Annotated in this window: 110 protein-coding genes and 1 tRNA gene (1 of these 111 only partly in view); 64 read left to right on the top strand and 47 right to left on the bottom strand. The window is 70.8% G+C overall.

The window, feature by feature from the left end:
• Positions 1-237: SLATT domain-containing protein (locus tag KUM49_RS13705; protein WP_217237068.1), on the bottom strand; the 237-nt coding region annotated here is incomplete at its 3' end.
• A gap of 244 nt (positions 238-481) precedes the next feature.
• Between KUM49_RS13705 and KUM49_RS13700 the strand changes: the two genes are divergently transcribed.
• The 6 genes from KUM49_RS13700 (at position 482) to KUM49_RS13675 (ending at position 3,909) form a co-directional block, all read left to right on the top strand.
• A complete protein-coding gene (locus tag KUM49_RS13700; protein WP_217237067.1) occupies positions 482-826 on the top strand; it encodes a YbaB/EbfC family nucleoid-associated protein in 345 nt (114 codons plus the stop codon).
• A 103-nt stretch (positions 827-929) separates the two neighbouring features.
• Positions 930-1,529 carry a recombination mediator RecR gene (recR, locus tag KUM49_RS13695; protein WP_007383602.1) on the top strand — a complete coding sequence of 200 codons (600 nt, stop codon included), beginning with the start codon at positions 930-932 and terminating at the stop codon, positions 1,527-1,529.
• Entirely contained in the window at positions 1,522-2,187 is a 666-nt protein-coding gene (locus KUM49_RS13690; RefSeq protein ID WP_217237066.1) for a DUF5063 domain-containing protein, read from the top strand. The genes recR and KUM49_RS13690 overlap by 8 nt, the downstream gene beginning before the upstream one ends.
• 96 nt (positions 2,188-2,283) lie before the next feature.
• A complete protein-coding gene (locus tag KUM49_RS48270; RefSeq protein ID WP_254401165.1) occupies positions 2,284-2,469 on the top strand; it encodes a hypothetical protein in 186 nt (61 codons plus the stop codon).
• Positions 2,470-3,062: 593 nt separating this feature from the next.
• Positions 3,063-3,248, top strand: a complete 186-nt coding sequence (locus tag KUM49_RS13680) for a hypothetical protein (RefSeq protein WP_217237065.1) — start codon at positions 3,063-3,065, stop codon at positions 3,246-3,248.
• Between the two features lie 160 nt (positions 3,249-3,408).
• The gene (locus tag KUM49_RS13675) at positions 3,409-3,909 is read left to right on the top strand and encodes an SgcJ/EcaC family oxidoreductase (RefSeq protein ID WP_217237064.1); all 501 of its coding nucleotides are present in this window, start codon (positions 3,409-3,411) and stop codon (positions 3,907-3,909) included.
• A gap of 60 nt (positions 3,910-3,969) precedes the next feature.
• Here KUM49_RS13675 and KUM49_RS13670 read toward each other — a convergent pair whose 3' ends face one another.
• Entirely contained in the window at positions 3,970-5,319 is a 1,350-nt protein-coding gene (locus KUM49_RS13670; protein WP_217237063.1) for a HAMP domain-containing sensor histidine kinase, read from the bottom strand.
• Positions 5,316-6,029 (bottom strand): response regulator transcription factor, encoded by a 714-nt coding sequence (locus KUM49_RS13665; protein ID WP_217237062.1) that lies wholly within the window; start codon positions 6,027-6,029, stop codon positions 5,316-5,318. The genes KUM49_RS13670 and KUM49_RS13665 overlap by 4 nt, the downstream gene beginning before the upstream one ends.
• 213 nt (positions 6,030-6,242) lie before the next feature.
• On the opposite strand from KUM49_RS13665, the gene KUM49_RS13660 reads away from it, so the two are divergent.
• The 4 genes from KUM49_RS13660 to KUM49_RS13645 all read left to right on the top strand — a co-directional run bounded on the left by KUM49_RS13660 (position 6,243) and on the right by KUM49_RS13645 (position 10,857).
• Positions 6,243-7,523 (top strand): aspartate kinase, encoded by a 1,281-nt coding sequence (locus KUM49_RS13660; RefSeq protein ID WP_217237061.1) that lies wholly within the window; start codon positions 6,243-6,245, stop codon positions 7,521-7,523.
• Entirely contained in the window at positions 7,523-8,593 is a 1,071-nt protein-coding gene (locus KUM49_RS13655) for an aspartate-semialdehyde dehydrogenase (protein WP_217237060.1), read from the top strand. The genes KUM49_RS13660 and KUM49_RS13655 overlap by 1 nt, the downstream gene beginning before the upstream one ends.
• Before the next feature lie 522 nt (positions 8,594-9,115).
• On the top strand, positions 9,116-9,691 hold the full coding sequence (locus KUM49_RS13650) for a SigE family RNA polymerase sigma factor (protein ID WP_217237059.1): 576 nt from the start codon (positions 9,116-9,118) through the stop codon (positions 9,689-9,691).
• Positions 9,692-9,810: 119 nt separating this feature from the next.
• Complete coding sequence (locus tag KUM49_RS13645; protein ID WP_217237085.1) at positions 9,811-10,857, top strand: hypothetical protein; 1,047 nt, start codon at positions 9,811-9,813, stop codon at positions 10,855-10,857.
• 24 nt (positions 10,858-10,881) lie between these two features.
• On the opposite strand, the gene KUM49_RS13640 is transcribed toward KUM49_RS13645, so the two are convergent.
• Positions 10,882-11,679 carry an SURF1 family protein gene (locus tag KUM49_RS13640; RefSeq protein WP_217237058.1) on the bottom strand — a complete coding sequence of 266 codons (798 nt, stop codon included), beginning with the start codon at positions 11,677-11,679 and terminating at the stop codon, positions 10,882-10,884.
• A 44-nt stretch (positions 11,680-11,723) separates the two neighbouring features.
• Positions 11,724-12,098, bottom strand: coding sequence for a nuclear transport factor 2 family protein (locus KUM49_RS13635; RefSeq protein ID WP_217237057.1), 375 nt, complete (start codon positions 12,096-12,098; stop codon positions 11,724-11,726).
• A gap of 166 nt (positions 12,099-12,264) precedes the next feature.
• On the opposite strand from KUM49_RS13635, the gene KUM49_RS13630 reads away from it, so the two are divergent.
• Positions 12,265-14,082, top strand: a complete 1,818-nt coding sequence (locus KUM49_RS13630) for a prolyl oligopeptidase family serine peptidase (protein WP_217237056.1) — start codon at positions 12,265-12,267, stop codon at positions 14,080-14,082.
• Positions 14,083-14,221: 139 nt separating this feature from the next.
• Here the strand turns inward: KUM49_RS13630 and KUM49_RS13625 are convergent, their stop codons facing one another.
• On the bottom strand, positions 14,222-16,159 hold the full coding sequence (locus KUM49_RS13625) for an NAD-binding protein (protein ID WP_217237084.1): 1,938 nt from the start codon (positions 16,157-16,159) through the stop codon (positions 14,222-14,224).
• A gap of 200 nt (positions 16,160-16,359) precedes the next feature.
• Here KUM49_RS13625 and KUM49_RS13620 point away from each other — a divergent pair, with 200 nt between their 5' ends.
• Positions 16,360-17,379: a permease gene (locus KUM49_RS13620; protein ID WP_308406621.1), complete on the top strand. Its 1,020-nt coding sequence runs from the start codon at positions 16,360-16,362 to the stop codon at positions 17,377-17,379.
• A complete protein-coding gene (locus KUM49_RS13615) occupies positions 17,376-18,146 on the top strand; it encodes a TIGR03943 family protein (RefSeq protein ID WP_217237054.1) in 771 nt (256 codons plus the stop codon). Before KUM49_RS13620 ends, KUM49_RS13615 begins: the two co-directional genes overlap by 4 nt.
• Positions 18,147-18,165: 19 nt before the next feature.
• Here the strand turns inward: KUM49_RS13615 and KUM49_RS13610 are convergent, their stop codons facing one another.
• Positions 18,166-19,563, bottom strand: coding sequence for a serine/threonine-protein kinase (locus tag KUM49_RS13610; RefSeq protein ID WP_217237053.1), 1,398 nt, complete (start codon positions 19,561-19,563; stop codon positions 18,166-18,168).
• A 330-nt stretch (positions 19,564-19,893) separates the two neighbouring features.
• On the opposite strand from KUM49_RS13610, the gene KUM49_RS13605 reads away from it, so the two are divergent.
• Positions 19,894-21,117: an amidohydrolase family protein gene (locus KUM49_RS13605; RefSeq protein ID WP_217237052.1), complete on the top strand. Its 1,224-nt coding sequence runs from the start codon at positions 19,894-19,896 to the stop codon at positions 21,115-21,117.
• Between the two features lie 170 nt (positions 21,118-21,287).
• Here the strand turns inward: KUM49_RS13605 and KUM49_RS13600 are convergent, their stop codons facing one another.
• Positions 21,288-25,250 carry a hypothetical protein gene (locus KUM49_RS13600; protein ID WP_217237051.1) on the bottom strand — a complete coding sequence of 1,321 codons (3,963 nt, stop codon included), beginning with the start codon at positions 25,248-25,250 and terminating at the stop codon, positions 21,288-21,290.
• Positions 25,251-25,998: 748 nt separating this feature from the next.
• Positions 25,999-26,793 (bottom strand): MBL fold metallo-hydrolase, encoded by a 795-nt coding sequence (locus KUM49_RS13595; protein ID WP_217237050.1) that lies wholly within the window; start codon positions 26,791-26,793, stop codon positions 25,999-26,001.
• 91 nt (positions 26,794-26,884) lie between these two features.
• On the opposite strand from KUM49_RS13595, the gene KUM49_RS13590 reads away from it, so the two are divergent.
• Positions 26,885-27,487: an ABATE domain-containing protein gene (locus KUM49_RS13590; RefSeq protein WP_217237049.1), complete on the top strand. Its 603-nt coding sequence runs from the start codon at positions 26,885-26,887 to the stop codon at positions 27,485-27,487.
• Between the two features lie 55 nt (positions 27,488-27,542).
• Here KUM49_RS13590 and KUM49_RS13585 read toward each other — a convergent pair whose 3' ends face one another.
• The 10 genes from KUM49_RS13585 to KUM49_RS13540 all read right to left on the bottom strand — a co-directional run bounded on the left by KUM49_RS13585 (position 27,543) and on the right by KUM49_RS13540 (position 38,404).
• Positions 27,543-27,890 carry a hypothetical protein gene (locus KUM49_RS13585; RefSeq protein ID WP_217237083.1) on the bottom strand — a complete coding sequence of 116 codons (348 nt, stop codon included), beginning with the start codon at positions 27,888-27,890 and terminating at the stop codon, positions 27,543-27,545.
• Positions 27,891-28,281: 391 nt separating this feature from the next.
• Positions 28,282-30,357, bottom strand: a complete 2,076-nt coding sequence (locus KUM49_RS13580) for a pectinesterase family protein (RefSeq protein ID WP_217237048.1) — start codon at positions 30,355-30,357, stop codon at positions 28,282-28,284.
• Positions 30,358-30,479: 122 nt separating this feature from the next.
• Entirely contained in the window at positions 30,480-31,343 is an 864-nt protein-coding gene (locus KUM49_RS13575; RefSeq protein WP_217237047.1) for a hypothetical protein, read from the bottom strand.
• Between the two features lie 365 nt (positions 31,344-31,708).
• A complete protein-coding gene (locus tag KUM49_RS13570; protein WP_217237046.1) occupies positions 31,709-32,644 on the bottom strand; it encodes an aminoglycoside phosphotransferase family protein in 936 nt (311 codons plus the stop codon).
• A gap of 9 nt (positions 32,645-32,653) precedes the next feature.
• The gene (locus tag KUM49_RS13565; RefSeq protein ID WP_217237045.1) at positions 32,654-34,117 is read right to left on the bottom strand and encodes a HAMP domain-containing sensor histidine kinase; all 1,464 of its coding nucleotides are present in this window, start codon (positions 34,115-34,117) and stop codon (positions 32,654-32,656) included.
• The gene (locus KUM49_RS13560) at positions 34,114-34,851 is read right to left on the bottom strand and encodes a response regulator transcription factor (protein ID WP_217237044.1); all 738 of its coding nucleotides are present in this window, start codon (positions 34,849-34,851) and stop codon (positions 34,114-34,116) included. The genes KUM49_RS13565 and KUM49_RS13560 overlap by 4 nt, the downstream gene beginning before the upstream one ends.
• A 110-nt stretch (positions 34,852-34,961) precedes the next feature.
• On the bottom strand, positions 34,962-35,144 hold the full coding sequence (locus KUM49_RS13555; RefSeq protein WP_217237043.1) for a hypothetical protein: 183 nt from the start codon (positions 35,142-35,144) through the stop codon (positions 34,962-34,964).
• A gap of 33 nt (positions 35,145-35,177) precedes the next feature.
• On the bottom strand, positions 35,178-36,365 hold the full coding sequence (locus tag KUM49_RS13550) for a S1C family serine protease (protein WP_217237042.1): 1,188 nt from the start codon (positions 36,363-36,365) through the stop codon (positions 35,178-35,180).
• 142 nt (positions 36,366-36,507) lie between these two features.
• Positions 36,508-37,530 carry a LacI family DNA-binding transcriptional regulator gene (locus tag KUM49_RS13545; RefSeq protein WP_217237041.1) on the bottom strand — a complete coding sequence of 341 codons (1,023 nt, stop codon included), beginning with the start codon at positions 37,528-37,530 and terminating at the stop codon, positions 36,508-36,510.
• Positions 37,531-37,624: 94 nt separating this feature from the next.
• Positions 37,625-38,404: a response regulator transcription factor gene (locus tag KUM49_RS13540; protein ID WP_217237040.1), complete on the bottom strand. Its 780-nt coding sequence runs from the start codon at positions 38,402-38,404 to the stop codon at positions 37,625-37,627.
• A 179-nt stretch (positions 38,405-38,583) separates the two neighbouring features.
• Here KUM49_RS13540 and KUM49_RS13535 point away from each other — a divergent pair, with 179 nt between their 5' ends.
• The 9 genes from KUM49_RS13535 to KUM49_RS13500 all read left to right on the top strand — a co-directional run bounded on the left by KUM49_RS13535 (position 38,584) and on the right by KUM49_RS13500 (position 44,133).
• Positions 38,584-39,456 (top strand): alpha/beta hydrolase, encoded by an 873-nt coding sequence (locus KUM49_RS13535; protein WP_217237039.1) that lies wholly within the window; start codon positions 38,584-38,586, stop codon positions 39,454-39,456.
• Positions 39,457-39,492: 36 nt separating this feature from the next.
• Positions 39,493-39,747: a MoaD/ThiS family protein gene (locus KUM49_RS13530; protein WP_217237038.1), complete on the top strand. Its 255-nt coding sequence runs from the start codon at positions 39,493-39,495 to the stop codon at positions 39,745-39,747.
• A gap of 2 nt (positions 39,748-39,749) precedes the next feature.
• Complete coding sequence (locus tag KUM49_RS13525; RefSeq protein WP_217237037.1) at positions 39,750-40,883, top strand: hypothetical protein; 1,134 nt, start codon at positions 39,750-39,752, stop codon at positions 40,881-40,883.
• A 189-nt stretch (positions 40,884-41,072) separates the two neighbouring features.
• Positions 41,073-41,810: a DUF2993 domain-containing protein gene (locus KUM49_RS13520; RefSeq protein WP_217237036.1), complete on the top strand. Its 738-nt coding sequence runs from the start codon at positions 41,073-41,075 to the stop codon at positions 41,808-41,810.
• Between the two features lie 201 nt (positions 41,811-42,011).
• Complete coding sequence (locus tag KUM49_RS50675) at positions 42,012-42,092, top strand: putative leader peptide (protein ID WP_373464534.1); 81 nt, start codon at positions 42,012-42,014, stop codon at positions 42,090-42,092.
• A gap of 128 nt (positions 42,093-42,220) precedes the next feature.
• Positions 42,221-43,060 carry a sulfurtransferase gene (locus KUM49_RS13515; RefSeq protein WP_217237035.1) on the top strand — a complete coding sequence of 280 codons (840 nt, stop codon included), beginning with the start codon at positions 42,221-42,223 and terminating at the stop codon, positions 43,058-43,060.
• A gap of 29 nt (positions 43,061-43,089) precedes the next feature.
• Positions 43,090-43,377 (top strand): DUF1416 domain-containing protein, encoded by a 288-nt coding sequence (locus KUM49_RS13510; protein WP_004986406.1) that lies wholly within the window; start codon positions 43,090-43,092, stop codon positions 43,375-43,377.
• A gap of 95 nt (positions 43,378-43,472) precedes the next feature.
• The gene (locus tag KUM49_RS13505; protein ID WP_217237034.1) at positions 43,473-43,733 is read left to right on the top strand and encodes a DUF3099 domain-containing protein; all 261 of its coding nucleotides are present in this window, start codon (positions 43,473-43,475) and stop codon (positions 43,731-43,733) included.
• Between the two features lie 10 nt (positions 43,734-43,743).
• Positions 43,744-44,133, top strand: coding sequence for a VOC family protein (locus tag KUM49_RS13500; RefSeq protein ID WP_217237033.1), 390 nt, complete (start codon positions 43,744-43,746; stop codon positions 44,131-44,133).
• On the opposite strand, the gene KUM49_RS13495 is transcribed toward KUM49_RS13500, so the two are convergent.
• Positions 44,127-44,489 (bottom strand): DsrE family protein, encoded by a 363-nt coding sequence (locus KUM49_RS13495; protein WP_217237032.1) that lies wholly within the window; start codon positions 44,487-44,489, stop codon positions 44,127-44,129. The genes KUM49_RS13500 and KUM49_RS13495 overlap by 7 nt on opposite strands.
• A gap of 102 nt (positions 44,490-44,591) precedes the next feature.
• Between KUM49_RS13495 and KUM49_RS13490 the strand changes: the two genes are divergently transcribed.
• The 6 genes from KUM49_RS13490 (at position 44,592) to KUM49_RS13465 (ending at position 49,530) form a co-directional block, all read left to right on the top strand.
• Complete coding sequence (locus KUM49_RS13490; RefSeq protein ID WP_254401161.1) at positions 44,592-45,371, top strand: hypothetical protein; 780 nt, start codon at positions 44,592-44,594, stop codon at positions 45,369-45,371.
• Positions 45,368-46,258 carry a hypothetical protein gene (locus KUM49_RS13485; protein ID WP_308406620.1) on the top strand — a complete coding sequence of 297 codons (891 nt, stop codon included), beginning with the start codon at positions 45,368-45,370 and terminating at the stop codon, positions 46,256-46,258. The genes KUM49_RS13490 and KUM49_RS13485 overlap by 4 nt, the downstream gene beginning before the upstream one ends.
• A complete protein-coding gene (locus KUM49_RS13480; RefSeq protein WP_254401160.1) occupies positions 46,255-47,256 on the top strand; it encodes a hypothetical protein in 1,002 nt (333 codons plus the stop codon). Before KUM49_RS13485 ends, KUM49_RS13480 begins: the two co-directional genes overlap by 4 nt.
• Positions 47,257-47,501: 245 nt before the next feature.
• Positions 47,502-48,077: an FABP family protein gene (locus KUM49_RS13475; RefSeq protein ID WP_217237030.1), complete on the top strand. Its 576-nt coding sequence runs from the start codon at positions 47,502-47,504 to the stop codon at positions 48,075-48,077.
• 16 nt (positions 48,078-48,093) lie between these two features.
• Positions 48,094-48,555, top strand: coding sequence for a Fur family transcriptional regulator (locus KUM49_RS13470; protein WP_217237029.1), 462 nt, complete (start codon positions 48,094-48,096; stop codon positions 48,553-48,555).
• Between the two features lie 9 nt (positions 48,556-48,564).
• Entirely contained in the window at positions 48,565-49,530 is a 966-nt protein-coding gene (locus KUM49_RS13465) for a folate-binding protein YgfZ (protein ID WP_217237028.1), read from the top strand.
• A gap of 212 nt (positions 49,531-49,742) precedes the next feature.
• On the opposite strand, the gene dtd is transcribed toward KUM49_RS13465, so the two are convergent.
• The gene (gene dtd / locus KUM49_RS13460) at positions 49,743-50,180 is read right to left on the bottom strand and encodes a D-aminoacyl-tRNA deacylase (RefSeq protein WP_217237027.1); all 438 of its coding nucleotides are present in this window, start codon (positions 50,178-50,180) and stop codon (positions 49,743-49,745) included.
• Positions 50,181-50,335: 155 nt separating this feature from the next.
• On the opposite strand from dtd, the gene KUM49_RS13455 reads away from it, so the two are divergent.
• The 3 genes from KUM49_RS13455 (at position 50,336) to KUM49_RS13445 (ending at position 53,927) form a co-directional block, all read left to right on the top strand.
• On the top strand, positions 50,336-50,902 hold the full coding sequence (locus KUM49_RS13455) for an aerial mycelium formation protein (protein ID WP_217237026.1): 567 nt from the start codon (positions 50,336-50,338) through the stop codon (positions 50,900-50,902).
• Between the two features lie 72 nt (positions 50,903-50,974).
• Positions 50,975-51,946, top strand: a complete 972-nt coding sequence (locus KUM49_RS13450) for an asparaginase (RefSeq protein WP_217237025.1) — start codon at positions 50,975-50,977, stop codon at positions 51,944-51,946.
• A gap of 715 nt (positions 51,947-52,661) precedes the next feature.
• The gene (locus KUM49_RS13445) at positions 52,662-53,927 is read left to right on the top strand and encodes a GNAT family N-acetyltransferase (RefSeq protein ID WP_217237024.1); all 1,266 of its coding nucleotides are present in this window, start codon (positions 52,662-52,664) and stop codon (positions 53,925-53,927) included.
• Between the two features lie 198 nt (positions 53,928-54,125).
• Here KUM49_RS13445 and KUM49_RS13440 read toward each other — a convergent pair whose 3' ends face one another.
• A complete protein-coding gene (locus KUM49_RS13440; RefSeq protein WP_217237023.1) occupies positions 54,126-54,311 on the bottom strand; it encodes a hypothetical protein in 186 nt (61 codons plus the stop codon).
• A 156-nt stretch (positions 54,312-54,467) separates the two neighbouring features.
• Between KUM49_RS13440 and KUM49_RS13435 the strand changes: the two genes are divergently transcribed.
• Positions 54,468-55,385 (top strand): GntR family transcriptional regulator, encoded by a 918-nt coding sequence (locus KUM49_RS13435; protein WP_217237022.1) that lies wholly within the window; start codon positions 54,468-54,470, stop codon positions 55,383-55,385.
• Positions 55,386-55,442: 57 nt separating this feature from the next.
• Here the strand turns inward: KUM49_RS13435 and KUM49_RS13430 are convergent, their stop codons facing one another.
• The gene (locus tag KUM49_RS13430; RefSeq protein ID WP_217237021.1) at positions 55,443-55,631 is read right to left on the bottom strand and encodes a hypothetical protein; all 189 of its coding nucleotides are present in this window, start codon (positions 55,629-55,631) and stop codon (positions 55,443-55,445) included.
• Positions 55,632-55,798: 167 nt separating this feature from the next.
• Here KUM49_RS13430 and KUM49_RS13425 point away from each other — a divergent pair, with 167 nt between their 5' ends.
• The gene (locus KUM49_RS13425; protein WP_217237020.1) at positions 55,799-56,686 is read left to right on the top strand and encodes a GntR family transcriptional regulator; all 888 of its coding nucleotides are present in this window, start codon (positions 55,799-55,801) and stop codon (positions 56,684-56,686) included.
• On the top strand, positions 56,686-57,435 hold the full coding sequence (locus tag KUM49_RS13420) for an HAD family hydrolase (protein WP_308406619.1): 750 nt from the start codon (positions 56,686-56,688) through the stop codon (positions 57,433-57,435). The genes KUM49_RS13425 and KUM49_RS13420 overlap by 1 nt, the downstream gene beginning before the upstream one ends.
• Here the strand turns inward: KUM49_RS13420 and KUM49_RS13415 are convergent.
• The gene (locus KUM49_RS13415; protein ID WP_308406618.1) at positions 57,426-57,614 is read right to left on the bottom strand and encodes a hypothetical protein; all 189 of its coding nucleotides are present in this window, start codon (positions 57,612-57,614) and stop codon (positions 57,426-57,428) included. The two genes, KUM49_RS13420 and KUM49_RS13415, sit on opposite strands and share 10 nt — an antisense overlap.
• Before the next feature lie 170 nt (positions 57,615-57,784).
• Here KUM49_RS13415 and KUM49_RS13410 point away from each other — a divergent pair, with 170 nt between their 5' ends.
• The 4 genes from KUM49_RS13410 to KUM49_RS13395 all read left to right on the top strand — a co-directional run bounded on the left by KUM49_RS13410 (position 57,785) and on the right by KUM49_RS13395 (position 63,869).
• A complete protein-coding gene (locus KUM49_RS13410; RefSeq protein WP_308406617.1) occupies positions 57,785-58,657 on the top strand; it encodes a winged helix-turn-helix domain-containing protein in 873 nt (290 codons plus the stop codon).
• Between the two features lie 250 nt (positions 58,658-58,907).
• Positions 58,908-61,094, top strand: coding sequence for an aminoglycoside phosphotransferase family protein (locus KUM49_RS13405; RefSeq protein ID WP_308406616.1), 2,187 nt, complete (start codon positions 58,908-58,910; stop codon positions 61,092-61,094).
• Between the two features lie 47 nt (positions 61,095-61,141).
• Positions 61,142-61,780, top strand: coding sequence for a TetR family transcriptional regulator (locus KUM49_RS49795; protein WP_217237016.1), 639 nt, complete (start codon positions 61,142-61,144; stop codon positions 61,778-61,780).
• Positions 61,781-61,835: 55 nt separating this feature from the next.
• Positions 61,836-63,869: an AAA family ATPase gene (locus KUM49_RS13395; protein ID WP_217237015.1), complete on the top strand. Its 2,034-nt coding sequence runs from the start codon at positions 61,836-61,838 to the stop codon at positions 63,867-63,869.
• 192 nt (positions 63,870-64,061) lie between these two features.
• Here the strand turns inward: KUM49_RS13395 and KUM49_RS13390 are convergent, their stop codons facing one another.
• Together KUM49_RS13390 and KUM49_RS13385 are read right to left on the bottom strand one after the other, a co-directional pair.
• Positions 64,062-64,907 carry a nitroreductase/quinone reductase family protein gene (locus tag KUM49_RS13390; protein ID WP_217237014.1) on the bottom strand — a complete coding sequence of 282 codons (846 nt, stop codon included), beginning with the start codon at positions 64,905-64,907 and terminating at the stop codon, positions 64,062-64,064.
• A gap of 204 nt (positions 64,908-65,111) precedes the next feature.
• Complete coding sequence (locus KUM49_RS13385; RefSeq protein WP_217237013.1) at positions 65,112-65,999, bottom strand: NAD(P)-dependent oxidoreductase; 888 nt, start codon at positions 65,997-65,999, stop codon at positions 65,112-65,114.
• Between the two features lie 59 nt (positions 66,000-66,058).
• Between KUM49_RS13385 and KUM49_RS13380 the strand changes: the two genes are divergently transcribed.
• Positions 66,059-66,412, top strand: coding sequence for a helix-turn-helix domain-containing protein (locus tag KUM49_RS13380; protein ID WP_217237012.1), 354 nt, complete (start codon positions 66,059-66,061; stop codon positions 66,410-66,412).
• Positions 66,413-66,571: 159 nt separating this feature from the next.
• Here KUM49_RS13380 and KUM49_RS13375 read toward each other — a convergent pair whose 3' ends face one another.
• From KUM49_RS13375 to KUM49_RS13365, 3 genes are all read right to left on the bottom strand, one after another.
• Positions 66,572-68,977 (bottom strand): excinuclease ABC subunit UvrA, encoded by a 2,406-nt coding sequence (locus KUM49_RS13375; RefSeq protein WP_217237011.1) that lies wholly within the window; start codon positions 68,975-68,977, stop codon positions 66,572-66,574.
• 82 nt (positions 68,978-69,059) lie between these two features.
• Complete coding sequence (locus KUM49_RS13370) at positions 69,060-69,476, bottom strand: VOC family protein (RefSeq protein WP_217237010.1); 417 nt, start codon at positions 69,474-69,476, stop codon at positions 69,060-69,062.
• A 9-nt stretch (positions 69,477-69,485) separates the two neighbouring features.
• Positions 69,486-69,950, bottom strand: coding sequence for a helix-turn-helix transcriptional regulator (locus KUM49_RS13365; protein WP_217237079.1), 465 nt, complete (start codon positions 69,948-69,950; stop codon positions 69,486-69,488).
• A 214-nt stretch (positions 69,951-70,164) separates the two neighbouring features.
• On the opposite strand from KUM49_RS13365, the gene rox reads away from it, so the two are divergent.
• The 4 genes from rox (at position 70,165) to KUM49_RS13345 (ending at position 73,428) form a co-directional block, all read left to right on the top strand.
• A complete protein-coding gene (gene rox / locus KUM49_RS13360; protein ID WP_217237009.1) occupies positions 70,165-71,592 on the top strand; it encodes a rifampin monooxygenase in 1,428 nt (475 codons plus the stop codon).
• Between the two features lie 92 nt (positions 71,593-71,684).
• Positions 71,685-72,239, top strand: a complete 555-nt coding sequence (locus KUM49_RS13355; protein ID WP_217237008.1) for a helix-turn-helix domain-containing protein — start codon at positions 71,685-71,687, stop codon at positions 72,237-72,239.
• A 77-nt stretch (positions 72,240-72,316) separates the two neighbouring features.
• Positions 72,317-72,964, top strand: coding sequence for a hypothetical protein (locus KUM49_RS13350; RefSeq protein WP_217237007.1), 648 nt, complete (start codon positions 72,317-72,319; stop codon positions 72,962-72,964).
• 128 nt (positions 72,965-73,092) lie between these two features.
• Positions 73,093-73,428 carry a DUF2516 family protein gene (locus KUM49_RS13345; RefSeq protein ID WP_217237078.1) on the top strand — a complete coding sequence of 112 codons (336 nt, stop codon included), beginning with the start codon at positions 73,093-73,095 and terminating at the stop codon, positions 73,426-73,428.
• A 45-nt stretch (positions 73,429-73,473) separates the two neighbouring features.
• Here the strand turns inward: KUM49_RS13345 and KUM49_RS13340 are convergent, their stop codons facing one another.
• From KUM49_RS13340 to KUM49_RS13330, 3 genes are all read right to left on the bottom strand, one after another.
• Positions 73,474-74,862, bottom strand: a complete 1,389-nt coding sequence (locus tag KUM49_RS13340) for a PP2C family protein-serine/threonine phosphatase (protein ID WP_217237006.1) — start codon at positions 74,860-74,862, stop codon at positions 73,474-73,476.
• Positions 74,863-75,200: 338 nt separating this feature from the next.
• Positions 75,201-76,274 (bottom strand): C40 family peptidase, encoded by a 1,074-nt coding sequence (locus tag KUM49_RS13335; protein WP_217237005.1) that lies wholly within the window; start codon positions 76,272-76,274, stop codon positions 75,201-75,203.
• 233 nt (positions 76,275-76,507) lie between these two features.
• A complete protein-coding gene (locus KUM49_RS13330) occupies positions 76,508-77,320 on the bottom strand; it encodes a class I SAM-dependent methyltransferase (RefSeq protein ID WP_217237004.1) in 813 nt (270 codons plus the stop codon).
• 213 nt (positions 77,321-77,533) lie between these two features.
• On the opposite strand from KUM49_RS13330, the gene mshA reads away from it, so the two are divergent.
• Both mshA and KUM49_RS13320 read left to right on the top strand, forming a co-directional pair.
• Complete coding sequence (gene mshA / locus KUM49_RS13325; protein WP_217237003.1) at positions 77,534-78,871, top strand: D-inositol-3-phosphate glycosyltransferase; 1,338 nt, start codon at positions 77,534-77,536, stop codon at positions 78,869-78,871.
• Positions 78,864-79,373, top strand: a complete 510-nt coding sequence (locus tag KUM49_RS13320; RefSeq protein WP_217237002.1) for a YbjN domain-containing protein — start codon at positions 78,864-78,866, stop codon at positions 79,371-79,373. Before mshA ends, KUM49_RS13320 begins: the two co-directional genes overlap by 8 nt.
• A gap of 15 nt (positions 79,374-79,388) precedes the next feature.
• On the opposite strand, the gene KUM49_RS13315 is transcribed toward KUM49_RS13320, so the two are convergent.
• Positions 79,389-79,916, bottom strand: a complete 528-nt coding sequence (locus KUM49_RS13315; protein ID WP_254401157.1) for a hypothetical protein — start codon at positions 79,914-79,916, stop codon at positions 79,389-79,391.
• Between the two features lie 147 nt (positions 79,917-80,063).
• On the opposite strand from KUM49_RS13315, the gene KUM49_RS13310 reads away from it, so the two are divergent.
• Positions 80,064-80,855: a hypothetical protein gene (locus KUM49_RS13310; protein ID WP_217237001.1), complete on the top strand. Its 792-nt coding sequence runs from the start codon at positions 80,064-80,066 to the stop codon at positions 80,853-80,855.
• On the opposite strand, the gene KUM49_RS13305 is transcribed toward KUM49_RS13310, so the two are convergent.
• On the bottom strand, positions 80,848-81,675 hold the full coding sequence (locus tag KUM49_RS13305) for an AraC family transcriptional regulator (protein WP_217237000.1): 828 nt from the start codon (positions 81,673-81,675) through the stop codon (positions 80,848-80,850). The two genes, KUM49_RS13310 and KUM49_RS13305, sit on opposite strands and share 8 nt — an antisense overlap.
• Before the next feature lie 49 nt (positions 81,676-81,724).
• Here KUM49_RS13305 and KUM49_RS13300 point away from each other — a divergent pair, with 49 nt between their 5' ends.
• The gene (locus KUM49_RS13300; RefSeq protein ID WP_217236999.1) at positions 81,725-82,150 is read left to right on the top strand and encodes a DUF2000 domain-containing protein; all 426 of its coding nucleotides are present in this window, start codon (positions 81,725-81,727) and stop codon (positions 82,148-82,150) included.
• A 63-nt stretch (positions 82,151-82,213) separates the two neighbouring features.
• Here KUM49_RS13300 and KUM49_RS13295 read toward each other — a convergent pair whose 3' ends face one another.
• Complete coding sequence (locus KUM49_RS13295) at positions 82,214-83,473, bottom strand: MFS transporter (protein WP_217236998.1); 1,260 nt, start codon at positions 83,471-83,473, stop codon at positions 82,214-82,216.
• Between the two features lie 172 nt (positions 83,474-83,645).
• Here KUM49_RS13295 and KUM49_RS13290 point away from each other — a divergent pair, with 172 nt between their 5' ends.
• The 4 genes from KUM49_RS13290 to KUM49_RS13275 all read left to right on the top strand — a co-directional run bounded on the left by KUM49_RS13290 (position 83,646) and on the right by KUM49_RS13275 (position 85,907).
• Positions 83,646-84,407, top strand: a complete 762-nt coding sequence (locus KUM49_RS13290) for a phosphoglyceromutase (protein ID WP_217236997.1) — start codon at positions 83,646-83,648, stop codon at positions 84,405-84,407.
• A gap of 99 nt (positions 84,408-84,506) precedes the next feature.
• Entirely contained in the window at positions 84,507-85,043 is a 537-nt protein-coding gene (locus KUM49_RS13285) for a hypothetical protein (protein WP_217236996.1), read from the top strand.
• 94 nt (positions 85,044-85,137) lie between these two features.
• On the top strand, positions 85,138-85,377 hold the full coding sequence (locus KUM49_RS13280) for a hypothetical protein (RefSeq protein ID WP_217236995.1): 240 nt from the start codon (positions 85,138-85,140) through the stop codon (positions 85,375-85,377).
• A gap of 122 nt (positions 85,378-85,499) precedes the next feature.
• Positions 85,500-85,907 (top strand): NUDIX domain-containing protein, encoded by a 408-nt coding sequence (locus KUM49_RS13275; protein ID WP_217236994.1) that lies wholly within the window; start codon positions 85,500-85,502, stop codon positions 85,905-85,907.
• A gap of 405 nt (positions 85,908-86,312) precedes the next feature.
• Here the strand turns inward: KUM49_RS13275 and KUM49_RS13270 are convergent, their stop codons facing one another.
• Both KUM49_RS13270 and phoU read right to left on the bottom strand, forming a co-directional pair.
• Positions 86,313-86,561 (bottom strand): SCO4226 family nickel-binding protein, encoded by a 249-nt coding sequence (locus KUM49_RS13270; protein WP_217236993.1) that lies wholly within the window; start codon positions 86,559-86,561, stop codon positions 86,313-86,315.
• 593 nt (positions 86,562-87,154) lie between these two features.
• Positions 87,155-87,844 carry a phosphate signaling complex protein PhoU gene (gene phoU, locus KUM49_RS13265; protein ID WP_217236992.1) on the bottom strand — a complete coding sequence of 230 codons (690 nt, stop codon included), beginning with the start codon at positions 87,842-87,844 and terminating at the stop codon, positions 87,155-87,157.
• A 237-nt stretch (positions 87,845-88,081) separates the two neighbouring features.
• Here phoU and KUM49_RS13260 point away from each other — a divergent pair, with 237 nt between their 5' ends.
• Both KUM49_RS13260 and KUM49_RS13255 read left to right on the top strand, forming a co-directional pair.
• Positions 88,082-89,356: a cell wall metabolism sensor histidine kinase WalK gene (locus KUM49_RS13260; RefSeq protein ID WP_217236991.1), complete on the top strand. Its 1,275-nt coding sequence runs from the start codon at positions 88,082-88,084 to the stop codon at positions 89,354-89,356.
• Positions 89,353-90,033 carry a response regulator transcription factor gene (locus KUM49_RS13255; protein WP_020140130.1) on the top strand — a complete coding sequence of 227 codons (681 nt, stop codon included), beginning with the start codon at positions 89,353-89,355 and terminating at the stop codon, positions 90,031-90,033. The genes KUM49_RS13260 and KUM49_RS13255 overlap by 4 nt, the downstream gene beginning before the upstream one ends.
• Before the next feature lie 119 nt (positions 90,034-90,152).
• On the opposite strand, the gene KUM49_RS13250 is transcribed toward KUM49_RS13255, so the two are convergent.
• Positions 90,153-90,827: a copper chaperone PCu(A)C gene (locus KUM49_RS13250; RefSeq protein WP_217236990.1), complete on the bottom strand. Its 675-nt coding sequence runs from the start codon at positions 90,825-90,827 to the stop codon at positions 90,153-90,155.
• A 680-nt stretch (positions 90,828-91,507) separates the two neighbouring features.
• Between KUM49_RS13250 and KUM49_RS13245 the strand changes: the two genes are divergently transcribed.
• From KUM49_RS13245 to KUM49_RS13220, 6 genes are all read left to right on the top strand, one after another.
• A complete protein-coding gene (locus tag KUM49_RS13245) occupies positions 91,508-91,990 on the top strand; it encodes a CarD family transcriptional regulator (RefSeq protein WP_003953493.1) in 483 nt (160 codons plus the stop codon).
• 260 nt (positions 91,991-92,250) lie between these two features.
• Positions 92,251-93,015 carry a 2-C-methyl-D-erythritol 4-phosphate cytidylyltransferase gene (gene ispD / locus KUM49_RS13240; RefSeq protein ID WP_217236989.1) on the top strand — a complete coding sequence of 255 codons (765 nt, stop codon included), beginning with the start codon at positions 92,251-92,253 and terminating at the stop codon, positions 93,013-93,015.
• Complete coding sequence (gene ispF, locus KUM49_RS13235; RefSeq protein ID WP_217236988.1) at positions 93,005-93,499, top strand: 2-C-methyl-D-erythritol 2,4-cyclodiphosphate synthase; 495 nt, start codon at positions 93,005-93,007, stop codon at positions 93,497-93,499. Before ispD ends, ispF begins: the two co-directional genes overlap by 11 nt.
• A gap of 82 nt (positions 93,500-93,581) precedes the next feature.
• Entirely contained in the window at positions 93,582-94,982 is a 1,401-nt protein-coding gene (gene cysS, locus KUM49_RS13230; protein ID WP_217236987.1) for a cysteine--tRNA ligase, read from the top strand.
• A gap of 112 nt (positions 94,983-95,094) precedes the next feature.
• A complete protein-coding gene (gene rlmB, locus KUM49_RS13225) occupies positions 95,095-96,036 on the top strand; it encodes a 23S rRNA (guanosine(2251)-2'-O)-methyltransferase RlmB (RefSeq protein ID WP_217236986.1) in 942 nt (313 codons plus the stop codon).
• 117 nt (positions 96,037-96,153) lie between these two features.
• Complete coding sequence (locus KUM49_RS13220; protein WP_217236985.1) at positions 96,154-97,821, top strand: DoxX family membrane protein; 1,668 nt, start codon at positions 96,154-96,156, stop codon at positions 97,819-97,821.
• Between the two features lie 119 nt (positions 97,822-97,940).
• Here the strand turns inward: KUM49_RS13220 and KUM49_RS13215 are convergent, their stop codons facing one another.
• From KUM49_RS13215 to KUM49_RS13205, 3 genes are all read right to left on the bottom strand, one after another.
• The gene (locus KUM49_RS13215; RefSeq protein ID WP_217236984.1) at positions 97,941-98,672 is read right to left on the bottom strand and encodes a nucleotidyltransferase family protein; all 732 of its coding nucleotides are present in this window, start codon (positions 98,670-98,672) and stop codon (positions 97,941-97,943) included.
• Between the two features lie 91 nt (positions 98,673-98,763).
• On the bottom strand, positions 98,764-99,216 hold the full coding sequence (locus tag KUM49_RS13210; RefSeq protein ID WP_217236983.1) for a hypothetical protein: 453 nt from the start codon (positions 99,214-99,216) through the stop codon (positions 98,764-98,766).
• Positions 99,217-99,433: 217 nt separating this feature from the next.
• The gene (locus tag KUM49_RS13205; protein ID WP_217236982.1) at positions 99,434-100,570 is read right to left on the bottom strand and encodes an ABC transporter ATP-binding protein; all 1,137 of its coding nucleotides are present in this window, start codon (positions 100,568-100,570) and stop codon (positions 99,434-99,436) included.
• A gap of 244 nt (positions 100,571-100,814) precedes the next feature.
• Here KUM49_RS13205 and KUM49_RS13200 point away from each other — a divergent pair.
• Positions 100,815-100,888, top strand: a tRNA-Thr gene (locus KUM49_RS13200).
• Positions 100,889-100,935: 47 nt separating this feature from the next.
• Here KUM49_RS13200 and KUM49_RS13195 read toward each other — a convergent pair.
• The 5 genes from KUM49_RS13195 to KUM49_RS13175 form a co-directional block, all read right to left on the bottom strand.
• Positions 100,936-101,415: a GNAT family N-acetyltransferase gene (locus KUM49_RS13195; protein WP_217236981.1), complete on the bottom strand. Its 480-nt coding sequence runs from the start codon at positions 101,413-101,415 to the stop codon at positions 100,936-100,938.
• A gap of 9 nt (positions 101,416-101,424) precedes the next feature.
• The gene (locus KUM49_RS13190) at positions 101,425-102,348 is read right to left on the bottom strand and encodes an aminoglycoside phosphotransferase family protein (protein WP_217236980.1); all 924 of its coding nucleotides are present in this window, start codon (positions 102,346-102,348) and stop codon (positions 101,425-101,427) included.
• A gap of 38 nt (positions 102,349-102,386) precedes the next feature.
• Positions 102,387-103,886, bottom strand: a complete 1,500-nt coding sequence (locus KUM49_RS13185) for an MFS transporter (RefSeq protein ID WP_217236979.1) — start codon at positions 103,884-103,886, stop codon at positions 102,387-102,389.
• A gap of 43 nt (positions 103,887-103,929) precedes the next feature.
• On the bottom strand, positions 103,930-104,910 hold the full coding sequence (locus KUM49_RS13180; RefSeq protein WP_217236978.1) for a zinc-binding dehydrogenase: 981 nt from the start codon (positions 104,908-104,910) through the stop codon (positions 103,930-103,932).
• 124 nt (positions 104,911-105,034) lie between these two features.
• Entirely contained in the window at positions 105,035-106,195 is a 1,161-nt protein-coding gene (locus KUM49_RS13175) for an NAD(P)-binding protein (RefSeq protein WP_217236977.1), read from the bottom strand.
• Between the two features lie 119 nt (positions 106,196-106,314).
• Between KUM49_RS13175 and KUM49_RS13170 the strand changes: the two genes are divergently transcribed.
• Positions 106,315-107,010, top strand: coding sequence for a pentapeptide repeat-containing protein (locus KUM49_RS13170; protein WP_217236976.1), 696 nt, complete (start codon positions 106,315-106,317; stop codon positions 107,008-107,010).
• Positions 107,011-107,057: 47 nt separating this feature from the next.
• Here KUM49_RS13170 and KUM49_RS13165 read toward each other — a convergent pair whose 3' ends face one another.
• Positions 107,058-107,555, bottom strand: a complete 498-nt coding sequence (locus KUM49_RS13165; protein ID WP_217236975.1) for a hypothetical protein — start codon at positions 107,553-107,555, stop codon at positions 107,058-107,060.
• 41 nt (positions 107,556-107,596) lie between these two features.
• Between KUM49_RS13165 and KUM49_RS13160 the strand changes: the two genes are divergently transcribed.
• Positions 107,597-108,812, top strand: partial view of a M1 family metallopeptidase gene (locus tag KUM49_RS13160; protein WP_217236974.1) — the 5' portion only. 209 nt of this gene lie beyond the right edge of the window; the window shows 1,216 of its 1,425 coding nt (coding positions 1-1,216); the start codon lies at positions 107,597-107,599; the stop codon falls past the right edge of the window.

Genomic DNA, 108,812 nt, shown 5'->3' with positions numbered 1-108,812 from the left:
CGCCCGCAGCCCCTGCGCCCCCCGCCGCTTCCACACCCGGTCCGCGAGATACCAGGCCGTCGTCTCCAGCGCCCCGCGCTCCACCCACCGGTACAGCTCGTCCAGGCGTACGGCGGGCTCGCCCCAGTCCCCGAGCGGAAACACCCGCCCCGTCAGATCGCCCGGCCGCAGCCCGGCCGCCCCCTCGCCCCGCCCGTCCTGAGGTGGACCCTCGGGCTGCATCTCCGGCTGACCCACCCGGCACTCCCTACCTGATCCCGACCGATCACGTTGCGTGACGCCTGTTGCTGCTGCGTCGGCCCCCTTCCTACCGCCCAATGGGTGGCTAAGGCGTAGCTTTGGTCTCTTTTCCGCCCGGAAGAGTCTCTTGATCAGGTATAGGATTCGCGGCCCACTCACTCGAAAGAGTGCTGGGGCGATGCCTGCGCCGAGCACGTAGGCTCGTGCTGACGGGAACTCCGTACGGACCAAGGAGCTGATCGTGATCCCCGGTGGTGGCCAGCCCAACATGCAGCAGTTGCTGCAGCAGGCCCAGAAGATGCAGCAGGACCTGGCGAACGCGCAGGAGGAACTGGCCAGGACCGAGGTCGACGGTCAGGCGGGCGGCGGCCTGGTGCGGGCCACCGTCACCGGCGCCGGCGAACTCCGCGCGCTGAAGATCGACCCGAAGGCGGTGGATCCGGACGACACCGAGACCCTCGCCGACCTGATCGTGGCGGCCGTACAGGCGGCCAACGAGAACGCGCAGACGCTCCAGCAGCAGAAGCTCGGTCCGCTGGCCCAGGGCCTCGGCGGCGGCAGCGGCATCCCGGGCCTGCCGTTCTAGTCCCCTCACCTCGCACCATTCCAGTGCCCGGCCCGCCTTACTAAGACGGGCACCGGGCAACTACCGTACGTACAGAAGGAACCCAGGAAGGACGGGCAGTCCGTTGTACGAAGGCGTGGTCCAGGACCTCATCGACGAATTGGGGCGGTTGCCCGGCGTCGGTCCCAAGAGCGCGCAGCGGATCGCCTTCCACATCCTGCAGGCGGAACCGACCGACGTACGGCGTCTCGCGCAGTGCCTGATGGAGGTCAAGGCGAAGGTCCGCTTCTGCGCGACCTGCGGCAACGTCGCGCAGGAGGAGCTGTGCAACATCTGCCGCGACCCCCGCCGCGACCTGTCCGTCATCTGCGTGGTCGAGGAACCGAAGGACGTCGTGGCGATCGAGCGCACGCGCGAGTTCCGCGGCAAGTACCACGTGCTCGGCGGGGCGATCAGCCCGATCGAGGGCGTCGGCCCCGACGACCTGCGGATAAGGGAACTGCTCGCGAGACTGGCCGACGGGACCGTCACGGAGCTCATCCTCGCCACGGACCCGAATCTCGAGGGCGAGGCGACGGCCACGTATCTCGCCCGCATGATCAAGCCCATGGGCCTCAAGGTCACCCGCCTGGCCAGCGGCCTCCCGGTGGGCGGCGACCTGGAATACGCGGACGAGGTGACCCTCGGCCGCGCCTTCGAGGGGAGACGACTCCTAGATGTCTGACGCCACGCTGCACGAACGCAGCCAGAATCCCGATGACTTCGCGGTCCAGATCGCGGACCAGATCGAGAGCTTCCTGGTGGCCGTCACCGAGGTGGCCAGGGGCGACGAGCCGGACTCGGCGGTCCCCTTCCTCCTCCTGGAGGTCTCCCAGCTCCTGCTGGCCGGCGGCCGCCTCGGCGCGCACGAGGACATCGTCCCCGACGAGCGCTACGAGCCCGATCTGGGCCCCGAGGGTGACGTGGACGACCTCCGCGAGAATCTGGCCCGGCTCCTCGACCCGATCGACATCTACTCCGAGGTCTTCGACCCCTACGAGCCCCGCAAGGCGCCCGTTCCGGCCCGGATCTCCGACGACCTCGCCGGCGTCATGACCGACCTGCGCCACGGCATGGCCCACTACCGCGCCGGCCGCACCTCGGAGGCGATGTGGTGGTGGCAGTTCTCCTACTTCTCCAACTGGGGCTCCACGGCGTCGGCGAGCCTGCGCGCACTCCAGTCGGTGGTCGCCCACGTCCGCCTGAACCAGCCCCTGGAGGAGCTCGACGGACTCGACACGGACCAGGAAATCGGCGACGAGACCCTGGAGTTCGAGGCGGGCCGGGTGATGGCGAAGGAGATCGGTGGCCCGCTGGGCCTGCACCAGGCCGAAGCCAAATAACTCCGGAGAACTCCTTCCTGACAACTCCGGCTCATCGGCCGGAAGCGCCCGTCCAACTCCCTGCGCCCCGGCCGCCACGAGCGCCATGATGGCCCCATGACGGGGCAGGCGAAGGCGTCGATGTGGACGGGGACCGGCCTCTGTGCCGGGGGAGCGGCGGGGCTTGTGGGGCTGGCGCTCACCGTCTACGCCCTCTTCTCGGGCGGTGGCGGCACGTCGTCGGTCACCGCCGGCGGTGCGCGGTCCGTCGAAACGCGGGCGGGAGCGTCAACGTGGCGGTGACGGTGACGGGCGACCGTACCGCGGTGCCGGCGCCACCCGCGCAGCCCCCCGCCCCCGCCGCTGCCCCCGCTCCGCCCGCTCCCCGAGCTGGGAACGTGACCGCCTCCGGCGATCGGTCGATCTCCGCGGGAGGTGACATCGGCTCCGTCGACCGGCGACGGGCGATGAGTTCGTCGTCGGCGGATGCGTCCGGGGACCGGTAGATCGGCCCCCGCAGGTCGTCCTCCCGCCTGATCCCCTGGGCGCGGCCCCCACAACATCCCCGCCCGCCTGGGCTTCGTAGGCCGTTGCCACGAACTCGCGCTGCTCGACGAGGTGTTGAGCGCCGCGCGCGGTGTGATGGTCCAGGCGCTTCGCGGGCTCGGCGGCATCGGGAAGTCCGCGCCGGCCGCGCACTGAGCGGATCAGCGGGCCCGGCAGTACTACAACGGGGTGTGGTGGATCGGTGCCGAGAGGCGGGCCGACGTAGGTGTAGCCCGCTCCACCACGAGTCCGGGAGAGCACTCCCTCGTGGCGGTCGCCGGAGAGCGGAATCGTGGAGGGCACAAGGTCAACCGGCCCGCAACGGCCCTCACACCCCAAGGGAAAACGCCATGAAGTCGCTGCTCTCCTCCAAGCCCGCCCTGTGGTTCCTGTTCCTGTTCAACCTCGCCGTCGCCGTGGCCGCGCCGTTCGTCGTGGACGGGTCGCAGGGTGTCATGACCGCCGTCGGGATGGGTGTGGTGTCCCTGGGAGCCGGTGTGAGCCTGCTGCGCGGACGGCAGGCCGCAGCCGCCTGAACCGTGACCGGGCGCTCACAGAACGTGAATTGGGTCCTTCCTGGCTGTGCCCTGTATCTCGCCTGTACGGGGCCTAACCAGCGAAAAGAGAGTCTGGAGTCACTCCACACCGCACAGCACGCGGAGGGAGGAAGACCCGCCTCGATCGCAGGAGACAACGATGACCCGTCGTTCCATGTCCAAGCGCGCAGCCATCGTGACCGCCACCGCCGTCGTCGCCGTCGGCACGGTCGCCGCCGGTGTCAGCCTGGCCGGCCAGGACTCCCCGAAGAACGCGAGCGAGAAGCAGATCGCCTCGCTCTTCGACACCTGGAACGCCGCCCTGCAGACCGGTGACTCGGAGAAGGTCGCCGACCTGTACGCCAAGGACGCGGTCCTCCTGCCCACCGTCTCCAACCAGGTCCGCACGGACCGCGCCGAGATCGTCGACTACTTCGACCACTTCCTGGAGAACAAGCCGGTCGGCAAGAAGACCGAGACGATCGTCAACGTCCTCGACGCCGACTCCGCGATCGACACCGGCGTGTACGAGTTCACGCTCACCGATCCCGACACCGGCAAGAAGCGCGTGGTCGAGGCCCGCTACACGTACGCGTTCGAGAAGATCGACGGCGAGTGGCTGATCGCCAACCACCACTCCTCGGCGATGCCCGAGGGCTGATCCCGAGAGCAGGTCCCGAGGGCGGATCCCCGAGGCGCCGCCTGAAGGCCCCGCGGCCGGTCAGCCGCCCGCGCGCAGGCGGATCTCCACGCACAGGCCGCCGCCGGGAGCGTCCCGGAGCGTCACGGTCCCGCCGTCGTCCGTCACCAGCTGCTTGACGACGGCGAGGCCAAGACCGGAGCCGGACCGGCCGGTCAGGCCCTGGCCGCGCCAGAAGCGGTCGAAGGCGCGGGACTTCTCCGGATCCGACATGCCGGGACCCTCGTCGAGAACCGACAACACCACTTCGTCGCCCCGTGTCTCCATCCGTACGGTGATCGTGCCGCCGTCGGGTGACACCTCCAGGGCGTTCGAGAGCACGTTGTCCAGCACCTGGTCCAGGTGACCGGGGCTGGTCAGCACCAGCAGCCGGCCGTCGGCACTCCCCCCGAGCGCGACGGTGACTCCGCGCTCGTCGGCGGCCGGCCTCCACACCGCCAGCCGGTCGTTCACGATGTCCGACAGGGACAGCGGCTCCGCGGCCGTCACCTTCGCCTCGGCCCGTGCCAGCACCAGCAGTCCGTTGACCAGCCGGCTCATGCGGACCACCTCGGCGGTGGCCTGCTCCACGTCCTCCCGTACGAACTCGTCGTCCACGCCGTCGGCGATGTTGTCCAGCGACAGCCGCAACGCCGTGAGGGGCGTACGGAGTTGGTGGGAGGCGTCGGCCACGAAGATGCGCTGCGAGGCGATCAGGGTGTCCAGGCGTTCTCCCGCCTGGTTCAGGGTGCGGGCCAGGGTCTGCGTCTCGGTCGGACCCGTCACCGCGGAACGCGCGGTCAGGTCGCCGTCGCTGAACCTGCTCGCCATGGCGTTGAGTTCGCGCAGGGGCGCGGTGATGCGGCGGGCGGCGACAGCGCCGATCGCGGCCGCCGCGGCCAGCACGAGCACGGCCAGGCCGGCCCTGAAGCCCCAGATCTGCCAGAGCCTGCCGGTCATGTCCGAGGTCGAGTACACGATCCGTACGGCGCCGCCCCGGTCGGAGGCCCGGGCGGGGACCGTGACCACCAGGTCCTTGCCCCAGATGAAGTCGGCGCCCCAGTCGGGCTCGGGCTTCTCGCCCTTCAGGGCCCGGGCCAGGGCCTCGTCGTTCTCGGGCCGGGGCAGCTTCGGTACGCAGCCGTTGGTGGGGGTCGCCTCGACCTTGCCGGGCGTCTCGGCGCGGTACGCCTCGGCCATCTGCTCAAGGGCGTCGCACGAGGTCCGGTCGCCGTTGCCCAGCAGCAGCGCCATGGTCTTGGCCTCGCGGAGGACCGACACCCCGGTGTCGTCGCGCAGTTGCTTGGTGAGCGTGAAGGCGACCGGCACGGTGAAGAGGAAGATCGCGACCGCGACGAGAAGGATGTAGCTGCGGATGAGCTGGCGGTTCATGAGGCGCCGCTGTCCTTCGTGCCGTCACCGCTCTCGCCGTCGTCCTTGACGATCTCCAGGCGGAACCCGACCCCCCGCACCGCCTCGATCGTGATCGCGCCCTTCAGCTTCCGCCGCAACGCCGCCACGTGCACGTCCAGGGTCTTCGTCGGGCCGAACCAGTTCGCGTCCCAGACCGCCTCCATGATCTGCTCGCGCGACATCAGCGCGCCCGGCTCCTCGGTGAGGAAGGCCAGCAGGTCGTACTCCTTGGGCGCGAGGGCGACCTCCTCGCCGTCCAGGCGGACGCGGGCGGCCTTGCGGTCGACGGCCAGGCGGGTGCCGTAGCGGTCGGGGCCGGCCGCGGCGGCCTCACGTGGCTGCACGCGCCGCATGACCGCCCTTATCCGCGCGATGACCTCCCGCACGCCGAAGGGCTTGGACACGTAGTCGTCGGCGCCGAGCTCCAGGCCGACCACCCGGTCCGTCTCGTCACTGCGTGCGCTGATCACGATGATCGGCACGCCGCCGCGCTCTCTGAGGGCCCTGCAGACGTCGAGGCCGTCGGTGTCGGGCAGGCCGAGATCGAGGAGGACGACGTCGTAGGGCTCGGGGTGGGCCAGGGCGGCGGCGCCCGTGGCGACCCAGTCGACCTCGAAGCCGTAGCGGGTCAGGCCGCGGCGCAGGGACTGGGCGACCGGTTCATCGTCTTCGACGAGAAGTACGTGCACAGGCCGAACCCTAGTGCTTGAGACTTCACTGACCGGCAGGACCTGTGACGCTTGGCACTTTTCCGAAGGCCCTCAGGTGGGCATGCGCTGACCTGGGCGCCCGAGTCTCACGATGCGATACCTCAGAGGCGAAATTCGGGCGCTCGATAGACTGAGCCGACCGCAGTACATATGCGTATGTGCGGATAGAGACTGACTGAGCGAGGAGCGCACGTGGGCCTTGTCGTGCAGAAGTACGGAGGCTCCTCCGTAGCCGATGCCGAGGGCATCAAGCGCGTCGCCAAGCGAATCGTGGAAGCGAAGAAGAACGGCCACCAGGTGGTCGTGGTCGTTTCCGCGATGGGCGACACGACGGACGAGCTGATCGATCTCGCCGAGCAGGTATCCCCGATGCCGGCCGGGCGTGAGTTCGACATGCTGCTGACCGCCGGAGAGCGGATCTCCATGGCGCTGCTGGCCATGGCGATCAAAAACCTGGGTCACGAGGCGCAGAGCTTCACCGGCAGCCAGGCAGGCGTCATCACCGACTCGGTCCACAACAAAGCGCGGATCATCGACGTCACGCCCGGCCGGATCCGGACGGCTCTGGACGAGGGCAACATCGCCATCGTCGCCGGGTTCCAGGGCGTCAGCCAGGACAAGAAGGACATCACCACGCTGGGACGCGGCGGGTCCGACACCACGGCCGTGGCGCTCGCCGCCGCCCTCGACGCCGAGGTGTGCGAGATCTACACCGACGTCGACGGTGTGTTCACCGCCGACCCACGGGTGGTGAAGAAGGCGAAGAAGATCGACTGGATCTCCTCCGAGGACATGCTGGAGCTCGCCGCCTCCGGCTCCAAGGTGCTGCTGCACCGCTGTGTGGAGTACGCACGCCGTTACAACATCCCGATCCACGTCCGCTCGTCCTTCTCCGGACTGCCGGGCACCTGGGTCAGCAACGAGAAGCCCGAGTCACAAGGGGACCAGCAGGTGGAGCACGCCATCATCTCCGGAGTCGCCCATGACGTCTCCGAAGCCAAGATCACGGTTGTCGGCGTCCCGGACAAGCCGGGCGAGGCCGCGGTGATCTTCCGCGCCGTCGCGGACGCCGAGATCAACATCGACATGATCGTGCAGAACGTGTCCGCGGCCTCCACCGGTCTGACGGACATCTCCTTCACCCTCCCCAAGACCGAGGGCCGCAAGGCCATCGACGCCCTGGAGAAGGCGAAGGGCTCGATCGGTTTCGAGTCGCTGCGCTACGACGACCAGATCGGCAAGATCTCGCTCGTCGGCGCCGGAATGAAGACCAACCCGGGCGTCACCGCCTCCTTCTTCCAGGCGCTGTCCGACGCGGGCGTGAACATCGAGCTGATCTCGACCTCCGAGATCCGCATCTCGGTCGTCACCCGCCAGGACGACGTGAACGGGGCCGTCCGCGCCGTGCACTCCGCCTTCGGGCTCGACTCCGACAGCGACGAGGCCGTCGTCTACGGGGGCACTGGCCGCTGATGACCGTGGGTGCCGGGCGAACCGGCAGGCCGACGCTCGCGGTCGTGGGTGCGACCGGAGCCGTCGGCACGGTCATGCTCCAGATCCTGTCCCAGCACGCGGACATCTGGGGCGAGATCCGTCTGATCGCCTCACCGCGTTCGGCCGGCCGCAAGCTGGCCGTGCGCGGTGAGCAGATCGAGGTGCTGGCCCTGTCGGAGGAGGCCTTCGACGGGATCGACGTCGCCATGTTCGACGTACCCGACGAGGTGTCCGCCCAGTGGGCGCCGGTCGCCGCCGCCAAGGGCGCGGTGGTGGTGGACAACTCGGGCGCCTTCCGGATGGACCCGCACGTGCCCCTGGTCGTGCCCGAGGTCAATCCGCACGCGGCCCGCGTCAGGCCGCGGAACATCATCGCCAACCCCAACTGCACGACCCTCTCCATGATCGTGGCGCTGGGCGCGCTGCACGCCGAGTTCGGACTGCGCGAGCTGGTCGTCTCCTCCTACCAGGCGGTGAGCGGGGCCGGGCGCGCCGGTGTCGAGACGCTGCGCCAGCAGCTGTCCCTGGTCGCCGGTACGGAACTGGGGACCAGCCCCGGTGACGTGCGGCGGGCGGTCGGCGACAACACCGGGCCGTTCCCGGAGCCGGTCGCGCTGAACGTCGTGCCGTGGGCCGGATCCCTGCGCGAGGACGGCTGGTCGTCCGAAGAGATGAAGGTGCGCGACGAGTCGCGCAAGATCCTCGGACTGCCCCGGCTGCCCGTCGCGGTGACCTGTGTCCGGGTGCCGGTCGTCACCACGCACTCGCTGACCGTCCACGCCCGCTTCGAGGACGAGGTCACCGTCCGCAAGGCGCGCGAGATCCTCGCCACAGCGCCCGGCGTCGTCCTGTTCGACAACCCGGAGGCGGGGGAGTTCCCCACGCCGGCCGATGTCGTGGGCACCGATCCGACCTGGGTCGGACGGGTGCGGCGGGCGCTGGACGACCCGACGGCGCTCGAACTCTTCGTCTGCGGGGACAACCTGCGCAAGGGGTCCGCGCTCAACACCGCGCAGATCGCCGAGCTGGTGGCGGCGGAGTTGCGGTGACGTCCCAGGTCGCGGGGCCGGTGTGACGTTTCGGCGGCCTCGTACGCTTCATGCCGTGTGTGACGTGTGTTGAAGCAAGGGGTTACCGCCGGAAAAGTCCTCGCAGAAACCGCGTACATTTGTAGGATCTGTATGAGAAATGTGAGCCGGCCGTTGGTCCGGACCACTTGAACCGAGCCGCCTCGGCATCCGAAGATTTGGCTCCCCGTCCTCCGCAACCGCGCGGAGGGCGGGGAGCGTCTTTGCGAACGCCCTTCGGGGGTGCGGGGACGCATGACGGGGCGTGGGGACGCCCTGGCCATTCAGGACACAGGGGAAGAGCGGGTTGGGCATGAGCGCGTTTGACGCACGGTCAGTTGTACTGCCTGGCAGAAGACGGTCGGTCGCGTACAACCATGACGGGGGGAAGCGTGTCCAACTGGCGTGGCAGAGGTTCTCGACTTCAGAGCGGCGACGCGCGGCACGGCCCTTCGGCCGCCCCGCCCGTCCCTACGACCCCGCATGGCCGGTACGCCCGGTGGCATGCCGGTGATCGCCCCCATGCCCGCAGCGCGGCCCGCCCGCATCCCCGGACAGCGTGACGGCGCCGAAGAAGTCGTGGCCGCCGGCACGACCGTCGACCATCTCACCGAGACCTACCGGGCGCACTACCGCTCGCTGCTGGGTCTCGCCGCCCTCCTCCTCGACGACACCGCCTCCTGCGAGGACGTCGTCCAGGAGGCCTTCATCCGCGTCCACTCCGCGCGCAAACGCGTCCGTGACCCGGAAAAGACCCTCGCGTACCTGCGTCAGACGGTCGTCAACCTCTCCCGCTCGGCCCTGCGCCGCCGCATCCTCGGCCTCAAGCTGCTCTCCAAGCCGATGCCGGACATGGCGAGCGCCGAGGAGGGTGCGTACGACCAGCTGGAGCGCGACTCCCTGATCAAGGCGATGAAGGGCCTGCAGCGCCGCCAGCGCGAGGTCCTGGTCCTGCGCTACTTCGCGGACATGACCGAGGCGCAGGTCGCCGAGACCCTCGGGGTATCGCTGGGTTCCGTCAAGGCGTACGGCTCGCGCGGCATCGCCGCTCTGCGGGTCGCCATGGAGGCCCCGGCATGACCGGAGACAACGACGGACGACGTCATCTGCACGTCCCCCACGAGCCCTATGAATGGCGCGAGCCGACACAGTCGTCGGACGAGCAGGCGCCGAAGCAATCGCACGCTGGGAACGGAACTGTGAACCACGGCCCCGACGATCAGAGCTCGCCCGGGCTCGACTCGGACGAGCTGGCACTGCGCAGCCTGCTGCACCAGGCGGTGCAGGAGATCGAGCCGAGCGACGGCACGCTGGACCATCTGCGCAAGGCGGTACCCGCCCGGCGGGCGCGCAAGCGGCAGGCCGTCGTCGGCATGGCGGCCGCCGCCCTCTTCATCGGCACCGCCATCCCGGCCCTCGTGCACGTCTCGAACTCCGCCGGCGCCGACGCCGACCCGTCCATGGCAGGGCATTACTCCCAGACGCAGGGCGGCGCCGGCGAGGGCAAGGGCCCCGACGGCGGCGAGAGCACCTCCGGCGGCTCCGCCGGCAAGACCGAGGACCAGGGCAAGGGCGAGCAGAAGGAAGAGGACAAGGGCAAGAGCACCGGCAGCAGCACCGGGGCCGGCAGCAGCGCCGACCCCTCCGCCACCAGTGCGGCGGGCGTCCCCGTCTGTACGGCCGCCGAGCTCGGCTCGACCACTCAGAGCGTCGACGCCCCCGACTCGGTCGGCGCGGTCTACGGCACCTTCCGCATCACCAACACCTCCGCCATCAGCTGTTCCGTCAACGGACCCGGCTCGGTCACGCCGACCCCGCAGGGCGCGGCGGACGCCGCCAAGATCACCACGGCCCGGCACGTCGCCGGGGACGCGGCGGCCTCGCTGCCCGACCCGGCCCTGGAAGTGGCCTCGCTGGTGCTGAAGCCGGGCGGTACCTATGACGTCAAGTTCGCCTGGGTGCCCTCGGAGACCTGCCCTACGACCGGCGACACCACGGGCGGCGACACGGGCAACCCGACGACCGACCCCACGCCCACGGACGAACCCTCCGCCGACGGCGGCACCGGCACGACCACGGGCGGAGACACCGGTACCTCGACCCAGCTCCTCACCGAGGACGGCACGGCCGACGGCAGCGTGATCGTCACGAACACCGCGGAGGGCGGGGCGCCGTCGATCTCGGCGCTGGTGTCCAACGCGTGCGCGGGGACCGTGTACTGGACGGGCGTGCTGGCGGGGGCCTGAGGGCGCCGCGCGTCGGTGCCGGTCTCAGACCGTCACCCGGCCCGCTTCCTCTTCCCGGTCCTCGTCCGGCAGCAGCCCCAGTTCCGCGTCCCTCAGGAACTCGATCTCCCGCCGCAGCAGCCGGAACCACATGAACACCACGAACCCGGCGAACACGAACCACTCACCGGTGTACCCGAGGTTCTGGAACGCCTTCAGGTCCAGTCCCGTGTCCGGCGGTGCCGCCGCCGGCACCGCGGTCATGCCCGAGTCCGCCTCGGCGAGCGTGACCCACGCGTCGTACACGTCGTACGGCACGAGGTTCACCAGCGACGCCGCGCTGATCGCCGCGGTCTGCCCGGCCGGCAGCCCGCCCTGCGCACTGACGCCGTTGCTGCCCGGCGACTCGGACGCCTGGAGGGCACCGGTCACGGTGACCTCACCGGTGGGCGCGGCCGGGGCCTTCGCCGGGTCGGGGGTGCCGGGCAGCCAGCCCCGGACGACGGGCAGGGCCTTGCCGCCGTCGGTGCGCAGCAGCGTCAGGACGTAGAAGCCCTCCTTGCCGTCCAGTTCGCGGTCCGGGACGAGGAGCTGGCGGTCGTACCTGCCGGTCGCGGTGACCGGCTTGCCGGAGGTCACCTTGTTCACGGGGAGCAGCTCGGCCAGCGGCCGGGCGCTCTCCCGCTCGCCTGACCCCGCCTCGGCGCTCGCGGCCTGATGGTCCTGCATCCGGTCCTCGAAGCGGCTCAGCTGCCACGACCCCATGAAGATGCAGAAGGGGATGGCGAGCAGCACGAAGACGTTGATCCCCCACCAACGGGGCGTCAGCAGAAACCGGTACACGCCATCAAAGGTACGGGGCTCCGGCGGGGGCCGGCCCTCGGGGGTCAGTACCGCTCGACGAGGTGTTCCCGGCCGGCCGGTGGCTCGTACGGCTCCGGCCAGAAGTCGGTGACGGCGGATATCCGGCCGCTCTCGTCCGCCGTGAAGAACGAGATGCCGTGCATCTCCTCCGCTCCCACCGTGACGTGGACCCAGGTCACCACCTGTTCCGGCTCGGCGACGATCCGCTCGACGCGCAGGTGCCAGTCGCCCGGATACTCCCGGTTGAACCGGACGTACTTCTCCCGTCCGCTGATCCGCTCGCGCGTCTGCGGCAGCGTGTACACCACGTCCTCGGCCAGCGTGTCCGCGAACGTGTCCCAGTCCCGGGCCTCGGCGGAGGCCCAGAAGTTCTCGACTGTCCTGCGCAGATCGGTCATGCCGGAGAGTCTGCACCCCGCCACTGACAACGGACCGGGAGCGCCGAGGGAGGCCGGTGCGGCGGGGAGAGGGGGCGGGCGGAGGGGTGGGCGGTGCGGCGCAAGTTATCCACAGGCTGGGGACCCTGGTCGGCGCGTTGTCGGCCGGTGCGGGCAGTATGGGGCCATGACTGAGAGCAACGGGTCCGCCGCGGCCGAGCGCAACGAGGAGATGCCGGACTGGGAGAAGCGCTTCCGGGCGCCCCGGGTGTCGCTGCCGGACTGGGCGGAGGACGCACCGGACCGCTCCCTGTTCGTGTCGAACGCGACGGGGACGTACGAGTTGTACGCCTGGGACCGCACGACGGGCGGGCAACGCCAGGTGACCGACCGGCCGAACGGCACGACGGACGGTGTGCTCTCCCCGGACGGCACCTGGGTGTGGTGGTTCGACGACAAGGACGGCGACGAGTTCGGCGTCTGGCGCCGCCAGCCCTTCGAGGGCGGGGAGGACGAGCTCGCCACGCCCGGGCTGGAGGCGTCGTACCCTGCGGGCCTGGCGCTCGGACGGGACGGCCGGACCGCGGTCGTGGGCCGGTCGACCGACGAGGACGGTACGACCATCCATGTCGCCCGCACCGGCGAGGCCCCGGTGGAGATCTACCGCCACCGCGAGTCGGCGGGCGTCGGCGACCTCTCCCACGACGGCTCGCTGATCGCGATCGAGCACACCGAGCACGGCGACGCGATGCACTCGGCCCTGCGCGTCCTGCGCCCCGACGGCACACCGGTCGCCGAGCTCGACGACACCAAGGGCGGCACCGAGGAACTGGGCCTCGAGGTGCTCGGCTTCGCGCCGGTGGAGGGGGACACCCGGCTGCTCATCGGGCATCAGCGGCGCGGACGCTGGGAGCCCCTGGTGTGGGACGTGGCGACCGGCGTGGAGAGCGACCTCGCCCTGGAGCTGCCCGGCGACGTGAGCGCCGAGTGGTACCCGGACGGCACCGGGCTGCTCATCGCGCACAGCTTCGAGGCCCGCAGCGAACTCTTCCGCTACGACCCGGCGACCCGCGACCTGGTCAGGGTCCCGACCCCGGCCGGCACGGTCTCCGGGGCGACGGCCCGCCCCGACGGCAGCGTGGAGTACCTCTGGTCCTCGGCCGCCGAGCCCTCGACCGTCCGCTCGACGACCGGCAAGGTCGTCCTCGACCCGCCCGGCATGAAGTCCCCGGGGTCCGTCCCCGTGCAGGACGTGTGGGTGGAGGGTCCGGGCGGCCGCATCCACGCCCTGGTCCAGAAGCCGGCGGGCGCGACCGGCCCGCTCCCCACCGTCTTCGACATCCACGGCGGCCCGACCTGGCACGACAGCGACTCCTTCGCCGCGGGCCCGGCGGCATGGGTGGACCACGGGTACGCGGTGGTCCGCGTCAACTACCGCGGCTCCACCGGCTACGGCCGCGCCTGGACCGACGCACTCAAACACCGGGTCGGCCTCATCGAGCTGGAGGACATCGCGGCGGTCCGCGAATGGGCGATCACCTCCGGCCTCGCCGACCCCTCCCGCCTCATCCTCACCGGCGGCTCCTGGGGCGGCTACCTCACCCTCCTCGGCCTCGGCACCCAGCCCGGCGCGTGGTCCCTCGGCATCGCGGCGGTCCCGGTCGCCGACTACGTCACGGCCTACCACGACGAGATGGAAGCCCTGAAGGCCCTGGACCGCACCCTGCTGGGCGGCACCCCGGAAGAGGTCCCGGAACGCTTCGAGGCCTCCTCACCCCTCACGTACGTGGACCAGGTCAAGGCCCCGGTCTACATCTCCGCCGGCGTCAACGACCCCCGCTGCCCGATCCGCCAGATCGACAACTACGTGAAACGCCTGGAGGCGAGGGGTGCGATCCACGAGGTCTACCGCTACGACGCGGGCCACGGCTCCCTCGTCGTCGACGAACGGATCAAGCAGGTCCGACTGGAACTGGACTTCGCTGCGAGGCATGTGACCGTGTGACCGGGGGCGGCCGACCCCGTCGGCCTGCGGACCGTCGTGCCTCCCTGGCGGCACGGGCGGGCGGCACGGGCGGGCGCAGGCGGCACCCCGTAGCGCCGGGCTGCGCGAACCCTCGCGCAGCCCGAGCGGCGGGTGCCGGCTACGCCCCCGCCCGCTCCCGTTGTGCCCGCCTGCCCAGCAACTCCGCCAGCCCTCGACGGGTCGCCGCCAACACCACCCGGTCCGACGCCCGCAGGACGTACGTGTCGGGCAGGTCCCACACCAGCCCGGACGACGCCCCCGACGACCGCACGTCCTCATAGGCCTCCTCCGCGGCCGGCTCCTCCCGCTCACCGGAGGCCGCCGTGTCCAGTGCGAGCACCCGCCACGCCCCCGCCCGAAACGCCTCCCCGACCGTCTTGCCCTCCAACTGCGGATGCCCGCCCACCTCCACGGCGGCGAACAGCAACACCCGCCGCTCGACCGGGATCGCCCCCAGGATCTGCCGCCCCATCATCGCCCCGGCGAACGCGGGCGCCGCCAGATGCGACACACTCCGGCTCCGCGTGGACGCCCCCGGGTGCGCGGCCCGCAGGGTGCGGTACACGGCGGTCGCGAAGTCGTCGTCGTACAGCCGCAGGACGACCCGCAGGTCGGGCCGTACGGACCGCGCGTACAGCACGGCCTCCAGGTTGGTGGTGTCCGCGCTGGTCACCGCGAGCAGCGCGTTCGCGCGGTGGATCTTGGCGGCCTCCAGGACGCCCTCCTGGGTGACGTCACCGAGCACGACCGGCACTCGCAGCCGCCGCGCCGTGGCGAGTCCGCGTGCGTCGGGGTCGGACTCGACGCACACCACGGGAATGTGCAGTTCGCGTAACCGGGTCAGCACGCGCGTCCCGACCTTGCCGAGGCCGAGCAGCACGACGTGTCCGCCGAGCCCCCGCGGCGGTTTGCGCAGCGCGGACGCGCTCCGGAAGGTGCCCAGCGCTTCGAGCACCGCCGCGAGCAGCACCGGCAGGAGCAGCAACCCGACCAGACCGGAGAGGAGTTGGAGGACCTGGCGGCCGGTGGACGCGCCGACCGCGGGGTCGTTGATGGCGAAGAGGTCGAGCAGGGTCAGGTAGGTCGCGTGCAGCGGATGGTCGCCGGTGACCAGGGTCAGCGCGACCGCGAGCGCGACCACGGCCCCCACCAGCCCGGCCAGCGACCACCGCAGCCGCCGTGAGAACAGCGAGGCGAACGGCGGCACGATCCCGCGCCCGGCGGGCAGCGCGGGCCCGGAGTACGACACCTGTTCCAGTACGACGGTTCCGCGCCCGGCGGCGGCCCGTACCGTCGCCGCGTCGGGCAGCAGCAGCGGCCCCTGCTCGCCGCTCTCGGGACCGTGCGGGTCGCCGGCCGGGCCGCTGTTCGAGTCGATGGGCGTCGCGGACAGCAGCGCGAGCGTGGCCAGCCCCGGGTCGGCCGTCTCGCCGGGCCTCGGTACCGGACGCTCCACCGCGCGCAGCATCAGCCCGTCGGTCTGTACGACCTTGCTGGTGCCGACGACGGCGCTCGCGGCCAGCGCGGGCGCGGCCGTGTCGGCGTCGGACATGACCGTCGTGGAGGCGTCGAAGACCGCGGCGGGTCCGGTCGTGCCGCCGGTCGCCAACGCGGCGGCCTGGTCGAGGAGTTCTTCGATGTGCTGTCCCAACCGCCGGTTGTACAGCCGCAGGACGAGCCGCAGGGTGGGATGGAGGCGCCGAGCGGTGAGGGCGGCGCGGATGTTGGTCTCGTCGTCGTCGTACACGAGGGCGAGTGCGGCGGCCCGCTCCACGCCGGCCTCGGCGAGCACGGCCTCGGTCGCCTCGGCGGCCTCCACGAGCACCGGATCGAGTCCCGGGGAGTCCGGGGGCGGAGCGCCGGCGCCCCCGGCCCGGTTGACGGCCGCGTTCACCACCCGGTCCAGCAGTGCCGAGGCCGCGCGGGCCCGACCGACGACCGGCGGCCGTACGGAGCGCTCGGCAGGCGGCACGACGAGGGTGACCTGCTCGCCGTACACCCCGCGCAGTTCGGCGGCCAGCCGGTGCGCGAGCCCGTCGTCGCCGCACACCACCATGTGCGCGGCGGTGGTGCCACCGGGCGGACTCTGATTCGGAACGCTCCCCACGAGGGGCAAGACTGCCTCACTGGTACGGGTGGTTGCACGGCCGGGTCCGGACCGAGGGGGACATGATCCCGCGCGGAGTTGAACGGCGGGGGCAGAATCCTCGTACAGGAGTAAAGGGATCGACCCCGAAGCCCGGAGGTACCTCGCCCGTGGCCATCACCAAAGCCGCTGAGCGGCGGACGGGCGACGCCCCGATCCCTTCGCCGCCCGGCAGAGACGAGTGGCGGCTCAACTCCCAGCTCGCCCTCACCCTGTTGCTCGTCGTGATGGTGCTCGGCCAGGGGCCCGTGCGCCGGGCGCTCTCGGCACCCGTCATGCAGAGCTGGATGACCGTCTTCGTCGCCGTGATGGTGCAGGCACTGCCCTTCCTCGTGCTGGGTGTGCTGCTGTCGGCGGCGATCGCGGTGTTCGTGCCGGCGTCGTTCTTCGCGCGGGCGCTGCCCGGACGGCCCGCTCTGGCGGTGCCGGTGGCCGGGATGGCGGGGGCGGTGCTGCCGGGGTGCGAGTGTGCGTCCGTGCCCGTGGCGGGGGCGCTGGTACGACGGGGGGTCACGCCGGCCGCGGCGCTGGCGTTCCTGCTGTCCGCGCCGGCGATCAACCCGATCGTGCTGGCGGCCACGGCCGTCGCGTTCCCCAACGACCCCGAGATGGTGCTCGCCCGCTTCGTCGCGAGCCTGCTGGTGGCGTGCGCGATGGGCTGGCTGTGGCTCAGGCTCGGCCGTGCCGACTGGCTGCGCCCGCCCGCCCGGGAGGCGTACGAGGGTCAGGGCAGGGGCGCCGCGTTCTGGGGCTCGGTCCGGCACGACGTGATGCTCGCGGGCGGGTTCCTGGTGGTGGGGGCGATGGCCGCCGCGACGCTCAAGGCGGTGGTGCCGGAGCAGTGGCTGCGTCTGGCGGCCGAGCATCCGGTCGTGTCCGTGCTGGCGCTGGCGGTTCTCGCCGTACTGCTGTCGATCTGCTCGGAGGCGGACGCGTTCGTGGCGGCCTCGCTGACGCAGTTCTCGCTGACCGCGCGGCTGGCGTTCCTGGTCGTCGGGCCGATGATCGACCTGAAACTGTTCGCGATGCAGGCGGGGACGTTCGGGCGGGGCTTCGCCGTGCGGTTCGCGCCCGCGACCTTCGTCCTCGCCGTCGCGGTGTCGGTGCTGACCGGGGCGGTGCTGCTGTGAACCGGCAGGCGCAGGCGGCCGTGCTGTTCCTGCTCGGCGCGGCCCTGCTGCACGCCGGCTTCACCGACCTCTACCTGCGGTACGTCAAGGCCGGGCTGCGTCCGATGCTGCTGGCCTCCGGCGTCGTCCTGGTCGCGGCGGCGGTGGCGACGGTCTGGTACGAGTGGCGGGCGAAGAAGGAGAAGGAGGCGAAGAAGGACACGAGAGGCGAGCCGGCGGAGCCCGGGGAGGACGGCGCTCACGACGGGCACGGGGAACACCGTGAGCCCCGCGTTTCCTGGCTCCTCGTTCTTCCCCTCCTCGCCCTGATCCTCGTCGCCCCGCCCGCCCTCGGCTCGTACAGCGCCCTGCGCACCGGGACGGCCCTGCAACAGCCGCTCGGCTATGCCGCCCTGCCCGCCGACGGGCCGCTCCGTCTCAACCTCGTCGACTACGCGGGCCGGGCGGCCTACGGTCACGGCCGTTCGCTCGGCGACCGGCAGGTCAAGGTCACCGGGTTCGTGGCACTGGACGGTACCGGGACGCCGTACCTGGTCCGGATGGCCCTCAACTGCTGTGCCGCCGACGCCCAGCCGGTCAAGGTCGGCCTGACCGGCCGGATCCCGCCGGTGCTGCAACCGGACACGTGGCTGGAGGTCACCGGCACGTACACGGCCAAGCGGACCCGGGATCCGGTCAACGGCAGGCCGATCCCGTTCATCGAGGTCAGCGGTGCCGTTCCGGTCAAGGCGCCCAAGGATCCGTACGACGAGACCTGGAACAACTGACCGTCGGCCGAGGCGGTGGTCAGTCCTCCCCGTCCAGCTCCTCTTCCTCCTCGCCCTGGCCCTTTCCCTGACCGTCCTTGCCCTTCGTCCCGTCGTCCGTCGCGGTGGGGGCGGGGGTGAGGGCCGGGGGCGTCGAGGTGACGACGGGGACGGGCGAGGTGGGTGTGGGGGAAGGCTGGGGCGGGTCGGACAGGTTGGTTCCGGACGCCTGGGACGTGGCCGCCGCCGGGGCCGTGACGGAGCCGCCGCTGCCGCCGCTGCCGCCTGTGCCGTTCGCGCCGTCGCCGCTGCTCGTACTGCTCGTGCCGGTGGTGCCGGTCGGCGTACCGCTTCCGGGGCTCTCCGCCGAGCTGTTGTCCGGTGAGAACCAGAGCACACCGGCGAGCATCGCGGCCAGGAAGACCAGAACTCCGGCGGCCGTTGCCACCACCCTCGGCCGGTGGGCGGCCGGGCCCCGGGCGCCCGGCCGGGCCGCGCGTCCCGCCCCGCGGGACCGGGACGGCCGTACGGCGGCGGACGGCAGTGCGTACGTCGTCGCGGAAAGGGCGGGTGCCGGTGTGGGTGCGGGAGCGGGTGCGGGAACCGGTTCCGGCAACGGGGCCGACCGTCCCTGCCACGCCCCGCCGCCGAACCACTCGGCGATCTGCGGCGCGGTGGGACGGTCCTCGGGCCGCTTGGCGAGGAGTCCGAGGAGGAAGTTCTCGAAGGCGGGAGGCAGTTCCGGTCGGTCCTGCCGGGGCGACGGGGGAGCCGCGTCGAGGTGCTGGTGCAGGATCGCCACCGCGCTGTCGGCCTGGAACGGCGGACGCCCGGTGAGGAGTTGGTAGAGCAGACACCCGAGCGCGTACACGTCCGCGGCCGGACCGGCGGCCCGTCCCAGGGCGCGCTCGGGGGCGAGGTAGAGGCTGGTGCCGACGATCTGGCCGGTGGTGGTGAGCGCGCCGGACGGGTCGTCCACGAAGCGGGCGATGCCGAAGTCGCCGATCTTCAGGGTGCCGTCGGCGTCCAGCAGCAGGTTGGCGGGCTTGATGTCGCGGTGCACGATGCCCTGCTGGTGGGCGGCGGCGAGCCCGGCGGCGGCCTGGGCGGCGATCCGGGCCACCTGCTCGACGGGGAGCGGTCCGGCGGCGCTGAGCCGGCGGTCGAGGCTCTCGCCCTCGACCAGTTCCATCACCAGGAAGAGCCGGCCGTCGTACTCGCCGAAGTCGTAGACCGCCACCACGTACGGGTGGTTGAGCCGCCCGGCGGTCTGGGCCTCCAGGCGGAAGCGCGAGGTCGCCGTCGGGTCGGAGTCGTGGGGAAGGAGGAGCTTGACGGCCACCGTCCGGCCGAGCGTCTCGTCGAACGCCCGCCAGACCTCTCCCATCGCACCGCGTCCGATGGGGTCGTGCAGCCGGTACCGGCCCGCTATCAGCACCTGTGTTTCATCCTCATGCCGTAGAACGTCTCGACCGCCGCAGGACTCAACACACCTCGTTGGCGGGGGTGTTGGTGGGGGGTGCCGCAGCCGACCCAGCTTACCGGGGGACGGCAGCCCCGTTTCTCACCCACGGCCCGCCGGCCCTCGCACGGACGCACGATCACGGCGGTGTGTATTGCTGCCGTCGAAGCCTCCCCCTACGCTGAATCTGATGGGTCGTCAGATATCTGCGCCGGACAACCGCGCCGGACAGCGGAGCCGGACAACCGCGTCAGGTAACCGCGTCGGATCAACGCCGAGGAGTCGGCAGGCAGCAGGGGGCAAGCAGTGGTCAGTGTCAGTGTCGACAACAGCGGCGCCAGGGAACTGCCCAAGGTCATCAGCGTGGACGATCACGTGATCGAGCCAGCACATCTGTTCGAGACGTGGCTTCCGACGAAGTACCGGGACAGGGGGCCGAAGCCGCTCACCGCGGGCATCGGCGATCTCCAGTACGTCGGAGGGAAGTACCGGTTCACCACGGATCCGGACGGTCAGATCACCGACTGGTGGGAGTACGAGGGCGCCCTCTTCCCGTACAAGCGCATCATCGCGGCCGTCGGCTTCTCGCGGGACGAGATGACGCTCGACGGGATCACGCGGGAGCAGATGCGGCGGGGCTGCTGGGACCCGAAGGCCCGGCTGGAGGACATGGAGATGAACCATGTCGAGGCCTCGCTGTGCTTCCCGACGTTCCCGAGGTTCTGCGGGCAGACCTTCGCGGAGGCCAAGGACAAGGAGGTCGGGCTCGCCTGCGTGCGGGCGTACAACGACTGGATGGTCGAGGAGTGGTGCGGCGACAGCGGCGGCCGGCTCATCCCGCTGTGCCTGATCCCGCTGTGGGACATCGACCTGGCCGTCGCGGAGATCCGGCGCAACGCCGAACGGGGCGTACGGGCCGTGACGTTCAGCGAGATCCCGACGTATCTGGGGCTGCCGTCGATCCACTCCGGCTACTGGGACCCCTTCTTCGCGGCCTGCGAGGAGACCGGGACCGTGGTGAACATGCACATCGGGTCCTCGTCGCAGATGCCGGCGGCGTCCCCCGACGCGCCCCCGGCCGTCCAGGCCGCGCTGAGCTTCAACAACGCCATGGCGTCGATGATGGACTTCCTCTTCTCCGGCGTCCTGGTCAAGTTCCCACGACTGAAACTGGCGTACAGCGAGGGCCAGATGGGCTGGATCCCGTACGCCCTGGAGCGCGCCGACGACGTCTGGGAGGAGCACCGGGCGTGGGGCGGGGTCAAGGACCTGATCCCGGAGCCGCCGTCGACGTACTACTACCGGCAGATCTTCTGCTGCTTCTTCCGCGACCGGCACGGCATCGAGGCGATCAAGACGGTCGGCGAGGACAACGCGACCTTCGAGACGGACTACCCGCACGTCGACTCCACCTGGCCGCACACCAAGCAGGTCGCCGAGGAGCACGTGGCCGGCCTCTCCGACGAGGTCACGTACAAGCTGATGCGGGGCAACGCCATCCGGATGCTGGAACTGCCCTTCGACCGGTGAGTCCGGCACGCAACGGAAAGGCCCGACCGCTGGCGACGGGGGATGCACCAGCGATCGGGCTATGGCCCACAGTAACAAGGCTGCTTGTCCGGCGGGAGACGACTGATGAACCCCCGCATGGAGTTGTGAGCGGGATCACGCGGCCGGGCGGGCGTCCGAGGCGGCTGCGCTCACTGGTCGCACGGGGGCTCGTACGACAGACGCGGCAGGTACTCGTGCCACTTCTCCGGCGTGAGAACGCCCCGGGTGGTCGAGCAGATGTGGCTGATCGCGTCGTCGACGTCGAGGTTCCACAGCCGGACGGTGTCGGTGCCGCTGGACACGCCGAGCATGTGGCTCTTGGGGCTGAAGGACAGGAAGTTGCCGGTCTTGGCGTTGGGGCTCATCGACTGGCCGATGGGAGACGCGTGGGCGGGGTCGCCGACGTCCCAGAGCCGGACCGTGTTGTCGTTGCCGCCGCTCGCCAGGGTGTCGCCGTCCTGGTTGAAGGTCAGCGACACGACCGCCTCGGTGTGGCCCGTGAGGGGCGAGCCCTGAGGTGCTACTGCGGAGGGGGCGGTGACGTTCCAGAGCCGGACCGAGTCGTCGTCGCTGCCGCTGGCCAGCGTCCGGCCGTCCGGACTGAAGGCGAGCACGTTGACGGGCCCGCGGTGGCCGGTGAGCGGTGTGCCGAGGGCCTTCGCGCGGCGAGGGGCGGTCACGTTCCAGAGCCGGATGGTGCCGTCCGCACTGCCGCTGGTGAGGGTGCGGCCGTCCGGGCTGAAGACCAGGGACAGGACGTAGCCCTTGTGGCCGGTGAGCGGCTTGCCGAGCGGAACGACACGCGACGGGTCGCTGACGTTCCACAACTGGACGGTGCGGTCGTCGTAGGGGGTGGCCAGGGTGCGCCCGTCCGGGCTGTACGCCAGCGCGTCCGGGCCCATGTACCGGGTCCGCAGGGTGACCGGCGGCCCGTGGGGGACGGGCCGGGCCGGGTCGGTGACGTTCCACAGGCGCACCGACCGGTTCCCGGTGAGCACCGCGAGGCTGTTGCCGTCGGGGGAGAACGCCAGCGAGCGCTGGCCGCCGTCCCCGGCCAGGAACGGTTCGCTCAGCGACACCGGCCGGCCCGGAGTCTCCACGTTCCACAGCCGGACCCTGCCGTCGCGCCCGGCCGTGGCCAGCACCCGGCCGTCCGGGCGGAACGCCCCGCTGCGGCCGACCATGTCCGACGTCGGTATCGACCACAGCCGGACCTTGCTGTCGCCGCTCCCGGTGGCCAGGGTGCGGCCGTCGGGGCTGAAGCCCAGGGCGTACATCTCGCCGCTGCTCCCGGCGAGCGGCTCGCCGACCTGCGAGGGGTAGGCCGGATCGCTGACGTTCCACAGGATCGCCGTGCTGTCCGCGCTGGCGGCCGCGAGCATGGAGCCCTCGGGGCTGAAGGCCACCGACCAGATGGGACCGGTGTGGCCGGTGAGCGGCGAGCCCAGCGCCTGTGCGTGCCGGGGGTCGGCCACGTCCCACAGCCGTACGGTGCTGTCCGCGCTGCCGCTGGCCAGCGTGCGGCCGTCGGGGCTGAACGCCACGGAGTGCACGAGATCGGTGTGGCCGGTGAGCGGCGGGGCGAGCGCGCGTGCGTGCCGGGGGTCGGCCACGTCCCACAGCCGGACCGTGTCGTCGTCGGCCCCGGTCGCCAGCGTCCGCCCGTCCGGGCTGTACGCCACCGAGCGTACGGCGGCGGAGTGGCCGGTCAGGACGTCGAGCGGCTTCGGCCGGCCCGGGTCGGCCACGTCCCACAGCCGTACGGTCCGGTCCTCGCCGACCGAGGTCAGGGTTTGCCCGTCCGGGCTGAAGGCGACCAGGTAGATCGTGCCGTCATGGCCGGTCAACGGCTTGCCCAGGGGACTGGGGCGGCTCGGGTCCCGTACGTCCCACAGCCGGATCGTGCCGTCGTCCGAGGCGCTGGCCAGCGTGTGGCCGTCCGGGCCGAAGACCGCGCTGCTCACCCAGCTCTTGTGCCCGGTGAGGGGCTTGCCCAGGGGTGTCGGGCGCGTCGGGTCCTGCACGTTCCACAGGCGTACGGTCCGGTCGTAGCTGGCGGTGGCCAGGGTGCGCCCGTCCGGGCTGAACGAGGTGAGGTAGACGGCGCCGGTGTGGCCGAGCAGCGGGGTGGCGAGCGGCGCGTTCACGATCGAGAGCAGCCGGTTGTTCGTCCCCTCGTCGCCCGGCCGCAGTTCGTGGGCCACCAGGTCGAGCTGGGCGGACAGCGACGGGTCCGTGTACAGGACGCGGTCCGCTTCGGCGACCACCTGCTCGAACACCGCGTCGTTGCGCTGCTGCCACGCCATCACCGCCGCGCCGACGGCCACCATGGACAGCACGACCAGCGCCGACACCGCGCCGCGGCTGATCCAGACCGTGCGCCTGCGCAACCTGACCGAGGCGGCCAGGAAGTCCACCGCGCTGCGGGTCAGGAAGGTCTCGCCGGCGGACTTCGCCCAGCTGTGGGCCTGCTCCAGCCGCGAACCCCGGTAGAGGAGGGACGTGTCGCGGTGGGAGCCCTCCCAGGCGCGGCCGTCCTCCTCGAGGCGCTGGCGCAGCAGATGGTCGCCGCGGCCCTCGTCGATCCAGTCGCGCAGCCGGGGCCAGGCGGTCAGCAGCGCCTCGTGGGTGATCTCCACGGTCTCCGCGTCGAGCGTCACCAGCCGGGCGCGCACCAGCGCCTCCAGGGACTCCTCCGTCTTGCCCGGGTCCCTCGACTCCTCCGCCAACTGCCGTCGCGTCCCGCGCCGACGGGTCGCGTGGGTGTCCTCGCCCAGCCGGACCAGCCGCAGCAGCAGCAGTCGCGCGGCCGTGCGGGCGGCCGGGTCGAGCCCGGACCAGGCCTGCTCGGCGGTCGCCGCCACCGCCCCCTGCATGCCGCCCGCCGCTCGGTACCCGGCCAGCGTCAGGCGGCCCCCCTTCCGGCGCTGCCAGGTGGCGAGCAGGGCGTGCGACAGCAGCGGCAGCACTCCCGCGTCGTGCGCCCCGCGCGGCCCGTCGGCGCTCACCTCCCGCACGATCAGCTCCGCCAGGCCCGGCTCCATCTCCAGCCCGACAGCCTTGGCGGGCCCGGTCACCGCCTCCCGCAACTCCGCGGTGGTCAGCGGCCCGAGCACCATGTGCCGGTGCTGGAGCGCGTCGGCCAGTTCGGGATACCCGAGGCACTGCTCGTAGAAGTCGGCCCGGATGCCGAGGACCACGAGCACGGGGGCCTGCCCGCCCGGGCCGGCGGGCGTGCACGCGGCGTGCAGGAACCGGATGAACGTACGCCGGTCCGCCTCGTCGGAGCAGAGGGTGAACGTTTCCTCGAACTGGTCGATGATGACGACCGGAGCGGCGGTGTTCCCGCGCTGCGTCGCCCACGCGGTCACGGCGTCCCGTACGGCGTCGGGATCCTCCACGGCGGCCGTGAGCTGCGCGAGTCGGGGTATCCGTCCGGTCAGCTCCGCGAGCGGATCGGCGCCCGGCACGAGCTGGAGCACCTCCCGCGCCGGGGCGTCGCTCTCGTCGCCCAGCGCGCCGCGCTCCAGCGCCGGCACCAGGCCGGCGTTCAGCAGGGAGGACTTTCCGGCCCCCGAGGCGCCGACGAGCATCACCAGGCCGCCCGTTTCCTCCGCCGCACGCAGCTGGAAGACCAGGGCCTCGGTGCTCCGCTCCCGGCCGAAGAACCACCGGGCGTCCTGCTGCCGGTAGGAGGCGAGCCCGCGGTAGGGGCAGACGCCGGCCCGCTGTTCCTCCTCCTTCTCCGGAGCGGCGGCGGGGCGCTCTCCGGCCGGATCTGCCACCGCCCGCTCCCACAGCCGCTGCCACTGGGCCAGGTCGTACAGCCCGGGCGCCACCGGCGCGGGCCGCTCGCGGCGGGCGTGGGGAATCAGGACCTGCAGTACGGCGGAGAGGGCGGCGAACTGGGCGGGCACGTTCTTGGCCCGCCGCCAGTCGCTGATCCGCTGGGCGGACACCCGTACGGCCCGCCCGCGCTCGTCGACCCGATGGAGTCGTACGACCGCTTCGGACACGCTCTTGAGGGGAGGGTTGCCGGCCTCCCGGTACAACAGCGCGAGGCGTTCCGCGAAGGCCGTACGTGCCCCTGAGTCGGAACTCAAGGCGTCCACCCCTTACTTCCTTCGCGTCGGGACATCCGTACCACCGGGCTGTTCGAGCCACCGGTCCGTCCGGACCACTGGACCGCTCGGCCCGCTCGGACCACCCGACCCTCCCGTGGCACCGGTCCGTCCAAGCCACTGGACCGTCCGGACCGGAAAACCCATTTTATACGGCTGACCTGCGGTTAAGGATCCGGACGGGAACCGGAACCTCCCCAGCGGCGCCCCCTGCTGGCAGGATCACGACGCAACAGCGCAGCAAGCGGACGTCGTCCAGACAGGCCACCAGCTCAGCGCTCGGAGAGACCCTTCATGGCGCCGTACGTTCTCGGTCAACTTGCGCCGGAATCACGACACGGCGCGTCGGTCTCCTCCCATGAGCTCCAGAGCCCCGTGGAGCCGGTCCCATCCGGACCGCGCGCACACCGGCCACGGGCCCGGCCTTTCCACGATCCACGCCGACACGGCGTGGATCGACGCCGTCCGCAGGGTTCGGCACCGGTCCCCACGAGGGGAGGGACCGGTGCCGGACGACGCGTGTCGGCTGCTTCCCGCCTCAGGGGTCCTTTCACTCTGCCCGTGCGGGTCGCGCGGCCTGGCACCGCACCTCGCCGCGTTGCCGAAACGCCCACGTGGCTCCTCCCCCACGCTCGAACAACCTCGCGTGGGGGGACCCTCATCGCGGCCGCTCCGGCGCCTTGCGATGCACGGCACCAGACCACGCGACCTGATCGGACGCTCATAGTGAAAGGACCCGTCAGTCCAGCTGGAGGCGGTCGGCCAGCCCGGCGGTGGTGAACGCCTTCACGACGTCCTCGCGGCTCTCGGTGAAGTGGGCCCAGCTGTCGCAGTGCACGGGAACCACCCGGCGCGCGTCGAGGATCCGCGCCGCCTCGGCCGCCTGGGCGCTGTCCAGGACGAGCGGTTCGCCGTCGAACAGCACCGGGAAGCGTGGCGCCCCGGCGAACAGGACGGCGGTGCCGACCGGGCCGAAGCGCTCGGCGATCCGCCGGACCGCGTCGAGCGAGGCGTTGTCGCCGCTGACGTAGACGGTGGGCAGGTCCGCACCGGTCAGGACGAAGCCGACCACCTGTCCGGTGAGCGGTACGACCTCCTCGTGCGTCCCGGGCCCGTGGATCGCGGGCACGCCGGTCACCGTGACCGTGCCGCCGCCCGGGCGGTCCAGCTCGACGGACTCCCAGTCCTCAAGTCCCTTGGCGCTGCCGCCCAGGCGCTGTCCGCCGGCGGGCGTGGTGAGGGTGAGCGGGACGTCGGCGAGCAGGGCCCGGCCGGAGCGGTCGAGGTTGTCGGCGTGCTCGTCGTGCGAGAGCAGGACCACGTCGACCCGGCCGAGATCGCCGGGGGCGACGGCCGAGGGCGCGGTCTTGGTCAGGAGCGGACGGCCGGCCTCCGGGTAGTCGCCGGGCGCGTCGAAGGTGGGGTCGGTCAAAAAGCGCAGGCCGCCGTACTCGAAGAGGGCGGTGGGGCCGCCGAGGACGCGGACGGGGAGCTGCTGGTCGGTCTGCCGGTCGTTCGTGCGGGCAGCAGTCATGAAGGAAACACACCTCATGGATGGAATGGGTCTATCCGTGAGAGACGGTAGTCCTGTCTCACGGATAGCCGCAAGCCGTACCATGAGATCCATGCAGGAGACCGTGACCGCCGAGCCCGTACCGCCGCCCGCGCCGGGCGCGGAGCAGTACCTCGCCCTCGACTTCGCCAACACCGCCATCGCGCTGCCCGGCGGCCAGTTCCTCGACCTCCTCGGCACCCCCGCCGCCGCCCAACAGTGGCTGGTCGAACGCGGCCTCGCCCCGGCGGACGCCGGACTGCGGGAGATGTGCGCGGCACAACTGCGCTCTCTGCGCGAAAACATCCGGGCGCTGCTCGCGTCCCGGGTCGCCGGGCTCCCCGCCCTGCCCGCGGCACTCGCCGCCGTCAACGACGCGCTGACCCGGGTGCCCACGGCGGCCCTGCTGCACTGGGACGAGAAGAACGGCCCCTACCGCGCCGCCCCGCACCCCACCACGCAGATCGTCGACCACGCCCTGGCGACCCTCGCCGCCAACACGGCAGACCTGCTCACCGGCCCCGACGCCGAACGCCTCACCGCCTGCGGCTCCCCACCCTGCAGCCGCTACCTGCTCAAACACGGTCGCCGCCACTGGTGCTCGACCCGCTGCGGGGACCGAGCCCGCGCGGCCCGCGCCTACGCGCGCCGCACCGGCCGCGAAACGACGGACTGAACGCCCCTGCTCGAACAGGTCGTCACCCGCAGCGGCGTCGCAGCCAGAGGCGCGGCTAGAGGCGCAGCAGCCGCTGGGTGATCTCCCGGTACTGCCTCAGCGCGAGGCGGAGTTCGGTGGAGTCCGTCTCGGGGTCCCGGCCCTCCCAGCCCTCGCGAAGGAGACGCCGCTGTTCGGCGAGAGCGCTGACGATCTGCGCGGCGGCCTCGTCGAAGGCGCCCTCGGCCTCCTCCAGCGAATCCCGCGGGGCGTCGGCGAAAGCGTTGACGGCGTGTCCGAGGCGCACGCCGATCCTGTCCCGCTCGTCCGACGGGACCAGCGGTTCCGGGCCCTGGGTACGCCGCTCGGAACGGCCCGAGGTGCGGTCCGCGGGCTGCTGGGCGCGTGTCTGGTCGTACATCATCGGTGCCGCTTCCTGTTCGTCGTGCCGGATGTTCCGGAGCGGCATGGCTGCGAGCCGTGCCGCCAGTCAACGTCCGGCATCTGCCCGTGTCAACGCACACGGAATACGGTGGACTGGACGAAAACTCTCCGTATGTGGTGCTCACACCGGTCACGGACCGTCTTCCCGTTTCCGAGTGAGTCCACCCCGGCCCGCTCCTCCACAGCACGTCGCCCGTCCTCACAGGGGCAGCCCGTGTAGCGGGCAGATGACAACCCCCACGTCCACGACGGCGGCGATTCCGTCTCCTTCGGACCATACCCCGCCGTCCCACCCCCATGACGGCATGGTCGACTGGCACCGCGGCCCTCCCCACCCCCGCTGAGGCAGGGGGCGAGGAGGGCAGGGGACGTCAGGAGGCCGAAGGCGTCCAGTCGCCCAGCCAGTCCGCGACCTCCTGGCCCGCGGCCTGCGCGTCGGTCAGCAGGGGGCGGTCGGTGCTCGCGGCGCCCGCGCCCGCCCCGGTGTTCTTGTACTCGGCGAAGCGGTCGTCCTTCCACGAGAAGCCGCTCATGTCGGTCCAGGGGGTGGTCCGGATCGCGGCGCTGAGGCTGGTGTTGCGGACCGTGGTCTGCGGGTCGAGGGCGGCGTCGCCGCCGGCGTGCCAGGGGCGGCCGAGGTAGAAGGTGCGGTCGGAGACGTCGCCGTTGACGGTGGAGTTGGCGATCAGGATGCCCTTGCGGCCCGCCACCGTGCTCGGGGCGGTGACGTAACCGGCCGAGGTGCCGTTCCAGCGCTTCTTGAGGGTGATGACCGACCGGTCGATCACCGCGGTCGCCCGGCCGAAGATAAAGTCGACGTTGCCGATGACGTAGGAGTTCGCCATGTAGACGCGACCCAGCTTGTCCTTCGCCGCGGTGTCCACCAGCAGGGTGTCCTGGTCGCCGCTGACGATGACGGAGTCCAGGAAGACCTTGTCGGCCGCGGTGCGCAGGGCGACGGCCTGGTGGCCGGAGAGGGACTGGTTGGCGGCCTCGTCGAAGTCGTTGGAGATGGTCAGGTTGCGGGCCTGGAAGTCGTCCGCCTCGACGGCCACCGTGGCGCTGCCCCCGGTGCCGTACGTGCCCCCGCCGGGCTTGGGGGTGCCCGACGCGTTGTTGTAGACGATCACCGTGTCCTTGCGGCTGCCGCCCGTGCCCTGGATGGTGACGTGCGGCTTGTTGGCGGGGACCTTGACGAGCTCGCGGTACGTCCCCGGCTTCACGGAGATGACGACCCGCGAGGGGTTGTTCGCCGGTACGGCGTTCACCGCGGCCTGCACGGTCGCGTACTGCCCGCTGCCGTCCTTGGCGACGGTGAGGGTGGTGGCAGCGGCGGCCGCGGCGCCGGCGGTCGTGGCAGCCGTCGAGGTGCCGATCGAACTCCTCGGGCCCACCCCCGACTTCAGCAGCGCGGGCACGTCCGCCGTCTTGTCCGGCGTGTAGGCGTAGTACGTCTTCGGGTCGAAGGCGGTACCGCCGCTCTCGTTGCGTCCGCTGGTCCCGACGAACGTGTTGCCCTTCTGGACGATGCTCGCGGTGCTGTCCTTGATGACGGGGTTCTTCATGCCCTGGAAGTAGGAGTTCTCCAGGACCATCTTGGTCGCGCCGCGCGAGTAGTTGCCGTAGGAGGAGTTGATGCCGGTGCCGGCGACGTCCTCCAGGAAGTTGTTGTAGAGATGCGCGTGGGCCGCGTTGTCGGTCGACGGGTTGCGCTGCTCGGTCTCGCGGATCCAGTTGTGGTGGATCGTGATGTCGGTGACGACGTTCTCGGTCCAGCCGATGCCGAAGGCCTTGTTGTCCTGGCTGAGCTTGTTCCAGGACACGGTCACGTTCGTGGTGTCCTTGCGGACGTCGATCAGCCCGTCGGCCATGTTCCGCAGGTCGTTGTGGTCGATCCAGACGTGGTGGGCGCCGTCCATCTGGATGGCGTCGAAGTCGTGGTCCTTGTCGTTCCAGACGCCCTGGTACGCGTCCCGGATGGTGAGGTTCCGGATGATCACGTTGTGGACGCCGGTGCCGAGGAAGAACCCGCCGCCGACGATGTGCCCGGAGGTCCCCGCGCCGACGATCGTCTTGTCGGAGGCGACCTTGATCTCCTTGCCGACCGGGTTCATGTTGATGGTGGCGGCCACGACGATGACGTACGGCTCGGCGGCGGTCGCGTACTTCTCCAGGTCCGCGAGCGTCTTCACGGTGACGGTCCTGCCGTCCCGGCCGCCGTACGTGCCGTTCTGTCCCAGGGCGTTGACGGAGGCGAAGCCGTCGGCGGTGGCGGTCGCCCAGGCGGGGGCCGCGGCGGCGGAGGCCGTCCTCTGAACGTCCTGACCGAAGACGCCGAGGTCCGTTCCGTAGGCGAGAGTTCCGGCGGCGGTCAGCGCCAGGGGGACGCCGACCGCCAGCGCGGTCTTCCTCCTGCGGTGGCGGGGCTTGCTGCGGGTTTCACTCACGACTGCATCCGATCGAGTCAAGTGACAGGGGGATCACATCACTTGCTGGTCGGAGCTGGTGGGCAAAAGGTTGCCGCGAAAGGCCTCAGGCTCCGGTCAGGCGCAGGTCTTCCAGACCCCGATCACGCGCAGGTCTTCGGGTCCAGCTTCTGCTCCCACTTGTCCTCCCGGCCGTCGGGCTGGCCGTTGGGCAGGAGCTTGTCGGAGGTGCCGTCGATGTAGTAGCCGTAGGAGTAGACCGTGTTGTAGCCCCGGTCGCGCCAACTGTGCACGGTCTTGCGGCCGTCGCCCTTGTCCCACTCGTAGTCCTCGACGTAGAAGACCGGGTTGACGCGCACCACGCGCTGGTACGGCGTCCAGGTCACGGCGACCTGGGTGCACGGCGGGATCGTCTTCTCGCTGCGGCGCTCGAAGGACGAGGTCTTCTCCCAGCCCCACTCGTAGCCGGCGCTGCCACCCGCGGTACCCGAGAAGATGCTCTTGGCGAGGGAGAGGCTGATCGAGGCACCGACGCTCTTCTTCGCGAACGTCTTGGTGCTGTAGCTGCTGACGAAGGTCTCCTTGTCGTCCTTCGAGCCCCGGTTGCCGATCCAGGGGGAGACGCGGACCGGCTCGCCCTTGGTGGACCAGGTCGAGGCCTGTGCGTAGCCGCACCAGCCGCGGAAGACCTCCCACGGCCCGGCGGGTATCCACAGCGGGACCACGTCCCGCAGGTACTCGTCGCGGGTCTTGAACTCGCCGGTGTCGACGTTGAGGGCGCCGTAGACGCCCGTCAGGCTTCCCTCCTGCTCACAGAGCCGCTCGATCATCAGGTCGGTGTTGCCGGGGTCGGTGCCCCGGATGTTCGTCGCTCCGCCCGGGCCGCTGCCGGCCGCCTGCGCGGAGCCGGTGCCGGCCAGCAGGCCGGTCAGGGCGAGGGCGGTTGAGGCGGTGATCAGGGCGCTCTTCCTGAGTGCCTTGCGAGGTGATGTGCGGATGAGTCGCATGGGGGGTGGCTCATTCCTGAGTGCAGTGCACAGGTGCGTGGGGCACCTGTCTGACAGCCCAGGAAGATTGCAGAGAACTCACGAGTAGGGTCGGAAGTGCGTGAGGAATGACAGGACATTGACAGGGAGGCGGGGCTGCCTGTCGGTCTTTGCCCGCTTAGGGCCTGTCCGGCGGATCATGCCGCAGACGCGGGGCCTGGCGCCGATCTGCCGCGTTGTCGTCGGTTGCCGACTCCTCGCTCGAGCGGGGGGACCCTCATCGCGTCGACGCCCTCCTCCGCCTTGCAGCTCGACGCGCCAGGCCCCGCTCACCTGCGTCGACGAGGCGCTGCGGATGTCCTGCGACTTGATCCGCCGGACAGGCCCTAAGTGAGCAACTCCGCGAGCGCGTCCGCGAAGCGGACGAACCAGTCCCGCCGAGCCCCTCCGCGAGCGACCCGGAATCCGTGCCGGCGTCCGTGGAACGCGGTCCGGACCGCGTGGAACTGGGCCCACCGCCGGACCCGTTCGCGGTCGAGCTCCGCCGCCTCGGCGAAGACCTCCAGAGCGCGGTGCGCGGCCTTGGACAGGTCGTCGGCGGCCAGCAGGGCGAGGGCACGCGACTTCAGCAGGGTGCCGCCGTCGTAGGCGGGATCTCCCGCGTACCCCTTGGGGTCGACGGCCAGCCACGGCTCACGGTCGGCGCGCAGGATGTTCCGAGCGTGGAGGTCACCGTGGATCAGGGTGTCCGGCTGGACGCGTCCCAGCTCGCGCACGGTCGCGACGGCGGCATCCAGCACGCGGCCCGGCAGGCCGTGTTCCAGCTCGCCGGCGTCCCGGCGCAGCTCTTCCTCCCAGCCGTCGGCCTGCTCCCGCAGCCGGGGCAGCCCGGGCGGCGCCGGAACGGCCAACCTGCGGTTGAGCCGCCCCGCGACGGTGACGATCCTGTCCTCGTCCCCGTCCTCGACCTCTCCCAGGGACTGCGTCCCGACCCGCTCCAGCAGCATCGCGAACCGCTCGTCGTCGCGTGCGTACAGCAGGACGGCCCCCCGCCCGTCCCACGCGGCGAACGCGTCCGGCTCATGGACGTTGCCAGGATGCGGGAACGACACCTTCAGTACGGCGCCCGGCCCGTCGCCCCGTCTTGGCCGCACGGGGACGATCACGCCGACGCCGCCGTGCAGCACCTCGCCGTCCGGTACGCGGTTCCAGCGATCGAGCAACTGGCCGACGAGGTCGGGCAGTCCGGCGATCCACGCCGCCCCTGCCTCCCCCTCGCGCTCCACGGTGCACCGTACGAACGTCTCCGGTACCGGAATCATCCGGGCACCCTACGGCAGCGGGGCCGCCACCGGCTCGGCCGGCGGAGGCGTCGGCGCCCCCGGCAGCCGTACGGTCGCCACCGTGCCGCCGCCCTCCGCGCGGGCCAGGGTGACCTCGCCGCCCGCCTGTTCCACGGTGCGGGCGACGATCGACAGGCCGAGACCCGAGCCCGGCAGGGCCCGCGCGCTGGGGGAACGCCAGAAGCGGTCGAAGACGTGCGGAAGTTCCTCGGCGGGGATGCCCGGGCCGTGGTCGCGGACGGTGAGCACGCCGTCGGTGAGCTGCACCTCCACGGTGCCGCCCTCGGGACTGAACTTCACGGCGTTGTCGAGGATGTTGACGACCGCGCGCTCCAACGCGGCAGGTTCCGCGCGGACGAACCAGGGCTCCAGGTCGGCGGTGATGGTCAGCTCGGGCCCGCGCAGCCGCGCCCGGCGCAGGGCCGACTCGACGGCGTCCTCCAGCGCGACCACCTGAAGACGCTCACCCCGCTGCCCCTCCGAGCGGGACAGCTCCTGAAGGTCGCCTATGAGAGCGGCCAGCTCGGTCATCTGCGCCTTGACGGAGGCGAGGAGCGCCTTCCGGTCGGCCTCCGGAATGGGGCGGCCGGTCTCCTCGCTGCGGGTGAGGAGCTCGATGTTCGTGCGGAGGGAGGTGAGGGGGGTGCGGAGTTCGTGACCGGCGTCCGCGATGAGCTGCTGCTGGAGCTCGCGGGAGTTGGCCAGGGACGACGTCATCGAGTTGAAGGAGCGGGAGAGACGGGCGACCTCGTCCTCCCTGTCCTCGTCCACGGGGATGCGGATGCTCAGGTCCTCCGTGCGGGCCACGTGTTCGACGGCCTCGGTGAGCTTGTCGACGGGGCGGAGCCCGGCCCGGGCGACCATGAGTCCGGCGGCGCCGGCGCCGACGACTCCGACGCCGGAGACCAGGAGCAGGATCAGGGCGAGTTCGTTGAGGGTGGACTGGGTGCTCTTCAGCGGTACGGCGACGACGATTCCGACGTGGGGTCCGGCCTCCCCGGTGACGGTCTTGGTGGGGCCCAGCGGCCGGGTCATCACGCGGACCGCGTTGCCGTCCCCGTCGGTGCCGTTGCGGAAGTAGATCCGGGACAGGTCCCCGTTCTCGATCTGGTCCTTGTCGGACTGCGTGACCTTGATCGTGCCCGTGGAGTCGTCGGTGACGCAGATCTTCCCGTCCTCCGTGACCACCTGGGAGTAGCTGCTCCTGAAGAAACCGGTGCCCTGCGGGGTCGCGGAACAGTTGGCGAGGGCGAACTCGGCCTGCTGGATCTGCGCCGGCCCTTTCGTTCCCCTCTGCAGATCGCTGTTCAGCTGCTCGTACAGCTTCCCCTGCACGATGAACCAGCAGGTGACCGAGACCGCCGCCACCGCGAACGCCACCGCGGCCGCCACCAGCATCGCCAGCCGCGACCGGATCGGCAGTGACCGGAACCGGCGTACGACCTTGTTCACTCCGCCCCGCCCTGCCGCAGCACATACCCCACGCCCCGAACCGTGTGCACGAGCCGCGGCTCGCCGCCCGCCTCGGTCTTGCGGCGCAGGTACATGACGTAGACGTCAAGGGAGTTGGAGCTCGGCTCGAAGTCGAAGCCCCAGACCGCCTTGAGGATCTGCTCACGGGTCAGCACCTGGCGTGGGTGTGCCATGAACATCTCCAGCAGCGTGAACTCCGTACGGGTCAGCTCCACCGGCCGCCCGGCCCGGGTGACTTCCCGCGTCGCGAGGTCCATGCGCAGATCCGCGAAGGTCAGTGCCTCGTCCGCCTCGACCGCGCCCGCCCCGGCCGCCGCCGCGTACGAGCTGCGGCGCAGCAGCGCGCGGACGCGGGCGAACAACTCGTCGAGTTCGAAGGGCTTGACCAGGTAGTCGTCCGCCCCCGCGTCCAGTCCCGTCACCCGGTCGCCGACCGTGTCGCGGGCCGTCAGCATCAGGATGGGGGTGGTGTCGCCCGCGGCGCGGATCCGGCGGGCGGCGGTCAGGCCGTCCATGCGGGGCATCTGGATGTCGAGGACGACCAGGTCGGGCTGGTACACGGCCGCCTTCTCCAGGGCGTCCGCGCCGTCGACCGCGACCTCCGTGCCGTAGCCCTCGAAGGCGAGGCTGCGCTGGAGCGCTTCGCGCACCGCCGGCTCGTCGTCGACGATCAGGATGCGCTGGGTGTCACGGTCGCCTTCGGCGGGGCTCATGGGCTTGGGATTCCTCGGGTGCGGTGTGAGAACAGGGGGGGCTGCGGGGTGCTGAAGGCTTTCAGCCTCGCATGCTTCCCGGCTGGCGCTGAAGGACGAGCTGGGCGGGATCAGCCGCGTACGGTACGGCGGCGGCTGCGCGCGGCACTCGCGCGGCGGCCCGCGCCGTGGGCGACGGCGGCCACCTCCGGCGCCCGCGTTTCCGGCGCGTGCAGCTCGTACGCCACCTCGAGGGCCAGGGCGAAGCCGGCCGGGTCGGTGCCGGTCACCGCATGCGAAACCTGCTTGATCATGACGTACTCCCTACGGACGGGGTCGGATCGGGCTCAGCTGTCGGAACCGCCGGCCCGCAGCGTGGCCAGGTCGGACTTGACGGTGTTGATCGGGATGGCGAAGCCGAGACCCACGCTGCCGGCGCTCGACGAGCTGGTGGCGTCGGCGGCCGAGTACATCGCGGAGTTGATGCCGATGATGTTGCCGTTCATGTCGATGAGCGCGCCGCCGGAGTTGCCGGGGTTCAGCGAGGCGTCGGTCTGGAGCGCCTTGTACGTGGTCGTCGACGAACCGGTGTCGCCGTTGAACTGCCGGCCGCCGAACTCGAACGGCCACTGGCCGCCGCCGCTCTGGCCCTGGCCCTGGCTCTCGTCGGTCGAGACGGTGACGTCACGGTCCAGAGCGGAGACGATGCCGCTGGTGACGGTGCCGGTCAGGCCCTCGGGGGAGCCGATCGCCACGACCGTGTCGCCGACCTGGACGCCGCTGGAGTCGCCGAGGGTGGCCACGGTCAGGCCGGAGGCGTTCTCCAGCTTGATCAGGGCGAGGTCCTTCTTGCTGTCGGTGCCGACGACCTTCGCGGTGTACGTCTTGCCGTCGCTGGTGCTGACCTTGATCGAGGAGGCGCCGGACACGACGTGGTTGTTGGTGATGATCTCGCCGTCGCCGGTGATGATCACGCCGGAGCCGGTGGACTCGCCGGCGTTGGAGGCGGCGTTGATCTCGACGATGCTCGGGCTGACCGCCTTGGCGACCCCGGCGACCGTGCCCTTGGCGGCGGACGGGATCACGTTGGTGCTGGTGCTGCTGGTGGCGACCGTGTCGTTGCCGGTCAGCTCCTGGATGCCGTACGCGGTACCGCCGCCTATGGCCGCGGCGACGATCGCCACGGCGGCGAGCAGGGCGAGCGGACCACGGGTGCGCTTCCTGGGCGCCGGGGCCGCGTGCCCGGCGGGCACGGCCGTACCGCCGCCGTTGCCGTCACCGCCGCCGTAGGCACCCTGGGCCGCGAATCCGGCCGGTGCGGACGCCTGCGAGGCCTGGGACGGCCACACGGTGGTGCCCGGCTCGACGGTGACCGGCTGCACGGGCTGGTGCGCCGGAGGGGGCGGCCACTCGGGGTTCACGGGGGAGGCGGAGGCCTGCTGCTGGGGGTACGCCGACTGCAGGGGGTCGGGAGTCTGGTCGCCGTGACCCTGGGGGTTCTCGTACTCGCCGCTGCGGCGGAAGCTCTCGGTCATGACAGGTAGCCTGTCCGCCGACCATGAGAGCTCCCTGAGCGCTTGCTGAGAACCCCGGCAGAACCTCGTACGTCCGATGTGAAGACGTCTCTCGCAGCTCGGCGACGTCTCTCAGAAAGTCTTCACGAAGGCCCTTCGGACCTCACGCGCAGCCGCAGGACTGCCGCACCACGAGCCGCGAGGGAAACACCTTCAGCCGCTCCCGACGGGAGCCCGCCACTCGCACCCCGTCGTCGAGGACGAGGTCCACGGCGGCCCGCGCCATCGCGGAGCGGTCCGATGCGACCGTGGTCAGGGGCGGGTCGGCGAGGGCCGCTTCCTTGATGTCGTCGAAGCCGACCACCGCCAGCTCGCCGGGGACGTCGATACGCAGCTCGCGCGCCGCGCGCAGCAGGCCGATCGCCTGGTCGTCGGTGGAGCAGAAGATCGCGGGCGGGCGGTTGGGCCCGGCGAGGATCTTGAGGGCGGCCTGGTAGGCGTCGTAGCGGTTGTACAGGGCCTCGAAGAGCCGGCCCTCGGTGGGGATCCCGGCCTCGGCCATCGCGCGCCGCCAGCCTTCCACGTGGTCGGAGACCGGGTCGCCGACTGACGGGGTCTCGGCTATGCCGCCCATACAGGCGACGTACGCGTAGCCGTGTTCCAGCAGGTGGGTCACGGCGAGGTGGGCGCCGCCCAGGTCGTCGGTGACGACGGCGACGTCGTCGATGGCCTCGGGCCGCTCGTGCAGCAGCACGACCCTGGCGTCCCAGGCGTCGATCTCGGCGGCGGCGTTGTCGTTGAGGGCGTGGCTGACGAGGATGAGTCCGGACACGCGCATTCCGAGGAAGGCGCGCAGGTAGTGGACCTCGCGTTCGCCGATGTAGTCGGAGTTGCCGACGAGCACCATTTTCCCGCGCTCGGACGCCGCCTGTTCGACCGCGTGTGCCATCTCCCCGAAGAAGGGCTGGCGGGCGTCCGGCACGATCAGGCCTATGAGGTCCGTGCGACGGGACGCCATCGCCTGGGCGACGCGGTCCGGCCGGTACCCCAGTTCCTTGATCGCGGCGAGGACACGCTCGCGCGTGGCCGGGGCAACCGGCCGGGGTCCGTTGTTGATGACATAGCTGACGACGGCAGTGGACGTCCCCGCCAGTCGTGCTACGTCATCCCTGGTTACCTTGGCCACGGGCGGAGTCTACGCGGATGGACCCGCTCTGGGCAGGGCGTCAAGCAGGCTCCCTGTGCGGAAGCCGTGCCCGGCCCGAGCGGCTGGGCGTGCGTCACGCCTCCGCGGGGATCTCCGCGCCGTCCAGGGCGGCCGCCTCGTCCGCATCCTCCGGCTTTGACTGGGCCGCCTTGGCCTTCGCCTCGTCGGTGGCGCGGTCGCCCTTCTCCGGAGTAACGAATCGATAACCGACGTTCCGGACGGTCCCGATCAGCGACTCGTGCTCGGGTCCGAGCTTGGCGCGCAGCCGTCGTACGTGGACGTCGACCGTGCGGGTGCCGCCGAAGTAGTCGTAGCCCCAGACCTCCTGCAGCAGCTGGGCGCGCGTGAAGACGCGGCCCGGGTGCTGGGCGAGGTACTTCAGGAGCTCGAACTCCTTGAAGGTGAGGTCGAGGACGCGGCCCTTGAGCTTGGCGGAGTAGGTCGCCTCGTCGACCGACAGGTCGCCGTTGCGGATCTCCATGGGGGAGTCGTCGTTGACGATCTGCTGGCGGCCCATGGCCAGTCGCAGACGTGCCTCGACCTCGGCCGGTCCGGCGGTGTCGAGGAGTACGTCGTCGATGCCCCAGTCGGCGGTGACGGCGGCGAGGCCGCCCTCGGTCACGACGAGGATGAGTGGACAGCCGGGCCCGGTGGACCGCAGCAGCTGGCACAGGCTGCGGACCTGCGGGAGGTCGCGGCGGCCGTCGATGAGAATGACGTCGGCGCCCGGGGTGTCGACGAGGGCGGGGCCTTCGGCCGGAGCCACCCGCACGTTGTGCAGCAGCAGGCCGAGGGCGGGAAGCACCTCCGTCGACGGCTGGAGGGCATTGGTCAGGAGCAGCAGAGAACTCATACGTCTGGTTCCTCCTCGGTCCCTGCGAGGACGTTTGCGGCACTGCGGCACTGCGGACTGCTCTGCATTCCCGGGGCCCCGTACACCTGCGGTTATCCGCTCGTATACAACGCGTCCGAAAGCACAAAAGGACCCGGGGGCTACGCTGCCCGAGTCCTCTGCCTAGGAGAATAGCCCACATGAGCACTGGTCGGGCAGGTCATGTGGCGCGTTCCACCATTCGTCCGCACTCCGAGACGAGTAGACGCGCACCTATCCGGACGTTTCTGCACACGGCCGACGGTATTTCCATTGATTCCGTATACGACCCGGGTGCGGTCGTATACGACGCCGGAAGGCCACCTTCCCGTGACCTCGTGTTCGTGATCGCGCACGGTTTCACCGGCGACGTGGACCGCCCTCACGTACGCCGGATCGCGCGGGCGTTCGCCCAGTACGGGGCCGTGGTCACGTTCTCCTTCCGTGGCCACGGCGCCTCCGGCGGGCGCTCCACGGTCGGTGACCGCGAGGTGCTCGATCTCGCCGCTGCGGTGGCGTGGGCGCGTTCCTTCGGGCACGCGCGCGTGGCCACCGTCGGCTTCTCCATGGGCGGCTCGGTGGCGCTGCGGCACGCGGCGTTGCACCCGCCGGAGGGATCGGGGCGCGCGGGGCGCACGGAAGCGCACACCGACGCGGTCGTTTCGGTGAGCGCTCCCGCCCGCTGGTACTACCGGGGCACGGCCCCTATGCGCCGTCTCCACTGGCTGGTAACGCGCCCCGAGGGCCGCCTGGTGGGCCGCTACGGACTGCGGACGCGCATCCACCACCGGGAGTGGGAGCCGGTACCGATGTCCCCGGTGGAGGCGGTGCCGCAGATCGCCCCGAGGCCCCTGCTCATCGTCCACGGCGACCGGGACGGCTACTTCCCGCTCGATCACCCCCGCATGCTGGCCACCGCCGCCGGTGACCACGGCGAACTGTGGCTGGAGCCCGGCATGGGGCACGCGGAGCACGCGGCCACCGACGAGCTGCTGGCCCGGATCGGGGACTGGGCGGTCTCGCGGCCGGGCTAGCCTGGCCGTGTACACCGCCGATTGATTGAGGAACCGATGCCAAAGGTCACGGTGCGCTACTGGGCCGCCGCGAAGGCCGCGGCCCAGATCGCCGAGGAGCCGTTCGACGCGGCCACGCTCGCCGAGGCGCTCGACGCCGTACGCGGGCGACACCCCGGCGAGCTGGTGCGCGTCCTGCAGCGATGCTCGTTCCTCGTCGACGGTGACCCGGTCGGCACCCGCGCACATGAGACGGTACGGCTGGCCGACGGCGGCACGGTCGAGGTGCTGCCGCCGTTCGCAGGAGGGTGACGATGAGCGACCAGCCGTATGAGGGCGGTACTCCGTACCGGCCCCAGCAGGGGCACGACGGACACGAGGGACAAGAGGGGTACGACCCCTACTGGCAGCAGGCCTACGAGGAACAGCAGGCCGCCCAGCAGTCGCAGCAGTGGCAGGGGCAGACCTGGGAGACGCAGGTGCAGCAGCCGGTGTCGGCCGCGGAGACGGCGTACATGCCGCAGCAGACCCCGGCACAGTCGACGTACGACGCCTACGGAGCTCATCAGCTCCCGCAGCCGACGCCTCAGCAGCCTCAGCAGCCCCAGCCTCCGCAGACACATGCGCATGCGAGCGCACCCCAGGAACCGGCTCCCGGCTACGGCCCCGCCACCGCGACCGGCAACGCCCGCGTCAGCGACGCGCAGCGGGCCCGTCTCGAGGGGCGTTCCCCGATCATCGAGCCCGGTATGCAGCCCGCCGCGCTCACCGCGCTGCTCGGCCTGCTCCTGTCAGGTACGGCGGCCATCGGGTCCTACGCCCTCCTCGTACCGCTCGTCCTCCTCCAGGCGGTCACGGCGGCGGGCTGGTTCCGGCTCAACGGCATGTGGCCCGCCCGGCAGGGCATCGCCCTCGCCTTCCTGGGGGCGCTGGTCGCGGATGCCGTGCTGCTCGCGGCCGGCCGCGAGAACGGGCCCGCCGCGATCCTCGGCACGCTGGGCGTCTGGGTCCTGCTGTCCCTCGTCCTCCAACTGCGTTCGCACGCCGACCCGGACGAGCGGATGTACGGCCTGATGGCCACGGTCGCCTCCGCGGCGCTGGCGATCGTCGCGGCCGGCCACCTCGCCGCCGACCCGGACGCGGTCACGGTCGGCGCGGCCGCGGTGGCCGTTGCCGTCCTCGCCCGCGCGCTGCCCCTGCCGACGCCGGCCTCCGTGATCGTCTCCCTGCTCGCCGCGGCGGGCGCGGGCATCGCGGTCGGCGCCATGACGGGTCTCGGCCCGGACGGCGCGCTGCTCGGGGCGGGCGCGGCGGTGTGCGCGCTGATCGGCCACCGGGTCGCGAGTTACGACTACCCGTCGCGCTTCGTGCACTTCACGGCGGGCGTGGCCCTCCCCCTGGCGACGGCCGCACCGGCGGTCTACGTGCTGGGACGGGCATGGGGGTAAGCCGGGGACGGTCGGGTCGTCGGCGCCCTTCGTCTGCGGCTCAGTTCCCGTGCGGCACCGGCCCCTCCCCTCCTGTCACAGCTGATCGACAATTTTCCGGCCCCCGCCCGGCTCGGGGTTACTCTCACGCTCGATGGCCACCCGGCCGTCAACCGACCGTCGTCCGACCGCCGTCGTGGGGAACACCGCATGCGCGCACTGCGAATACTTCTGATCCTCGTCGTCATCTTCGGCGGCCTGTTCGTCCTCGCCGACCGCCTCGCGGTCAACTTCGCGGAGGACGAGGCGGCGGGCAAGCTGAAGACCACCGAGGGTCTGGCCGTCACCCCCGACGTCTCCATCAAGGGCTTCCCGTTCCTCACCCAGGTCGTCGGCGGTGAACTCGACGACGTCGAGGTCGGCATCAAGGACTACGAGGCGGACACCGGCAACGGCGACCAGACGATCCGTATCGACGACCTCAAGGCGAACATGAGGGGCGTCGAGTTCTCCGGCGACTACAGCTCCGCCACCGCGAACAGCGCCACCGGCACCGCGTCCATCACGTACGACGAGCTGCTCAAGACCGCCAAGTCCGAGCCCACCCAGCTGGCCCCCGGCGTCACCGCCAACGTTGTCGGCCTCTCCGACGGCGGCAAGGGCAAGATCAAGGTGGAGATCGAGGCGACGGTGCTCGGCACCAGGCTGCCGGAGCCGGTCTACGTCCTCAGCACGGTCACCGCCGAGGGCGACATGGTGAAGGTGCACGCCGACACGCTGCCCACGTTCGGCGGCGTCGACCTCGCCGAGAGCCGGGCCCGGACGGTCACCGACTTCGAGCAGAAGATCGACGGACTGCCCGGCGGCGTCCAGCTCGACAAGGTGCAGGCGGCGAAGAACGGTGTGGAGATCACGGTGCAGGGTTCGAACGTCCGGCTGGCCGGGTAAACAGTCCTGAGCTCATGGGACGGGGCTGTCCGACTCGCGAGACGCCGCCGTCCGTACCGCAGATGTGATGACGGATACGTCCGCCCGGGAACCGTGCAGCCACGGCCCGGGCAGCCTTGTGTTCTCACATCGCGGACGATCGCGTCTCAAAATACGACACACCGGTGACATGCGCGCCTGTCCGTCCCTACGATCGAGGCCATGAAGCGACAGGCGGATCTCACGAAGCGGCGGGCAGTGGACCTGTGCCGCGTCTCCGCCATGCTCTGTCGCACTTTCTGAGCGGAGGCGCAGCCCTCCGCATCCCCCGCCCTGCCCAGGGCATCCGTGCGCACGCGCCGTCCGACGGCATGCACGCGCACGCCTCTCACTTGCACGCCCCGCCGTAACTGCCCCGGAGGAGAAAGAGCATGAGCCGCAGCGACGTCCTGGTCGACGCCGACTGGGTCGAGGCCAACCTCGACAACCCCAGCATCGCCATCGTCGAGGTGGACGAGGACACGTCCGCCTACGAGAAGAACCACATTCGCAACGCGATCCGGATCGACTGGACCGACGACCTCCAGGACCCGGTCCGCCGTGACTTCGTCGACCAGGAGGGCTTCGAGAAGCTCCTCTCCGCGAAGGGCATCGCCAACGACACGCTGGTGATCCTCTACGGCGGCAACAACAACTGGTTCGCGTCGTACGCCTACTGGTACTTCAAGCTGTACGGCCACGAGAACGTCAAGCTTCTCGACGGCGGCCGCAAGAAGTGGGAGCTGGACGCCCGCGAGCTGGTCGAGGACGTGCCCGAGCGTCCCACGACCGACTACAAGGCCAAGCCGCAGAACAAGGCCATCCGTGCCTTCCGCGACGACGTCGTCGCCGCGATCGGCTCGCAGAACCTGGTCGACGTCCGTTCGCCCGACGAGTTCTCCGGCAAGCTGCTGGCCCCCGCCCACCTGCCGCAGGAGCAGTCGCAGCGCCCGGGTCACGTCCCGTCCGCCCGCAACATCCCGTGGTCGAAGAACGCCAACGACGACGGCACCTTCAAGTCGGACGAGGAGCTCAAGGAGCTCTACGCCGAGGAGCAGGTCGACCTCGCCAAGGACACCATCGCGTACTGCCGCATCGGTGAGCGCTCCGCGCTGACCTGGTTCGTCCTGCACGAGCTGCTCGGTGTGGAGAACGTCAAGAACTACGACGGCTCCTGGACCGAGTACGGCTCCCTCGTGGGCGTGCCGATCGAGCTCGGCGCCAACAAGTAATCCGACCTGAACGACCTCTGGAGACAGACATGTGTGGAGCGAAGGCCGGCGGCCCGGACGCCTCGACGATCAAGCCCGGTGAAACCACGATTCAGGGTCAGGTGACCCGCGACGGGGAGCCGGTGACCGGTTACGTCCGTCTGCTGGACTCGACCGGTGAGTTCACCGCGGAGGTCCCGACGTCCGCGACGGGCCAGTTCCGCTTCTACGCGGCGGAGGGCACCTGGACCGTTCGCGCCCTCGTGCCCGGCGGCACCGCCGACCGCACGGTCGTCGCGCAGCAGGGCGGTCTCGCCGAGGTCGCGATCGCGGTCTGAGGCAGAACCCGACGGCTGAAGGGCCGCACCCCACGGGTTGGACACCGGGGGTGCGGCCCTTCGGCATGGGCGGGCCCCGGACCTACCCTGGAGCCATGTACGCACGGCGGCGACACACGTACTTCGCCATGATGGGGACCTGCATCGGCCTCTTCGTCCTGGCCTGGGGAGTCGTACGCCTCTGGTCGGTCCCCGTGGCGGTGGGCATGTGCGTGGTGGCCATGGTCATCCCCCCGGTCGCCGCCATGATCGCCAACCGCCGAGGCCCCGACGACCGCTGGTGGGACGACCCCTCCGGTGACCCGAAGTCCGACGACTGGTGGGACGAGCTGGACGGGAAGTGGCGGCGCCAGTAGGAAGAGGCGCATGTCGCCTGTGAGGCTGTCCACCGTGGTGCTCGACGCGCGGGACGCGCACGAGCTGGCCGGGTTCTACCTCCGCCTGCTCGGATACGAGGTCCGTGCCGAGGAGCCGGACTGGGTCCTCATCGGCCCGCCGCCCGGCGCCGGGGGCACAGCGCTCTCCTTCCAGGCCGAACCCGACTACGTCCCGCCCGTCTGGCCCACCCGCCGCAGGCCCGGCGAACAGCAGATGATGCTGCACCTGGACATCGAGGTCGACGACCTGGACGCCGAGACCGCGCGGGCCGTCGCCGAGGGGGCGCGGCTCGCGGAGTACCAGCCCCAGGACGACGTACGGGTGCTGTTCGACCCGTCGGGGCACCCTTTCTGCCTGTGGGTGCAGGCGTCTCAGTAGACGAGCGCCTGCGTCTCGTCCGCCAGGGCCTCCTGGACGAACACCTGGGCTCCCGCGATGCGGACGCCCTTGATGACGTCGTTCTCCGTGATGTCCCGGCGGGCCGCGCACTGGGTGCACAGGGTGATGCGGCCCGCGGTGAGGATCGAGTCGAGGAGGTCGGGGAGGGGGGCCGCGTGGGGGAGGTCGAACTCGGCGGCACGGCCCGGGAGGGCGAACCACGCGGACTCGCCGGTCAGCCACAGGGAGACGTCGACGCCGCTGGCCACGGCCACCGCCGCCACCGTGAACGCCTGCGAGCACCGCTCGGGGGCATCCGCCCCGGCCGTCACCTTGATCACGAGCTTCTTTGCCATGGCCGAATCGTAATCAACTCCGCTACAACTCGGTGCTCTGACCACGAGTCTCCTGTGAGCGCGCATACGGAATGCGCACTTCACGTTCTGTGGGGGGACGTCTTGGAAGTACCCGAAGAAGTAGCCGACGCCCCAGTCGCCCCGGTTACTCCGGTAAACCCGACGGTCGCGCCCCGGCCCCGCCGGCGCGGGCGTACCGCGCTGCTGATCGCCGGCGCCGCCGTCCTCGGCCTGGTCGCCGGCACCTGCGCCGGCTACCTCGTGCAGGCCGACCGCGAGCCGACGAAACTGCCCTCGCTCTCCCAGCCCACGCTGCCGCAGGCGAAGGGCAAGGACCCCGAGCCGCTGTCCGCCGCCCGGGACCGCCGGGTGAGGACCGACGGCGACCTGCGCAAGCTCCTGCTGAAGAAGCCGGGCGGTGCGAAGGACGCCGACTGGCTGTCCGGCGCCGACGGCTGGATGGACCTGGCCGCCTACGCCGACCTGTACAACTCGCCGGACGACATCTTCGGCGACCTCGTCGGCGACGAGTTCCGCCGCGCGGCCGTCACCGGCTGGGAGTCCGGCACGTCCACGCTGGAGATCCGGCTGATCCAGTTCCGCCAGGAGGAGGCCCCCGCGGCCGCCGACACGGTGGACGACAGCCAGTACTGGGCGGACGCCGAGGACGCCACCGAGAGCTGGACCGTCCCCGGCACCGGCAACGGCATGGCGTACGTCCACACGGAGCCCGAGCGGGAGGCCGGGTACCTGCCGCTCTACAGCGCCGAGGCCCACGCCTGGCGCGGCGACATCGTCATGGAGATCTGGATGTACGACACCAAGCCGATCTCCAAGAAGAAGATCATGGGCCTGGCCGAGCGGCAGATGGAGCGGCTGTGACCGAGAACGAGAACGAGCCGGTCCCGAGCACGCCAGACGGTGACGTCGGTCAGGTGGGGCCGGTCGAGTTCGTCGAGCCCCCGGCGCCCGCCGCGTTCGACGCCTACGGCGTTCCCGTCCCGCCGCCGCCCGGCAAAAAGCCGTTCCCGCGTGGCCGTATCGCCGCCGTGGCCGGATCCCTGGTGCTCGTCGGTGCCGTCGTCGCCGGTGTCGGCCAGACCGTCGTGACCGTGAACGACGCGGACCGCGACGCCGGTGCCCCGGTCTGGACGTTCCCGAAGACCACGGCCGAGGACGAGAAGGCGGCCACCGCCAAGGGCCTCGCCGGCGTCCTCGTGCCGTACGGCACCGACGGCTGGAGCCGCGGCCCCGACCTCGGCGAGTTCGGCTCCGACGCGGAGCTCAGCGGTGCCCAGGCGACCGCCCTGCGCAAGGAGTCGCTGAGCGACCTGCCCCGCAGCCAGCGCAGGAAGCTGGAGAAGGAGATCGACCGGCAGCGCGTCAAGGGCATGGCGATGCGCAGCTACCTCAGCTCGGACGCCAGTGCCCTCAGCGAGAACGAGGGCACCTTCGCGGTGAGCATCGTGCTGGCGCAGATGGAGAGCCGGGCGGCCGTCCGGGACATGGCCACGTTCCAGAACCGGTTCCTCGACGCCCTGGACGTCTTCCGCAAGGGCCCCGAGGTCAAGGGCCACAAGAACGCCGAGTGCTTCCTGCCGCCCGAGGACGACGACACGGACCTCGACACCATGTACTGCTCCGCCTACCAGGGCGACGTCCTGGTCACCGCCACCGCGGACGGCGTCAAGCCACTCGACACCAAGGGGGTCGCGATGCTGCTGAGCGAGCAGCTCGACCGCATAGCCGAGCCGGGGGAGGCGGTATGACCGAGCAGACGCAGACCACGGAGCAGACGGCCACGGAGCAGTCGGCCACGGAGCAGTCGGCCACGGAGCCGACGGCCGCTGAGACGGAGATCACGGAGCCGGAGATCACGGAGCCGGAGATCACGGAGCCGGTGACAACGGAACCGCAGGCAGTCCTGACTCCGCCCGCACCTTCACCTCCGCTCCCGCCCCCGCCGCTCCACGCACCCCTCGTGTCCCCCACATCCCCCGCCCCCAGGGACCGCCGAGTCCTGCGCGCCGCCCTGCGCTGGACCGCGGCCGTCGTGGTCTTCGCGGCGGTCGGGGCTTCGGCCGCGTACGGCATCACGCGGATGGAGCGGACGGACGTACCCGGCCTGGCGACGGAGTCGGACGGGCGGTGGGACTACCCGGAGCTGAAGAAGCCGCCGCTGCCGTCGGGCAGCCCGGAGCCCTTCGCCGAGGCGAACAAGGCCGGCGCGCACTACGCCGACCTGCGTGCCCTGCTGCTGCCGGCCCCCGCGGGGGCCACACAGGACAAGGCGCTGCGCGGCTCGGACGGCTGGCTGGCGACGAAGGACTTCCTGGCGGAGTACGAGCCGCAGGAGCACGGGGAGTTCCGGCAGGAGCTCGTCGACGACGGCCTGCGGCACATCGCGGCCCGCGGCTGGACCACCGAGGACGGCACGCACACGCGGATCTACCTCCTGCACTTCGACACCGCGGCCGTCGTCGACGAGGTGTTCTCCGGCGACATCGGCCCGTACAGCGGACCCGGCCGCATGGTGCGCGGCGCCGAGGACTCCGTCGCCGACGAGGACTTCCCGGAGCAGGCCCGCGTCGACGACGTCCAGCGCTCCGTGTACACGGAGACGAAGCCGTACGGCGCCGAGCAGGTCCGGCAGGCGTACCTGGCCGCCGGTGACGTCCTCGCCGTGATCATCCAGTCCCGGAAGGGCACGGCGAAGGCCGTTCCGTTCCAGCAGACGGTGACCCTGCAGAGCCAGCTTCTCGGGTGACCTCGGTGAGGGCACACCTCACGGAGAGGGCCGGGCCCCGGCCGCGTAAGCTGGGGCCCGGCTTTTGTGTACTGCCATCCCACTGTGTACTGCCATCCACGATCGTCCGAGGAGCACTCCGTGCTTGAGGTTTTCTTCGAAGCCCTGCTGGTCCTGGTCTGCGTCGGCGTGCTCGCCTTCGCCGGACTGACGGTGAAGAAGCTGTACCAGGGCCAGCGCTGACCCACGTCTAGGAACTGCTGCTCATGATCGAGATCCCGTCCGACCTCCACAAGGACCTGGTCCCCCTCGTCTTCCTGCTCGGAAACTGGGCGGGCGCGGGCGTGCACGACTTCCCCGGCTCCGAGAAGTGCAACTTCGGACAGGAGGTCACCTTCACGCACGACGGTCGGGACTTCCTGGAGTACCACTCCCACACCTGGGTGCTCGACAACGACGGCAACAAGGTCAGGCCGCTGGAGTCCGAGTCCGGCTTCTGGCGGATCGACGCCGACCGCAAGGTCGAGGTCACCATGGTCCGCGACGACGGTGTCGTCGAGGTCTGGTACGGCGATCTGGCCGCCAAGAAGCCGCAGATCGACCTGGTCACGGACGCCGTGGCCCGTACGGCAGCCTCCGGCCCCTACACCGGCGGCAAGCGGCTGTACGGCTACGTCAACAGCGACCTCATGTGGGTCGGCGAGAAGCAGACCCCCGAGGTCGAGCTGCGCCCCTACATGTCGGCCCACCTGAAGAAGGTCGTCACCCCGGAGGACGTCGAGCGCTGGGCCAAGGCCCTTCCCGACGACATGCCGGACGACGGCATCGCGTTCTTCAAGTAGACCTAGACTCTCTGGTGTGGTGAGCACCGACTGGAAGAGCGACCTCAGGCAGCGCGGCTACCGGCTGACGCCGCAGCGGCAACTCGTGCTCGAAGCCGTGGACACGCTGGAACACGCGACCCCCGACGACATCCTCATCGAGGTGAGGAAGACCGCGTCGGGGGTCAACATCTCGACCGTGTACCGGACGCTGGAGCTCCTGGAGGAGCTCGGGCTGGTCAGCCACGCCCACCTGGGGCACGGTGCGCCGACGTACCACCTCGCGGACCGGCACCACCACATCCACCTGGTCTGCCGCGACTGCACGAACGTCATCGAGGCCGACATCTCGGTGGCGGCCGAGTTCACCGCCAAGCTCCGCGAGGAGTTCGGCTTCGAGACCGACATGAAGCACTTCGCGATCTTCGGCCGGTGCAAGGACTGTTCCCGCAGGGCCGACCAGAGTTCCGCGCTCAAGGGTTCAACTACCGAGTCGTAGGCTGGTCGTATGAAGAGCCCCCTGCTGTCCCTGTCCGGCGCCGTCCCCGCCGAGGGTGTGGACGAAGGCGTCGCCGCCCACTACGGCGACCTGTTCCGCGAACAGCGCGCCCTCGCCGGCGGCACCGGATTCGTCGATCTCTCGCATCGCGGGATCGTCACCGTCACCGGTGAGGACCGGCTGAGCTGGCTGCACCTGCTGCTCACCCAGCACGTCAGCGACCTGCCCACGGGGCAGGCCACCGAGGCGCTGATCCTGTCCGCGCACGGCCACATCGAGCACGCCCTGTACCTGGTGGACGACGGCGTGACGGTCTGGGCGCACGTCGAGCCCGGCACCCAGGACGCGCTGGTCGCCTACCTGGAGTCGATGAAGTTCTTCAACCGGGTCGAGGTCGCCGACCGCACGGCCGACTTCGCGGTCGTCCACCTGCCGGCCGGTTCCATCGCCGAGGTGCCCGAGGGCGTCGTGGTCCGCGAGACGGCGTACGGCCGTGATCTGTTCCTGCCGCGCGAGGACCTGGAGTCGTACGCCGAGAAGACCGGCCCCGCGGCCGGGATCCTGGCGTACGAGGCGCTGCGCGTCGAGCAGCACCGCCCCCGCCTCGGCTTCGAGACCGACCACCGCACCATCCCGCACGAGCTGGGCTGGATCGGCACCGCGGTCCACCTCCAGAAGGGCTGCTACCGCGGTCAGGAGACCGTGGCCCGGGTGCAGAACCTCGGGAAGCCGCCGAGGAGGCTCGTCTTCCTCCACCTCGACGGCAGCGAGGTCCACCTCCCGGTCGCCGGCACGGACATCCGCCTCGCGGACGAGGGCCCCGACGGCCGCAAGATCGGCTTCATCACGACGTCCGTGCGCCACCACGAGCTGGGGCCGGTCGCGCTGGCACTGGTGAAGCGGAACGTGCCGGTGGACGCCCGGCTGACGGCCGACACGACGGCCGCCGCCCAGGAAGTCGTCGTAGAGCCTTAGGGGTCCTTTCACTCTGCCCGTGCGGGTCGCGCGGCCTGGCACCGCACCTCGCCGCGTTGCCGAAACGCCCACGTGGCTCCTCCCCCACGCTCGAACAACCTCGCGTGGGGGACCCCCATCGCGGCCGCTCCGGCGCCTTGCGATGCACGGCACCAGACCACGCGACCTGATCGGACGCTCATAGTGAAAGGACCTCTTAGCCAAGCCCTCGTTCAGATCTCGATCAGCACGGTGAACGGGCCGTCGTTCGTCAGCGACACGCGCATCTTCGCGCCGAAGCGGCCCGTCTCCACCGTCGCGCCCAGGGAACGCAGTTGGGCGACCACCTCGTCGACGAGCGGTTCGGCGACGTCGCCGGGGGCGGCCGCGTTCCAGGTGGGGCGGCGGCCCTTGCGGGCGTCGCCGTAGAGGGTGAACTGGCTGATGACGAGGAGCGGGGCGTCGAGGTCGCTGCACGACTTCTCGTCGGCCAGGATGCGGATCGACCACAGCTTGCGGGCGAGTTGGGCCGCCTTCTCCTTGGTGTCCTCGTGGGTCACGCCGACCAGGACGCACAGTCCCTCGCCGTCGATCTCCCCGACTGTTTCCGGACCGTGTTCCCCGTCCACGACGACGCTCGCGCCGTCCACTCTCTGCACCACTGCACGCATACGACCATCATGCCGGGCGGCGGGCGGTGCTCCGCACGTGCCATTTTTTGATGCCTAACCGCCCATGTGGGGCCGTTCGGGGGCACTCGGTCACATAGCGGCCACTTGGGGTGGCACGATGCTTCCACATCCGGTCGAGGGGACGGTAGAGGCACATGAGCACACCGAGTATCGGGGGGCGGCTGGGAATTCAGCGCCCGCCCGTCCAACGCATGGGCAGCCCGCTGCCCCCGGATCCGACCGAACCCCACCTGTTGCTGCTGAGCCTGCCCGAGCTGCGCACCCTGCGCCGGGACGCCCAGCGGGACGAGGCCGATCTCAGCTACGTACGGCGGCTGCTCCAGGGCCGTATCGACATCCTGCGGGCGGAACTGGCCCGGCGGTCCCCCGCGGGGGCGGCGGCCGTCGTCGACCGGCTGTCGGAGATCCTCACCGACGCGCCCGCCCGGCACCGCTCCTCCGCCCGCCATGTGACGCTGGGCACCCCGTACAGCGAGGAGTACCGGCTGCTGGCCGCGGAGATGCTCGCCGAGGTCGAGCTGTCGGACCTGGCGGCGCGGACCGACCTGGAGCTGAGCACCGCGATGGGCCGGCTGGTGCGGTACGAGCAGCAGGTGTCCCGGCGCCGGCAGCGGCTGCAGCGCACGGCCGACGACTGCAGTGCGGAGATCGCCCGCAGGTACCGTGAGGGGGAAGCGCAAGTCGACGATCTGCTCACCTGAGGCGGCGGCCGTACCGGTGATCCCGGGGCCCGCTGTCGGGGCGGGTCACCTGATCTCCGGAGGCCACCGCCGATGTCCGAGTCCCGTTCCGCTGCCCTGCCTGCCATACCGCCCGTCCTCGCCGAGGTCGTGCGCTCCGGGTTCGTCGAAGGGCGGCACCGGGGCAGTCTGGTCCTGCTGGACGCGGACGGGTCGGTGGAACTGGCGCTCGGCGACGTGACGTCCCCGGTCTTCCCGCGCTCCTCCAACAAGCCCATGCAGGCGGCGGGCGTACTGCGGGCGGGCCTGGACCTCGCGGGCGAGCGTCTGGCGCTGGCCGCGGCCAGCCACTCCGGGGAGCCCTTCCACCGCGACCTGGTCCAGAAGATGCTGGACGAGCACGGGCTGAGCGAGGCCTCGCTCCAGTGCCCGCCGGACCTGCCGCTGGACGCCAAGGAGCGGGAGACCTACCTGGCGTCCGGCGCCGTGCGCTCCCGCGTGACCATGAACTGCTCCGGCAAGCACACGGCGATGCTGGCGGTGTGCGCGCTGCGCGGCTGGCCGCTGGAGACGTATCTCGAGCCCGGTCATCCGCTGCAGCGGCTCATCCACACGGTGGTGGAGGAGGCGTCCGGCGAGGAGGTGGCCGCGGTGGGCACGGACGGCTGCGGGGCGCCCCTGATGGCGATCAGTCTCACCGGCCTGGCCCGCGCCTACCGCACCTTCGTCCTTGCCGACCCCGGCACGGCGGAACGCCGGGTCGCGGACGCCATGCGCGCCCACCCCGAGTACGTCGCCGGCACCCGCCGCCCCGACACCTGGCTGATGCGCGAGGTCCCCGGCACCCTCTCGAAGATGGGCGCGGAGGCGGTCCAGGCAGTCGCCCTGCCGGACGGACGCGCCCTCGCCTTCAAGGTGGAGGACGGTGGCGGCCGCGCCCTGAGGCCGGTACTGGGTCGGGCGCTGCACCTCATGGGCGTGGACGCGCCGGTGGTGGAGCGCATCGGGCGGGCACCGCTGGAGGGCGGGGGCCGGGTGGTGGGGGAGATCCGGGCGGCGTTCTGACGGGCGGGACGGTTGCGCCGCGGGGTTTCCCGAGGCGGGGTGTCTGCGGGCGGGGGCTTCCTGGGTGGAGTTTCCGCGGGCCTTCCCAGGGCGGGCGGCTGGGCCGGGCCTCCCCGGCCGAGTTCCGCGGGGCTTCCCAGGCGGGCGGGCGAATCTTCCCAGACGGAGTCTGCGCACGCGGAGTCTCCCTGGGCATCTCTCCGGCCCAAGTCTTCCCAGGCGTAGCGCGTAGCCTCCCCGGCCGGGGTATTCAGGGCGAGGGTCCGCGGGTGGGGTTTGCTGGGCCGGGGGCCTGCGGGCGGAGTCTGCGCACGCGGAGTCTCCCTGGGCATCTCCCTGGCCCAAGTCTTCCCAGGCGTAGCCTCCCCGGCCGGGGTATTCAGGGCGAGGGTCCGCGGGTGGGGTTTGCTGTGCCGGGGGCCTGCGGGCGGAGTCTGCGCACGCGGAGTCTCCCTGGGCATCTCTCCGGCCCAAGTCTTCCCAGGCGTAGCGCGTAGCCTCCCCGGCCGGGGTATTCAGGGCGAGGGTCCGCGGGTGGGGTTTGCTGGGCCGGGGGCCTGCGGGCGGAGTCTTCGCAGGTGGATGCTCCCCAGGCGGAGCCTTTTAGGGCGCAACTCCCCAGGGGCTTTCCCAGAGAGTCTTCCCTTCCCAGGGGGCTTCCGAGGTGGCCAGGAAATTCCGAGACACCTCACAGGCGGGCGCCTACCGTGACTGCATGAGCAGCCCGCACTCCGCCATCGACGTCCGGCCCATCACCGAGTCCGAGTTCCCCGACTGGATCCGCGCGGTGAACACCGGCTTCCTGCGCGAGCCCATCCCCTCCGAGTCCGAGCTCGAAGCCCGTCGGGCCCAGTTCGAGAGTGGCGACGCCGGGCGCTACCTCGGCGCCTTCGACAACGGCCGGTGCGTCGCCACTTTCAAGTCCTTCCCCCAGGAACTCACGGCCGTCGGCGGCGCGGCCGTCCCCGCCAACGCCGTCACCGGCGTCACGGTCACTGCCACCCACCGCCGCCGCGGCCTGCTCACCCGCCTGATGGCGCACGACCTGGCGGCCGCGAAGGAGCGCGGTGACGTCGTCGCCACTCTGATCGCCGCCGAGTACCAGATCTACGGCCGCTACGGCTTCGGCCCCGCCACCTGGATGACCGAGTGGACGGTCGACGTCCCGCGCACCGGCCTGGACCCCCGCCGCTCCGGCAGCCCTGAGGACGGCGGCCGTATCGACCTCGTGGACGGCGAGGACGTCCGCAAGCTCGGTCCCGACCTCCACGAGCGGGTACGCCGCGCCCAGCCCGGCGCCGTCAGCCGAGACGAGATGTGGTGGCGGGTCAACACCGGTGTCGTCCGGTTCGAGCCGTCCTGGCGGGAGCCGCACTACGCGGTGTACCGCTCGGCGCACGGCGAGGTGGAGGGCCTTGTCTCGTACGCGGCCGACGACAACTGGCACGGCAAGCTGCCGCACGACACGGTGTCCGTGCAGTGGCTGCTCGCGGCGACCCCGGCCGCCGAGCGCGCCCTGTGGCGCTACCTCTGCTCGATCGACTGGGTCACGAAGGTGAAGAGCGGCTGGCGGGCCCCCGACGACCTGCTCCCGTTCGTCCTGCCGAACCCGAGGGCGGCCACGGCCACCACGCAGGGCGACTGGCTGTGGGTGCGGATCCTGGACGTCGTACGGGCGCTGGAGGCGCGGACGTACGAGGGGGAGGGTTCGCTCGTGCTCGAGGTGGTCGACGGTGACGGGCTGACCGGCGGGCGCTACCGGCTGGACGCGTCGGAGGCGGGCGCCTCCTGTACGCCGACGCGGCAGGACGTCGACCTCACGCTCGACGTCGGCGACCTGGCGGCGCTGTGGCTGGGCGACGAGTCCGCGGTGCGGCTGGCGGCGCTGGGCCGGGTCCGGGAAGGACGAGCGGGCGCCGGCCGGTCGGCCGACGCCCTGCTGCGTACGTCCAGGCGCCCTTGGTGCCCGGACATGTTCTGAGACCTCCCTTCTGCCGGCGACAGCGCTGATTGCTGCGTGCTGCTTGCTCATGTCGTGCTTGCTCTGCATCCGTAGCGAGCTGTGAAGTTGTGGCTGTGCTGACAATGTTCAGTTGTGGCTGTGCTCGGTGGTGACGGTGTTCAGTTGTGGCTGTGCAGACCGACCGGGCTCCCGGCTCCCCTCCGGAGGAGAGCCCGATCAGCCGGACTGGGCGAGCAGCATCACGAGGATCACGGCGCCGATGCCGCCGATCGCGGCGCTCTTGGTCTTGACGCCGACGGTGAGAGCGACGAAGGCGACGATGCCCATGGCGCCCAGCTTCCACTGGACGAGCGCTTCGAAGCCGACCGCGAGGGCGGCGATGACGAGGGCGATGAGCGGCATGGCGGTCCCCCTGTTTTCGGGACGGTGGCCAACCTTGTGGAAGTTTGACCATGTTGCTCAAGTTGGCGACCAACTTCACTGTACTTCTCTCCACTTGGAAGCGACTCATAACCACCTTTCCTTGAACTGCCCAAAGATGGCGGGAAGTTGTAGTGTTTGGTCGTGGACCCGAAACACCCCGCCGTCAATGGGCGGAAGAGGTCACAGCGGCCACAGAGGACACATCGCGAGGTGGCCGACGAGCTGCGTGCCCGGATCCGGTCCGGGGCACTGCGGCCGGGCCAGCGCATGCCCACCCAGGCGAGGCTCGCCGACGAGTTCGGGGTCGAGCGGGGGGTCGTACGGCAGGCTCTGCACATCCTGCAGTCGGAGCACCTGCTGACCAACGTTTCCAAGGGCAGCCCGGCGACCGTGGCTCCCGACCTGGGCCCGGGCGGGTCGCCGACCGGTCCCGGGGCCCCGCCGCTTCCCACCACGGCGGCCCTCGCCCCCCGTATCGCGGCCGCCTTCGCGGCGCCGCACGTCGAGATCGACGCCCTCTGTCTGACCTCGGTCTCCCTCACGCTCGCCATCGGTGAGCCGCTGCGCCAGATCCACGCCGGGGAGCTGAAACCGGCCAAGATCGACGTCCGGGTGCTGCTGCCGAGCCGCGACATCGACCTCGCCTTCCCGGTCCCGGTCGAGGACCACGGCTACGGTCCGCCGGTCCAGAAGCTCTGGCTGGCCCACCGCAACGCCCAGGGCCAGGTGCTGAGGCACAACCTGCTGGCCCTGCGCACCACCCACGGCATCGACGTGCACGTCTCCTTCCGCGCGCTGCCCTTCACCCCGCCCGTGAAGCTGTACCTGCTCAACGGCGAGGAGGCCCTCTTCGCGTACTACACGCTGACGCGGCGCGCGGCGGAGTTCGACCACGAGCAACTGGAGATGTACGACGCCGAGGGCACACGGTCGATGCTGTTCGCCTTCGCGCAGGGCGCCGGTCTGCGCGACACGACGTTCGTGGAACAGTCCCACCTGTGGTTCAACGCACTGTGGGAGACGATCAGTTCGGAGCTGCTGCTCACGAGCTGATGTCTCCCACAGTGGCTGATCGGGGTACCGGTCGCTCATACGAGGACGTGGGTTCGGTCACAGGGCGGGCCGGGTGACCAGCAACGCGAGCATGACCGCCCCGACGGAGCTGACGGCCGGGCTCTTGGCCTTGATGCCTACGGTGAGCAGCAGCAGGCCGATGATGCCGGCGATGCCGTACTTCCACTGGACGGTCTGCTCGACGCCGACGACGAACACGGCGCAGAGGAGGGCGAGGACTGGCACGGTGGTTCCCCCTTCGGGCTTCCGGGGCGGGACGGACGGATCAGGAGGCAAAACTTCCGCCAACTCGACGAAGTTGGCAACCAACTATGGTTATGTTGTCCCCACTTGGCAGCTGTCCATAAACAACTTTCAAACAACTCCCCACAGATGGATCGAAGTTGTAGCGTTTGGTCGTGACCCAGGAGAACGTGGCAGTGAATGGCAGCAGAAGGCTCTCCCCCCAGGAAATCGCCGACATCCTGCGCGAACGCATCCGCGTGGGTGACCTCAAGGCGGGTCAGCGCCTCCCCACCCAGGCGGAACTCGCCGACGAGTTCAGCGTGGAGCGGGGCACCGTGCGACAGGCCCTGCGGGTGCTCCAGGAGGACGGGCTGCTCAGCAACGTGAGCAAGGGGAGTCCCCCGCGGATCGCGGAGGTCACCCCGGCCAGCGAGGAGCCCCAGCCGACCATGGTCGGCCTGGCCTCCCGCCTCACGGCGGCCTTCTCCGCGCCCGAGGTGCGCATCGACGCGGCGTGCCTCACGGCCGAGTCGCTGATGCTGGCCCTGGGAGAGCCGATCCGCCACATCCACGAGGGCCGCATCCGCCCCCGTACCATCGACGCCCGCATCCTCCTGCCGTCCCGGGACATCACCCTGGCCTTCCCGGTCCAGGTCGACGGTGGCGACGGTGGCGGCGACGACGATCCGGTCCACCAGCGCTGGCTGGACATGCGCAACGCCCAGGGTCACGTCCTGCGCCACAACCTCCGAGCCCTGCGCTCCTCGCACGGCATCGACGTGCACATCTCCTTCCGCGCCCTGCCGTTCACCCCGCCGGTGAAGCTGTACCTCCTCAACGGCACGGAGGCGCTCATGGCGTACTACATGGTCACGCGCCGCGAGGAGCCCTCGGACCATGGAACCCTCGACATGTACGACGTCCTGGGCACCGAATCCCTCCTCTTCTCCTTCGACAGCGCGGCCGGCCCGCGCGACGCCGCATTTGTGGAGGAATCCCAGAAGTGGTTCGACGCCCTCTGGGAAACCATCACGACGGACCTGACACTCTCCTAGTGACCTCTGATACGACGCAGACTGATCAGGCGACAGCGGAGACAGACGACAAGACCGAGAACCTGGGTGAACTGATCGCAGGTGCTCGGGTCGTGCTGTGGGACTTCGACGGTCCGATCTGCCGCCTGTTCGCGGGGCATTCGGCGGAGCGGGTGGCGGTGGACCTCGTGGGGTGGCTCCAAGGGCGTGGCCTGCACGGCCTGTTGAGCGAGTCCGAACGCAAATCCCTCGATCCGCATATCGTCCTGCGGGCCGTCGACCGCAGACACCCCGGCAGTGATCTGGTGGACGAGTTGGAGGAACGTCTCACCCAGGAGGAACTGCGGGCCACCCCCTCGGCGATGCCCACACCGTATGCGGACCCGCTGATACGCACCTGGATGGCGGTGGGTTCCCGGCTGGCGATCGCCACCAACAACTCCCCCCGGGTGGTGCGCACCTACCTCTCCGGTCGCGGCCTCACCTCGTGCTTCGCCCCGCACATCTACGGCCGCACCCAGGAACTGAACCGCCTCAAGCCGGATCCGCACTGCCTGAACCGGGCTCTGAACGCGATGGGTTCGGCACCCTCGACGGCACTGATGATCGGCGACACCCCCTCGGACCTGCTCGCCGCCAATGAGGCCGGCGTTCCGTTTCTGGGCTACGCGCGTAATGAGCACAAGGAAAAGCTTCTGAGGGACGCGGGCGCGACGGCGGTCGTCGACTCGCTGAAATCCGTGCTCGACCTGATCCGTACTCAGGCCTGAGTCATCAGCAGCGCGAACACCACGGCGGCCCCGATGGCGAGTCCGCCACGGCGCGCCCTTATGCCCACGCCGATCAGGAACAGGAGCACCACCCCGAGGGCACCGAGCTTCGCCTGCGCCAGCAAACCCAGGGAGAGCTCGCAGAGTCCTGTGAGTACGTGGAACACGAGCATGTCCATCCACCTCCCTTCCGCTTCCGGTGAAGCGCCCCAACTAGCCGTCCAATTGGACTGCCTTTCTTGAGGCTGGTCTGCCCCGTCCGATTGATCCCTTAACCAACAGGCCAATGCGACCGTCCAGTTGGCCAGTAATTGGTTTGGTGGTGGAGCGAAAGCGGTACGGTCCATACGTGGATGCACACCAGACCGGCGAGGGCGGCGGCAGGGAGTTCCAGCGGGTCGCCGACGAGTTGCGCGCGCGGATGACGGACGGGACGTATCCCCTTCGTTCCTTCCTGCCGTCACAGCGCGACCTGGCCGAGGAACTGGGAGTCTCCCGGGACACCGTGCAGCGGGCGCTGCGGGAGCTGGCCGACGAGGGCTGGGTCGAGTCACGGCAGGGCAGCGGGTCCCGGGTGGTCAAGACTCAGCGCATACAGTCCTCGGCGGCCAAGGCCACCAGATCGCGACACGGTATGACGCTGGGACCCCTCATCAGTGAGGCCTTCGAACAGGACGAAGTCACCCTGGACGTCTATACGCTGACGTCTGAATCCCTGGACGCGCACATCCGGCTCCAGGTGGAGCGCATCCGCAGCGGCGCCATCACGCCCCAGCACATCGCCCTGCGCATGCTCCTGCCGGACGTGACGCTGCCGCTGCCCTACCCGCGCGTCAAGAACGACAAGAACGACCCGCGCCTGCGGGAACGCCTGCGCACGATCACCGAGTTGCACACGGAGTCACTCGAGGGGTTGCTGAGAGATCTGCAGACCGAAGGGCTGGTGCCGTTCGTCGACGTACAGATCCGTCACGCGCCGTTGACCCCGGCCTTCAAGCTCTACCTGTTCAACGGCGTCGAGGCACTGCACGGGCCGTACGAAGTGATCGAGCGCAAGATCGTACTGGACTCCGGCGAGGTCACCGCGCTCGACGTTCTGGGCTTCGGTGCCACCCTCACTCACCACGTGAAGAAGGACGGGGACGCGAACTCGCCGGGCACCGTCTTCGTCGACAGCATGCAGAAATGGTTCGACTCGGTCTGGGACCTGCTCTCCGAATAGCCGGGTCTGGTCGAGGATGGGTCCGGCGGCTTGCTAGCATGCCCCGCACACTGAGCAAACGCTCGCCTTCGTCCGTATGAACGGCCAACAGGCCAACCACGAGCGACGTCGAACGGCTGGGCACGGACCTCGCGCGGAAGAGTGGCAAACCACCCGTTGTGGCCACGTCGGCGTCGCTCCGTCATGCGTGACTCTCGACGCGAGCTTACGGTTTGCCATAGCTTCCCCCTTCTCGTACCCGGAGCAGCCAGTGGGCGCACTTCTCGATCCCCGTCCTGTCGGGGAGCGCGCCACGCTCGACGACACCTACCAAGCCTTCGTGGGATGGGCCGCCGCGGAGGGCCAGTCGGCAAGCGGGTACCACAACCAGAACTACGTTCTGCCTCTGACGGAACCCATGGCGCGCGCGCTCCGGCGTCCGGTCGGCACGTCCGTCACCGTTCGGATCCGGCGCAGCGACGTGCTCCCCGTGGTGATCAGGACCTGGCAGGACGAGGGGGAGATCCTCGCCGCGATCAAGGGGGTCCTGCCGCACGTGCCGGAGTGCCTCGTCCAGCGGGAACACTTCGCGATCCACAGCCATGTGGAAGGGGTACCGCTCTCTGCCGTCTGTGCGAACGGCAAGCCGGTCGACACTCTGCTCATCAAGGCGCTGGCAGGCCTGCTCGCCCAGATGACCCAGGTGCGGCGCGGTGCGCTGCCGGCGCTGCCGTCGGTCTGGCCGCGCAACGACACCGACAGCCAGGGGTTCCTGCGGACCCTCGCGCATCTGGCGGACCGGCAGATCAGGCGGCCCAACCGGGCGGTCTTCGGAGGGCTGTTCGCGTCGCTCGGCATCCCCGAGGATGCCCTGCTCCGGCTGGCCGAACGGGTCCCCGCCATGGCCCGGCGACCGTACAGCCTGCTCCACGCCGACCTGCACCGCGACAACCTGATCGTGTCGTACGGCGGTGCGCCGCCGCTCATCTGCGTCGACTGGGAGCTGGCGACCTACGGCGACCCCCTGCACGACCTCGCGACCCATCTCGTGCGCATGCAGTACCCGCCGCACCAGTGGGACGAGGTGGTCGAGGCGTGGGCGGAGGCCATGCAACGTACTCGTCCCGCCGCCGTGAACGGCCTGGCCCGGGACCTGCGCCACTACGTCGCCTTCGAGCGGGCGCAGTCCGTCTACCCGGACGTGATGCGGGCCGCACGGTTCCTGGAGGAGACCCGCACCCAGAAGAGCCTGAACGAGGCGACGGCGGAGGTGCGCCGCGCCCTCGAAGCGGCCGCGGAGCCGTTGCGACTCACCAATCTGCCGGGTGAGCTGGAGATCGAGCGGGCTCTGTTCCGGTGGCTGACGTCCCGCAGCGGTGGTTCCTACGACGGTCAGGGACGCCTTGTGCAGACCTTCCGCTGGGAGCCGGACCGGCGTCTTCCCGAGCATCCGGACTTTCCCGTCTCCGCCGTGCGGGAGGCCCTGGTGGCTGAGGGGGCCGCTCCTGCGGGCCGCGTGTTCAAGGGGACCGCGCACCTCAACACCGTGGTCCGGGTGCCGAGCATCGATTTTCCCGTGGTCGTGCGGCGCAAGCTGCCCGACGTGTGCCGCCGGGAGCGCAGTTTTCTCAGTGAACACGCCGTGCTGAGGGCCATCGAGCAGGCCGACATCGCCGTGGCGGCGCCGAGGGCCCTGGCTCTGGGCGAGAGCTATCCGAACGACCGCTTCGCCATTCACACCTACGTCGGACCGCGGGACATCGACAAGCCCCTCCGCCATCCGGAGCACGGGCTGCTGCCGCACGAGGCGGACGCGCTCGTCGATCAACTCTGCGCTCTGACACGCGTGAAGTACAAGCAGGTCGACCCGACATCCGGGGAAGGCAACTTCCACCACTGGCTGAGGGGGCAACTTGTCACCCTGGTAGGCGAGTTGCCGAAGGAGTCGCAGCAACTCGCCCGGCTGCTCGGGCTGCCCGAAGCGGACCGCCTGCAGGCGATCCTGTCCCGGCACGAGGTGAGCCACCGAAAGCCGGCCCTGCTGCACGGCGACCTGAACCCGTGGAACCTGGTCCGGCGGGACGACCTCCTGGCGCTGACCATCATCGACTGGGAGATGGCCCTGGTCGGCGATCCGCTCTATGACCTGGTCCGGCACATGCACCTCACCCCGACACGACCGGAGATCCGGGACCGGATGTTCCGTCGCTGGGAGAAGAAACTGCCGCCCGAGTACACGCGCGACTGGCGCCAGGACTGGCGTGTGTACCGCTGGATCGAGATCGTCCGGTCCGCGTACATCGACCTCGACCGCATCGTGACGGGCGCGAGCCTGGACGCCCCCAACGTCAAGCGGGCGGTCGACTCCTACGCCGTGACCCTGGCGGTCGCCACGGGTTCCCTCGGCCTGCCGGTCCGCCCGACGGCGAACCCCCATCTTGCCCGGGCCCTGGCCTAGCGAGCCCATAGCCCGGCCGACCACGGGATGGTGCGTACGCTCACCGCATGGCTGAGAACGGCGAGGCGGGCGCGGTCGGGCTTCGCGAGCGCAAGAAGCAGCGGATGTACGAGACCGTGTCGGAGATCGCGATCCGCCTGTTCCTGGAGAAGGGCTTCGACGCGGTGTCCGTCGCCGAGGTGGCCGCCGCGGCGGAGATCTCGAAGCCGACCCTTTTCCGGTACTTCCCGGCGAAGGAGGACCTGGTGCTGCACCGGTTCGCCGATCACGAGGGGGAGGCCGCGCGGGTGGTGACGGGGCAGGAGGCGCCGCCCCTCGTGGCGCTGCGGCGGCACTTTCTCGCCGGGCTGGAGCGGTGCGACCCCGTCACCGGGCTCAATGACCATCCCCAGGTGCTCGCCTTCCACGCTCTGCTCTACGGGACGCCCGCGCTCGTCGCCCGGCTGTACGGGTTCCAGGAGCGGTCGGAGGCCGCGCTGGCCGAGGCGCTCGGCGGTGGGCTGGAGGCGCGGCTGGCGGCAGGGCAGATCGTGGCCGTGCAGCGGATCCTCGCGCTGGAGAACTGGCGGCGGATCGCGGAGGGGGAGCGGGCGGCGGACGTGCGGGGGGACGCGGTGGCCGCGGCGCAGCGGGCGTTCGGCGTGCTGGAGGCGGGGTTGCCGCACTTGGCGGGAGCGAGTCAGTAAGCGATACCGAGTAAAAAATTTAACTCGGTTACGTTATTCCGCTACGCTCGCTGGAATGACGTCACCCGACCCTTCCCTTCAGGACGCCCTCCGCCGCGAACGCGCCCACCACGACCGTTGCCGCGCCGCCCTGACCGCCATGGTCGACGGGGCCGGGGAACACGTCGTCACCGGCGAGGACGTCTCCGCCTCCGGTGCCGACGCCGAGGTCCTGGGGTACCGGCTGCGCAGCCGCGCCAAGGAGATGCGGGAACTGCCCGAGGGCCCGTTGTTCTTCGGGCGGCTGGACTTCGCGGGTGGCGAGCACGCCGGGCAGGAGTACCACCTCGGGCGGCTGCGGATCAGCGAGCACCCCGCCGCCCCGCCCCTCGTCGTCGACTGGCGCGCCCCGGTCTCCCGCGCCTTCTACCAGGCGAGCGCCGGCGACCCGCAGGGCGTCGCCGTCCGCCGCCGCTTCGGCTGGGCGCCCGGCAGCCGGGGCGACTCCGCCGACCTCACGGGGCTGGAGGACGAACACCTCGGCCGGGGCGAGAGCCGCGCGAGCGACATCGTCGCCCGGGAGATCGAGCGCCCCCGCGTGGGGCCCATGCGGGACATCGCCGCGACCATCCAGCCCGAGCAGGACGATCTCGTCCGGGGGGACCTGGCCGTGTCGGTGTGCGTCCAGGGCGCCCCGGGCACCGGCAAGACCGCGGTCGGCCTGCACCGGGCCGCCTACCTGCTCTACACCCACCCGCAGCGCATCCGGCGCGGCGGCCTGCTGATCCTCGGGCCCAACCGCACCTTCCTCTCGTACATCGCGGCGGTCCTGCCGGCCCTGGGCGAGACGGGCGTGCGGCAGTCGACGCTCCTGGAGGAGATCGCCCGGCACCCGGTCGGCGGTGCCGACGACGAGCGGACGGCCGTCGTCAAGCACGACGCCCGGATGGCGCAGGTGCTGCGGCGGGCGCTGTACGCGCGAGTGTCGGCCGAGGGGACGGCCGGGGAGCTCGCGGTGCCCGACGGGTCGTACCGCTGGCGGGTGCCCGCCGGCGAACTCGCGCGGATCCTGGAGGGCGTCCGGGCGCAGGAGCCGCCGTACGGCGTCGGGCGGGAACGGGTGCGCAGCCGGGTCGTGCGGTATGTGCAGCTGCGGGCCGAGCGGCGGGCGGGACCGCAGAACGCCGCCTGGGTGCAGCGGATCTCGCGGTCGCGGGCGGTCGGGGAGTACGTCGACGCCGTGTGGCCGCGGGTCCGGCCCGAGGAGGTGGTGACCGAACTCCTCACCGACCGCGAGGCGTTGGCCGCTGCCGCCGACGGGCTGCTGGACGCCGACGAGCAGAAGGCCCTGCTCTGGGCGAGGCCGCCGCGCTCGTGGAAGTCGGCACGCTCGTCGGCCGCCGACCTCGTCCTCCTCGACGAGGTCGCCGGGCTCGTCGAGCATCCGCAGGCCTACGGCCATCTCGTCGTCGACGAGGCACAGGACCTCTCCCCGATGGAGTGCCGGGCGATCGCCCGCCGGGCCTCCTTCGGCTCGCTCACGGTCCTCGGCGACCTCGCGCAGGGCACCACGCCCTGGGCGGCCCGGTCCTGGACCACGACCCTGCACCACCTGGGAAAACCGGACGCGGCCGTCGTACCGCTGGCGACCGGCTTCCGCGTGCCGAAGGCCGTCGTGGCCCTCGCCAACCGGCTGCTGGCGAAACTGGACGTGGACGTTCCGGCGGGGGAGTCGCTGCGCGGGGACGGCCGGCTGCGGATCCGCCCGGTTCCGGCCGGTGACCTGCTCGGCGCGGTCGTGGACGCCGTACGGGACGCGTCGGCGCACGAGGGGTCCGTCGGGGTGGTCGCGGCCGACGCGGACGTCGACCGGGTGCGGGGGGCGCTCGAGGCGGCCGGGATCCCGGCCGCGGGCCCGGACACACCGGCCGCCCGCGTGAGCGTCGTCCCCGCGACCCTCGTCAAGGGCCTCGAGTACGACCATGTCGTCGCCGTCGAGCCCGCCGCCGTCGCGGAGGCGGAGGAGCGGGGGCTGCACCGGCTGTACGTGGTGCTCACGCGGGCGGTGTCCCGGCTGGAGGTGGTGCACGCACGGCCGCTGCCCTTCTAGTGCCCCAACAGACAACGTTCGCCCCGTCGCGGCGCCCGGCACGCACTCTCGCCGCACCGGCCGAAAGCCCAAGTACGTCCGGTCCATCGACGGGGCCTTCCGGCCGGCACTCCCCCAGAGCACGCACCGGACGCCGCACCTTGACGGGCAAACGTTGCCTGCCGGGGCACTAGACGCCCGCCGGAGTCCCTCTCACGCGTCGAGAAGCGGGATCAACTGCTCCTCCTCGTACGTCAGATGGGCCTCCAGCTCCGCCGTCAGGCGCTCGACCTCGACGCGGGCGGCGGCCGGGTCCGCTTCCTCGGCGGTCACGACCCGGCGCAGATCCTCGACGAGGGCGGCGATCCGCTCGTGCTCCGCGCTCAGCCGCGCCAGCGTGGGAGCGGCCTCGGGGTGACGGTCGGCGAGGACCGGGAACATGCCGATGTCCTCGCCGGTGTGGTGGTTGTGCAGGCCGTGGCAGAAGGTCAGACAGTTGACGCGCAGTTGCGCCCCGAGCGTCGGCGTGCCTGAGCCGTTCGCGCTCATCTCCTGCCGGATCTGGGCGAGTTCGCGCCGGAAGGCGTCGTGGACGACCTTGATCGCCTCACCCATGGACCGGGCGTTGATGTTCGGCGGGCCGCCCTGCGCGATCTCGTACAGGGCGACCACGGGGATCACCCGCTCCGTCTTCTCCTGGTACGCCGCCCAGCCCGGGTCCGCCTCGACGGCCCGCGCGAAGGCCCGCTCCCGCTCCTCGCCCTCCAGTACGACGGCCCGCGCCTCGTACGTGAACGCGCCGCTCTCCACGGTCGCCCGGGGATGCGCGAGCAGGTTGGTGTACCAGTGCGGATGCCTGGGCGCGCCGCCCGCCGAGGCGATGACGAGGATGCGCTCACCGCCGTCGGGGAGGTAGCCGACGGGGGTGGTGTGCGGGCTGCCGGTACGGGCGCCGGTGGTGGTGAGCAGGATCAGGCGGGCGCCTTCGAAATAGCCGTCCACACGGCCCTTGTTGGCGCGGAACTCCTCGATGACGGGCTGGTTGAAGTCGTTGGGCATGGTGTTGTCTTCCTTCTCTGTCGCTGTTTCCGTCCTGGGGGATGCGCGGAAATACGCAGAGAAGAAGGCGGGCTCCTGGCCCGCCACGGCCTCACTCAGAGGCCGGGCACCCAACTCGCTCACGGCACGAGGCCGACCCGGCAGTCATGGGAGGGACGGTAGCGGCCCCCGCACGACTGCCGCCATCGGGTTTTCCAGGACGCCTCAGCGGCGGCCCAGCAACTCCGTGACGCGGATGAACCCGTCCGTGCCGTGGCCCAGTCCGACGACCCGGCGGGCCAGACCCTCGGTCGCGCGCATCACGCTCGCGTCGATGCCGTGGGACTCGGAGGCGTGGACGATGTGCGCCATCGTCGACACCGCCGAGGTGATCGGGTTGAGTTCGCCGGAGAAGGAACCGCTGTCGACGTCCCGCGCGAACTCCTCGAAGAGCGCCGGGAGGATCGCGGCGATGCCCTGGGCGAACGGAGCGAACTCCCGGGCGGTGATGCCCTCCGCCCGTGCCACCGCCAGGGCGTGCGCGTAACCCGACATCGCCGTCCAGAAGACGTCGAGCAGGGCGATGTCGTAGGAGGCGGCCCGGCCGATCTCCTCACCGAGGTGGGTGTGGGTGCCGCCCAGCGCGTCCAGCACGGCCCGGTGCTCCTGGTAGAGCTCCTCGGGGCCGCTGTGCAGGAACACCGCCTCGGGCGTCCCGATGGTCGTGGTCGGCGTCATGATCGCGCCGTCGAGATAGCGGATGCCGTGGTCGGCGGCCCAGCCGGCCGTGTCCCGGGCGCGGTCGGGGGTGTCGGCGGTCAGGTTCACGACGGTGCGGCCCTTGAGGGCGTCGGTGACCGCCTCGCCCCGCAGGACGGCGTCGGCCGCGTCGTAGTTCACCACGCAGACGACGGTCAGCGCGCTCGCGGCGACCGCCTCCGCCGCCGACCGCGCGGACACGGCCCCACGGTCGACCAGTTCCCGCTCCTTCCCCGGCGTGCGGTTCCAGACCGTGACCCGCAGCCCCGCGTCCAGCAACGCGCCGGCGAGGGCGCGGCCCATCGGCCCCAGTCCGAGGACGGTGACGGCAGACTGGTCGGTGGACTTGGACATGCTTGAACTCCTTTGTAAACACTGACGATTCACGACTGAGCGTGACGAAAGGGGCGAGGATGACGCGTGCGCGTGCCCGGGACCTGAACGTGTGTGGAGTGACCGCCGCGATCTCCGTGATCGACGGCAAGTGGAAGACCGCGCTGCTGTGGCTGCTGGAGTCCGGCCCGTACCGACCGGGTGAGCTGCGGAGACAGCTGCCCGGGCTCAGCGAGAAGGTGCTGACTCAGGCCCTGCGCGAGATGGAGGAGGACGGCTTGGTGCACCGGGAGGTGCACGACGTGCTGCCGCTCAGGACCGAGTACTCCCTGACCGGGTTCGGCCGTGAACTCTCCGAGGCTCTGGCCCCCCTTTCGGACTGGGGCCACCGTCGCCTGGAGAAGCTGGCGGGCCCGCTGGTGGCCGACGGCTGACCGGCCACCACCAGCCTCGGCCGTGCGGCCGGAGCTGCCAAGTACCCACAAAAAAGTGGGTACTTGGCGCCCCGTCCCAGCCGCGTCCGGGCATCGCGGGGTGCGCCTGCGCGGTCGGCCTGGCCGCCGCGGCTCGCGCGCTGCCCGCGCGGGAGCCGGTCAGGTGCCGACGTAGGCCGCGAGGTGCTCGCCGGTGAGGGTGGAGCGGGCGGCGACGAGGTCGGCGGGTGTGCCCTCGAAGACGATCTCGCCGCCGTCGTGGCCGGCGCCGGGGCCGAGGTCGATGATCCAGTCGGCGTGCGCCATGACCGCCTGGTGGTGCTCGATGACGATGACCGACTTGCCGGAGTCGACGAGCCGGTCGAGCAGGCCGAGCAACTGCTCGACGTCGGCGAGGTGGAGGCCGGTGGTCGGCTCGTCGAGCACGTAGACGGACCGACCGGGCTGGTCTCCGCCCTTCTCGGCCATGTGGGTGGCCAGCTTGAGCCGCTGCCGTTCGCCGCCGGACAGCGTGGTCAGCGGCTGGCCGAGGCTGAGGTAGCCGAGCCCGACGTCGGCGAGCCGGTCGAGGATGCGGTGCGCGGCCGGCGTACGCGCCTCGCCGGTGCTGAAGAACTCCTCGGCCTCGGTCACCGACATCGCGAGCACCTCGCTGATGTCACGGCCGCCGAGGTGATGGTCCAGGACCGATGCCTCGAACCGCTTCCCCTCGCAGTCCTCGCAGGTGGTGGCCACGCCGGCCATCATCGCCAGGTCGGTGTAGATGACTCCGGCGCCGTTGCAGGTGGGGCAGGCGCCCTCGGAGTTGGCGCTGAACAGCGCCGGCTTCACGCCGTTGGCCTTCGCGAACGCCTTGCGGATCGGGTCGAGCAGTCCGGTGTACGTCGCCGGGTTGCTCCGTCGCGAGCCGCGGATCGCGCTCTGGTCGATCGACACCACGCCCTCGCCGGCCGGGATCGACCCGTGCACCAGCGAGCTCTTGCCGGAACCGGCGACGCCGGTGATGACCGTGAGCACCCCGAGCGGGATGTCGACGTCCACGTCGCGCAGGTTGTTCGCCGTCGCGCCGCGGATCTCCAGCGTGCCGGTGGGCTTGCGTACCACCTCCTTGAGGGAGGCCCGGTCGTCGAAATGGCGGCCGGTGATGGTGCCGCTGGTACGCAGCCCCTCGACGGTGCCCTCGAAGCAGACGGTGCCGCCCCCCGTACCGGCGCCGGGACCGAGGTCGACGACGTGGTCGGCGATCGCGATCGTCTCCGGCTTGTGCTCCACGACGAGCACCGTGTTGCCCTTGTCCCGCAGCCTCAGCAGCAGGTTGTTCATCCGCTGGATGTCATGCGGGTGCAGTCCGATGGTGGGCTCGTCGAAGACGTAGGTGACGTCGGTGAGCGAGGAGCCGAGGTGGCGGATCATCTTGACGCGCTGCGCCTCACCGCCCGACAGCGTGCCCGACGGCCGCTCCAGCGAGAGATAGCCGAGACCGATCTCCACGAACGAGTCGAGGCTGTGCTGCAGCGCGGCGATCAGCGGCGCCACCGACGGCTCGTCGAGATCGCGGAGCCAGGCGGCCAGGTCCCTGATCTCCATCGCACAGGCGTCGGCGATGGAGATCTTCCCGATCTTCGAGGCCCGGGCACCCTCGCTGAGCCGGGTGCCGTCGCACTCCGGGCACACGGCGAACGTCGTCGCCCGCTCCACGAACGCGCGGATGTGCGGCTGCAGCGCTTCGATGTCCTTGGACAGCATCGACTTCTGGATCTTCGGGATCAGACCCTCGTACGTCAGGTTGATGCCGTCGACCTTGATCTTGGTCGGCTCCTTGTGGAGGAGGTCGTGCAGCTGCCGCTTCGTGAACGTGCGGATCGGCTTGTCCGGGTCGAAGAAGCCGCAGCCGGCGAAGATCCGGCCGTACCAGCCGTCCATGCTGTAGCCGGGGATCGTGAGCGCGCCCTCGTTGAGCGACTTGGAGTCGTCGTAGAGCTGGGTGAGGTCGATGTCGGAGACCGTGCCCCGGCCCTCGCAGCGTACGCACATGCCGCCCGTGCGGTTGAACGTCGCCTTCACCGCCTTCTTGGCGCCGCGCTCCACCGTGATGGCGCCGCTCGCCCGGACCGAGGCGGTGTTGAAGGAGTACGCGCTGGGCGGGCCGATGTGCGGCTTCCCGAGCCGGCTGAAGAGGATGCGCAGCAGCGCGTTGACGTCGGTGGCGGTGCCGACCGTGGAGCGGGGGTCGGCGCCCATCCGCTGCTGGTCGACGATGATCGCGGTCGTCAGCCCTTCGAGTACGTCGACCTCGGGCCGCGCCAGCGTCGGCATGAAGCCCTGCACGAAGGTGCTGTAGGTCTCGTTGATCATCCGCTGCGACTCCGCGGCGAGCGTGCTGAAGACCAGAGAGCTCTTGCCCGAGCCGGAGACGCCGGTGAACACCGTCAGCCGGCGCTTCGGGATCTCGAGGCTGACGTCCTTGAGGTTGTTCACGCGCGCGCCCTGCACGCGGATCAGGTCGTGGCTGTCGGCAACGTGCAGCGCCGGCGGCTGCGTGTCCGTCCTCGTGACCGTGCTCATCGGTCCTCCATCTGTTGGGCGGGGCGCCTTCGCGGTCTGTGGCGGGTGCGATCGCCGGTGCGGTGGCCGGCCGGGGCCGGGCTCACGTGGCGGGGCGCTGGTTGAAGCGCAGCATGTTGCCCGCAGGATCGCGGAAGGCGCAGTCGCGAACCCCGTACGGCTGGTCGAACGGCTCCTGCAGCACCTCGGCGCCCGAGGCCTGGATGCGCTCGAATGTAGCGTCGACGTCGTCGGTCGAGAAGATGACGCCGCGCAGCACCCCCTTGGCCAGCAGCTCGGCCATGGCCTGCTTGTCGGCCGGCGAGGCGTTCGGGTCCGCGAGCGGCGGCTCGAGGACGATCTCCACGTCCGGCTGGGACGGCGAGCCGAGGGTCACCCAGCGCATCCCCTCGAACGCGACGTCATTGCGCACCTCGAGTCCGAGCACGTCCCGGTAGAACGCGAGCGCCTGGTCGTGGTCGTCGACGGCGATGAAGCATTGTGAGAGTTTGACGTCCATGCGGCCACGCTACGGGCGGGCGGCGTCCTTCGCTTCTCCGTTTCTGACGGCTTCCGCGGGACCCGCCGGCCCGGCCTTCCCGGCCGTTTCCCGGTCGCCTGCCGACTCCGCGTTCCGGGCCGCCCGGGTGTGCCTGACCGGTCGCGTGTAGACCTTGGCGACGCAGGCGGGGATGGCCGCGCCCTGGTCGTGCCGGCGCGCCCGGTACGAGCTCGGGCTCTCCCCCACCAGCTCGGTGAACCGCGAGCTGAACGACCCGAGCGAGGTGCAGCCGACGGCGAAGCAGACCTCCGTGACCGACAGGTCGCCGCGCCGCAGCAGTGCTTTGGCGCGCTCGATCCTGCGCGTCATCAGGTAGCTGTACGGACTCTCGCCGAAGGCGGCGCGGAAGCTGCGGGAGAAGTGGCCGGGCGACATGTGGGCCGCGCGTGCCAGCGCCGGGACGTCCAGCGGCTCCGCGTAGTGGCGGTCCATCTGATCGCGGGCCCGGCGGAGCCGGACCAGGTCCGCAAGCGTCACCGGACCGGCATGGTACGGCCGGTGCGCCCACTCCTTGCCATGCTCAACGTATAGCGCACCGGGGGGCTTGCGGCAAGGCCCGGGTCGTGCCGCAGAATCGTCGGCCAAGGCCAGGACCTGCGGAAACGACGTCCTGGCGCGGTATCTCGCGGCACCTGGGGGCGCATTCATGACGGACGTGATCGTGGTCGGCGGCGGGCCGACCGGCTTGATGCTGGCCAGTGAGCTGCGGCTGGCCGGAGTGCGGGTGGTCGTGCTGGAGAAGCTGACCGAGCCGACCGAGCAGTCGCGCGGACAGGGCCTGCACGCGCGCAGCGTCGAGATCATGGACCAGCGCGGCCTGCTGGACCGGTTCCTCGCGGTCAGTGAGAAGTTCCAGGTCGGCGGTCTCTTCGGCGGCATCGCCAAGCCGTGGCCGGACCGCCTGGACACGGCGCACCCGTACGGCCTCGCCACCCCGCAGCCGGTCACGGAGCGGCTGCTCAACGAGCGCGCCCTCGAACTGGGCACCGACATCCGGCGCGGCTGCGAGGTCGTCGGGCTGAGCCAGGACGAGGAGGGGGTGACCGTAGAGCTGGCCGACGGCACGAGTCTGCGCTCGCGCTACCTCGTCGGCTGCGACGGTGGACGCAGCGTGGTGCGCAGGCTGATCGGCGTCGGTTTCCCCGGCGAGCCCGCCAGGGTCGAGACGCTGCTGGGCGACATGGAGGCGACCGAGGATCCGGCGACGATCGCCGCCGTCGTCGAGGAGGTCCGCAAGACCCAACTGCGGTTCGGCCTCGTCCCGCAGGGGGAGGGGGCGTACCGCGTCATCGTGCCCGCCGACGGTGTGGCCGAGGACCGGGCGACCGCGCCGACCTTCGAGGAGTTCCAGAGGCAGCTGCGGGCGGTCGCGGGCACCGACTTCGGCGTGCACTCGCCGCGCTGGCTGTCCCGGTTCGGCGACGCCACCCGGCAGGCCGAGCGCTATCGGGTCGGCCGGGTGCTGCTGGCGGGCGACGCGGCGCACATCCACCCGCCGACCGGCGGACAGGGGCTCAACCTCGGCGTGCAGGACGCGTTCAACCTCGGCTGGAAGCTGGCCGCCGCGGTCAACGGCTGGGCACCGGACGGCCTGCTGGACAGCTACCACGCCGAACGGCACCCGGTGGGCGCCCGCGTACTGGACAACACCCGTGCGCAGATCACGCTCCTCGGCGCCGATCCGGGTGCGACCGCGCTGCGGGAGCTGTTCACGACGCTGATGGACTTCGAGGAGGTCAACCGGTACGTGACCGGCATGATCACGGCGGTCGAGGTCCGCTACGACTTCGGCGAGGACCATGACCTGCTCGGCCGGCGGCTGCGCGACGTGAAACTGAAGCAGGGGCGCCTCTACGAGCTGATGCACGGCGCCCGCGGCCTGCTGCTCGACCAGACCGGCCGGCTCTCGGTGGCGGGCTGGGCGGACCGGGTCGACCACGTCGTCGACTCCGCCGAGGAACTGGACGTGCCCGCGGTGCTGCTGCGGCCGGACGGCCACGTGGCGTGGGTCGGTGAGGACCAGCGGGAACTGCTCGCCCGGCTGCCGAAGTGGTTCGGCGCCGCTGTCGGCTGAGCACGTGGCTGGGGAAGGCGGCGGCAGTGGCGCGGCACACTTTTGCAAGCGGGTGCTTGCAATAGTTAGCGAGAGTGGGGCAAGGTGGAGGCATGGCAACGCTCAACGTCGGCAATCTCGGTGAGTACCTGCGCGAGCAGCGGCGCAACGCGCAGCTGTCCCTCAGGCAGCTAGCCGACGCCGCCGGGGTGTCCAATCCGTATCTGAGCCAGATCGAGCGCGGGCTGCGCAAGCCGAGCGCGGAGGTGCTGCAGCAGGTCGCCAAGGCCCTGCGGATCTCCGCCGAGACGCTGTACGTGCGGGCCGGGATCCTCGACGCCGAGCGGGAGCTCGACGAGGTGGAGACGCGTGCCGTCATCCTCGCCGATCCCACGCTGAACGAGCGGCAGAAGCAGGTGCTGCTCCAGATCTACGAGTCCTTCCGCAAGGAGAACGGGTTCGGGATCGACACGGCGGGTGACGAGACGGAGACGCCCGACGCGGCCGTCACCGGTGCACGGACCGACGGTGCCATGGACGCCCAGGACGGCGAGAGCGCCGTACGGGAAACCCGCGCGGAAGGCGGACGCAAGCCCGCCGCACGCCGTGCCCGCACCACCCGCACGACCGGCGGCAATGACGCCGGCCCGCAGCAGACGGCCAGTTGAGCCGGACCAGGGCACCGACCGCCTGACTGCGGACCACAAAACCCTCAGCCGAAAGCGAATCCGGGAGGACCATCACCATGGCCATCACCGACGACCTGCGCAAGACCTTCAGCGACCCGACTCCGCTCTACTTCGCCGCCGGCACCGCCGACCTGGCCCTGCAGCAGGCGAAGAAGGTGCCCGGCCTGGTGGAGCAGCTGCGCGCCGAGGCGCCCGCGCGGATCGACGCCGTGCGCAACACCGACCCGAAGACCGTGCAGGAGAAGGCCCAGGCGCGCGCCAAGGAGGCGAGTGCCAAGGCCAAGGAGGCTCAGGAGAGCATCCAGACCAAGGTGGGCGAGTTCATCGGCACCCTCGACGGTGACCTGAAGAAGATCGGCACCACCCTCGACGCGGACCTGAAGAAGCTGGGCGAGACCGCCCAGGACTTCGCCCTCCGCAGCGTCGGCGTGGCCGCCGAGTACGCCGTCAAGGCCCGCGAGACCTACGAGAAGGTCGCCGAGCACGGCGAGCAGACCGTGAAGACCTGGCGCGGCGAGGCCGCCGAGGAGATCGAGGAACTGGCGATCGCCGTCGAGCCCCAGGCCGAGCCGGCGCCGGAGCCGGTCGAGGTCAAGGCCGTGCCGACGCCCGCCGAGACCGCCCCGGCGAAGAAGACCGCGGCCAAGAAGGCCCCGGCCACCCGCAAGACCACCGCCAAGAAGACCACGCCGCCCGCGAAGTAGTCGTCGCGGCGGGGATCACGGGTCGGGCACTCTCGGAGTGCCCGGCCCGTTGTGCGGGTAGGGCGCTTGCGGGAACGGTACGGTGACCGCGTGAGGACGAGCCGAGTCTGGTGGTGGACGTAGTGCTGATGCAGGGGTTCGCAGGCTTCATGTGGCTGCTGAGCATGGCGTTGATCGTGTTCAGCGGCTTCGCGCTGATCGACGCCGCCACGCGCCGCGAGGACGCCTATCGCGCGGCCGACAAGAAGACCAAGCCGTTCTGGCTGATCGTTCTCGCCCTGGCCTTCGTGGTGAACCTGATCTTCAACATCCTGTCGTTCCTGCCGATCATCGGCCTCATCGCGACGATCGTGTACATGGTCGACGTACGGCCCGCCCTGCGCGGTATGCCGGGCGGCGGCCGCAGCCGCCGGGGCGGCTCCAGCAGCGACGGCCCCTACGGCCCGTACAACGGCGGACGCTGACCCATCTCGTAAGGCGTCCGGCCCCCGGGCGTCCGGCCTACGGCCCTACGGCACCCGGTCCAGCAGCACGACCGCCACGTCGTCCGTCAGCTCGCCCCCGTTGAGGTCGCGGACCTCGTTCACCGCCGCCCGCAGCAGCTGCTCGCCGCGCAGTCCCTCGGAGAGCTGGCGCCGGACCATGTTCACCATGCCGTCCTGGCCGAGCCTTTCGCCGCTGTCGCCGACGCGGCCCTCGATCAGACCGTCGGTGTAGAGCATCAGGCTCCATTCGGCGCCCAGTTCCACCTGCATCCGCGGCCAGCGGGCGCCCGGCAGCAGACCGAGCGCGGGGCCGTTGTTGTCGTACGGCAGCAGCTGGGCCGGCCGGCCCGGGCGGGCGACCAGCGGGGACGGGTGGCCGGCGAGGCAGAGGCCCGCGCGGCGGCCGTCGGGCGCGATGTCGACCGTGCACAGCGTCGCGAAGATCTCCTCGTCGGAGCGCTCGTGCTCCAGGACCTGCTGGAGCGTGCCGAGCAGCTGGTCGCCGCACAGGCCCGCCAGCGTCAGCGCGCGCCAGGCGATGCGCAGCTCCACGCCGAGCGCCGCCTCGTCCGGGCCGTGGCCGCAGACGTCGCCGATCATGGCGTGGACGGTGCCGTCCGGGGTGCGGACGGTGTCGTAGAAGTCGCCGCCGAGCAGGGCGCGGGAGCGGCCGGGGCGGTAGCGGGCGGCGAAGCGGAGCGAGGAGCCCTCCAGCAGGGGGGTGGGCAGCAGCCCGCGTTCCAGACGGCGGTTCTCCTGCGCGCGCATCCGGCCCTCGGCGAGCCGTCGCTCGGCCGTGTCGGAACGCTTGCGCTCCACCGCGTACCGGATGGCCCGGCTCAGCAGCCGGCTGTCCAGCTCGTCGCGGAAGAGATAGTCCTGGGCGCCGACGCGCACCGCCTCGGTGCCGCGCTCGGCGTCGCCGGACGTGGTGAGCGCGATGACGGCGTGCCGGGGCGCTATCTCCAGCACGTGCCTGAGCACGGCGAGCTCGTCGTCGTCGCCGGGGCGTCCGGTCGCGGGCAGCGCGAGGTCGAGCAGGATGCAGTGGACGTCGTCGGTGAGCAGCCGCGCGGCCTCGGTGAGGTTGCGGGCCGTGCGGACGCGGATGGGCTTGCCGGCGGAGTCCAGCAGCTCGGGCACGACGGTGGAACCGCCGGGGTCGTCCTCGATCACCAGGAGGGTGAGAGGCGTGCCGGAGGTGCCGTGCGCGTCGCCCGCGGCGGCTGCGCCGGTCATGCCGTTCGTGTGGGTGGCAGCGGTACGGCCGGTGGCCCCGGCCGTCGTGTTCCCGGTCGGGTCCGCCTTGCGCGGCGCCTCTGCCTTGGAGGGGCCGCCGCCTGGGGACGCGGCCTGCGCCTGACCACTCTCCACGGCCGGGATCGCTCTCTGCCGCGGTACGGGTACGGGCATCGTCTTGGGTTCCTTCCCTCCCCCCGAGGGCACGGCAGGGCGAGGGGCCTCGACCTACCGACGGGGACCATAGCGGTAGTCGGCACCGCAACGGAATGGCGTGAGACACGCCGCGTGGCCGCTCGCCGCTGTCATATGCCGCGATCCCTACCGCAGTTGGACAGGCCGGTACCGGACCGGGGATGACGAACGTCACGTCCGCGGGGGGTTTGGCGGACTGTTGAGGGTGGGCCAGGTCACGTGGTGCGGGTCATGGACCACCGGGCTGTGGCTCTCACGGCTCGCAGACACCGCCGTTCGTCCCGCACCCTCGAACGCCGCCCCGCGCCCCGCCCACCTCAGGCCCCCGGCCGCACCACCCCGAGTATCGGCATCGACCCCGCCCCCGCGAGCGTCACCGTGCGGCCCGGTCGTGGGGCGTGGACGATGGCGCCGTCGCCCACGTACAGGGCGACATGGCTGGCGTCGTCGAAGTAGATGACCAGGTCGCCGGGGCGCATGTCCTCGACGTCGACCCGGGTGAGCTGCTGCCACTGCTGCTGCGAGGTGCGCGGGATGGGGCTGCCGGCGCTGGCCCAGGCCTGCGAGGTCAGGCCGGAGCAGTCGTACGTCTTCGGGCCCTCGGCGCCCCATTCGTAAGGTTTGCCGATCTGCGCGGTCGCGTACTCCACCGCCTTCTTGCCCTGTTCGGTCGCCTTGCCGCTGATCTCGTCGAGGACGCCGGAGTCGAGCCAGGCGGTCTGTGCCTTGAGCGCGGCCTGCTTCTCCAGCTCGGCGAGGCGCTTCTTCTCGCTCTCCTCCAGCTGGGACTCGAGGTCCTCGGCCGCCGAGATCCGCTCCTCGATCTTCTTCTTGGCCGAGGCCTTGGCCTTGCGGCCCGCCTCCAGCTTCTTCCACTGGGCCGAGGCGTCCTCGGAGTACTGCTCCAAGTCCTGCTGGGCGCGGGTCATCGCAGCGATCAGGCCCTTGGTGGCGTGCTGGCCCCGGAGCACCCGGCCCGCGCCGTCGAGGAAGTCCTGCGGGTCGTCGCTGAGCATCAGGTGGGCCTCGTCCGGCAGCCCTCCGCTGCGGTACTGGGCCCGGGCGGCGGCGCCGGCCCGCTCCTTCAACTCGCGCAGTTCTTCCCTGCCCTCGACGATCTTCTTGGCCAGCTCCACGAGCTCGGCGGACTGCCTCTGCGCCTTCTCCTCGGCCGCGTTGTACGCGTCCGTGGCGGCGGCCGCCTCGCGGTAGAGCTTGTCGAGTTTCTCGCGTACGGCCTCAAGGTCCTTGGTGGGCATGGGAGTCGAGGACGCGCTCGCCCCCGGTGTCGGTGTCGGGCTCGCGAACGCCGTGCCCGGTGCCGCCAGCACGGTGACCGCGCAGACCACAGCCACCCCCGACGCGATCAGGCCACGCTTGCCCGTCCCCATACCCCTGCCCCCAACTGATTAACCGTCAGTAACTTACGGACGCCTGGGGGATCGTGCCACGTACCCGCGCGAAACGACAGAGGTCGCCGCAGACGACGACAGAGTCAGTGCTTCCCCCCTTTCCGCCCCTCCACCCCCGGCATGACGATCTCCCCGCCGATGTGACGAACGACTCACCGAGATCGTTCCCGGCGACGGAAGTGCGACGGGCAGGCGACGAGGGGCCAGGGGGCTCACGCCCGCGGTGCCAACGCCCCCCACGCAACCGTCACTTCCCCCTGCCGCCACCGCGCCGGCCCGTCCGTCACCGGCCAGTCGGCGCCGAGGTCCCGCACCGTCCGGATCCACCGCTGGCGGGCGCCGTACGACGCGTAGGGCGCGGCCGCGGCCCACGCGCGGTCGAAGTCGCGCAGGAAGGCGTGCACCGGCTCGCCCGGCACATTGCGGTGGATGAGCGCCTTCGGTAGCCGCTCGGCGAGGTCCGAGGGCCGCTCCAGCGAGCCCAGCCGGGTCGCGAAGGTGACCGTCCGCGGCCCCTCATGGCCGAGCGCGACCCACACGTGCCGGCGCCCGATCTCGTCGCAGGTCCCCTCGACGAGCAGCCCGCCGCGGGAGGCGCCGGTCGCGGGGGCGAGGCGGGAACGCAGCCGCTCCCACACGGCGGCCACCTCGGCCTCGTCGTACTGCCGCAGCACGTTGGCCGCACGGACGAGGTGGAGCCGCCCGGGCACCGGGATCTCGAAGCCGCCGTGCCGGAAGACCAGCCCGTCGCGTTCGTACGGCTTCGCCGCGGCGACCCGCGCCGGTTCGATCTCGACGCCCACCACGCGCGCGCGTGGCGCGACCGTACGGAGGCGGTGCAGCAGTTCCACGGCCGTCCAGGGAGCGGCGCCGTAACCGAGGTCCACGGCGACGGGGTCCGCCGCCCGGCGCAGCTCGGCGCCGTACGCCGCGGCGATCCAGCGGTCCATGCGCCGCAGCCGGTTCGGATTGGTCGTCCCGCGTGTCACCGTGCCCACGGGGCGGGTGGCGGCGCGGGGAGTCATGCGTACGAGGGTATGCGGGCACTCGGAGTGGTGGACGGTCAGCACCCCTGGACGGTGCCACGCAGCTTGACCTCGAACGGTTGAGCGATCCCCGGTAATGATTCGGCAAATACCGGCCCGGCGGAAATGGAGCGGCCCCCTCCGGCGTTGCACCACCTTGGAGGGCGCCCCACACCCTCCGTCAGCCATGCCCGCAGCGAGGAGGAACGCCCCGTGAGCCAGTACGTCAGCAGGCTCGGGCGGCTCTCGTCGGCCGCACCACCCCGGCTCAGGCTGCACCGTAAGCCCCGCCGGGTCGCCATGCTCTCCGTGCACACCTCACCGCTCCACCAGCCGGGCACCGGGGACGCGGGCGGCATGAACGTGTACATGGTGGAGCTCGCACAGCGCCTCGCCGCGATCAACATCGAGGTGGAGATCTTCACGCGGTCCACGACCGCCGCCCTGGCGCCGACCGTCGAGCTCGCGCCGGGCGTCCTGGTCCGGCACATCGACGCCGGCCCCTACGAGGGCCTGGCCAAGGAGGAGCTCCCCGCCCAGCTCTGTGCCTTCACACACGGTGTGATGCAGGCCTGGGCCGGTCACCGCCCCGGCTACTACGACCTCGTCCACTCCCACTACTGGCTCTCCGGCCACGTCGGCTGGCTTGCCGCCCAGCGCTGGGGCGCCCCCCTGGTGCACGCCATGCACACCATGGCCAAGGTCAAGAACGCCAACCTGGCCGACGGCGACACCCCCGAACCCGCCGCCCGCGTGATCGGCGAGACCCAGATCGTCGCCGCCGCCGACCGCCTGATCGCGAACACGGCCGAGGAGGCCGAGCAACTCGTACGGCACTACGCGGCCGAGCGCGACAAGGTCGCCGTCGTCCACCCGGGCGTGAACCTCGACCGCTTCCGTCCCGGCGACGGCCGCGCCGCCGCGCGCGCCCGCCTCGACCTCCCGCAGGACGCCCTGATCCCCCTCTTCGCGGGCCGCATCCAGCCCCTCAAGGCGCCGGACGTGCTCCTGCGTGCGGTGGCCGTGCTGCTGGACGAGCGCCCCGGCCTGCGCTCCCGCCTCCTCGTGCCCGTCGTCGGCGGCCTCAGCGGCAGCGGCCTCGCCAAGCCCGAGGGCCTGCAGAAGCTCGCCGCGCGCCTGGGCATCGCCGACGTCGTACGGTTCCACCCGCCCGTCGGCCAGGAGCAGCTCGCCGACTGGTTCCGGGCCGCGTCCGTCCTCGTGATGCCGTCCTACAGCGAGTCCTTCGGCCTGGTCGCCATAGAGGCCCAGGCGGCCGGCACGCCGGTGATCGCCGCCGCGGTCGGCGGGCTGCCGGTAGCCGTGGACGACGGACGGACGGGGATCCTCGTACGAGGTCACAACCCCGCCGACTACGCGCGCGTGCTGGCCGACTTCGCCGACGACCCGCACCTGGCCCCCCGGATGGGCGCGGCCGCCGCCCGGCACGCCCAGTCCTTCGGCTGGGACACCGCGGCCGCCGCGACGGCGGACGTCTACACGGCCGCGGCCGTGGCCTATCGACGTCGCGTACGCTCCCACCATGGCTGACGCACAGAAGGCAGCGCAGGCAGCGCAGGTCATCGAGGGCGTGCTGAAGGACGCCGAACTCGAATGGGAGAGCCCCGCACCCGGCAACTTCGTCGTGAAGCTCCCCGGCACCCGCAAGCTGTCGACGACGGTGTCCCTGCTGGTGGGCCGGCACTCCCTCTCACTGAACGCCTTCGTCATCCGCCACCCCGACGAGAACGAGTCCGGCGTCCACCGCTGGCTCCTCGAACGCAACCTCAAGCTGTACGGCGTGAGTTACGCCGTCGACCCCCTCGGCGACGTCTACGTCACCGGCAAACTGCCCCTGCCCGCGGTCACCGCCGACGAGATCGACCGCATCCTCGGCCAGGTCCTGGAAGCGGCCGACGGCAGCTTCAACACCCTCCTGGAGCTCGGCTTCGCGAGCGCCATCCGCAAGGAGTACGAGTGGCGGGTGTCCCGGGGCGAGCCGACCCGCAACCTGGACGCGTTCGCACATCTGACGCAGCGGCCGGCCGACTGACCCCGGGAGGGTGTCCTAGGGCTTGTCGAGCTGGTCGGCGAAGGCCCGCAGCGCGTCGGCCAGTTCCTGCTTGGTGGGCAGCTGGTCGACCTTCTGGTCGAGTTCCGCGATCCGCCGGTTGAGTTCTTCCAGGTCGGCCGGGGCGGAGGGAGTGGCCGGAGGGTCGGAGGGCTCCTCCGTCGGTATCGGGGAGTTGGTCGACTGCGGCGGACTCGGGTCCGGATCGACACCGCCGGTCGTGCCGCCGTCGGTCGAGCCGCCTCCCGTCGAGCCCCCGCCGATCGTGCCGCCTCCCGTGGTGTCCTCGACCGGCGCGTCGCTGTACTCCGACGTCGGGGTGGGCGTGGGGTCGTCCTCCGAACTCGCCGCAAGGGCGACGCCGACGCTGAGGGCGACCAGGGCCGCGGCTCCCGCGACGGCGGTCGACAGCCGTCCGACCCGTAACGCGCGGGTCGTGGACGGAGAGTGCGAGTTCCGTGGCCCCTGGGCGTCCTGGGCGTTCTGCGGGTTCTGTGGGTTCTGTGGGTTCTGTGGGTTTTCCATGGAGGTGACGCTAATCGGCGAGGACCACAGGACGGACGGCTTCCGCCGATCCCTCGAACGAACGTCCGCTCACCTGCTGTTAGCCTGCCGCGGCCTGAACTCGCACCAGGCTCTTACCCAGACCCTGAAGCAACGAAGAGGTCGTGCATGCGCACAGGCAGATCCGGCTCCGCGGTCGCGCTCGCGGGAGCGCTCGCCCTCGGGGCGTTCACCGCACCGCCCGCGGAGGCCGCCGACACCGGCATCACGGTGACCAACCTGGTCCTGAACAAGGGCAAGCCCATCATCGTGGGCACCACCGCGGAGGTGACCCCCGACTTCACCTTCGACATGACCAAGCCCTCGGGCTACTCGTTCTCCGACGTCGACGCCTTCCCGTTCCTGTACCACGACGTCACGGCCCGTCAGGGCGCCGAGGACGGCGGCATCTACACGAGCAGCGTCACCTTCTACGACGACGGGTCCTGCGAAGGCGAGCTCTACATCGAGCCGCGCTACACCCTGGACTCCAACAACGACGCCACCACCTGGAAGATCGCCGTCTCCGCCCGGCTCTGGGGCTCGAACGGCCAGCCCAAGGCCGAGGAGTACCTCACCGGCTTCGGCACCGTACAGGTCAAGCGCGCGGCCCGCGCCACCGCCAACGCCTCCCCGGAGCCCGTCACCAAGGGCAAGCCGCTCACCGTGACCGGCAGGCTCACCCGCGCGGACTGGGTGAAGCACGCGTACACCGGCTACGGCGGCAAGTCGGCCAAGCTGCAGTTCCGCAGGGCCGGCACCACCACGTACACCACGGTCAAGATCGTGAAGGCGGACTCCGCCGGCGCCCTGAAGACCACGGTCACCGCGGCCACCGACGGCTACTGGCGCTGGACCTTCGGCGAGACCTCCACCACGGGCGGCGCGACGGCGGCCGGCGACTACGTCGACGTCAGGTGACATCGAGTCTCGTACGGCCTTCCCGGCCCCCGCTGCTCCGGTAGCGTCCCGGCGTCACCCCCACCAACTTCTTGAAGTGGCGGGTGAGATGAGCCTGGTCGTGGAACCCGGTGACGGCGGCGACGTCGGCCGGCCCGCGCCCCGCGAGCAGCAGGCGGCGGGCCCGGTCGACGCGACGGGCGTTCAGGTACTGGTGCGGCGCGATGCCGTACGCGCCACTGAACGCCCGTACGAGATGGGCGGGGTGAGCCTGGACGAGCTGCGCGGCCTCGCCGAGCGCGAGCCCCTCGACGACCCGTTCGTCGAGCAGCTCGCGCAGCCGCCGGGCGACGAGCGGATCGCGGCGCGGCACCGGTGCGGCGGCACTGGGCCGCAGTCGCGTCCGCAGCCGTTCGCCGACCAGCGTCAGCCTGCTCTCCGCCTCCAGCTCGTCCCCGGACCGGGCGAGCGCGGCGTGCACCTGTTCGACCCGCCGCCGCAGTACGGGGTCCCGCAGACCGGGCCCGTCGACGGCGGCACCGATGAGGTCGTCGGGGAGGTGGGTGCCGTCCAGGTAGAGCACCCGCTTGCGGAAGCCCTCCGGGGTCGCCGGGGAGCCGTTGTGCGGCACGTGCGGCGGCAAGAGGGACACCGTGTCGTGCGGGGTCCCGTGCTCGTGCCGGTCCAGGTCGTACCGCACGGCACCGTCGTCCACGATGAGCAGCGTCCACGCGTCGTGGACGTGCATCGGATAGGCGTACTCCGTGAAATGGGCGTGGAAGACCTCCACGACGCCCGGCACGGTCGGGCGCCAGGCGGAGACATCACGCCGAGCGGCCATGCAAAGAACGTACAAGACCGTGTCGTAGGGCGGACGGCAGTCTCGCCGCATGAGCACCGAACCCATCCGATTCGACACCAAGATCGCCGTGCTGCTGCGGGAGGACCTGGAGCCCTGGCAGCGCCTGAACGTGACCGCCTTCCTGGTCAGCGGCCTGGGCCCACAGGTCCCCGAGGTGATCGGCGAGCCGTACGAGGACGCCGACGGCGTGCCCTACCTGCCGATGTTCCGCCAGCCGGTCATGGTCTTCGAGGCCACGAAGGAGACGCTGACAGCAGCCCACGCGCGCGTGCTGTCCCGTGCCCTGCCGAGGTCCCTGTTCACGTCCGACCTCTTCTCGACGGGGAACGACCGGGACAACCGGGCGGCGGTGCGGGCGGTGCCCACGGGCGACCTGGATCTGGTCGGACTGGCCGTGTACGGGCCGCGCAACGCGGTGGACAAGGTGGTGAAGGGGGCGCGGATGCATCCGTGAGGACGCCCATGGTGCCGGCACCGTCCCCTGCGCAGAGGCCTTGTCACCTTGCGCCCGCCGGCCTCAGGCCGAACTGACCTCGGGCTTCGCCGCACCCGGCACGTCGACGACGGCCGGCTGCTCCGCGGGCAGCCGCCGCATCAAGGTCCCGAACCCCACCGCGGCGACCGTCCCGACGACCGCGCACAGCCCCCACAGCCAATCGGCGCCGAAGTGGTCGATGACGACGCCGGACATCACGGGGGCGATCAGGGCCGCGAGGGCCCAGGACAGGGTGTACATGCCCTGGTAGCGCCCACGGCCGTGGGCCGGCGACAACCGGACGACCAGTCCCGTCTGCGTCGGTGCGTTGATCATCTCGCCCAGGGTCCACACGCACACCGTGAGGGCGAAGACGCCGATCGACCCGGCGAAGGCGGTCAGCCCGAAGCCGTATCCGGCGAGCAGCGACGAGACGACCAGCAGTCGCTTGGCGTCCCGGTGTTCGATGAACCGGGTGACGGGGATCTGCAGCACGACGATCAGCACGCCGTTGACCGCGATCGCCAGTCCGTAGTCGGCGGGCGTGAACCCGGCCTCGCCCATGGCCACCGGAAGGCCGACCGCGCCCTGCTGGAAGATCAGCGCGACGAGGAAGGACAGCCCGACGACACTCATGAAGCGCCCGTCGCGCAGGACGGTGCCGAGGCCGACCTCGTCGTTCTTGGTCTCCTCGGACTTGTGCACGGTGGGCCGCGACTCCGGAAGCTTCAGGAACACCACGACCGCGCAGACGGCCGTCATCCCCGCCTCGATGAGGAAGCCCGCGCGGTAGCTGACCTCGGCGATGAAACCGGCGCCCATGGAGGAGACGGCGAACCCGAGGTTGATGGCCCAGTAGTTGAGCGAGAAGGCCCGCACCCGGTCCTCGGGCCGCACGATGTCCGCCATCATCGCCTGCACGGCCGGCCGCGAGGCGTTGGAGGCCATCCCGACGAGGAAGGCGACGCCGGCGATCGCGAGGGGATGGTGCACGAACCCGAGCAGGGCGACGGAGACCGCGGTGGAAGCCTGGGCGACGAGCAGCGTGGGCCGCCGCCCGATCCGGTCCGCCATCACCCCGCCGACGAGCGAGGAAACGACCCCGCCCAGGCCGTGCAGCGAGGCGACGAGCCCGGCGTAGGAGGCGGAGTACCCACGGTCGAGCGTGAGATAGAGGGCCATGAACGTGGCCACGAACGCACCGAGCCGGTTGACGAGCGTGCTGGTCCACAGCCACCAGAACTCGCGGGGGAGGCCGGAGACGGTCTCGCGGGTGGCACGTCTCAGGGCGGCGACGGACATGGCGGATCCCCCACGGATGCGACGAGTGTAAGCGGCCTGTAAGTGGCTCAGGCGGCGAGCACACATTACGATTCCGCTGTCGTCGCAGGCCACCCGATTAACAGATCCCGTCAACCGTCCGCCTGCCGAGCAGGCGTACAAGGCATCGACCCCTTGGATTACGCTCATACGCATGGCCGACGCACCGTACAAGCTGATCCTCCTCCGCCACGGCGAGAGCGAATGGAACGCGAAGAACCTGTTCACCGGCTGGGTGGACGTCAACCTCAACGAGAAGGGCGAGAAGGAGGCAGTCCGCGGCGGTGAGCTGCTCAAGGACGCCGGCCTGCTGCCCGACGTGGTGCACACCTCGCTCCAGAAGCGAGCGATCCGCACGGCCCAGCTCGCGCTGGAGTCCGCGGACCGCCTCTGGATCCCCGTACACCGCTCCTGGCGCCTGAACGAGCGCCACTACGGCGCCCTCCAGGGCAAGGACAAGGCCCAGACCCTCGCCGAGTTCGGCGAGGAGCAGTTCATGCTGTGGCGCCGCTCCTACGACACGCCTCCGCCGCCGCTGGACCGCGACGCCGAGTACTCGCAGTTCGACGACCCGCGCTACGCGACCCTCCCGCCGGAGCTGCGCCCCCGGACGGAATGCCTCAAGGACGTCGTCGTCCGCATGCTCCCGTACTGGTTCGACGACATCGTCCCCGACCTCCTCACCGGCCGCACGGTCCTGGTAGCGGCCCACGGCAACAGCCTCCGTGCCCTCGTCAAGCACCTCGACGGCATCTCCGACGCCGACATCGCGGGCCTGAACATCCCGACCGGCATCCCGCTGTCCTACGAACTCGACGCGGACTTCAAGCCCCTGAAGCCCGGCGGCACATACCTGGACCCCGACGCGGCCGCGGCGGCCATCGAGGCGGTCAAGAACCAGGGCAAGAAGAAGTAAGCCGAGCTGAAGAAGCCCCCTACCTGCGGTTTTCTCGCAAGATAGGGGGCTTGTTTCTGCACCGGGGCCATCGCTGGGCCCTGAAGGGGAAGGTGCCGCGTGGGCATCTGGGACGTGAAACAGGACCACGAGCGCGCGCAGTGGACGTTCATTCCGCATGTCAGTGCGGGACCGCTTCGCTTCGGGATCTCTCCCGACGAGGTAGGTGAAGCACTCATGAACACCGCCACCGTCAGCCGCCAGACATACGAGACATGGCCAGCCTCTGGCAGCCCCTCGCTCGTTGCAACTCAGTTCACCGAGTTGGGCGTCACTGCCTACTACGAGCGTGAAGGAGAGACATTGGCCGGTGTAGCCGTCGACGCCCTTGCCGGCCCACAGGTCACGCTGGACGGCACAGCGCTTGTAGCCCAGGTGCCGTCCGAGGCCGAGACGTGGCTTCTGAACCGCGCGGAAGCACACGAGCTGAACCTGCTCTACACACATGCTGCAGACCCGGGGTCGGCCGACCTCGGACTCATCATGCGTGCCCAACGGGCAGGAGACATCGTCCTCACCCGACCCCTCTTCCTCGTCCGAGAGTGGGCGGAGAACAGCTGGGACTGCATCCCTGGATCCGAGTGGTCAACATTCTGACGCCTTGGGTGCCTGACGGTCCCCGAGTACGCGATGCTTGGGCATGGCCCCTGAACCCAGCGCTGCTCCGTCGCTGATCACATACGTGAGTGCGGTGACCGACGGAACCACCAGAGTCTTCACATGGGAGGACGGTGCACGCATCGAGGTCCGCAACCTGGGCGGAGAGATCGTCATCGAGGCCAACCCTGCCGGGCTGAAGACTCTGGCCGGCCACCTCCTCACACTCGCCCAGGACGGCACCCCGGACGGTGCTCACCTCCACCTGGAGGAGAACAACGGACTCGAAGAAGGCTCCGTAGGCCTGGTCTTGGAGAGGTGCGACGACGAATGACTCGTGCTGCACCCCTTCGTCGCAGGTCAGGCCTGGAGCAAGCCCTGGATGTCCTGAGCTTCCCAAGCTCAGTGTGCGAACGGTGCTGACGCAGACGATGCCCTCCGATACGGTCCCGATCCATGGCGAATGGCAACGGTGTGCCGGAGAAGGTGGCGTGGATCCTGGTCCGGGACGACCGGGTGTTGGTGACGCGTAGTCACGGCAGAGATCGCTTCTACCTCCCGGGCGGTCATCGTGAGCCGGGCGAGTCCGACGGCGAGACCCTGGTCCGGGAGATCGACGAGGAACTGCGGGCGGCGATCGACCCCGGTTCCATGGTGCACTTCGGCACTTTCGAGATCGGCGAGGGACATCCGGACCACGGCCCCTTCCGGATGATCTGTTACACCGCCGATCACCGCGGTGAGCTGACCCCGTCAAGGGAGATCGCCGAGAAGGCATGGTTCCGCTACGCCGACCGGGACCGAGTCTCGGCCGTCGACGAGATGGCTTTCGACGCGCTTCACGAGGCCGGGCGGATTCCCTGATCCCGTGACCGCTGTACAGCAGTGGGGTACAGCAACCTTCCCGCCCGCAGCCGAGCGTCAACAACCGACGATGGCCGACTGACCAGCTGACCAGACCTCTGACTGCGTGGGTGGCAGACGCTGGCCGTCTTGGGCACGAGCGATACCAGGGCGAGACCTTGCCGCCGGGTGGCAACGGACGTACTTCGCTCAGGCCCTTATGGCCGCCACGCTCTACGAGTGACCGTCGTGTCTCCGAGGCGGCGCGAGTTCAGCTTCCCAAGATCCCCGACAAGTCTCCGCTGGTAGGGGGCTTCTCCCGGTGGCGCGGTGGAGGCGCTGGGGCAGTGGCTCGGTTGGAAGCGGCCCTCGCGCCATCCCCTACACGCCGTCCGCCTGGACGCCGAAGCGGCGCGTGACACCGCCTCAGATCGACAGCGGCACCCGGTGAATCTCGTCCGCCTTGTGGCCCGCCCGCTCGTGGACGCGCTGGACCGCGTCGGCGTCGGGGGCCTCGGAGAGGCAGTACACGACGCCGGACTCGGGGTCGGCCCAGGCCCGCTCGAAGTGCACGCCCTCCTCCTTCTCTATGGCGAGGTCGGCGTCGTGCGCCTGCCTCAGTTGCTCGGGGGTGATGCCCTCGAAGCCGTGGTGGACGTCCATGAACTGCGTCATGGCCTCGCACCTCCTTAGTTCTTTCCGAGTGCGCGAGTGGTTCGCCCGCTCTCCTTTCAGGGTGCGCCTGTGCGGCAGTCCGGGCCACCCGTGCCGCCCCCATGGCCTGGCCGCCCGTGGACGCGCGTCTGGCGTCCGGTGTCCGACAGCGGTGAAGGGCCCCGGCACACACACCGGGACCCTTCACCGTCGTACGAAACCGAGCCGTACGACAGTCACTCGTACGAAACCAGCCGTACGAAACCAAGCCGTACGGAACTCTCCGTGCCCTACCCCGCCGTCACCCGCACTGGCACGGGTTCCCCGACTGGCACCCGCATCCGCACCCCGACCCGCAGCCGCACGCGGCTATCAAGGTCAGGTTCCTGATCTCGGCGGGCTGTTCGGTCGGGCGTTCCCGCGTCGGGTCGGGCGCGGTACCGGGCGTGCTGGGGGATTCGGTCATGGTCCCTCCTCAAGGCTGGTGCCTGTGCCCATTGGATGCCCGTTCCGCTGGGCGCATCAACGGCGCACAGAGGCTCCCGCACGCCCTGAACGGGCCCCCGCACCTCCCGGAGCCCGGCGGTGAGACGCCCCCGACCCCCCCCGCAGGGTCAGGCCCCCTCCACCCCCGCCACCGACTGCATCTCCTGCTGCAGCTCGTCCGCGTGCTCGCCCGTCACCAGGTACACGACCCGCTTGGCGACCGCGACCGCGTGGTCGGCGTACCGCTCGTAGTAGCGGCCGAGCAGGGTGACGTCCACGGCCGTCTCGATGCCGTGCTTCCAGCGGTCGTCCATCAGGTGCTGGAAGAGCGTGCGGTGGAGGAGGTCCATCGCGTCGTCGTCCTGCTCCAGCTGGAGTGCGAGGTCGACGTCCTTGGTGATGATCACCTCGGCGGCCTTCGCCATCAGGCGCTGCGCGAGCTGGCCCATCTCGAGGATGGTCGCGTGCAGGTCGTGCGGAATCGCACGGGCCGGGAAGCGCAGCCGGGCGAGCTTCGCCACGTGCTGGGCCAGGTCGCCCGAGCGCTCCAGGTCGGCGGACATCCTCAGCGACGTGACGACGATCCGCAGGTCCGTCGCCACCGGCTGCTGGCGGGCCAGCAGGGCTATCGCCCTGGCCTCCAGCTCGTGCTGCAGGTTGTCGACCTTCTGGTCGCCCTCGATGACACTCTCGGCAAGCTTCAGGTCGGAGTCGAGGATCGCCGTCGTGGCGCGCCCGATCGCCGACCCGACCAGCCGGGCCATCTCCACCAGACCGTCGCCGATCGAATCAAGTTCCTCGTGGTACGCGTCCCGCATCAGGGGTTCCCTCTCGTACGTGATCTTCGGGGGTCACCGGGGCCGGGGCCCGGCGCGGCTGTCGCGTGCGAAACCGCGGCTTCGCACCCCACGCTCCCACGTTCCGCCCCGTACGCGTCGGTTTCCGTCCCCCCAAATGAACCATCACTGGCTCCAAGGTGAACTCTGGGCGACGAGTGTTCGAGCTCGCACTCGGACGGCTGTGGCCGGAGCCCATCCCATGCCTAACCTGGGTGCATGGACGTGAACGCGGCGGTCGCCGCAGCAGCAGCGATCGCCGGTGTGCTCACCGGCGTCATCGCCATGCTGGCGTTCCGCTGGAGCGAGCGGGAGCAGAAACGCCCCACCCGCACCTCGCTGCATACGGACCCGGTGCTTCCGCCGGGTGTGGACACCGTCCTGTCCGTACTCCGGTCCTCGGCCGTCGTACTGGACGAGGCGGACGCCGTGGTCAAGGCCAGCTCGGCCGCGTACGCCCTCGGACTGGTCCGCGGCGGCAAGCTCTCCGTCGAACCCATGCTCCAAATGGCTCGCGACACCCGACGCGACGGGGAGATACGCCAGGTGGAACTGGACCTCCCCAGACGTGGCACCGGCCGTGGCGAGGCCCTCGCCGTCTCCGCTCGCGTCGCACCCCTCGGCTCCCGCCTGGTGCTGCTCCTCGTAGAGGACCTCACCGAGGCCCGGCGCATCGAGGCGGTGCGGCGCGATTTCGTCGCGAACGTCAGCCACGAGCTCAAGACCCCGGTCGGCGCGCTCTCCCTCCTGTCGGAGGCCGTCATGGACGCCTCCGAGGATCCGGAGGCGGTGGAGCGCTTCGCCGGCCGGATGCAGATCGAGGCGACCCGGCTCACCAACCTGGTGCAGGAGCTCATCGACCTGTCGCGCGTACAGAACGACGATCCCCTCGAGGACGCCGAACCGGTCCGTGTCGACGAACTCGTCGCCGAGGCCGTCGACCGCTGCCGGCACCAGGCCGGCGCCAAGCAGATCACCATGGCTTCAGGAGGCACCGCCGACCTGCACGTCTACGGCAACCGTGGCCAGCTCGCCGCCGCGCTCGGCAACCTCGTCGAGAACGCGGTCAACTACTCGCCCGCCCGCACCCGCGTCGGCATAGCCGCCCGCCGGGTGACCGCGCCCGGCGGTGACATGATCGAGGTCGCCGTCACCGACCAGGGAATCGGGATCTCCGACAAGGACAAGGAGCGCATCTTCGAGCGCTTCTACCGCGTCGACCCCGCCCGCTCCCGTGCCACCGGCGGCACGGGCCTGGGCCTCGCCATCGTCAAGCACGTGGCCGCCTCGCACGGCGGGGAGGTCACGGTGTGGAGCTCCGAGGGACAGGGCTCCACCTTCACCCTCCGACTGCCGGAGACGGGCGCGGCCCGCGACCGCGCCCACCGGAACGTCGGCCACGACGGTCTCCACGGTCTCCACGATGAGGCCGACTCTTCGTCCCCCCAGCCATCTTCTTGTGAACCGCTCCCCTCCCCGGAGGTCCTTCCGTGACCCGAGTGCTCGTCGTCGAGGACGAGGAGTCCTTCTCCGACGCCCTGTCGTACATGCTCCGCAAGGAAGGCTTCGAGGTCGCCATCGCGACCACCGGGCCCGACGGACTCGACGAGTTCGAGCGCAACGGCGCCGACCTCGTCCTCCTGGACCTGATGCTGCCCGGCCTGCCGGGTACCGAGGTGTGCCGCCAGCTGCGCAACCGTTCCAACGTCCCCGTCATCATGGTGACCGCCAAGGACAGCGAGATCGACAAGGTCGTAGGCCTGGAAATAGGAGCCGACGACTATGTGACCAAGCCGTTCTCCTCCCGCGAGCTGGTCGCCCGCATCCGTGCCGTGCTGCGCCGCCGCGGCGAGCCCGAGGAGGTCACCCCGGCCGCCCTGGAGGCGGGCCCGGTCCGCATGGACGTGGACCGCCACGTCGTCACCGTCTCCGGCTCCAAGGTCGACCTCCCCCTCAAGGAGTTCGACCTCCTGGAAATGCTCCTGCGCAACGCGGGCCGTGTCCTGACCCGCATGCAGCTCATCGACCGGGTCTGGGGCGCCGACTACGTCGGTGACACCAAGACCCTCGACGTCCACGTCAAGCGCCTGCGCGCCAAGATCGAGCCGGACCCGGGCGCGCCGCGGTACCTGGTGACGGTCCGGGGCCTCGGCTACAAGTTCGAGCCGTAAACCGAACGCGCAGGCCGAACGCGCAAGCCCACACGCGGGCCGCACGCGCACTGACGCCGAAGGGCGGGACCTCCTGGTGAGGTCCCGCCCCTCGGCGTACGACGATCTCGTACGGCCGCTCAGTGGCCGGCGGCCGCGGTGTCCGTCGGCTCGCCCGCGTTCGGCGTGGCCGAGCCGGTCGGTGTGCCCGACGCGGGCTCGGAGGGGGAGCCCGAGGTGCCGGCGCCCGGCTCCTCGCTGGTCGTCGCGGTGGGGCTCCCCGTGGCGCCCGGCGTGGCCGGGATCTCGGTCGGGCCCCACGTGGAGAAGTAGCTCTCGGCCGGGACGACGAACGCGCGCAGGCTCACGTCACCGGTCTTGCTGAAGGTGAAGGTGACCTTTTGGGCGTTGCCGTTCTGGACGCTCTCGCCGAGGCCGTTCAGCGCCGCGGAGGCGTTGCCCTTGCCGCCGAGGATGACGGAGCCGTTGGCGGGGACGGTCACCTTGCCCGAGCCCTTGGCGGGCTTGAGCTCGGCGTTGCCGCCACCGGTGACCGTCACCGAGTCCAGCGTCTGGGGGGTACTGCCGTTGTTGTAGAGCGTGCCGGAGATCACGGCCGGTCCTTCGGCCGCGGCGTCCGGCTGGGTGATGATCACGATGCCCTGAAGCTCGAGGTCACCGATGGTCGTGGCAGCGTTGTCCGGCTTGATCTCCAGGGTCTGAGCGTTGTTGCCGGCCGCACACGCGGAGAGCGAGGCGATCGAGAACGCGATGGCGGTGGCGGCGAGGGCACCGCGTCGAAGGCTGCTGCTCACGGCGGCGGCAACTCCTTGACTCGAGCGAGGCGGCCCGTAAAGCCGCGCTAAGTGACTGTCAGCGGCCTTAGGTTACCGAGCCGTTCCGACGGCACCGCACCCGACCCTCCCCCGAGCCCTCTCCATCTGTCCTTCTTCCGTCCGCCTTCGCTCGGTCTCCGCTCTGTCTTCGCTTCGTCTTCGCCCTGTCTTCCGTTCGTCTTGCCTCGGGCGGGGCGTAGCCGCAGCGCTCACAAGTGCCTCCTGCGTCACATTGGTCGCGGTGCTTGTCCGGCATTCACATAAGTACCGCCGACCGTGCCCCGGGGATTTTTCGTGCAGGAATCCGGGAACCTCGGAATTGATCACTGTCCGGCCGGTCGGGCACCCCTGTGATCAATTCCGGATTCGTCTCGTACCCGACTCCGCGCACCGAACGGAGTAGCGGAAGTCGCACGCTTGGAAGCGGACATATGGGGACGTTCGGCCGCTCGGAGGGGCCTCCGAGTGCGTGTAACGTACGCGTTTCACCTCGACCGGACAGCCGCTCCGACCTGCGAATACATTCTTCCGCTCGCCTCGCGCAGCACGTTCCTGTTGCTGTTGTCAAGCCCCGAGATATGCCCTGACCTGCGGAAACGCCATTCAGAACCCGCAGTTTCCGTGTTACTCTGGATAGCCACGGAAGGGGTACCTGTCACATGACGTTCAAGGTTGGCGACACCGTGGTCTATCCCCATCACGGGGCCGCGCTGATCGAGGCTATCGAAACTCGCCAGATCAAAGGCGTGGACAAGACCTACTTGGTTCTGAAGGTCGCCCAGGGTGACCTGACGGTGCGTGTGCCAGCGGACAATGCGGAGTTCGTCGGCGTGCGTGATGTGGTCGGTCAGGATGGGCTGGACCGGGTCTTCGAGGTGCTGCGCGCGCCGTACGCCGAGGAGCCCACGAACTGGTCGCGTCGTTACAAGGCAAACCTGGAGAAGCTCGCCTCCGGCGATGTCATCAAGGTCGCGGAAGTCGTGCGTGACCTGTGGCGTCGTGAGCGCGAGCGCGGACTCTCCGCCGGTGAGAAGCGCATGCTCGCCAAGGCCCGCCAGATCCTGGTGAGCGAGCTCGCGCTCGCGGAGAACACGAACGAGGACAAGGCCGAGGCCCTGCTCGACGAGGTTCTCGCGTCCTGACGCCGGCGCAAGCCAGCCTCAGCACATTTGAAATGCCGCGGTGCCCGATGACGTATTTCCCGTCGCCGGGCGCTGCGGCATGTTCGCACTCCGGCGCCGTAAGCGGGTTCACCTCGGGGGAAACCCCCCCCGACACTCGGTGTGCCGGGTCCGGGTAACGGGCTCGACCAGGGTCACGGAAGGGTTCCGGTCAAGCTGTCGTACCCGGCACGCTGAGGCCATACCCACCTAGGCCGAGCACACAAACCTGACAGGAACCGATGTCTGACGTTTCGCCTCCTTCGCCCGCGCCCGCACGTACGGCTGCCCGCACGGCTGCCGTGATCCCGGCCGCCGGCCGAGGCGTGCGCCTGGGCCCGGGCGCCCCCAAAGCGCTCCGCGCGCTGAACGGCACCCCCATGCTCATCCACGCACTCCGCGCACTGGCCGCCTCCCGGGCCGTGTCCCTCGTGGTCGTCGTCGCCCCGCCCGACGGCGCCGCCGAGGTCAAGTCGCTGCTCGACGCGCACGCCCTGCCCGAGCGCACCGACTTCCTCGTCGTGCCCGGTGGCGACAGCCGCCAGGAGTCCGTGAAGCTCGGCCTGGACGCCCTGCCGCCCGAGTACGACATCGTGCTGGTGCACGACGCGGCCCGCCCCCTCGTCCCGGTCGACACGGTGGACGCCGTCATCGAGGCCGTACGAGACGGAGCCGTGGCCGTCGTCCCGGCGCTGCCCCTCACGGACACCGTCAAGGAGGTCGAGCCCGCTGAGACCCCGGGCGAGCCGGAGCCGGTGGTGGCCACCCCGCGGCGGGCCCGCCTCCGTGCCGTGCAGACCCCCCAGGGCTTCGACCGCGCCACCCTGATCCGCGCCCACGAGACGGTCACCGGCGACGTCACCGACGACGCGGGCATGGTCGAGCAGCTCGGCCTCACGGTCGTGACCGTCCCCGGCCACGAAGAGGCCTTCAAGGTCACCCGCCCGCTGGACCTCGTCCTCGCGGAGGCGGTCCTGGCCCGCAGGAGGCTCAACGATGGCTTCTGAGGCACCCCTGCTTCCCCGGGTCGGCATCGGCACCGACATCCACGCCTTCGAAGAGGGCCGCGAACTGTGGTGCGCCGGCCTGAAGTGGGAGGGCGAGGGCCCGGGCCTCGCAGGTCACTCCGACGCCGACGTCGTCGCCCACGCCGCCTGCAACGCCCTGTTCTCGGCGGCCGGGCTGGGTGATCTCGGGCAGCACTTCGGCACCGGGCGCCCCGAGTGGTCGGGTGCCTCCGGCGTCACCTTGCTCACGGAGGCGGCCCGGATCGTGCGCGAGGCGGGCTTCACCATCGGCAACATCGCCGTACAGGTCGTGGGACCCCGCCCGAAGATCGGCAAGCGCCGCGACGAGGCGGAAAAGCTCCTCTCGGAGGCGGCCGGCGCCCCGGTGTCGGTGTCCGGCGCGACCACCGACGGCCTCGGATTCCCCGGCCGGGACGAGGGCCTCATGGCGGTGGCGACGGCCCTCGTGGCCCGGACCGGCTGACCAGGCCGACCCACGTCACGAATGTGTGCCCCTTGGCAGAAACGGGCGCAGGGCACTGCCCTGCGCCTACTACCCTGGAGTCGTGACTATTCGCCTGTACGACACCAGCGCCCGGCAGATCCGTGACTTCGCCCCGCTCCAGCCGGGTTGTGTCTCGATCTACCTGTGTGGCGCCACCGTGCAGGCGGCACCGCACATCGGGCACGTCCGGTCCTACCTGAACTTCGACATCATGCGCCGCTGGTTCCAGTACCGCGGCTACGACGTCACGTTCATCCGCAACGTCACCGACATCGATGACAAGATCATCTCCAAGGGCGCCGAGCAGGGCCGCCCCTGGTGGTCCATCGGCTACGAGAACGAGCGCGCGTTCAACGACGGCTACAACGCCCTCGGCTGCCTGCCGCCCACCTACGAACCGCGCGCCACCGGCCACGTCACCGAGATGGTCGAGATGATGCGCGGCCTCATCGAACGCGGACACGCCTACGAGGCCGACGGCAGCGTCTACTTCGACGTGCGCTCCTGGCCCGCCTACCTGGAGCTGTCCCGGCAGGACCTGGACGAGATGCGCCAGCCCGCCGAGGAGGGCATCACCGGCAAGCGGGACCCGCGCGACTTCGCCATGTGGAAGGCCGCCAAGCCCGGCGAGCCCGACTGGGAGACGCCGTGGGGCCGGGGCCGCCCCGGCTGGCACCTGGAGTGCTCGGCGATGGCCCACAAGTACCTGGGCTCCGCCTTCGACATCCACGGCGGCGGACTGGACCTGATCTTCCCGCACCACGAGAACGAGATCGCCCAGGCCAAGGCCTACGGCGATGAGTTCGCCCGCTACTGGCTGCACAACGCCTGGGTCACCATGAGCGGCGAGAAGATGTCCAAGTCGCTCGGCAACTCGGTCCTGGTGTCCGAGATGGTCCAGCGGTGGCGCCCGATCGTGCTGCGCTACTACCTCGGCACCCCGCACTACCGCTCGATGATCGAGTACAGCGAGGAGGCCCTGCGCGAGGCCGAGTCCGCGTTCGCGCGGATCGAGGGCTTCGTGCAGCGCGTGGTGGAGAAGGCCGGGGGAGTCGTCGAGCCCTCCGCCGACGTTCCGCCCGCCTTCGCCGAGGCGATGGACGACGACCTCGGCGTCCCGCAGGCACTCGCCGTCGTGCACACCACCGTCCGGCAGGGCAACTCCGCACTGGCCGCCGACGACAAGGAAGCCGCGGTGGCCCGTCTCGCCGAGGTCCGCGCCATGCTCGGCGTCCTCGGCCTGGACCCGCTCGAGCCGCACTGGGCCGGCGAGGCCGACCGCGGGGACGACCTGCACGGGGTCGTCGACAGTCTCGTACGACTGGTGCTCGACCAGCGGGAAGCGGCCCGCGGCCGCAAGGACTGGGCCACCGCGGACGCCATCCGCGACCAGCTCAACCAGTCCGGCCTCGTCATCGAGGACGGGCCGCAGGGACCGCGCTGGAGCCTCGGCCCGCGCTGACCCTTTCTTGATCGATTGTGCCGCCCGGCCATCCGGGCGGCACACTGCATATACGTACACACGCACGCTTCGCCTTCGCAGAGAAGAGAAGCAGGGAACAGACAGGTAGGTCATGGCAGCCAACAACCGCCGCATGTCCGGCAAGAAGGGCGCGCAGGTCGGCAGTGGCGGCCAGCGGCGCAAGGGCCTGGAGGGCAAGGGCCCGACCCCGCCTGCCGAGGCGCGCAAGGGACACAAGAAGAACCGCATCTCCAATGCCAAGGCGAAGCAGGCGGTACGCCGCCCCACAGCGCGCGGCCGGGGCGGCAAGGGCACCTCGGAGATGGTCGTCGGCCGTAACCCCGTCGTCGAGGCGCTGCGCGAGGGCGTGCCCGCGGTGACGCTCTACGTCCAGCAGTTCATCGACAACGACGAGCGGGTGCGCGAGGCGCTGCAGCTCGTCGCCGAGCGCGGCGGCATCCACCTCATGGAGGCCCCCCGCCCCGAGCTCGACCGCATGACCAACGGCCTCAACCACCAGGGCCTCGTCCTGCAGGTCCCGCCGTACGAGTACGCGCACCCCGAGGACCTGGCGAACGCCGCCTACGACAAGGGCGAGGACCCGCTCATCGTCGTTCTCGACGGTGTCACCGACCCGCGCAACCTCGGCGCCGTCGTCCGGTCCGCCTCCGCCTTCGGCGGTCACGGCGTCGTCGTCCCCGAGCGGCGCGCGGCCGGCATGACCGCCGGCGCCTGGAAGACGTCCGCCGGTGCCGCCGCCCGGACGCCCGTCGCCCGCGCCACCAACCTGACGCGCGCCCTGGAGGCGTACAAGAAGGCCGGCATCACGGTCGTCGGTCTGGCCGCCGATGGCGAGTCCGAACTCGGCGACCTGGAGGCACTGTCCGGGCCCGTCGTCATCGTCGTCGGCAGCGAGGGCAAGGGCCTGTCGCGACTGGTCGGCGAGACCTGCGACCACCGGGTGCGGATCCCGATGCCGGGTGGTGCGGAGTCGCTCAACGCCGGTGTCGCGGCGGGCATCGTGCTGTACGAAACGGCACGACGACGCGCCTGACGACTGTTCGACGTAGTCACCCACACGGGGTGTTCCTGGCGTCGAGGACAACCTTGACGGGGTCCGGACAGATCCGCCCGGTCAAAGCAGTGTCCTAAGCACACGTCACTCGGTTAGATGAGTGTGGACACCAGAACACCCCGCACACCCACGGGGGACGACCCGTCGGGCTTCGACGACGCTCCCGCGCTGAGCATGGTGAAGGTGCCGAGCGATCCGGCGCAGATCATCGTCAATCATGCGAGCTTCCGCGTGCAGCTGGGCGCGTCGACGCGACGCACCCAATCCCCGCGGGTCGCCCGGCACTTGACCGCCGACGACACCGCCCGGATCCCCGCGGTCGGCGCCGCGGCCGGCAGACCCGGCGCTGCCGCGGGCGCCCGCCGCCGGGCCGTCGTGTGGAGCGGCAAGTCCGACCCCGACGACACCGGCGCCCACCGCCTGCTCCAGGCCGCGCGGGGCGGCAGCGTCCGCCACGGCGAGGAACCGGCGACCGCCGACGCCGGAGCGACCCAGGTCATCCCCCGTGTCGACGTCAACGGCGGCTACCGCGACGGCCGTTACGCCGACGACGGCTACGACGACCTCACCCAGACCGTCGAGACCCCCGTCGTCGGCGCCCAGCGCACACACGACTCCGACAGCACCCGATTCCTGCCCCACATGCGGACCGTGGACAGTGTCGACGACGAACCCGCCTACGTGGGCGGTGAGTTCGAGGAGTACGAGGACAGCGGCAGCGGCACCGACCGGAGTCACCGCGCCAGGCGCCACAGCGACGACCCCGCCCGGCACGCCTACTACCCGGGCCGCCGCATGAACCTCGGCGTCGTCCTCCTCCCGCTGCGCGTCTTCCTCGGCTTCATCTCCATCTACGCCGGCATGGGCAAACTCTGCGACCCCGTCTACTTCGACGGCGGCGAACGCGGCTCCATGGTCAAGTGGCTCAACACCCTGCACCCCTGGGAAGTCGCCGAGCCGCTGCGGCAGTTCGCCCTCCAGCACCCCGTAGGCGCCGGACTCGTCATCGCCTTCCTCCAGGTCATCGTGGGCGTCCTCACGATCCTGGGCTGCTGGCAGCGCGTCGCCGCGGTCGTCGGCGCCGGTCTGTCCGCCGCGCTCCTCGTGACCGTCAGCTGGAAGAGCGTCCCCGCCTACGACACCCCCGACATCATCTACCTCGCCGCTTGGTCCCCGCTGATCATCGCCGGCGCCCCCGTCTACTCCATCGACGGCCGTCTGGTCGGCAGCGCCTGGCGCCGCCTCGGACCCCGCGCCGACATCTGGGACCTGCGCCACTACGTCCTGCGCCGTGGCGCCCTCATCACCGTCATCGCCGCCGGTCTCACCCTGCTCGTCGGCTCGCTCCTCGGCGGTGCCGTCCGTGACGCCGACCGCGTCGTCGTCCCCGGCCCCGGCGAGGCCCCGCGCAACGAACTGCCCGGCTCACCGCTCCCGCAGGACCCCGCCAAGCGGCAGAAGAAGACCCCGTCGGCCCCCAGCTCGCCGACCCAGAGCGCCACGACCAGCCCCTCCGCCGGCACGGCTGCCACCCCGGACGCCACCCGCGACACCGGCACCGCCACCGGCGGTTCGCCCACCCAGACCCAGGGCACCGTCGGCCAGGCCCCAGCGCAGCAGTCCTCCCCGGTCCAGGAGGCCCCCAGCACCAGCTCCGGCCCCACCTCCGGCGGCAGCGCCAGCGCCAGCGGGGGCTCCTCAAGCGGCTCCGACGGCGGAGGCTCCTCCTCCCAGCCGGGCCTGGTGGGCGGCCTGTTGGGGTAACGGAGCCGGTGGGCGGAATCCTGGGCACGCCTGCCGGCTGAAACACCCCGGCCCATACGACGACGGGGGTCCCGCACTTCAGAAGCGCGGGACCCCCGTCGTCATGCTCCGGGCCGTCTCTAGCGGCCCAGCGCGGCCAGTTCCTTGGCCGCCTCCGTCAGATCCTTCGCCGTGTCGATGGCACGCCAATACGAACCCTGCGGAATGGGGAAGCCGGCCAATCGCCGCTCACGGGCGAGGTGGGGGAACGTCGTGCGCTCGTGGTCGCCGCGCTCGGGCAGCAGCCCGGCGAACTCCGGCGAGAAGACATAGACGCCGGCGTTGATGTCGTACGTCGTCGGCGGGGACTCGATGAAGTCCGTGACGCGCCCGAAGCCGTCCGTCGCCACGGCGCCCCACGGGATGCGGGGGCGGGCCAGCGCGAGGGTCGCCACCGCGTCGCGCTCGGTGTGGAAGTCCGCCATGTCGCGCAGCGAGAAGCGGGTCCAGATGTCGCCGTTGGTGGCGTACCAGGCCCGGTCCGGGTGCGGGAGATGCGCGGCGGCGTACTTCAGGCCGCCGCCGCGGCCGAGCGGCTCCGTCTCGACGACCGTCGTGACGTTCACCGGGAGATCGGCGCTCGCCAGCCACTTCTGCAGGACGTCGGCGAGGTGGCCGCAGCTGACCACCACGTCCGTCACGCCCTCCTCCGCCAGCCAGACAAGCTGATGGCCGATGATCGGAGTCCCCGTGCCGGGGATCTCGACCATCGGCTTGGGCCGGTCGTCGGTGTACGGGCGCAGCCGGGAGCCCTGGCCGCCGGCCAGAATGACGGCTTGAACAGGGCGGGACGCGGCGTTCGGATCGGTCATGACCGAACTGTACGTGGCGTCCCGCCCGCGGCCGGGGCCTGCAACCGTTCCTTAATCAGCCGTTACCACCCTCCCCCCGGTTGGTCCGCGATCAGCTGTGCGCCGCCGCGACGCCCGTCGCGAAGGCCGTGTCACAGACCGGGCGGGCGTACGACTGCGCACGCGTGGGCCCGTACACCTGGACCGCGGCACGGCCCAGGGCACGCGCGATGGAGACACAGTGCTTCGCCAGCGACGGACGGCCGTTGACCGCCTCCTGGAGGTGCGTGAGCGCGAGACCCGGGTTCTTCTCCTGGAGTTCGGTCAGGAGCTGGTCGCGCAACACGTCCTGCGGAGCACGGGCCGCGGGCGCCTTGGCGTCCGACAGCGTGGCGTCCGACGCGGTGAGCACGGAATTCGAGGGATTCCCCGACCAGTTGACCCGGGTGACCGCGAGGGTCCCGGAGAGCACCAGGACGACGGGCAGGACGAGGGCGAGGGTGCGGCCGATCCGGCGGGCGGGGCCCCGGCCGCGTCGCGGCTGTTGGTAAGTGGAGTGCTTCACGCGTGTGAGGGTAGCGCGGGGTGATGATTTGGCGACATTTAGTCACCGGTTCGGGGGATGAACTGGTGCCTTCTTCCGGGTACCGCGTTGACGCACACTGCTCGAAATGACCGGTCTGCCGGGGTATTTGTCGACAGCGAAGAGGGCCCCGCAGCAGGCTGCGGGGCCCTCTTCGTCAACTCGGGTGAATCTGCCCGGGTCGGTGGTTCTTTTCGCCTCAGTCGGTGAGGCGCTCGCCCGTGGAGGTCGAGAACACGTGGATCTCGCCCGGCCGCGGCACGACGTGCAGCGTGGCGCCCTTGTCCGGGACCGCGCGGCCGCTGACGCGGACGACCAGGTCCTTGAGGTCGCCGTCGACCTTGGCGCTGCCGTAGACGTAACCGTCGGCGCCGAGCTCCTCGACGACGTTCACGGAGACCGCGAGACCGGCCGGGGCGTCCTCGGTGTCCTTCGACAGGGCCGAGGCGGCGGCGCCGTTGTGCTCGACGATGTCGAAGTGCTCGGGGCGGACGCCGACGGTGACCGTGCGGTCGCCCTTGTCGGCGGCGGCCGCCAGGGCGTCCCGGCTGACCGGGACGACGCTGTTGCCGAACTTCACGCCGCCGTCGGTGATCGGGACCTCGACGAGGTTCATCGCGGGGGAGCCGATGAAGCCGGCGACGAAGAGGTTGGCGGGCCGGTCGTACATGTTGCGCGGCGAGTCGACCTGCTGGAGCAGACCGTCCTTCAGCACGGCCACCCGGTCGCCCATCGTCATGGCCTCGACCTGGTCGTGGGTGACGTAGACGGTGGTGATGCCGAGGCGGCGCTGCAGCGACGCGATCTGCGTACGCGTGGACACACGGAGCTTGGCGTCCAGGTTGGACAGCGGCTCGTCCATGAGGAACACCTGCGGCTCACGCACGATCGCGCGACCCATGGCGACACGCTGGCGCTGACCGCCGGAGAGCGCCTTCGGCTTGCGGTCCAGGTACTCGGTCAGGTCGAGGATCTTCGCGGCCTCTTCGACCTTCTGCCGGATCTCCGCCTTGTTGACGCCGGCGATCTTGAGCGCGAAGCCCATGTTGTCGGCGACCGACATGTGCGGGTACAGCGCGTAGTTCTGGAACACCATGGCGATGTCCCGGTCCTTCGGTGGCAGGTGCGTGACGTCGCGGTCACCGATGCGGATGGCGCCGCCGTTCACGTCCTCGAGCCCCGCGAGCATCCGGAGCGAGGTGGACTTGCCGCAACCCGAGGGACCGACGAGGACGAGGAACTCGCCGTCCTCGATGTCGATCTCCAGCGCATCGACCGCGGGCTTGGTGGAACCCGGGTAGATCCGGGTCGCCTTGTCGAACGAGACAGTGGCCATGGTGAAGGGCCCCCTTCTACCGGCAGGAACGTGCCGGACGATCCGTTGTAGGAAGGTGGTGAGCCGCCCCGGACGAGGTCCGGGGTGGTGTAGTCCACGCGTGTGAACTGGGTCAGGACGGTACCTGGCGTCAACGTCATCTGTCAGTACCTGGGGGAGTGTGAACTTCGCCGAAATTTTCGAGAAGGGCACCGTGTGGCCTGGGTACACTGCACAGGCACGCCCTCACGTCACACGCGTGCAGGCCTCCTTAGCTCAGTTGGCCAGAGCAACGCACTTGTAATGCGTAGGTCGTCGGTTCGAATCCGACAGGGGGCTCTCGGCAAGGAAAAGCCCAGGTCAGTGGGTATCTGGCCTGGGTTTCCTCATGCCCGCGTCCCGAGCTCCGTCAGTGCCCCGTCCGTCAGGCGGTACACCGTCCACTCGTCCTGGGGCCGCGCGCCGAGCGCCTCGTAGAAGGCGATGGACGGGGTGTTCCAGTTCAGGACGGACCACTCCAGGCGTTCGTAGCCGCGCTCGACGCAGATCCGGGCCAGTTCGGTGAGCAGGGCCTTGCCGTGGCCGGCGCCTCGGGCGGTGGGGCGGACGTAGAGGTCCTCCAGGTAGATGCCGTGGACGCCGCGCCAGGTGGAGAAGTTCAGGAACCACAGGGCGAAGCCGACCGGTTCGCCGGTCGTGTCGTCGGTCGCGATGTGGGCGTAGGCGGCCGGGCGTTCGCCGAAGAGGGCTTCGTGGAGTTGTTCCGGGGTCGCCTTCGCCTCGGTCGGGGCCTTCTCGTACTCGGCCAGTTCGCGGACGAGGGCGTGGATGACGGGGACGTCGGCGGGAGTCGCGGTGCGGATCATGCCCGGAGGCTAGCTCCCGGCGTTCCTCAGGCGCTCGGCGATTTCCCGTTGCCGGGGCTCCGGCGGGCGGCCGTCCTCGACGTCCCACAGGGCGTTCTGGAGGAGCCGGCCCAGGGTCCAGGAACGCGCGCGTGCGCGGTCCAGACCGAGTACGTCGGTCATGGCGTCGAAGCGCCAGCGGACCTCGTCGGCGTCGAAGCGGTTGTCGAGGGCGGGCCAGAGTTCGAAGCCGGGGTCGCCGGCGAGCGGCTTGGGGTCGATGGCGAGCCAGGGGGCGCGGTCACTGGCGAGGACGTTCTCGTCGTGGAGATCCCAGTGCAGGAGGCGGTCTCCGGGTTCGTCCATCACTTCGCGTACGGCGGCCGCGCAGTCGGCGACCAGGCGGCGGGTGTCAAGGTCCGGGATGTGGCTGAGGGCCGACCGGGTCCGGTCGAGCATGGCCTCGGCGATGTCGCCGAGGCGGCGCATGCCCTGGGGGGCGGGCACGGCGGTGAGGTGGGCCAGGAGGCGGGCGATGACCAGGACGGCCTCGCGGGTGTCACCCAGGTGGGACAGCATGCGGGTGGGGTCGAGGCGTTCGAGGAGCATGGTGCCGGTGGTCTCGTCGCGGTCCAGGAGCCGTACGGCCCCGTCGCCGTCCCAGACGCGCAGGGCGACGGGCTCGCCCTCGCTCTCCTCGTCGAGGAGTTGCAGCTTCAGGACGGCCGAAGTGCCGTCCGCTCGGACGACCGGCACGACCAGTGCGGTGACGCCGTGCATCGGCCGTCCGTCGACGGTCAGTTCCCAGCGGTCCAGGAACTCCGCCGTCAGTTGCGGCAGGCCGGCGATGAAAGCGCGGCCCGCCTCCCCGTTGAACTCCTCCTGCGATGCGGCCAGCGCCTCCGGAATGTCGATCACGGTGCGGACCCTACTCGCGTGCGGGAATCGCCTCATGTGAATTGACCGGCGTATCCACAGGGTGTGGACATGCGCTACGTCCGCAGTGCCCCCGGCACCTGTGTCCGGCCCTCCGGGGCGGAGCGATTCGTGGGGTTCGTCGTCACCATCAGGCCGGCGATCAGGCCGGCCAGGAGCATGATGCCGGCGGCCCACCAGATGGCGACCGTGTAGCCGTGGACGACGGCTTCCTCGGCCATCCGGGCCCGGTCGCCCGGGTCGGCGAGGCGGGCGGTGACGTAGGCGGTGCTGCTGGTGGTGGCGATGGTGTTGAGGAGGGCCGTGCCAATCGAGCCGCCGACCTGTTGGGAGGTGTTGAGGGTCGCGGAGGTGACGCCGGAGTCCTGCGGGGCGATGCCCGCGGTGGCGGTGGAGAAGACCGGCATGAAGGTCAGGCCCATGCCGAGGCCCAGGCAGATCAGGGCGGGGAGGATGTCGGTCGCGTACGAGCTGTCCACCGTCATCCGGGTGAGGATCACCATGCCGGACGAGGCGAGGATCATGCCGGGGACCATGAGCATGCGGGGCGGTACGCGGTTGATCAGGCGGGCCGAGATCTGGGTGGAGCCGGTGATGATCGAGGCGGTGAGGGGGAGGAAGGCGAGGCCTGTCTGCACGGGGGAGTAGGCGAGGACGACCTGCAGGTAGTACGTCATGAAGAGGAACAGGCCGAACATGCCGATGACGGCGAGGCCCATGGTCAGGAAGCAGCCGGCGCGATTGCGGTCCTTGATGACGTGGAGGGGGAGCAGGGGCTTGGGGGCCCGGGTCTGCCACCACACGAACGTGGCGAGGAGCGCGACGCCTCCCGCGAGGAATCCGAGGACCACGGGGTCGGCCCAGCCCCGGGGTTCGGCCTCGCTGAAGCCGTAGACGATCGCGACCAGGCCGCCGCAGCCCAGGAGCACGCCGGGGATGTCGAGGCGGGCACCGGTGTGGCGGGGGCGGTCGCGGAGGAGGGCGAGGGCGCCGAAGACGGCGACGGCGGCGATGGGGACGTTGACGTAGAGGCACCAGCGCCAGTCCAGGTATTCGGTGAGCAGGCCGCCGACGATGAATCCGATGGCGGCGCCGCTGCCGGCCAGGGCGCCGTAGATACCGAAGGCCTTTCCGCGTTCCCTGGGGTCGGTGAAGGTGGTGGTGAGCAGGGAGAGGGCGGAGGGGGCGAGTACGGCGGCGAAGACGCCCTGGAGGGCGCGGGCGCCGAAGAGCATGCCGGAGCCGGTGGCGGCGCCGCCGAGCGCGGAGGCGGCCGCGAAGCCGACGAGGCCGATCACGAAGGCGCGTTTGCGGCCGACCAGGTCGGCGATGCGGCCGCCGAGCAGGAGCAGGCCGCCGAAGGCGAGCGTGTAGGCGGTGATGACCCATTGCCGGTCGCCGTCGGAGATGCCCAGGTCGTGCTGTGCGGAGGGGAGCGCGATGTTCACGATGGTCGAGTCGAGGACGACCATCAGCTGCGCGAGGGCGATGATCACCAGGCCCCACCAGCGGCGGGGGTCGGCGGCTTCGGGATCACCTGCTGGGGTCACGCTCATCCGGTCAGCAGACCATGGATCGAGGCCCTCCGCATCCGCTGGATCATGGTTCCAGGACGACCTTTCCGGTCGTGCCGCGGGTTTCCAGGGCCCGGTGTGCGGCGGCGGCCTCGGCGAGCGGGAAGCGATGTACGGCGGGGGTGAGGCGGCCCTCGGCCGCCTGGGTGAGGGCGCGCAGTTCGAGGGTGCGTACGGGGTCCGGGCCGCCGGCCTTCTGCATCATCAGCGGGCCGAGGACCTGCTCGGACACGCCGTCGACGAGGTAGGGCCCGCCGTCGTGGATGCCCTCCCCGGACCAGCCGAAGACGATGTGTTTGCCGCCGGGGCCGAGCAGGCCGACGGCCTCGCGGGCGACGTCGCCGCCGACGCCGTCGAAGACGACGGTGGCGGTGTCGCCGCCCAGGTAGGCGCGGACCTTGTCCGGCCAGGACGGGTCGTTGTAGTCGACGGCGAGGTCGGCGCCGTTCGCCTGGACGCGGGCGGTCTTCTCCGGGCCGCCGGCGAGGCCGACGACGGTGGCGCCGACGTGCTTGGCGTACTGGACGAGGAGGGTGCCGATGCCGCCGGCGGCGGCCGGGATCACGGCGACGGAGCCGGGGCCGAGCTCGGCGAACTGGAGGATCCCCATGGTCGTACGGCCTGTGCCGATCATGGCGACGGCCTGGGCGAAGTCCAGGTTCGCGGGGATCTCGTGGACGCGTTCGACGTCCGTGACGGCGAGTTCGGCGTAGCCCCCGGGAGCGAACCCGAGGTGGGCGACCACGCGCTTGCCGAGCCACAGTCCGGCGACGCCCTCGCCAAGGGCCTCGACGACACCGGCGACCTCGCGGCCGGGAATCGTGGGCAGGGTGGGCGGCGCGGGGAGGGGGCCCTGCATGCCCTCGCGCAGGGCGGTGTCCAGGAGATGGACCCCGGCCGCCGCCACGGCGATACGGACCTGGCCTGGGGCGGGCCGGGGGTCGTCGGTCTCCTCGTAGGTGAGGTGGTCGGCCGGGCCGAAGGCGTGCAGGCGGATGGCGTGCATGTGGGGTCCCCCATCGGTCGCTGATGTCGGCGCGTGGGCGCGTGGGCGCGTGGGCGCGTCGGCGTGCTGCCGGCCTGCCGCGCTGCCTTAGTGCCGTGCTGTCGTCGGGACCCACTCTTCAACCTCAAGCATGCTTGAGGTCAAGAGTGTTCCGGCCGAGGGCGAGTGAGACGGCGGTCAGGGCGCTGTTGAAGGAGACCTCGGAGAGGACGCCGGGTGCGGCGACCTGGTCGCCCGCCAGGTAGACGCCGTCGCCGCGGTCGACGGCGGGCCGGTCGCGCCAGCTCGTGCCCGGCAGGTCGACGGCGCCGGTACGGCCGTTCGCGACGGCCTCACGGCGCCAGGTGACGCGCCCGCGCCAGCCCTCGAAGGCGAGGTCGAGAAGCTGCTCGGCACGGGCGATGCCGTCGGCCTTCGTCTCGTGCGGAGCGATCGGGATCTGCCCCTGGATCAGCTGCTCGCCGGCGGGGGCGAGGGAGCGGTCCTGGGCGGTGAAGCGTTCGAGCCAGCCGGAGGAGTCGAGGTCGGAGACGGCGAAGGCGTCGCCGCGCCGGGTGCGTACGGCGAGGTCGACGAGGGTGGTGCGGCCGCCGGCCCAGGTCAGGGAGTCGTCGCCGAGGAGGCGGCGGGCGGCGTCCAGGGAGGTGGCGACGACGACGGGCGTGTCGGTGGGGAGGGTGTCGATCCGGGCGAGAGTCTCCATCCGGACTCCCAGGTTCCAGGCCCGGGAGGCCATCCGGTCGATGACACTGGCCCAGCCGCCGCGCGGGTACTGGGCCTCGGGCGGGAGCTTGGTGGCGCGACGCAGGCGTTCCTGCACGAAGGCCGCGGACAGGGAGCCGGGGTCGTGGTGGAAGAGGGCGACGGCCGAGTAGTGCGCGGCGGCGCGGGCGCCCTCCTCGCCGGTCTGTTCGGTCGCCCAGGTCATGAAGTCGACGTCGACGGGCGCCTGCCGGACGCCGGGGCGCAGCAGCTTGAGCATCGCGAAGGGCGGGGTGCGGCGCAGTACGCCCTTGTGGCGCAGCCGCAGCCGGGCCGCCTCCAGGGGCGGGATCGGCGCGAGCGGGCCGATGAGGTCGCGCTGCCTCAGCCAGGCCCAGTGCGGGCCGCCGCTGTAGAGGGCGTGCGGTCCTTCGTTCGTGCGGTACGGCCCCTCGGCGGTCCGCGCCCGCCCGCCGAGGGTGTGGTGGGCTTCGTAGACGGTGACCTTGGCGCCCGCCTCGGCGGCGGTGAGGGCGGCGGTGAGTCCGGCGAAGCCGCCGCCGATGACGGTGATGCGGTGCATGGTGGGGGTCTCCTTCGGTCGGTTCTGTGGATACGACCGTTGGAGGGCCCCGGAATGTGACATCGCCGGTGTTTGTGCAGGTCAGGGTGATTGTCAGTGGTGGGGTGCAGCATGGGGGCATGGCGAGGAGAGCGGTGGGCGGGACGGGTCGGGCGGGTGGGAGCGGGGTGAAGGCGGCGCGGCGCCCTGAGGTGCGGCTGCCTCCGCTGGAGCCGTACGACGGCGGGGGGCTGGAGCCGGACGGGGACTACGACGGGGTGGAGTTCGTGACGGCGGACTTCGCCGGGCAGGACGGACGGGGCGCCCGCTTCATGGACTGCGCGCTGACGGGGTGCGCGCTGGACGAGACCCGGCTGCACCACGCCCGCTTCCTGGACTCCGTGCTCACCGGCATCCGGGGTGTGGGCACCGACCTGGCCGAGTCGACTCTGCGGGACGTCGAGTTGGTCGACGCCCGGCTCGGCGGGACGCAGATGCACGGAGCCGTCCTGGAGCGGGTCCTGGTCCGCGGCGGCAAGATCGACTACCTGAACCTGCGCACGGCCCGCCTCAAGGACGTCGTCTTCCAGGGCTGCGTGCTCGTCGAGCCGGACTTCGGGGGAGCCCGGCTGGAGCGGGTCGAGTTCGTGGACTGCGAGCTGAAGGGGGCGGATCTCAACGCGGCCACGCTGAAGGACGTCGACCTGCGCGGTGCCGCTTCGCTGGAGATCGCTCGTGGCGTGGACCGGCTGGCGGGGGCGGTGATCAGTCCGGCTCAACTGCTGGATCTGGCGCCGGTGTTGGCGGCGGAGATGGGGGTTCGGGTGGAGGGGTGAAGGCTGTTCCAGCCCGCCGTAGGTGAGAGAGAAAGGGACGCGGCGGTTCAGGCCCGGGGGAAGCGCGCCTGGAGGGTCCAGATCGCCGGGTTCTCGCCCAGGTCGTCGTGCAGGTCGATCAGGTCGGCGATCAGGTCGTGCAGGAAGTCCCGGGCCTCCTTGCGGAGTTCGGCGTGAGAGAAGCTCAGCGGGGGCTCCTCGGCCGGCATCCAGTCGGCCTCGATGTCCACCCAGCCGAAGCGGCGCTCGAAGAGCATGCGGTCGGTGGACTCGGTGAAGTCGAGCTCCGCGCGCTGCGGGCGGGCGGCGCGGGAGCCGGCCGGGTCGCGGTCGATCTGCTCGACGATGTCGCACAGGGCCCACGCGAAGTCGAGCACCGGAACCCATCCCCAGGCCGTGGACAGCTCCCGGTCCGCCTTGGTGTCGGCGAGGTAGACGTCCCCGCAGAACAGGTCGTGGCGCAGGGTGTGGACGTCCGCGCGGCGGTAGTCGGTCTGCGGGGGGTCCGGGAAGCGGTTGGAGAGGGCGTAGCCGATGTCGAGCACGTACGAGATGGTGCCACGCGCGTCCTCGTAGGATCACCGGCGTGTCCCGATCCGCACCCGTTGCCCGGACCTGTACGTCCCGGCTTCCCGCCCTCGCCCTGGTCCTGGCCCTCACCCTGACCGCGTGCGGTGGCGGGGAGGCGTCCGGCGGCCCCGGCGATTTTGGTGCGGGCGACCCGTACTTCCCGAAGGCGGGCAACGGCGGGTACGACGTCACGCACTACGACCTGGACCTCGGCTACGAGCCCGGCACCGGCCATCTGACCGGCACGGCGACGATCAGCGCCCGCGCCACCCAGGACCTCTCCGCCTTCGACCTCGACCTCGAGGGGCTCGACGTCGGCGGGGTCACCGTGGACGGCGAGGACGCCCGCTGGGACCGCGCCGGGCAGGAGCTGACCGTGCGCCCACGCGAAGGGCTCGGCGAGGACGAGACCTTCCGCGTGACCGTCCGCTATTCCGGCACCCCGGTGACGATCACCGATCCGGACGGCTCCCAGGAGGGCTGGCTGCGCACCGCGGACGGGGCGCTCGCCCTCGGAGAGCCGACGGGTTCGATGGCGTGGTTCCCCGGCAACCACCACCCCTCGGACAAGGCGTCGTACGAGGTCACGGCCACCGTGCCGGAGGGGCTGCGGGCCGTGTCCAACGGCGAGCTGGTGGGCGAGCGGACCGGCGGGGGCCGTACGGCGTTCACCTGGCGCACCGCCGAGCCCATGGCGAGTCACGTGACCACGGTCGCCGTCGGTGACTACGACATCCGCCGCTCCACCACCGCCGACGGCCTGCCCGTGTACGTCGCCGTCGACCCGACCCTGGCCGCGGCGAGCCGGAAGGTGCTGCAGGGGATCCCCGAGATCATGGAGTGGGCCACGGAGATTTTCGGGCCGTACCCCTTTTCCTCCACCGGAGCGATCGTCGACCGCGCCGGCGACGCCGGCTACGCCCTGGAGACCCAGAACCGGCCCGTCTTCCCGGGCGTCCCCGACACCGGGCTCCTCGTCCACGAACTCGCCCACCAGTGGTTCGGCAACTCGGTCACGCCGAAGACCTGGCAGGACATGTGGCTCAACGAGGGCTTCGCGACGTACGCGGAGTGGCTGTGGCAGGAGGAGCACGGCGGCGACAGCGCCCAGCAGACCTTCGACGCGCTGTACGACCACGGCGAGGAGACCTACGAGGACCTCTGGTCCTTCCCGCCCGCCGAGCCGGCGAGCGCCGCGCACCTCTCCGACAGCCCCGTCTACGAGCGAGGCG

The organism is Streptomyces sp. AC555_RSS877 (assembly GCF_019049245.1).
Lineage (GTDB): Bacteria > Actinomycetota > Actinomycetes > Streptomycetales > Streptomycetaceae > Streptomyces.
This window is presented reverse-complemented; position numbering and strand designations above follow the sequence as displayed.

What these genes read in the sequence shown, in the direction of transcription:
- KUM49_RS13635 (WP_217237057.1), bottom strand. Translation starts at nt 12,098, where the DNA reads ATGACCGATCTGCGCAGGACAGTCGAGAACTTCTGGGCCTCCGCCGAG.
- KUM49_RS13245 (WP_003953493.1), top strand. Translation starts at nt 91,508, where the DNA reads ATGACGTTCAAGGTTGGCGACACCGTGGTCTATCCCCATCACGGGGCC.
- phoU (WP_217236992.1), bottom strand. Translation starts at nt 87,844, where the DNA reads ATGCGGGACGCGTACCACGAGGAACTTGATTCGATCGGCGACGGTCTG.
- KUM49_RS13515 (WP_217237035.1), top strand. Translation starts at nt 42,221, where the DNA reads ATGAGCCGCAGCGACGTCCTGGTCGACGCCGACTGGGTCGAGGCCAAC.
- KUM49_RS13300 (WP_217236999.1), top strand. Translation starts at nt 81,725, where the DNA reads ATGAGCACCGAACCCATCCGATTCGACACCAAGATCGCCGTGCTGCTG.
- KUM49_RS13530 (WP_217237038.1), top strand. Translation starts at nt 39,493, where the DNA reads ATGCCAAAGGTCACGGTGCGCTACTGGGCCGCCGCGAAGGCCGCGGCC.
- KUM49_RS13570 (WP_217237046.1), bottom strand. Translation starts at nt 32,644, where the DNA reads ATGATTCCGGTACCGGAGACGTTCGTACGGTGCACCGTGGAGCGCGAG.
- KUM49_RS13440 (WP_217237023.1), bottom strand. Translation starts at nt 54,311, where the DNA reads ATGCCGCTCATCGCCCTCGTCATCGCCGCCCTCGCGGTCGGCTTCGAA.
- KUM49_RS13550 (WP_217237042.1), bottom strand. Translation starts at nt 36,365, where the DNA reads ATGACCGAGAGCTTCCGCCGCAGCGGCGAGTACGAGAACCCCCAGGGT.
- KUM49_RS13450 (WP_217237025.1), top strand. Translation starts at nt 50,975, where the DNA reads ATGTCCGAGTCCCGTTCCGCTGCCCTGCCTGCCATACCGCCCGTCCTC.
- KUM49_RS13270 (WP_217236993.1), bottom strand. Translation starts at nt 86,561, where the DNA reads ATGACGCAGTTCATGGACGTCCACCACGGCTTCGAGGGCATCACCCCC.
- KUM49_RS13305 (WP_217237000.1), bottom strand. Translation starts at nt 81,675, where the DNA reads ATGGCCGCTCGGCGTGATGTCTCCGCCTGGCGCCCGACCGTGCCGGGC.
- KUM49_RS13595 (WP_217237050.1), bottom strand. Translation starts at nt 26,793, where the DNA reads ATGACTGCTGCCCGCACGAACGACCGGCAGACCGACCAGCAGCTCCCC.
- KUM49_RS13335 (WP_217237005.1), bottom strand. Translation starts at nt 76,274, where the DNA reads ATGGGGACGGGCAAGCGTGGCCTGATCGCGTCGGGGGTGGCTGTGGTC.
- KUM49_RS13170 (WP_217236976.1), top strand. Translation starts at nt 106,315, where the DNA reads ATGGCGAGGAGAGCGGTGGGCGGGACGGGTCGGGCGGGTGGGAGCGGG.
- KUM49_RS13585 (WP_217237083.1), bottom strand. Translation starts at nt 27,890, where the DNA reads ATGATGTACGACCAGACACGCGCCCAGCAGCCCGCGGACCGCACCTCG.
- KUM49_RS13340 (WP_217237006.1), bottom strand. Translation starts at nt 74,862, where the DNA reads ATGCCCGTACCCGTACCGCGGCAGAGAGCGATCCCGGCCGTGGAGAGT.
- KUM49_RS13670 (WP_217237063.1), bottom strand. Translation starts at nt 5,319, where the DNA reads ATGAACCGCCAGCTCATCCGCAGCTACATCCTTCTCGTCGCGGTCGCG.
- KUM49_RS13495 (WP_217237032.1), bottom strand. Translation starts at nt 44,489, where the DNA reads ATGGCAAAGAAGCTCGTGATCAAGGTGACGGCCGGGGCGGATGCCCCC.
- KUM49_RS13650 (WP_217237059.1), top strand. Translation starts at nt 9,116, where the DNA reads ATGCCGGTGATCGCCCCCATGCCCGCAGCGCGGCCCGCCCGCATCCCC.
- KUM49_RS13575 (WP_217237047.1), bottom strand. Translation starts at nt 31,343, where the DNA reads ATGCGACTCATCCGCACATCACCTCGCAAGGCACTCAGGAAGAGCGCC.
- KUM49_RS13690 (WP_217237066.1), top strand. Translation starts at nt 1,522, where the DNA reads ATGTCTGACGCCACGCTGCACGAACGCAGCCAGAATCCCGATGACTTC.
- KUM49_RS13555 (WP_217237043.1), bottom strand. Translation starts at nt 35,144, where the DNA reads ATGATCAAGCAGGTTTCGCATGCGGTGACCGGCACCGACCCGGCCGGC.
- KUM49_RS13320 (WP_217237002.1), top strand. Translation starts at nt 78,864, where the DNA reads ATGGCTGACGCACAGAAGGCAGCGCAGGCAGCGCAGGTCATCGAGGGC.
- KUM49_RS13310 (WP_217237001.1), top strand. Translation starts at nt 80,064, where the DNA reads ATGCGCACAGGCAGATCCGGCTCCGCGGTCGCGCTCGCGGGAGCGCTC.
- KUM49_RS13445 (WP_217237024.1), top strand. Translation starts at nt 52,662, where the DNA reads ATGAGCAGCCCGCACTCCGCCATCGACGTCCGGCCCATCACCGAGTCC.
- KUM49_RS13345 (WP_217237078.1), top strand. Translation starts at nt 73,093, where the DNA reads ATGCAGGGGTTCGCAGGCTTCATGTGGCTGCTGAGCATGGCGTTGATC.
- KUM49_RS13630 (WP_217237056.1), top strand. Translation starts at nt 12,265, where the DNA reads ATGACTGAGAGCAACGGGTCCGCCGCGGCCGAGCGCAACGAGGAGATG.
- KUM49_RS13180 (WP_217236978.1), bottom strand. Translation starts at nt 104,910, where the DNA reads ATGCACGCCATCCGCCTGCACGCCTTCGGCCCGGCCGACCACCTCACC.
- dtd (WP_217237027.1), bottom strand. Translation starts at nt 50,180, where the DNA reads ATGCGTGCAGTGGTGCAGAGAGTGGACGGCGCGAGCGTCGTCGTGGAC.
- KUM49_RS13380 (WP_217237012.1), top strand. Translation starts at nt 66,059, where the DNA reads ATGACGCGTGCGCGTGCCCGGGACCTGAACGTGTGTGGAGTGACCGCC.
- KUM49_RS13540 (WP_217237040.1), bottom strand. Translation starts at nt 38,404, where the DNA reads ATGAGTTCTCTGCTGCTCCTGACCAATGCCCTCCAGCCGTCGACGGAG.
- KUM49_RS13455 (WP_217237026.1), top strand. Translation starts at nt 50,336, where the DNA reads ATGAGCACACCGAGTATCGGGGGGCGGCTGGGAATTCAGCGCCCGCCC.
- KUM49_RS13480 (WP_254401160.1), top strand. Translation starts at nt 46,255, where the DNA reads ATGACCGAGCAGACGCAGACCACGGAGCAGACGGCCACGGAGCAGTCG.
- KUM49_RS49795 (WP_217237016.1), top strand. Translation starts at nt 61,142, where the DNA reads ATGGCTGAGAACGGCGAGGCGGGCGCGGTCGGGCTTCGCGAGCGCAAG.
- KUM49_RS13520 (WP_217237036.1), top strand. Translation starts at nt 41,073, where the DNA reads ATGCGCGCACTGCGAATACTTCTGATCCTCGTCGTCATCTTCGGCGGC.
- ispD (WP_217236989.1), top strand. Translation starts at nt 92,251, where the DNA reads ATGTCTGACGTTTCGCCTCCTTCGCCCGCGCCCGCACGTACGGCTGCC.
- KUM49_RS13625 (WP_217237084.1), bottom strand. Translation starts at nt 16,159, where the DNA reads ATGGTGGTGTGCGGCGACGACGGGCTCGCGCACCGGCTGGCCGCCGAA.
- KUM49_RS13275 (WP_217236994.1), top strand. Translation starts at nt 85,500, where the DNA reads ATGGCGAATGGCAACGGTGTGCCGGAGAAGGTGGCGTGGATCCTGGTC.
- KUM49_RS13370 (WP_217237010.1), bottom strand. Translation starts at nt 69,476, where the DNA reads ATGGACGTCAAACTCTCACAATGCTTCATCGCCGTCGACGACCACGAC.
- KUM49_RS13560 (WP_217237044.1), bottom strand. Translation starts at nt 34,851, where the DNA reads ATGAGCCCCGCCGAAGGCGACCGTGACACCCAGCGCATCCTGATCGTC.
- KUM49_RS13190 (WP_217236980.1), bottom strand. Translation starts at nt 102,348, where the DNA reads ATGAGGCGATTCCCGCACGCGAGTAGGGTCCGCACCGTGATCGACATT.
- KUM49_RS13175 (WP_217236977.1), bottom strand. Translation starts at nt 106,195, where the DNA reads ATGCACCGCATCACCGTCATCGGCGGCGGCTTCGCCGGACTCACCGCC.
- KUM49_RS13390 (WP_217237014.1), bottom strand. Translation starts at nt 64,907, where the DNA reads ATGCCCAACGACTTCAACCAGCCCGTCATCGAGGAGTTCCGCGCCAAC.
- KUM49_RS13215 (WP_217236984.1), bottom strand. Translation starts at nt 98,672, where the DNA reads ATGACCGATCCGAACGCCGCGTCCCGCCCTGTTCAAGCCGTCATTCTG.
- KUM49_RS13260 (WP_217236991.1), top strand. Translation starts at nt 88,082, where the DNA reads ATGGACGTGAACGCGGCGGTCGCCGCAGCAGCAGCGATCGCCGGTGTG.
- KUM49_RS13510 (WP_004986406.1), top strand. Translation starts at nt 43,090, where the DNA reads ATGTGTGGAGCGAAGGCCGGCGGCCCGGACGCCTCGACGATCAAGCCC.
- KUM49_RS13395 (WP_217237015.1), top strand. Translation starts at nt 61,836, where the DNA reads ATGACGTCACCCGACCCTTCCCTTCAGGACGCCCTCCGCCGCGAACGC.
- ispF (WP_217236988.1), top strand. Translation starts at nt 93,005, where the DNA reads ATGGCTTCTGAGGCACCCCTGCTTCCCCGGGTCGGCATCGGCACCGAC.
- KUM49_RS13355 (WP_217237008.1), top strand. Translation starts at nt 71,685, where the DNA reads ATGGCAACGCTCAACGTCGGCAATCTCGGTGAGTACCTGCGCGAGCAG.
- KUM49_RS13295 (WP_217236998.1), bottom strand. Translation starts at nt 83,473, where the DNA reads ATGTCCGTCGCCGCCCTGAGACGTGCCACCCGCGAGACCGTCTCCGGC.
- KUM49_RS13365 (WP_217237079.1), bottom strand. Translation starts at nt 69,950, where the DNA reads ATGGACCGCCACTACGCGGAGCCGCTGGACGTCCCGGCGCTGGCACGC.
- KUM49_RS13290 (WP_217236997.1), top strand. Translation starts at nt 83,646, where the DNA reads ATGGCCGACGCACCGTACAAGCTGATCCTCCTCCGCCACGGCGAGAGC.
- KUM49_RS13415 (WP_308406618.1), bottom strand. Translation starts at nt 57,614, where the DNA reads ATGGACATGCTCGTGTTCCACGTACTCACAGGACTCTGCGAGCTCTCC.
- KUM49_RS13680 (WP_217237065.1), top strand. Translation starts at nt 3,063, where the DNA reads ATGAAGTCGCTGCTCTCCTCCAAGCCCGCCCTGTGGTTCCTGTTCCTG.
- KUM49_RS48270 (WP_254401165.1), top strand. Translation starts at nt 2,284, where the DNA reads ATGACGGGGCAGGCGAAGGCGTCGATGTGGACGGGGACCGGCCTCTGT.
- KUM49_RS13350 (WP_217237007.1), top strand. Translation starts at nt 72,317, where the DNA reads ATGGCCATCACCGACGACCTGCGCAAGACCTTCAGCGACCCGACTCCG.
- KUM49_RS13205 (WP_217236982.1), bottom strand. Translation starts at nt 100,570, where the DNA reads ATGGCCACTGTCTCGTTCGACAAGGCGACCCGGATCTACCCGGGTTCC.
- KUM49_RS13195 (WP_217236981.1), bottom strand. Translation starts at nt 101,415, where the DNA reads ATGATCCGCACCGCGACTCCCGCCGACGTCCCCGTCATCCACGCCCTC.
- KUM49_RS13330 (WP_217237004.1), bottom strand. Translation starts at nt 77,320, where the DNA reads ATGACTCCCCGCGCCGCCACCCGCCCCGTGGGCACGGTGACACGCGGG.
- KUM49_RS13590 (WP_217237049.1), top strand. Translation starts at nt 26,885, where the DNA reads ATGCAGGAGACCGTGACCGCCGAGCCCGTACCGCCGCCCGCGCCGGGC.
- KUM49_RS13385 (WP_217237013.1), bottom strand. Translation starts at nt 65,999, where the DNA reads ATGTCCAAGTCCACCGACCAGTCTGCCGTCACCGTCCTCGGACTGGGG.
- KUM49_RS13375 (WP_217237011.1), bottom strand. Translation starts at nt 68,977, where the DNA reads ATGAGCACGGTCACGAGGACGGACACGCAGCCGCCGGCGCTGCACGTT.
- KUM49_RS13505 (WP_217237034.1), top strand. Translation starts at nt 43,473, where the DNA reads ATGTACGCACGGCGGCGACACACGTACTTCGCCATGATGGGGACCTGC.
- KUM49_RS13500 (WP_217237033.1), top strand. Translation starts at nt 43,744, where the DNA reads ATGTCGCCTGTGAGGCTGTCCACCGTGGTGCTCGACGCGCGGGACGCG.
- KUM49_RS13525 (WP_217237037.1), top strand. Translation starts at nt 39,750, where the DNA reads ATGAGCGACCAGCCGTATGAGGGCGGTACTCCGTACCGGCCCCAGCAG.
- KUM49_RS13535 (WP_217237039.1), top strand. Translation starts at nt 38,584, where the DNA reads ATGAGCACTGGTCGGGCAGGTCATGTGGCGCGTTCCACCATTCGTCCG.
- KUM49_RS13220 (WP_217236985.1), top strand. Translation starts at nt 96,154, where the DNA reads ATGAGTGTGGACACCAGAACACCCCGCACACCCACGGGGGACGACCCG.
- KUM49_RS13465 (WP_217237028.1), top strand. Translation starts at nt 48,565, where the DNA reads ATGAAGAGCCCCCTGCTGTCCCTGTCCGGCGCCGTCCCCGCCGAGGGT.
- KUM49_RS13475 (WP_217237030.1), top strand. Translation starts at nt 47,502, where the DNA reads ATGATCGAGATCCCGTCCGACCTCCACAAGGACCTGGTCCCCCTCGTC.
- rox (WP_217237009.1), top strand. Translation starts at nt 70,165, where the DNA reads ATGACGGACGTGATCGTGGTCGGCGGCGGGCCGACCGGCTTGATGCTG.
- KUM49_RS13315 (WP_254401157.1), bottom strand. Translation starts at nt 79,916, where the DNA reads ATGGAAAACCCACAGAACCCACAGAACCCACAGAACCCGCAGAACGCC.
- KUM49_RS50675 (WP_373464534.1), top strand. Translation starts at nt 42,012, where the DNA reads ATGAAGCGACAGGCGGATCTCACGAAGCGGCGGGCAGTGGACCTGTGC.
- KUM49_RS13185 (WP_217236979.1), bottom strand. Translation starts at nt 103,886, where the DNA reads ATGAGCGTGACCCCAGCAGGTGATCCCGAAGCCGCCGACCCCCGCCGC.
- rlmB (WP_217236986.1), top strand. Translation starts at nt 95,095, where the DNA reads ATGGCAGCCAACAACCGCCGCATGTCCGGCAAGAAGGGCGCGCAGGTC.
- KUM49_RS13675 (WP_217237064.1), top strand. Translation starts at nt 3,409, where the DNA reads ATGACCCGTCGTTCCATGTCCAAGCGCGCAGCCATCGTGACCGCCACC.
- KUM49_RS13655 (WP_217237060.1), top strand. Translation starts at nt 7,523, where the DNA reads ATGACCGTGGGTGCCGGGCGAACCGGCAGGCCGACGCTCGCGGTCGTG.